General features: G+C 65.2%; 85 protein-coding genes, 4 tRNA genes and 3 pseudogenes. 46 read left to right on the forward strand and 46 right to left on the reverse strand.

The annotated features are described in order from the left end of the window. Positions 1-188: 188 nt before the first annotated feature. Together RN629_RS09600 and RN629_RS09605 are read right to left on the reverse strand one after the other, a co-directional pair. On the reverse strand, positions 189-1,193 hold the full coding sequence (locus RN629_RS09600) for a bile acid:sodium symporter family protein (protein WP_407035032.1): 1,005 nt from the start codon (positions 1,191-1,193) through the stop codon (positions 189-191). Positions 1,194-1,654: 461 nt separating this feature from the next. Further along, the gene (locus tag RN629_RS09605) at positions 1,655-2,122 is read right to left on the reverse strand and encodes an Lrp/AsnC family transcriptional regulator (protein WP_407035033.1); all 468 of its coding nucleotides are present in this window, start codon (positions 2,120-2,122) and stop codon (positions 1,655-1,657) included. 100 nt (positions 2,123-2,222) lie between these two features. Here RN629_RS09605 and RN629_RS09610 point away from each other — a divergent pair, with 100 nt between their 5' ends. Together RN629_RS09610 and RN629_RS09615 are read left to right on the forward strand one after the other, a co-directional pair. Further along, positions 2,223-3,362 (forward strand): PLP-dependent cysteine synthase family protein, encoded by a 1,140-nt coding sequence (locus RN629_RS09610; RefSeq protein WP_407035034.1) that lies wholly within the window; start codon positions 2,223-2,225, stop codon positions 3,360-3,362. After that, positions 3,359-5,389, forward strand: a complete 2,031-nt coding sequence (locus tag RN629_RS09615; RefSeq protein ID WP_407035035.1) for a M3 family metallopeptidase — start codon at positions 3,359-3,361, stop codon at positions 5,387-5,389. The genes RN629_RS09610 and RN629_RS09615 overlap by 4 nt, the downstream gene beginning before the upstream one ends. Positions 5,390-5,444: 55 nt before the next feature. On the opposite strand, the gene RN629_RS09620 is transcribed toward RN629_RS09615, so the two are convergent. From RN629_RS09620 to RN629_RS09660, 9 genes are all read right to left on the reverse strand, one after another. Next, positions 5,445-5,672: a hypothetical protein gene (locus RN629_RS09620; protein ID WP_407035036.1), complete on the reverse strand. Its 228-nt coding sequence runs from the start codon at positions 5,670-5,672 to the stop codon at positions 5,445-5,447. 31 nt (positions 5,673-5,703) lie between these two features. Continuing rightward, positions 5,704-6,510, reverse strand: a complete 807-nt coding sequence (locus RN629_RS09625) for a universal stress protein (protein WP_407035037.1) — start codon at positions 6,508-6,510, stop codon at positions 5,704-5,706. 82 nt (positions 6,511-6,592) lie between these two features. After that, positions 6,593-6,967, reverse strand: coding sequence for a response regulator (locus tag RN629_RS09630; protein ID WP_407035038.1), 375 nt, complete (start codon positions 6,965-6,967; stop codon positions 6,593-6,595). Positions 6,968-7,056: 89 nt separating this feature from the next. Beyond that, positions 7,057-7,689, reverse strand: a complete 633-nt coding sequence (locus tag RN629_RS09635; protein WP_407035105.1) for a response regulator transcription factor — start codon at positions 7,687-7,689, stop codon at positions 7,057-7,059. Beyond that, positions 7,682-9,193, reverse strand: coding sequence for a PAS domain-containing sensor histidine kinase (locus RN629_RS09640; RefSeq protein ID WP_407035039.1), 1,512 nt, complete (start codon positions 9,191-9,193; stop codon positions 7,682-7,684). Before RN629_RS09640 ends, RN629_RS09635 begins: the two co-directional genes overlap by 8 nt. A 119-nt stretch (positions 9,194-9,312) precedes the next feature. Continuing rightward, positions 9,313-10,656, reverse strand: a complete 1,344-nt coding sequence (hemN, locus tag RN629_RS09645) for an oxygen-independent coproporphyrinogen III oxidase (RefSeq protein ID WP_407035040.1) — start codon at positions 10,654-10,656, stop codon at positions 9,313-9,315. Continuing rightward, the gene (gene cydX / locus RN629_RS09650) at positions 10,653-10,766 is read right to left on the reverse strand and encodes a cytochrome bd-I oxidase subunit CydX (protein ID WP_407035041.1); all 114 of its coding nucleotides are present in this window, start codon (positions 10,764-10,766) and stop codon (positions 10,653-10,655) included. Before cydX ends, hemN begins: the two co-directional genes overlap by 4 nt. Positions 10,767-10,778: 12 nt before the next feature. Next, positions 10,779-11,915 carry a cytochrome d ubiquinol oxidase subunit II gene (gene cydB, locus RN629_RS09655; protein ID WP_407035042.1) on the reverse strand — a complete coding sequence of 379 codons (1,137 nt, stop codon included), beginning with the start codon at positions 11,913-11,915 and terminating at the stop codon, positions 10,779-10,781. Positions 11,916-11,928: 13 nt separating this feature from the next. Beyond that, complete coding sequence (locus RN629_RS09660; RefSeq protein WP_407035043.1) at positions 11,929-13,503, reverse strand: cytochrome ubiquinol oxidase subunit I; 1,575 nt, start codon at positions 13,501-13,503, stop codon at positions 11,929-11,931. 128 nt (positions 13,504-13,631) lie between these two features. On the opposite strand from RN629_RS09660, the gene cydD reads away from it, so the two are divergent. Beyond that, entirely contained in the window at positions 13,632-15,293 is a 1,662-nt protein-coding gene (gene cydD, locus RN629_RS09665) for a thiol reductant ABC exporter subunit CydD (RefSeq protein ID WP_407035044.1), read from the forward strand. Beyond that, positions 15,290-16,918: an amino acid ABC transporter ATP-binding/permease protein gene (locus tag RN629_RS09670; RefSeq protein ID WP_407035045.1), complete on the forward strand. Its 1,629-nt coding sequence runs from the start codon at positions 15,290-15,292 to the stop codon at positions 16,916-16,918. Before cydD ends, RN629_RS09670 begins: the two co-directional genes overlap by 4 nt. Positions 16,919-17,003: 85 nt before the next feature. On the opposite strand, the gene RN629_RS09675 is transcribed toward RN629_RS09670, so the two are convergent. From RN629_RS09675 to RN629_RS09685, 3 genes are all read right to left on the reverse strand, one after another. Next, positions 17,004-17,079: transfer RNA gene (locus RN629_RS09675), tRNA-Ala, on the reverse strand. A gap of 83 nt (positions 17,080-17,162) precedes the next feature. Continuing rightward, a tRNA-Ala gene (locus RN629_RS09680) sits at positions 17,163-17,238 on the reverse strand. 87 nt (positions 17,239-17,325) lie between these two features. Continuing rightward, a complete protein-coding gene (locus RN629_RS09685) occupies positions 17,326-17,649 on the reverse strand; it encodes a TIGR02300 family protein (protein WP_407035106.1) in 324 nt (107 codons plus the stop codon). A gap of 95 nt (positions 17,650-17,744) precedes the next feature. Here RN629_RS09685 and aroA point away from each other — a divergent pair, with 95 nt between their 5' ends. From aroA to RN629_RS09720, 7 genes are all read left to right on the forward strand, one after another. Then, positions 17,745-19,076, forward strand: coding sequence for a 3-phosphoshikimate 1-carboxyvinyltransferase (gene aroA, locus RN629_RS09690; protein ID WP_407035046.1), 1,332 nt, complete (start codon positions 17,745-17,747; stop codon positions 19,074-19,076). Beyond that, entirely contained in the window at positions 19,073-19,705 is a 633-nt protein-coding gene (cmk, locus tag RN629_RS09695; protein ID WP_407035047.1) for a (d)CMP kinase, read from the forward strand. The genes aroA and cmk overlap by 4 nt, the downstream gene beginning before the upstream one ends. A gap of 285 nt (positions 19,706-19,990) precedes the next feature. After that, entirely contained in the window at positions 19,991-21,700 is a 1,710-nt protein-coding gene (gene rpsA, locus RN629_RS09700; protein WP_230483974.1) for a 30S ribosomal protein S1, read from the forward strand. Positions 21,701-21,824: 124 nt separating this feature from the next. Then, complete coding sequence (locus tag RN629_RS09705) at positions 21,825-22,112, forward strand: integration host factor subunit beta (RefSeq protein ID WP_407035048.1); 288 nt, start codon at positions 21,825-21,827, stop codon at positions 22,110-22,112. A 108-nt stretch (positions 22,113-22,220) separates the two neighbouring features. Continuing rightward, positions 22,221-22,304 (forward strand) — tRNA-Leu (locus RN629_RS09710). After that, a complete protein-coding gene (locus RN629_RS09715) occupies positions 22,304-23,749 on the forward strand; it encodes an ABC transporter substrate-binding protein (protein ID WP_407035049.1) in 1,446 nt (481 codons plus the stop codon). Before RN629_RS09710 ends, RN629_RS09715 begins: the two co-directional genes overlap by 1 nt. A 5-nt stretch (positions 23,750-23,754) precedes the next feature. Continuing rightward, a complete protein-coding gene (locus tag RN629_RS09720; RefSeq protein WP_407035050.1) occupies positions 23,755-24,174 on the forward strand; it encodes a DUF4112 domain-containing protein in 420 nt (139 codons plus the stop codon). 9 nt (positions 24,175-24,183) lie between these two features. Here RN629_RS09720 and RN629_RS09725 read toward each other — a convergent pair whose 3' ends face one another. From RN629_RS09725 to RN629_RS09805, 17 genes are all read right to left on the reverse strand, one after another. Then, positions 24,184-24,891, reverse strand: coding sequence for a ribonuclease T2 family protein (locus RN629_RS09725; protein WP_407035051.1), 708 nt, complete (start codon positions 24,889-24,891; stop codon positions 24,184-24,186). Beyond that, entirely contained in the window at positions 24,888-25,283 is a 396-nt protein-coding gene (locus tag RN629_RS09730; protein WP_407035052.1) for a hypothetical protein, read from the reverse strand. Before RN629_RS09730 ends, RN629_RS09725 begins: the two co-directional genes overlap by 4 nt. A 35-nt stretch (positions 25,284-25,318) precedes the next feature. Continuing rightward, the gene (gene nadC, locus RN629_RS09735; RefSeq protein WP_407035053.1) at positions 25,319-26,170 is read right to left on the reverse strand and encodes a carboxylating nicotinate-nucleotide diphosphorylase; all 852 of its coding nucleotides are present in this window, start codon (positions 26,168-26,170) and stop codon (positions 25,319-25,321) included. Next, positions 26,167-27,159, reverse strand: a complete 993-nt coding sequence (gene nadA / locus RN629_RS09740) for a quinolinate synthase NadA (RefSeq protein WP_407035054.1) — start codon at positions 27,157-27,159, stop codon at positions 26,167-26,169. The genes nadC and nadA overlap by 4 nt, the downstream gene beginning before the upstream one ends. Positions 27,160-27,220: 61 nt before the next feature. Then, entirely contained in the window at positions 27,221-27,949 is a 729-nt protein-coding gene (locus tag RN629_RS09745; protein WP_407035055.1) for a DUF4230 domain-containing protein, read from the reverse strand. Beyond that, the gene (locus tag RN629_RS09750; protein ID WP_407035056.1) at positions 27,931-28,791 is read right to left on the reverse strand and encodes an MBL fold metallo-hydrolase; all 861 of its coding nucleotides are present in this window, start codon (positions 28,789-28,791) and stop codon (positions 27,931-27,933) included. Before RN629_RS09750 ends, RN629_RS09745 begins: the two co-directional genes overlap by 19 nt. A 149-nt stretch (positions 28,792-28,940) precedes the next feature. Then, complete coding sequence (locus RN629_RS09755) at positions 28,941-30,566, reverse strand: M56 family metallopeptidase (protein WP_407035057.1); 1,626 nt, start codon at positions 30,564-30,566, stop codon at positions 28,941-28,943. Next, a complete protein-coding gene (locus RN629_RS09760) occupies positions 30,563-30,931 on the reverse strand; it encodes a BlaI/MecI/CopY family transcriptional regulator (protein ID WP_407035058.1) in 369 nt (122 codons plus the stop codon). The genes RN629_RS09755 and RN629_RS09760 overlap by 4 nt, the downstream gene beginning before the upstream one ends. A 161-nt stretch (positions 30,932-31,092) precedes the next feature. After that, entirely contained in the window at positions 31,093-31,416 is a 324-nt protein-coding gene (gene grxD / locus RN629_RS09765) for a Grx4 family monothiol glutaredoxin (protein WP_407035059.1), read from the reverse strand. Positions 31,417-31,427: 11 nt separating this feature from the next. Further along, positions 31,428-31,691 (reverse strand): BolA/IbaG family iron-sulfur metabolism protein, encoded by a 264-nt coding sequence (locus tag RN629_RS09770; RefSeq protein ID WP_407035060.1) that lies wholly within the window; start codon positions 31,689-31,691, stop codon positions 31,428-31,430. A gap of 2 nt (positions 31,692-31,693) precedes the next feature. After that, a complete protein-coding gene (locus RN629_RS09775; protein ID WP_407035061.1) occupies positions 31,694-32,017 on the reverse strand; it encodes a DUF1476 domain-containing protein in 324 nt (107 codons plus the stop codon). Between the two features lie 424 nt (positions 32,018-32,441). Continuing rightward, positions 32,442-33,056 (reverse strand): 3-isopropylmalate dehydratase small subunit, encoded by a 615-nt coding sequence (leuD, locus tag RN629_RS09780; protein WP_407035062.1) that lies wholly within the window; start codon positions 33,054-33,056, stop codon positions 32,442-32,444. A gap of 133 nt (positions 33,057-33,189) precedes the next feature. Then, a complete protein-coding gene (gene leuC, locus RN629_RS09785) occupies positions 33,190-34,659 on the reverse strand; it encodes a 3-isopropylmalate dehydratase large subunit (RefSeq protein WP_407035063.1) in 1,470 nt (489 codons plus the stop codon). A 122-nt stretch (positions 34,660-34,781) separates the two neighbouring features. Beyond that, complete coding sequence (locus RN629_RS09790; protein WP_407035064.1) at positions 34,782-35,471, reverse strand: glutathione S-transferase family protein; 690 nt, start codon at positions 35,469-35,471, stop codon at positions 34,782-34,784. Positions 35,472-35,475: 4 nt separating this feature from the next. Next, positions 35,476-36,111 (reverse strand): CoA transferase subunit B, encoded by a 636-nt coding sequence (locus tag RN629_RS09795; RefSeq protein WP_407035065.1) that lies wholly within the window; start codon positions 36,109-36,111, stop codon positions 35,476-35,478. 2 nt (positions 36,112-36,113) lie between these two features. Continuing rightward, on the reverse strand, positions 36,114-37,025 hold the full coding sequence (locus RN629_RS09800; RefSeq protein ID WP_407035107.1) for an HAD family acid phosphatase: 912 nt from the start codon (positions 37,023-37,025) through the stop codon (positions 36,114-36,116). After that, positions 37,025-37,726 carry a CoA transferase subunit A gene (locus RN629_RS09805; protein WP_407035066.1) on the reverse strand — a complete coding sequence of 234 codons (702 nt, stop codon included), beginning with the start codon at positions 37,724-37,726 and terminating at the stop codon, positions 37,025-37,027. Before RN629_RS09805 ends, RN629_RS09800 begins: the two co-directional genes overlap by 1 nt. Positions 37,727-37,826: 100 nt before the next feature. Here RN629_RS09805 and RN629_RS09810 point away from each other — a divergent pair, with 100 nt between their 5' ends. Next, positions 37,827-39,476: a thiamine pyrophosphate-binding protein gene (locus tag RN629_RS09810; RefSeq protein WP_407035067.1), complete on the forward strand. Its 1,650-nt coding sequence runs from the start codon at positions 37,827-37,829 to the stop codon at positions 39,474-39,476. Positions 39,477-39,749: 273 nt separating this feature from the next. Here the strand turns inward: RN629_RS09810 and RN629_RS09815 are convergent, their stop codons facing one another. Next, complete coding sequence (locus RN629_RS09815; RefSeq protein ID WP_407035068.1) at positions 39,750-39,932, reverse strand: CsbD family protein; 183 nt, start codon at positions 39,930-39,932, stop codon at positions 39,750-39,752. A gap of 91 nt (positions 39,933-40,023) precedes the next feature. Further along, positions 40,024-41,031: a sulfur carrier protein ThiS gene (gene thiS / locus RN629_RS09820; protein WP_407035069.1), complete on the reverse strand. Its 1,008-nt coding sequence runs from the start codon at positions 41,029-41,031 to the stop codon at positions 40,024-40,026. A gap of 128 nt (positions 41,032-41,159) precedes the next feature. Between thiS and aroQ the strand changes: the two genes are divergently transcribed. The 7 genes from aroQ (at position 41,160) to RN629_RS09855 (ending at position 46,501) form a co-directional block, all read left to right on the forward strand. Next, a complete protein-coding gene (gene aroQ / locus RN629_RS09825; RefSeq protein ID WP_407035070.1) occupies positions 41,160-41,606 on the forward strand; it encodes a type II 3-dehydroquinate dehydratase in 447 nt (148 codons plus the stop codon). 14 nt (positions 41,607-41,620) lie between these two features. Further along, entirely contained in the window at positions 41,621-42,100 is a 480-nt protein-coding gene (accB, locus tag RN629_RS09830; protein WP_407035071.1) for an acetyl-CoA carboxylase biotin carboxyl carrier protein, read from the forward strand. Positions 42,101-42,106: 6 nt separating this feature from the next. Continuing rightward, on the forward strand, positions 42,107-43,459 hold the full coding sequence (gene accC / locus RN629_RS09835; protein ID WP_407035072.1) for an acetyl-CoA carboxylase biotin carboxylase subunit: 1,353 nt from the start codon (positions 42,107-42,109) through the stop codon (positions 43,457-43,459). Between the two features lie 136 nt (positions 43,460-43,595). Continuing rightward, positions 43,596-43,931 (forward strand): arsenate reductase (glutaredoxin), encoded by a 336-nt coding sequence (arsC, locus tag RN629_RS09840; RefSeq protein WP_407035073.1) that lies wholly within the window; start codon positions 43,596-43,598, stop codon positions 43,929-43,931. Between the two features lie 160 nt (positions 43,932-44,091). After that, positions 44,092-44,430: a P-II family nitrogen regulator gene (locus RN629_RS09845; RefSeq protein ID WP_007405799.1), complete on the forward strand. Its 339-nt coding sequence runs from the start codon at positions 44,092-44,094 to the stop codon at positions 44,428-44,430. A gap of 106 nt (positions 44,431-44,536) precedes the next feature. Further along, the gene (gene glnA / locus RN629_RS09850; RefSeq protein WP_407035074.1) at positions 44,537-45,949 is read left to right on the forward strand and encodes a type I glutamate--ammonia ligase; all 1,413 of its coding nucleotides are present in this window, start codon (positions 44,537-44,539) and stop codon (positions 45,947-45,949) included. 117 nt (positions 45,950-46,066) lie between these two features. Continuing rightward, positions 46,067-46,501, forward strand: a complete 435-nt coding sequence (locus RN629_RS09855; protein WP_407035075.1) for a hypothetical protein — start codon at positions 46,067-46,069, stop codon at positions 46,499-46,501. Positions 46,502-46,513: 12 nt separating this feature from the next. Here RN629_RS09855 and RN629_RS09860 read toward each other — a convergent pair whose 3' ends face one another. From RN629_RS09860 to RN629_RS09880, 5 genes are all read right to left on the reverse strand, one after another. Then, positions 46,514-47,158, reverse strand: coding sequence for a peptidylprolyl isomerase (locus tag RN629_RS09860; RefSeq protein WP_407035076.1), 645 nt, complete (start codon positions 47,156-47,158; stop codon positions 46,514-46,516). A gap of 92 nt (positions 47,159-47,250) precedes the next feature. Then, positions 47,251-48,225 (reverse strand): quinone oxidoreductase family protein, encoded by a 975-nt coding sequence (locus RN629_RS09865; RefSeq protein WP_407035077.1) that lies wholly within the window; start codon positions 48,223-48,225, stop codon positions 47,251-47,253. A 40-nt stretch (positions 48,226-48,265) separates the two neighbouring features. After that, a complete protein-coding gene (locus RN629_RS09870) occupies positions 48,266-52,351 on the reverse strand; it encodes a translocation/assembly module TamB domain-containing protein (RefSeq protein WP_407035108.1) in 4,086 nt (1,361 codons plus the stop codon). Between the two features lie 89 nt (positions 52,352-52,440). Continuing rightward, entirely contained in the window at positions 52,441-54,441 is a 2,001-nt protein-coding gene (locus tag RN629_RS09875) for an autotransporter assembly complex protein TamA (RefSeq protein WP_407035109.1), read from the reverse strand. Positions 54,442-54,538: 97 nt separating this feature from the next. Beyond that, positions 54,539-54,769 carry a hypothetical protein gene (locus RN629_RS09880; protein WP_407035078.1) on the reverse strand — a complete coding sequence of 77 codons (231 nt, stop codon included), beginning with the start codon at positions 54,767-54,769 and terminating at the stop codon, positions 54,539-54,541. Positions 54,770-54,905: 136 nt separating this feature from the next. Here RN629_RS09880 and RN629_RS09885 point away from each other — a divergent pair, with 136 nt between their 5' ends. Further along, on the forward strand, positions 54,906-55,103 hold the full coding sequence (locus RN629_RS09885; protein WP_407035079.1) for a hypothetical protein: 198 nt from the start codon (positions 54,906-54,908) through the stop codon (positions 55,101-55,103). 9 nt (positions 55,104-55,112) lie between these two features. Here RN629_RS09885 and RN629_RS09890 read toward each other — a convergent pair whose 3' ends face one another. Continuing rightward, positions 55,113-55,748 carry a S24 family peptidase gene (locus RN629_RS09890; protein ID WP_407035080.1) on the reverse strand — a complete coding sequence of 212 codons (636 nt, stop codon included), beginning with the start codon at positions 55,746-55,748 and terminating at the stop codon, positions 55,113-55,115. Between the two features lie 77 nt (positions 55,749-55,825). On the opposite strand from RN629_RS09890, the gene RN629_RS09895 reads away from it, so the two are divergent. From RN629_RS09895 to RN629_RS09950, 12 genes are all read left to right on the forward strand, one after another. Then, on the forward strand, positions 55,826-56,002 hold the full coding sequence (locus tag RN629_RS09895; protein WP_407035081.1) for a hypothetical protein: 177 nt from the start codon (positions 55,826-55,828) through the stop codon (positions 56,000-56,002). After that, a complete protein-coding gene (locus tag RN629_RS09900; RefSeq protein WP_407035082.1) occupies positions 55,999-56,388 on the forward strand; it encodes a hypothetical protein in 390 nt (129 codons plus the stop codon). The genes RN629_RS09895 and RN629_RS09900 overlap by 4 nt, the downstream gene beginning before the upstream one ends. Before the next feature lie 74 nt (positions 56,389-56,462). Beyond that, a complete protein-coding gene (locus RN629_RS09905) occupies positions 56,463-58,595 on the forward strand; it encodes a TonB-dependent receptor (RefSeq protein ID WP_407035083.1) in 2,133 nt (710 codons plus the stop codon). A gap of 132 nt (positions 58,596-58,727) precedes the next feature. Then, positions 58,728-59,312: a YbjN domain-containing protein gene (locus RN629_RS09910; RefSeq protein WP_407035084.1), complete on the forward strand. Its 585-nt coding sequence runs from the start codon at positions 58,728-58,730 to the stop codon at positions 59,310-59,312. A 66-nt stretch (positions 59,313-59,378) separates the two neighbouring features. Then, positions 59,379-60,563: an acyl-CoA dehydrogenase gene (locus RN629_RS09915; protein ID WP_407035085.1), complete on the forward strand. Its 1,185-nt coding sequence runs from the start codon at positions 59,379-59,381 to the stop codon at positions 60,561-60,563. Between the two features lie 46 nt (positions 60,564-60,609). After that, positions 60,610-61,749 carry a CaiB/BaiF CoA transferase family protein gene (locus RN629_RS09920; protein WP_407035086.1) on the forward strand — a complete coding sequence of 380 codons (1,140 nt, stop codon included), beginning with the start codon at positions 60,610-60,612 and terminating at the stop codon, positions 61,747-61,749. A 53-nt stretch (positions 61,750-61,802) separates the two neighbouring features. Then, positions 61,803-62,360 carry a (2Fe-2S)-binding protein gene (locus RN629_RS09925; protein WP_407035087.1) on the forward strand — a complete coding sequence of 186 codons (558 nt, stop codon included), beginning with the start codon at positions 61,803-61,805 and terminating at the stop codon, positions 62,358-62,360. A 114-nt stretch (positions 62,361-62,474) separates the two neighbouring features. Beyond that, positions 62,475-63,362 carry an RcnB family protein gene (locus tag RN629_RS09930; protein ID WP_407035110.1) on the forward strand — a complete coding sequence of 296 codons (888 nt, stop codon included), beginning with the start codon at positions 62,475-62,477 and terminating at the stop codon, positions 63,360-63,362. A 100-nt stretch (positions 63,363-63,462) separates the two neighbouring features. After that, positions 63,463-64,149 (forward strand): prolyl hydroxylase family protein, encoded by a 687-nt coding sequence (locus RN629_RS09935; RefSeq protein ID WP_407035088.1) that lies wholly within the window; start codon positions 63,463-63,465, stop codon positions 64,147-64,149. Between the two features lie 93 nt (positions 64,150-64,242). After that, positions 64,243-65,997, forward strand: a complete 1,755-nt coding sequence (gene recJ, locus RN629_RS09940) for a single-stranded-DNA-specific exonuclease RecJ (RefSeq protein WP_407035111.1) — start codon at positions 64,243-64,245, stop codon at positions 65,995-65,997. Positions 65,998-66,102: 105 nt separating this feature from the next. Further along, positions 66,103-66,177: transfer RNA gene (locus tag RN629_RS09945), tRNA-Glu, on the forward strand. 95 nt (positions 66,178-66,272) lie between these two features. Continuing rightward, positions 66,273-68,090, forward strand: a complete 1,818-nt coding sequence (locus tag RN629_RS09950; RefSeq protein WP_407035112.1) for a DUF6538 domain-containing protein — start codon at positions 66,273-66,275, stop codon at positions 68,088-68,090. 233 nt (positions 68,091-68,323) lie between these two features. Here the strand turns inward: RN629_RS09950 and RN629_RS09955 are convergent, their stop codons facing one another. The 3 genes and pseudogenes from RN629_RS09955 to RN629_RS18350 all read right to left on the reverse strand — a co-directional run. After that, positions 68,324-70,018 carry a DUF1963 domain-containing protein gene (locus RN629_RS09955; RefSeq protein ID WP_407035089.1) on the reverse strand — a complete coding sequence of 565 codons (1,695 nt, stop codon included), beginning with the start codon at positions 70,016-70,018 and terminating at the stop codon, positions 68,324-68,326. A gap of 125 nt (positions 70,019-70,143) precedes the next feature. After that, positions 70,144-70,593, reverse strand: a complete 450-nt coding sequence (locus RN629_RS09960; RefSeq protein ID WP_407035113.1) for an imm11 family protein — start codon at positions 70,591-70,593, stop codon at positions 70,144-70,146. A gap of 26 nt (positions 70,594-70,619) precedes the next feature. Continuing rightward, positions 70,620-70,784, reverse strand: a pseudogene (locus RN629_RS18350) (IS6 family transposase); the annotation flags it as partial. A 67-nt stretch (positions 70,785-70,851) separates the two neighbouring features. Here RN629_RS18350 and RN629_RS09965 point away from each other — a divergent pair. Beyond that, complete coding sequence (locus RN629_RS09965) at positions 70,852-72,051, forward strand: IS256 family transposase (RefSeq protein WP_407035114.1); 1,200 nt, start codon at positions 70,852-70,854, stop codon at positions 72,049-72,051. Between the two features lie 42 nt (positions 72,052-72,093). On the opposite strand, the pseudogene RN629_RS09970 reads toward RN629_RS09965, so the two are convergent. Further along, positions 72,094-72,642: pseudogene (locus RN629_RS09970) on the reverse strand (IS6 family transposase); the annotation flags it as partial. Between the two features lie 425 nt (positions 72,643-73,067). Then, entirely contained in the window at positions 73,068-77,099 is a 4,032-nt protein-coding gene (locus tag RN629_RS09975; protein WP_407035091.1) for an RHS repeat domain-containing protein, read from the reverse strand. 749 nt (positions 77,100-77,848) lie between these two features. Between RN629_RS09975 and RN629_RS09980 the strand changes: the two are divergent. The 5 genes and pseudogenes from RN629_RS09980 to RN629_RS10000 all read left to right on the forward strand — a co-directional run bounded on the left by RN629_RS09980 (position 77,849) and on the right by RN629_RS10000 (position 82,650). Next, a pseudogene (locus tag RN629_RS09980) lies at positions 77,849-78,563 on the forward strand (MmyB family transcriptional regulator). 415 nt (positions 78,564-78,978) lie between these two features. Continuing rightward, positions 78,979-80,010 (forward strand): TIR domain-containing protein, encoded by a 1,032-nt coding sequence (locus tag RN629_RS09985; protein ID WP_407035092.1) that lies wholly within the window; start codon positions 78,979-78,981, stop codon positions 80,008-80,010. 64 nt (positions 80,011-80,074) lie between these two features. Continuing rightward, positions 80,075-80,826, forward strand: a protein-coding gene (locus tag RN629_RS09990; RefSeq protein ID WP_407035093.1) for an IS5 family transposase whose coding sequence is annotated in 2 segments (ribosomal slippage) — positions 80,075-80,405 and positions 80,405-80,826 — 753 coding nt in all. Because the reading frame shifts where the segments join, the coding sequence is not laid out codon by codon here. A gap of 569 nt (positions 80,827-81,395) precedes the next feature. Beyond that, on the forward strand, positions 81,396-81,722 hold the full coding sequence (locus RN629_RS09995; RefSeq protein WP_387431960.1) for a helix-turn-helix domain-containing protein: 327 nt from the start codon (positions 81,396-81,398) through the stop codon (positions 81,720-81,722). Between the two features lie 61 nt (positions 81,723-81,783). After that, positions 81,784-82,650, forward strand: a complete 867-nt coding sequence (locus tag RN629_RS10000) for a reverse transcriptase family protein (protein ID WP_407035094.1) — start codon at positions 81,784-81,786, stop codon at positions 82,648-82,650. Between the two features lie 51 nt (positions 82,651-82,701). Here the strand turns inward: RN629_RS10000 and RN629_RS10005 are convergent, their stop codons facing one another. Continuing rightward, a complete protein-coding gene (locus RN629_RS10005; protein ID WP_407035095.1) occupies positions 82,702-83,238 on the reverse strand; it encodes a hypothetical protein in 537 nt (178 codons plus the stop codon). A 432-nt stretch (positions 83,239-83,670) separates the two neighbouring features. Beyond that, positions 83,671-83,973, reverse strand: a complete 303-nt coding sequence (locus tag RN629_RS10010; RefSeq protein WP_407035096.1) for a hypothetical protein — start codon at positions 83,971-83,973, stop codon at positions 83,671-83,673. A 42-nt stretch (positions 83,974-84,015) separates the two neighbouring features. Here RN629_RS10010 and RN629_RS10015 point away from each other — a divergent pair, with 42 nt between their 5' ends. The 8 genes from RN629_RS10015 (at position 84,016) to RN629_RS10050 (ending at position 93,527) form a co-directional block, all read left to right on the forward strand. Continuing rightward, a complete protein-coding gene (locus RN629_RS10015) occupies positions 84,016-84,777 on the forward strand; it encodes an 8-oxoguanine DNA glycosylase (protein WP_407035097.1) in 762 nt (253 codons plus the stop codon). A 430-nt stretch (positions 84,778-85,207) separates the two neighbouring features. Continuing rightward, positions 85,208-86,389, forward strand: a complete 1,182-nt coding sequence (locus RN629_RS10020) for a PfkB family carbohydrate kinase (protein WP_407035098.1) — start codon at positions 85,208-85,210, stop codon at positions 86,387-86,389. After that, positions 86,386-86,970, forward strand: a complete 585-nt coding sequence (locus tag RN629_RS10025; protein ID WP_407035099.1) for a 7-cyano-7-deazaguanine synthase — start codon at positions 86,386-86,388, stop codon at positions 86,968-86,970. Before RN629_RS10020 ends, RN629_RS10025 begins: the two co-directional genes overlap by 4 nt. Further along, the gene (locus tag RN629_RS10030) at positions 86,967-88,325 is read left to right on the forward strand and encodes an anti-phage deoxyguanosine triphosphatase (protein ID WP_407035100.1); all 1,359 of its coding nucleotides are present in this window, start codon (positions 86,967-86,969) and stop codon (positions 88,323-88,325) included. The genes RN629_RS10025 and RN629_RS10030 overlap by 4 nt, the downstream gene beginning before the upstream one ends. Positions 88,326-88,751: 426 nt before the next feature. Next, on the forward strand, positions 88,752-89,351 hold the full coding sequence (locus RN629_RS10035) for a hypothetical protein (RefSeq protein WP_407035101.1): 600 nt from the start codon (positions 88,752-88,754) through the stop codon (positions 89,349-89,351). A 132-nt stretch (positions 89,352-89,483) separates the two neighbouring features. Next, positions 89,484-91,484: a tetratricopeptide repeat protein gene (locus tag RN629_RS10040; RefSeq protein WP_407035102.1), complete on the forward strand. Its 2,001-nt coding sequence runs from the start codon at positions 89,484-89,486 to the stop codon at positions 91,482-91,484. A gap of 341 nt (positions 91,485-91,825) precedes the next feature. After that, positions 91,826-92,827, forward strand: a complete 1,002-nt coding sequence (locus RN629_RS10045) for a hypothetical protein (protein WP_407035103.1) — start codon at positions 91,826-91,828, stop codon at positions 92,825-92,827. After that, on the forward strand, positions 92,820-93,527 hold the full coding sequence (locus RN629_RS10050) for a hypothetical protein (RefSeq protein WP_407035104.1): 708 nt from the start codon (positions 92,820-92,822) through the stop codon (positions 93,525-93,527). Before RN629_RS10045 ends, RN629_RS10050 begins: the two co-directional genes overlap by 8 nt. Positions 93,528-93,632: the final 105 nt, after the last annotated feature.

Genomic DNA, 93,632 nt, shown 5'->3' on the forward strand with positions numbered 1-93,632 from the left:
TGAACCCTTCCGGTCCAGAAACCCAGCGTGCCAGCATCTCAATGCCAGTACCACCCCGAAGCGCCACACTCAGTGGCCCGCTCCGTCGCGGTGAAACCCCTCTACCCATACACCATATTAGGGTCAATCACTTTTTTCACGGCTTGGTCATTTTTGTTGCGCGGAGCTGAAACAGAAGGTCGTCATACTTATCCGCTTCGTGCCGCCTCGTGCTCTTTGCCAGCGTCCGCCGCCGCAGCCTGCTCGCCATAATGACGGGCGAGCATCGCGCAGGCGATGAGCTGGATCTGGTGGAAGAGCATGACGGGCAGCAGCACGACCCCCACCTGCGCCGCCGGGAACAGCACGCCCGCCATCGGTACCCCCGACGCGAGACTCTTCTTCGAGCCGCAGAATTGCAGAACGATCGAATCCTCGCGCGACAGCCCCATTACGCGGGCCAACACGAACGTCGCGCCCAGGATCAGGCCGAACAGCCCCAGGCAGATCAGCGCCAATAGCCCCAGATCCCCCGGCGACACCCGCGACCACAGCCCCTCGACCACCGCCGCACCAAAGGCGGTATAGACGACGAGCAGGATCGATCCGCGATCCACGATGGTCAAAAGGCTTTTGTGGCGCGTCACGAATCCACCGATCCAGGGCCGTAGCAAATGGCCGATGACGAACGGTGCCAGCAGTTGCAGCAGGATTCCCTCGACCGACGCGAGCGACACCCCGCCCCCGCCATCGACCTTCATCAACAGGGCGACGAGCGCCGGTGTCAGCACGATCCCCAGAAGATTGGAAAAGGACGCACTGCAAATCGCCGCAGCGACATTGCCGCGCGCGATCGCGGTGAAGGCAATCGACGACTGCACGGTGGAAGGCAGCAGGGTCAGGAACAGGATGCCCATCGCGATCGACGGATCGATGCCCGGCAACCGCGACAGGCCCATCCCGATCGCCGGAAAGAGCAGAAAGGTCGTCCCCAGCACCGCCACATGCAGCGGCCAGTTGCGCAGGCCCAGCCAGATGGCGTCGCGCGACAGCTTGGCGCCATGCAGGAAGAAGAGCAGCACGATGCCCGCATCGGCGAGATAACCGGCAAAGGTGGCGAACGCCCCGCGAGCGGGCAACAGCGTGGCCAGCAATACCGTGCCCAACAGGCTGAGGACAAAAGGCTCAAAGATCGAAAACAGGCGCTGCAACATCGGCGCTCCCGACAGAAACAGGGGCACCGTGGCACGACCATGCCACGGCGGGCAGGGCGTGCCGATAGGCGATTGCGCCACGCGACGCCACTGCCAACGCCTCGGCGCGGTCTATCGCTATCCTGTCAGGCCTGTCAGGAGCGGAGGGGGCGCCCCTGTCCGGTGAACGCCGGGTCGTAACGGGGGGAGCAATGGCCGAATCGCTCGACCCCCGCTCATCATCGTGCCGGTGCCGGTTTTACCGGCGGCCTCCGCTCCCGTGATTATCGATTCTTTATGATATGGCCGACGATGCAGCCTTTCCGTAGGGGAAAGCGCGGCCAAAAAAAAGGCCGGTCTTACGACCGGCCGAAAAGTTTTTAGGAGAGGATGCCTGAAAGGCCCGGTCTTTGTGCATCGCAGCACCGATTAGCGCAATTGCAACCTCGACAAAAATCATTGCAAAAAATGCAATCGTACACTCATCGCGGCAGCGGGATGGCGGTGCTGTGCTTGATCTCCTCCATGGCGAAGGCGGCGCTGACATCGACCAGGCGGACCCGGTCGATCAAGATCTTGTAGACCCGGTCATATGCCTTGATGTCGGCAACCCGGACCTTGAGCAGATAGTCGATTTCCCCGGCCATGCGGTAGAATTCGACCACCTCGGGCATGTCGCTGACCGCGGCGGCGAATTCGGCCAGCCAGGCGGCGGAATGCTCGGCGGTGCGCACGCTGACGAAGACGATCATGCCCGCGTCGAGCTTGGTCGGGTCGAGCAGGGCGACCCGCCGCCGGATTACGCCATCCTCTTCCAAACGGCGGATGCGCCGCCAGCACGCATTTTGCGACAGGCTGACCCTTTCGGAGATCTCGGCCACCGAAAGGCTGGCATCCTGTTGCAGCACGTCGAGAATGGCGATGTCGATTTTATCCACGATGAGCCCCATCAATCGAAGATTTTTGCTTCATTGCGGCAATACGTCACAAGCTTTGGTATGTTTTACCAGAGGTTTTTGCATATCCTTTTCACCTTAAGAGGATGTAATGATGCTGATGACCGCCCCCGCCCCAGTCGCCCCGAGCCACGCCACGTGCGATGCGCTGGGCATCGCCGTCACCGATCATGCCGTGGACCAGGCGTTCGTGGCGCGGGCGCTGGGCGTGCTGGATCGCGATCGCCGCCGCTGCCCGGAAACGCCGCTGCTCGCCCTCGACCTGCCCGCCGCGCCGCGCATCGCATTCTATCTCAAGGACGAATCGGCGCATCCCACCGGCAGCCTGAAGCATCGTCTCGCCCGCTCGCTCTTTGCCAGCGGGCTGGTCGCCGGCGTGATTCGCGACGGGCGACCGCTGGTCGAGGCGTCTTCGGGCTCGACCGCCGTGTCGGAGGCCTATTTCGCGCGGCTGCTCGACCTGCCCTTTCATGCGGTCATGCCCGGCAGCACCGCCCCGGCCAAGATTCGGGCGATCGAGGCACAGGGTGGCCAATGCCATCTGGTCGAGCCGCATCGCCTGTATGACGAGGCGCGCGATCTCGCCGATGCGCTGGGCGGGGTCTATCTGGACCAGTTCACCAATGCCGCGCCCGCAACCGACTGGCGTTGCGACAATATCGCGTCGGCCATCCTGCACCAGATGGCGTCCGAGCCGCATGCCGTGCCCGACTGGATCGTGGTCGGCGCGGGGACCGGCGGGACGGCCGCGACGATCGGCCGCCATTGCCGCTATCGCGGGCTGCCCACGCGGCTGTGCGTCGCCGATGTCGAGCATAGCGCTTTTTTCGCGGGCTATCGCGATGGCGATCCCGGCGCGCGCTGCGAGCGTCCCTCGCGGATCGAGGGCGTGGGGCGTCCCCGGGTCGAGCCCTCCTTCCTGCCCGGATCGGTCGACCGGATGATGAAGCTGCCCGATGCCGTCTCGATTGCGGGGATGCGCATCCTGAGCGACCTGCTCGGCCGTCCGGTGGGGCCGTCGACGGGGGCGAATTTCGTCGCGGCGGCGATGCTGGCGCTCGACATGACGGCGGCCGACCAGGCGGGATCGATCGCCACGCTGATCTGCGATCATGGCGCGCGCTATGCCGATTGTCACCATGATCGGCGCTGGCTGGCGCGTCAGGGTCTTGCCGAAAGCGTCGAGACTGCCGAAGTTTCCCTGCGCACCATGTTGCTCAAGGACGCCGAATGACCACGCACACCCCGACGACCAACCCCCTTCTGGCCGATACCGACCTTCCCGATTTCGCCGCGATCCGCCCCGAGCATCTGGTCCCCGCCGTCGATGCGCTGATCGCGGACGCGCGTGCCGCCGCCGACCGGATCGGCGGGTCCAACGCCAGCGACTTCGCCGATGTCGTGCTGGCCAGCGAGCGGGCGGGCTTTGCAATCGAGCGCGGCTGGTCGCCCGCCGGCCATCTCCATTCGGTGGCCGATACCCCCGAACTGCGCGCCGCCTTTGCCGAGGCACAGGCCAAGCTGGCCGAATATGGCATGGAGGCGGGGCAGGATCCGCACCTGTTCGCCGCGTTCAACCGGGTCGACCTGGCCCCGCTGACCGAAGCGGAGGCGCGCGCGGTCGAACTGGCGCGGCGCAATTTCCACCTGTCGGGCGTCGGCCTGGATGACGAGGCCAAGGCGCGGTTCCGCGCGATCGGCGTCGAGCTCAACACGCTGACCACCGAATTCGGCAATGCGGTGCTCGATTCAAGCGAAGCCTGGAGCGAGCATGTCACCGACGAGGCGATGCTCGCCGGGCTGACCGACAATGCCAAGGCGATCCTGGCCTCCTATGCCGCCGAGAAGCAGCGCGACGGCTGGCTGGTCACGTTGCGCGAACCGAGCGTGCAGGCGATCCTTACCCAGGCTGATGACCGCGATCTTCGCGCCCGCGTCGCCCGTGCCTATGCCACCCGCGCCTCGGAACAGGCCGCCGACCCGGCGCATGACAATTCGGCCCGGATCGAGCGTATCCTAGCGCTGCGGCACGAAGCCGCCCGGTTGCTGGGCTTTGCCGATGCGGCTGCGCGGTCGGTCGAGACCAAGATGGCGCAGTCGGCGGACGAGGCGCTGGCCTTTCTCGCCGATCTCGCCGCGCGGGCGCGACCGCTGGCAGAGCGCGAGCTGGCCGAGGCGACCGCCTATGCCCAGGAAAAATTCGGCATCGCCAGGCTGGAGCCATGGGATACGGGCTATGTCGCCGAACATATGCGGCGCGAGCGGTTCGGCGTCGATCGCGAGGCGATTCGCGCCTATTTCCCGCTGCCCCGCGTGATGGAGGGCACCGTCGCGCTGTTCGAGCGGCTATACGGCATCCGGCTGGTCGAGCGCGACGGCGTATCGGTGTGGAACGCCGATGTCCGCTTCTATGATGTGCAGGATGCCAGCGGTGCGGTCGTCGCGGGCGTCTATTGCGATTTCTCGGCGCGCGCGGGCAAGCGCGGCGGCGCATGGATGGACGTGTGCCGTCCGCGCTTCCGCGACGCCGATCGCTTCCACCGGCCGATCGCCTATCTGACCTGCAACTTCCCGCCCGCCACCGGCGACACGCCCGCCTTGCTGTCGCACGGCGATGTCGTGACGCTGCTGCACGAGTTCGGCCATGTGCTGCACCATCTGCTGACCGAGGTGGACCTGCCCTCGATCGGCGGGATTTCGGGCGTCGAATGGGATGCGGTCGAGCTGCCCAGCCAGTTCATGGAGAATTTCGCCTGGGACCGCGACACGCTGACCGCGCTGTCGGGCCATGTCGAGACCGGCGAACCGCTGCCCGAGGCCCTGTTCGCCAGCATGCTCGCCGCCCGCCGGTTCCAGGCCGGGCTGTTCCTGCTGCGCCAGATCGAGTTCGCGACCTTCGACCTCAGGCTGCACCGCGGTTATGATCCGGCGCAGGGCGCGCGCGTGATGGAGGTGCTGAACGCGGTACGCGACGAAGTGGCGGTGATCCGTCCGCCGGAATGGAATCGCTTCCCGCACAGCTTCAGCCACATCTTCGCGGGCGGCTATGCGGCGGGCTATTACAGCTATCTCTGGGCCGAGCTGCTGTCGGCCGACGCCTTTGCCGCGGTGGTCGAAGAAGGCCAGGCGGCGGGCGACCGGTTCCGTCGCGAAGTGCTGGCACGCGGGGCGAGCCGTCCGGCGGCGGAGAATTTCCGCGCCTTTCGGGGCCGTGCCCCACAGCCCGACGCATTGCTGCGTCATCACGGGTTGGCGGCGTGATCGCACGCGGGGCCGCCCGAACAGCGGCCCCGCAACACCGAGCTGTCGAGGGCTGCTACGCCGCCACCCTCAGCGCATCGACCGGCAACGACAGGCCCGGCCCCCGGCACATGAGGTTCAGATCGCAACCCTGGCACAGCGAACAACTGGCGTCCCGCTGTGCCGCGCAGCGATCGGTCAGCAGGTGCAGCATCTCCATGTGGGAATACCGCGCCTCGGCCCCCTGCGCCTGTCCGGCCATCGCCAGTTCCTGACGACCGCGCGTGCGGAGCCATGCCAGCATCTGCGAGTCCTTCCTTTTACCGTTCCGTGGCTCAGTGCGCGAAAAGGACGGGAATCGGGCTTTCCTTCATCATCGTCCGGCTGACCCCGCCGAACAGCCCCTCCAGCCAGCGGGCATGGCCGAAGCCGCCCATCACGACATAGCCAAAGCCACCAAGCGACGCTTCCTCGAGCAGCACGCCGCCCGCCTCGCCCGAACCACAGGGCACGCGCTTGATCGTCGCATGAATGCCGTAGCGCGACAAATAGGCCGCCGCATCGGTCGCCGGGATTGCGAGCGAGCCGTCATCGACCTCCAGCACCACGACACGCCGTGCCTCGGCCAGCAGCGGGATCGCCGCCTGCAATGCTCTCGCCGCGCTGGACGAACCGTCCCAAGCGACCAGCGCGGTATTGGATTTGAACCGGGGACAATCGGCCGGGACCGCGAGCACCGGCTTGCCCGACCGGACGATCAGGTCGGCGGCCGCGCGACCCATGTCGAACATTTCCATCCCATCCAGCTTGCGGCTGACGACGATCAGGTCCGCCAGCGTCGCCGCCCGGGCCAGCGCATCGGCGGGTTCGCCCACCGCATCGCACCAATCCCAGACGACATCCTCCTGCGCCAGCCGGCTGCGGAGATGCGCGCCGTGCACCTTTTCCCGCTCGCCTTCCGCGGTCATCACATCACCCATCACATAGGCGTTCTCATAAGCGCCGCCGCCCAGCACCGACGGAACGTAAACGAGATCAAGACAGGTGAGATGCGCATCCAGGGCCCGCGCCAGATCGAGCGCGACCTGATAACGCGATTCCTGTCCACCATCGTCGTGAACGAGCAGAAGGATGTTCTTCATGGCATTGTCCTCGCTGGGAAGCTTTCAATGCCTGTTGTACGTGCCTCGCCCGGTCTGCGGCATAAGCAAATCTACGGAGGACCTACACCGTTCCGGCCAACGCCGCGATCAACACTTGCGGCCGCAACGGCTTTTCCAGCACCGTGTGAAAGCCGCCATCCTGCGCCGCCTGACGCAGCGCGGCATCGGCATAGGCGGTGATCAGGATCGAACGTCCGCTCCATCCGCGTTCGATCAGCCGATGCAGCAAATCGACGCCATTGCCATCGGGCAGGCGATAATCGGCGATCAGGATATCGGCCGCCGCCGCATCGTCGCTGGCCAGCAGCGACGCCGCGCCCGCATGCGAGCGCACATCGAAGCCGCGCCAGTGGAGCAGCAACTGCAACGAGCGGCGTACCCCGGCATCATCCTCGACCAGCAGCGCCCGGCGCAGGCCAGCGGCTTTCCGGTTCATCGACATCGACCCTTTCCAGCGGTTCTTTTGCAAACCCATGGGCATGGGCCCAAGGGCAACCGCCATGCCAAAGCGTCGCGCGCCGGTCGCTACGTGATATCCACAGGGTCGCCGTCGAGGCCGGCGGCAAAGGCGATGCGCAACGCATCGGACAGGCTATGGGCACCGAGCTTGCTCATCACATTGGCACGATGGACCTCGATCGTGCGCGGGCTGATGCCCAGGTCATAGGCGATGGTCTTGTTGGGATGGCCGCGCACCATGCCCAGGAACACGTCGCGCTCACGCGGGGTCAGCGCCGCGATCCGCACCTGCGCATCGCGCGCGCCCGCCGCCGCCTCGTCCTGCCGGTGCAGGGCGCGGAACCCCATTTCCAGCCCAGCGAGCAGCGCGGCCTTCTCGAACGGCTTTTCCAGGAAATCGACCGCGCCCTGCCGCATCGCATTCACCGCCGTCGCGATGTCGCCGTGCCCGGTCAGCACGATCACCGGCCACCCAATCCCCAGTTCCGCCAGTTCCCGCTGGACCGCCAGCCCGTCCAGATCGGGCATCCGCACGTCGAGCAGGATGCATCCCGGCTCCAGCGTCCGGGCCGCGCGCAGAAAGGCGACGCCGCTTTCCCAGGCGGTCACGCCATGCCCCGAGGTCTTGAGCAGGAAGCTCAACGAGCGACGGACCGAATCCTCGTCATCCACGATATGGACCAACCGGTTGTCAGTCATCTTGCTCATTCCGCTCACCGCTCCACAGCGTGAAGTGAAACACGGTCCCGCCCCCCTCATTCGGCTCGGCCCAGATCCGCCCGCCATGCGCCTCGACGATCGTGCGCGAGATGGACAGCCCCAGTCCCATGCCACGATCCTTGCCGCTGGCGAAAGCCTGGAACAGCTTGGGCGCGATCGCCGGATCGATGCCGGGGCCGGTATCGGCAACCGAGAGGTTCACCATCGCGCCGTCGCGTCGCGCCGCCAGCACGATGTCGCGCCGTTCGCTCTGCGTCACCGCCTCGGCGGCGTTGCGGAACAGATTGACCAGCACCTGCTGCACCTGCACCCGATCGGCCAGGACATGGCTTGCCGCCGGATCGATCCGGGTGAACAGGCGGATGCCATGCTCGGTGGCGCCCAGCAGGCCCAGCCGGGCCGCCTCGTCGATCATGGTCGGCAGGTGATGGACCGCCTTGTCGGTATCCCCACGCGCCACGAAATCGCGCAGCCGCCGGACGATCTGCCCGGCGCGCAGCGCTTCGTTCGCGGCTTCGTCCATCGCCTCGCGCAGCAGCGGCGCGGTATCGGATGCGGTGGCGTCGATCAGGTCGCGCCCGGCCTCCAGATAATTGGCGATGGCGGTCAGCGGCTGGTTGAGTTCATGTGCCAGGGTCGAGGCCATGGTGCCCATCGCGCTGACGCGTGAGACATGGATCAGTTCGGCCTGCAATTCCTTCATTCGCAGCTCGGCCAATTGCTGTGCGGTCAGGTCGCGGATGAAGCCGGTGAAGATCCGGTGTCCTTCATCGCGGGCCTCCCCCACCGCCAGTTCCATCGGGAACTGGGTACCATCGCGCCGCTGGCCGGTGACGACGCGGCCGATCCCGATGATCCGCCGCTCGCCCGTCGCCTCATAGCGGGCGATATAGGCGTCATGCTGTTCGCGATACGGGCTCGGCATCAACAGGCTGACATTGCGCCCGACGACCTCGGCCTCGGCATAGCCGAACAGCCGCTCGGCCGCCGCGCTGAACGACAGGATCCCACCCGCATCGTCGATCACCACCATCGCATCGGGCACGGTGGCGAGGATCGACCGGACATGGATTTCGCTCTGATGCAGCGCCTGTTCGCTCGCATGACGCTGGGTCACATCGGCGATGCTGACGCCAAAGCCGTCGACGGCGCCGTCGCCCTGGCGCAGCGCCACCAGCGTAATCTCGGCGACGAATTCCGACCCGTGCCGCCGTACGCACCAGCGGTCGACCCGATGGGGTGAATCCTCCCGTGCCCGTGCCAGGTCGTCACACAGTTCCTCAACGCCGGGCTCGCCGGGATAGAGGACGCTCGCCGGACGCCCGATCAGATCCGCTTCGGGCCATTCGAGCAGGCGGGTCGCCCCCTCGGTGCAGGCGACAACCATGCCGTCATCGTCGAGCAGCATCACCGCGCGATCGACCAGCCCCTCGACCAGCCGGGCCAGTCCGGTCCTGCGTCCCTCCGATTCGAGCCGAGCCATTGCCGCCACTCCCATCCTTTATCGGCGCACCGTCCCGACAAGGCCAGGACGGGCCAGCCATACAGGGCCCCGGCACCATCTTTAGCGCCACGGCCTGTTACCATCGCTTGGGCAAAAGGTCACACGGCGGCGCTGATCCGTTGCGGGGCCCAGGCCCGGCGGCTGTCAAAGGCCGAGGCGACGAGCCGCCGATAGGCGCGGTCCTCGTCGCGCATCGCCACGCGCCACCCCTCGCGCCGGACCAGCCCCCGTTCCTCCAGCGGCGCAAGGCAGTCCATCGCCGTGGCGAAGCGATCGGGATCAACGCCCGCCGCCGCGCTCAGCGCCGCGATATCCGCCTGCCCGTCACAGAGCAGGCGCGCGATGATCGCGCCGCGCAGCCGGTCGTCCGCCGTCCGCGTCACGCCCCGCACCCCCGCCAGCGCGCCGGTCCGCACGGTCCGGCGATACGCCCCCACATGCTTTTCGTTCTGCACGATCACGCCATCGAAATGGCTGATCGCCGACGCGCCCAGCCCGACGACGATACGCGCGGGATCGTCGGTGAAACCCTGGAAATTGCGATGCAGCCGCCCCGCCGCCATCGCCCGCGCCAGACCGTCCCCGGCCTGCGCGAAATGGTCGAAACCGATCGCCTGATAGCCATTTTGCGTGAACAGCCGATGTGCCAGCGCGCTTTGTGCGAAGCGCGCGCCGGCGTCGGGCAGGCTCTCGTCCGCGATCATCCGCTGTCGGGGCAGCATGGCGGGCAGATGGGCGTAGCCGAACATCGCCACCCGCGACGGCACCAGCGTCAGCGCGGCGGCGATGCTGTCCGCCAGATCCTGTTCCGTCTGGCGCGGCAGGCCGTACATCAGGTCGAGATTGATCTGCGCGATCCCTGCGGCGCGCAACTGGCGCGCGGCGGCCGCGACCTGCTCGAAGGGCTGGACGCGGTTGATCGCCTGCTGGACATGCGGGGCAAAGGTCTGCGCGCCCAGACTGACGCGGGTAATGCCGATCGCCGCCAGCGTCTCGGCCTGGCCCGGGTGAAAGGAGCGCGGGTCCAGTTCCATCGCCCATTCGGCATCGCTCGCCACGCCGAACGAGTCGCAGATCGCATCGGCGATTCGGTGCAACGCGTCGCCCGACAGGACATTGGGGCTGCCCCCGCCGAAATGGACCGAGGTGACGCGCCCTTCCATCAACGCGGCGACCGTGGCGATCTCCGCCAGCAACGCGTCACGATATTCGCCCAGCCGCGTCTCGCGACCGACCGCGCCGGTGTTGCACCCGCAATACCAGCAGATTTCGCGGCAATAGGGGATATGGACATAGAGCGAGACGACATCGTCCCGCTCCACGCCCAGCAGCGCCAGCCCCTGCCGTTCGGCCCCCACCGTGGCGGTGAATTCCGCCGCGGTGGGATAGCTCGTGTAACGCGGCACCGGACGCGCCGCCAGATCGGGGTGGAAGACGCTCACGCGGCGGGTCCGTCCTCATCCGCGGGCAGGTGGAATTCGTGCCACATGCCGTTGCAGATGCCGAAACCGACCGCCAGGCCAAGACCCAGAATCCAGGTGAAATACCACATGACCTTGTCCTCTCAGTAGAAATCGGGGCTGGTGTTGACGGCCTGGGTCGTCACGCGGCCGAACATCACCCGATAGGCCCAGGCGGTGTAGGCCAGCACCATCGGCAGGAAGACCACGACACAGAACAGCATGATGCCCAGTGTCCGCTCGCTGGACGACGCGTTCCACACCGTCAGGCTGGAATGCGGGTCGATGCTGGACGGCAGGATGAAGGGGAACATCGCGCACCCCACCGTCGCGATGATCCCGGTCACCGCCGCGCTCGATCCGCCAAAGGCGAGCACGCCGCTCCGCGACCGAATGCCGATCAGCGCCAGGATCGTACCGGCAAAGCCAAGCGCCGGCGCGATCACCATCCAGGGATAGCGGGCGAAGTTGGCCAGCCAGCCACCCGCCACCATCTGCGACGTGCTGTGCAGCGGGTTGGACGGGGCCCCCGTTTCGACCGCGCCGACCAGTTCAAACCCGGGCATCCGCGCGACCATCAGGCCGCCCAGCGCGAACAGCACCAGCGCCAGGATTCCCGCGACGAAGCCGAAGGACACCGCGCGGTCCTGCACCGGCCCCCGCTCCGTCTTGATCGACAGCCAGGCCGAACCGTGCAGCACCAGCATCGCCACCGACAACAGCCCGGCGACCAGCGCAAAGGGGCTGAACAGCGCCAGGAAGCTGCCGTCGTAGAAGACGCGCAGGTCGCCGTCGAGCCGGAAGGGCGCGCCGGTCAGGACGTTGCCGACCGCGACGCCGAAGACGAGCGCGGGCACCAGACCGCCGACGAACAGCGCCCAGTCCCAGCGGCTGCGCCAGGCGGGGTCGGGCCGCTTGGAGCGGTATTTGAACCCCACGGGGCGCAGGATCAGCGCGGACAGGACCACGAACATGGCCAGGTAGAAGCCCGAAAAGCTGGCGGCATAGACGAACGGCCAGGCGGCGAAGATCGCGCCACCGCCCAGGATGAACCAGACCTGGTTTCCTTCCCAGGTCGGCCCCACCGTGTTGATGACCATGCGGCGCTCCGTATCGCTCTTGGCGACGAAGGGGAGCAGCGCCGCCACACCCAGATCGAAACCGTCGGTCAGCGCGAAGCCGATCAACAACACCCCCAGCAGCGCCCACCAGATGAGGCGCAACAATTCATAGTCGAACATCGTGAGCCCTCCTTCAGGCGACTAGCGGTTGCGACACGGTCGGCGCGTCGATCGACGCATCGGCCTCGACCTCATGCTCGACCGGACCATGCCGGATGGTGGCCAGGATCAACCGCACCTCGACGACGGCCAGCGCGCCATAGAGCAGGGTGAAGCCCGCAATGGTGGTGAGCAGCGCGGCCGGGGTCAGGCTGGACGAGGCCAGGAACGTGGGCAGCACGCCATCGATCGCCCAGGGCTGACGCCCCATCTCGGCGACCACCCAGCCCAGTTCGGTCGAGATCCAGGGCAACGGGATCGCGATCACCGCCAGCTTCAGGAACCAGCGCGCGTTCAGGTGCATCCGCAGCGAACAGAGCGCGAAGGCGATGGCGAACAAGGCGATCATCGCAAAGCCGATCGCGGCCATCACGCGGAAGGACCAGAACAGCAGCGGCACGCTGGGCACCGTATCCCAGGCAGCCTTCTCGACCTGCGCAGGCGTCGCCGCCGCCGGATCGGCGACATAGCGCTTGAGCAGCAGGGCATAGCCCATGTCGCGCTTGTGTGCCTCGAACGCGGCGCGCGCGGTCAGGTCGTTCGGATTGGCCTTCAGCGTCTGGACCGCGGCATAGGCGATCTGGCCCGAACCGATCCGCTCCTGCGCCTGGAGCACCAGTTCGGACATGCCGGTGACGGTGCCCGACAGGCTACGCGTCGCGATCAGCCCCAGCACCCAGGGCACCTTCACCTCATACCGGGTTTCGTGCGTCGCCATGCTCGGCACTCCGAAGATGGTCAGACCGGCAGGCGCGGGCGAGGTATGCCAGGCCGCCTCGATCGCGGCGAGCTTCATCTTCTGGTTGTCGGTCAGGGCATAGCCGCTCTCGTCGCCCAGCACGACGACCGACAGCGAGGAGGCAAGGCCGAACGCCGCCGCGACGGTCATCGACCGACGCGCCACCGGCACCCAACGCCCCTTCAACAGCCAGAAGGCCGAAACGCCCAACACCAGCACCGAGGCGATGACATAGCCCGCGCTCACCGTATGGACGAACTTGGCCTGCGCCACCGGGTTGAACAGCACCACGCTGAAGTCGCTGACCTCCATGCGCATGGTTTCGGGATTGAAGGTCGCCCCGACCGGATTCTGCATCCAGCCATTGGCGATCAGGATCCACAGCGCCGACAGGTTGGTGCCCAGCGCCACCATGAAGGTGACGATCAGATGCCCGAGCTTCGACAGGCGGTCCCAGCCGAAGAACATCAGGCCGACGAACGTCGCCTCCAGGAAGAAGGCCATCAGGCCCTCGATCGCCAGCGGCGCACCGAAGATGTCGCCCGCATAATGCGAGAAATAGGACCAGTTGGTTCCGAACTGGAACTCCATGGTCAGGCCGGTCGCGACGCCCAGCACGAAGTTGATGCCGAAAATCTTGCCCCAGAAGCGCGTCACCTGACGCCAGACCTGGCGGCCGGTCATCACATAGACCGACTCCATGATGAACAGCATGAAGCTGAGCCCCAGGGTCAGGGGCACGAACAGAAAGTGATACAGCGCGGTCAGCGCGAATTGCAGCCGCGACAGATCGATGACGGTCGGGTCCACGGGTGGGTCTCCTCCTTTCCCGCAGACAGATGCGGGCATGGGGCGACCTAATCGGCGGGGACGGGCGCAATCGATATACGGGAAGTCCCGTATTCGCCCCTAGGCCCCGGTTGCGTAGGCGAAATTTCATGACGACGATCGCTTCCCCGCACCGCTCGGCACCGTCCTCCGCCGGGCCCTCTGCCGGCGAGTCCCCGCTTGCGCGCCTGGCGGTCCGCGCGCGCGGGGCGGAGATGCTGCTGCTCGGCGACACCATCGCGGCGATCGGCTTTGCCGCCGGACTGGCGGGGGCCGTCGTGCATATCGGCACGTTGGCGGGCGTCGCCCCCTGGCTGCTGCTGGCCCTGGTCGCGGGCGCGACGCGCGCGGCCCTGGCGCTGATGCTCGCCGGGCGCGCGGCGGATGCGGGCCGCGCCACGACCCTGTCGGCGCGCCGCCTGGTCCTTGCCGCCGCCTTCGGCCAGATGCCGGGCGCCGGGCCGGGGCCGGCCGCGCTGGTCGGTGCGGCGGTGGATGAGGTGGACGCGCTGGACGGCTATGCCGCGCGTTTCCTGCCCGCCCGGCGCGCCGCCGCGATCGCGCCGATGATCGTGCTCGCCGCCATCGCGCTCGCCAGTCCGGTCAGCGCGGTGATCCTGCTCGTCACCCTGATCCCCTTCGTCGCGGCGATGATCCTGGCGGGCGGCGCGGCGGCGGATCGCTCGCGACGGCAATTCGCCGCGCTGTCGCGCCTGTCCTCGCTGTTCGCCGACCGGGTCCGGGCGTTGCCGGTCGTGCTCGCCTTTCGCGGCGAGGATCGCGAGGCGGCGCGGATCGGCCAGGCGGCCGAGGCGCTGGCGACGCGCACCATGGGGGTGTTGCGCATCGCCTTCCTCTCCTCGGGCGCGCTCGAATTCTTCGCCGCGCTGTCGGTGGCGCTGGTCGCGGTCTATTGCGGCTTTGCGCTGCTCGGCCTGTTGCCGTTCCCGGTGCCCGAAACGCTGACGCTGGGCCGCGCCTTTTTCGCGCTGGCGCTCGCCCCCGAATTCTATGCGCCGATGCGGCGGCTGGCGGCTGCCTATCACGAGCGGCAGGCGGCCGAGACCGCGGCGACGCGGCTCGCCCCGCTGGTCGATGCGACCGCCACCCCCGCGCTGCGCCCGCTGCACACGCCGCCGCATATCGTGTTCGACCATGTGACGATCCGCTATCCCGAGGGCGACCATGCGGCGGTCGCCGACCTCGCGCTGATGGTGCAGCCGGGCGAGACGCTGGCGCTGATCGGCCCGTCGGGCAGCGGCAAGACCAGCCTGCTCCACGCCCTGCTGGGCCTGGCGCCCGTGACGGCGGGCGCGATCCGGGTCGACGGGACGCCGCTGCCCTTCGGCGGCGGCGTATCGGCCGCCTGGGCCGGGCAGAACCCGTTGATCCTGCCGGGCACCATCGCGGAGGCGATCGGCCTGGGCGATCCCAACGCGGACCGCGCCCGCATCGAACAGGTCGCCGCATTGGCCGGGCTCGCGCCGATGCTGGCCCGCCGCGCCGAGGGGCTGGACGCGCCGCTCGATCCGCGCGGCGGCGGCCTGTCGGGCGGCGAGCGGCGGCGTATCGGCATCGCCCGCGCGCTGCTGAAGGACGCGCCGCTGCTGCTGCTCGACGAGCCGACCGCGCATCTCGACGCGGAGGCCGAGGCGGCGATGATCCAGGTCATCGCCCGCGCCTGTTCCGGGCGGACCGCGATCATCGCCACCCACTGCCCACGCCTGGCCGCGATGGCCGACCGGGTCGTCATTCTGGGAGGCCATGCATGACCCGCTTCGCCACCCTGCTGCGGCGCGAGATCCGGCGCGAACGAAAGATGCTCGGGCGCGCCGCCCTGCTCGCCGCCATCGTCACCGCCGCCACGGTGATCCTGCTGGGCCTGTCGGGCTGGTTCATCACCGCCGCCGGAGCGGCCGGGCTGGCCGGACCGCTGGTCGCCCGCGCGTTCAACTATATGCTGCCCAGCGCCACCATCCGGCTGCTCGCCATCCTGCGCACCGGCGCGCGCTATGGCGAGCGGCTGGCCAGCCATGCGGCGGCCTTCGCGATCCTCGCGCGCATCCGCCCCGCGCTGTACCGCGCGATCGCCGCCGCGCCCCCCGCCCGGTCGCTCGCGCTTACCTCGGGCGAGGCGAGCGCGCGGCTGGTGCAGGATGTCGCCGCGGTCGAAATGGCGATCGCCCGGCGCTCGACCTGGGCGGGCGCGATCGCCGCGGTGGCGAGCGGCGCCGCGCTCGGCGGGATGGCGAGCCCCGCCGCCGCGCTCGCCATCATCCTGCTGGCAAGTGCCACGCTGGCGGGTGGATTCCACCTGCTGGCCGGGCTGGCCGCGCCGGGCCGCGACGGACAGCGGCTGCAGGGCGAGTTGCGCGCGCTGCTGTCGATCCAGCTCGCCGCCGCGCCCGAGCTGCGCTGCTATGCAATGGAGCAGCAGGCCGGGGCCGCGATTCTCGCGATCGAAACAAGGCTGTCCGATGCCCGCCAACGGCAGGCGATGGTGGCGGGGCTGGTCGAGGGGCTGTCGGCCGCCGTGACCGCGTTGGCGGCGGTGGCGGCCTTTCTGTTCGCGCTGCCCTCTGGTGCCGCGCTCGCCGCGCTCGCTGCGCTGGCTGCCGCGACGACGGTCGATGGCCTTGCCCCACTGCTCCGCCACCGCGCGGCGCATGGCGCGACGCAGGAGGCCGAGGCGCGTCTGGCCGACCTGTTCGAGCAGGACGCCCCGCCCGCGCCCTGCCCGGTTTCGCCCGTACTAACCCTGCCCGGCATCGGCACGCTGCCGCCCGAAGGCGCGCGGATCGCGATCACCGGCGCATCGGGCACCGGCAAGACCAGCCTGGTCGAGGCGCTGGTCGGGCTGCGCACGGATCAGGGCAGCGGCTGGGCGATCGGCGGCGCGATGCTGGACACGCTGAACGCGGCGACGCTGCGCCCGCTATTCGCCTGGGCGCCGCAGGATGCCCAGTTGCTGGCGGGGACGGTGCGCGAAAATCTGCGCCTCGCCCGGCCCGATGCAACCGACGACGTCTTGTGGACCGCGCTGGACGATGCCGCGCTGGCCGAGGTCGTTCGCGCCCTGCCCCAGGGTCTGGACAGCTGGATCGGCGAGGATGGCGCGCGCCTGTCGGGCGGCGAGCGGCGGCGCCTGTCGCTGGCCCGCGCCTATCTGGCCGATGCGCCCTGGCTGCTGCTCGACGAACCGACCGAGGCGCTGGATGCAAAGACAGAGGAGCGCGTCCTCGCCCGGCTCGACGCGCGGCTGGCGCGCAGCCGACAGGGGCTGATCGTCGTATCGCATCGACCGGCGCTGCTGGCCTCCTGTCCCTGGCAATATGCCGTACGGGGCGACGCATCCCGCGCGCGGCGATCGGACAGGCATGTCAGCACGGCGGTCTGACGACCTGCCGCAGCCCGCACGGGCCACGCCCGCCGGTAGCGGCGATCCCGGATTGCTGCCGGGCCTGTCAATGTATCGAGGAAGATGGTGGAGCCGAGGGGGATCGAACCCCTGACCTTCGCAATGCCATTGCGACGCTCTCCCAGCTGAGCTACGGCCCCATCTCTTGGCGTGGAAACCCGGCGTAAGGCGGGGCTACCGATCATCCGGCGCGATTGGCTCAGCGCCCTATGTTCCGGCGGAATGGTGGAGCCGAGGGGGATCGAACCCCTGACCTTCGCAATGCCATTGCGACGCTCTCCCAGCTGAGCTACGGCCCCATTCCGCTGTGAAGGCAGCCCACTAGCGGGGCTACCGGGCCTCGGCAAGCACTTTTTTATCGGTGCCCGCCAAGACCCTTCAGAGGATCAATGTTCGTCTTCTTCGCTGGACGTTTCGACGCCCAGATCGTCGTCGCCGCCCAGATCGACTTCATCATCGGCCGAAGGCTCTTCGTCCTCACCGGTGATGTCCAGATCCTCGTCGTCGCCACCGACCAGATCGCTATCGGCTTCCTTGTTGTCGGCCTTGGCCTGCTCGAACGGCAGGGGCTGCTTCGACTTCAGAATGGGCTCGGGCTCCCACTGCGTCCCGCAATTGATGCAGGTGACGGGATCGTCCTTCTCGAGGTCGTAAAAGCGCGTCGCGCATTTCGGGCACGTACGCTTCGTGCCCCATTCCGGCTTGATCATGCCGTTCATCACCTTTCGGATTGGGTTTTCCGCCGGAGCGAAAAGTGGGCGCGCCTTGCCACAGCGCAAGCCCCCTGTCAAAAGCCCCGGCCATCATGGCGCATCCCCTCCCCCAGCCTCGCACTGTCCGAGCCGCCGCCGCGCTTCGCGGCACCATCACCGTCCCGGGCGACAAATCGATCAGCCATCGTTCGCTGATGCTCTCCGCCCTCGCGGTCGGTGAAAGCCGGGTCGAAGGGCTGCTGGAGGGCGAGGACGTGCTCGCCACCGCTAGCGCGATGCGCGCGATGGGGGCCGACATCATCCGGCAGGATGACGGGGTGTGGGTGATCCACGGCGTCGGCGTCGGCGGGCTGCTCCAGCCCGAAACCGCGCTCGACATGGGCAATTCGGGCACCTCGACGCGCCTTCTGATGGGGCTGGTCGCCAGCCACCCGATCACCGCGACCTTCATCGGCGACGCCTCCTTGTCCAAGCGCCCGATGGGCCGCGTCATCGAACCACTGTCACAGATGGGCGCGCAGTTCCAGGATACGCCGGGCGGCCGCCTGCCGCTGATGGTGCGCGGCCTCAGCCCGGCGGTGCCGATCCGCTACACCCTGCCCGTCGCCTCGGCACAGGTGAAGTCGGCGATCCTGCTGGCGGGTCTCAACACGCCGGGCGAGACGACCGTGATCGAGCCGATCGCGACCCGCGACCATAGCGAGCGGATGCTGGCGGGCTTCGGCGCAGACCTGACCGTCACCCCCTCGCCCGAGGGACGGATCATCACGATTCGCGGGGAAGCCGAGTTGAAGCCCCAGGCCATCGTCGTGCCGGGCGACCCCTCGTCGGCGGCCTTCTGGCTGGTTGCGGGCTCGATCGTGCCGGGTGCCGACCTGACGATCACCAATGTCGGCATGAATCCGACGCGGACGGGCATCATCGCCGCGCTCAAGATGATGGGCGCCGATATCACCGAACAGGACGCCCGCATCGTCGGGGGCGAGCCGGTCGCCGATCTGCGCGTGCGCCATGCGCCCCTTTCGGCGATCGAGGTGCCGCCCGACCTGACGCCCAGCATGATCGACGAATATCCCGTGCTGTTCGTGGCCGCGGCCTTCGCCACCGGCACCACCATCGCGCGCGGCGCGGAAGAACTGCGCGTCAAGGAATCGGACCGCATCACCGCGATGGCGAACGCGCTGGGCGCTTGCGGCGTGGCCTGTCGGGAATATGAGGACGGCATGGCGGTGACCGGAACCGGCGGCGCGCCCATATCCGGCGGCGCGACGATCGCCACCCTGCTCGACCACCGCATCGCGATGAGCATGACCATCGCCGCCCTGAACGCGCGCGATCCGATCACGCTGGACGATGCCGCGCCGGTCGCGACCAGCTATCCGGTCTTCTTCGATACGCTGGAAAAGCTCGGGGCGCTGGCATGATCATCGCGGTCGACGGCCCGGCGGCGAGCGGCAAGGGCACGATCGCCCGCGCGCTGGCCCGCCATTACGGGTTGCCGCATCTCGACACGGGCCTGCTCTATCGCGCGGTCGCCGCAACGGTGCGGCAGATGCACCTCGACCCGACACGCGAAGCCGATGCGGTCGCCGCCTGCGGCTTCGATGACAGCCTGCTCGCCGATCCGGCGCTGCGCGACGACGAAACGGGCAAGCTCGCCTCCGTCGTATCCGCGCACCCGCTGGTCCGCGCGGCGCTGCTCCAGCGGCAGAAGCGCTTCGCCAACCAGCCGGGCGGCGCGATTCTGGACGGGCGCGATATCGGCACGGTGATCGCCCCCGACGCCGATGCCAAGCTGTTCGTGAAGGCCAGCCCACAGGTGCGCGCCCGGCGACGGCATAGCGAACTGGCGGCGCATGGCGCGACCGTGACCTTCGAACAGGTGCTGGCCGATATCCGCGCCCGCGACGAACGCGACAGCGGACGCGCCACCGCCCCCCTGACCCAGGCGGCGGATGCGGCGGCGCTGGACACATCGACCCTGACCATCGAAGCGGCGGTGGCCCGCGCGATCCAGTTCGTCGACGCGCAGGTGGCGGCCAGGGCACGCTGACGCGATCCCCCCGCCATAGCCGCCGCGGCGGGAACGCCCCTTTCCTTGCGCAAAAGCGCCTTTTGCGCTATGGTGGCCCGGCTCGCGGACCCTGTTCCGCGGAGAGGCTGGCGCGTGGCCAAGTGTCCCGCGCCCTTTCCGCATTTCTCGCGGACCGCCGCTTTTCCGTGATTCAGACATATCTTCGGGTCTGGTGGCGTCGGCATGGGGTCGGCGCGGCCATCGGCGAAGGTCGGGCGAATTGCCTGACCGGAGGCGAAAAACTCTCAGGAACCTAACCCTTTTATGGCAACCAACCCCCAGCCCACGCGCGACGATTTCGCGGCGATGCTCGATGACATGTTCGGCGGTGCCGACAGCTTCGAGGGTCGCGTCGTGCATGGCACCGTCACCGCGATCGAAAACGACATGGCCGTCATCGATGTCGGCCTGAAGTCGGAAGGCCGTGTGCCCCTCCGCGAATTCGCTGCCCCCGGCCAGAAGGCCGACCTGAAGGTCGGTGACGAGGTCGAGGTCTATGTCGACCGCGTCGAGAACATGCACGGCGAAGCGATGCTCAGCCGCGACCGCGCGCGCCGCGAGGCCGCCTGGGACAAGCTGGAGCTGGAATTCTCGAAGTCGGCGCGCGTCGAAGGCGTGATCTTCGGCCGGGTCAAGGGCGGCTTCACTGTCGACCTAAACGGCGCCGTGGCGTTCCTGCCCGGCTCGCAGGTGGACATTCGTCCGGTCCGCGACGTCACCCCGCTGATGGACATCCCGCAGCCGTTCCAGATCCTGAAGATGGACCGCAAGCGCGGCAACATCGTCGTGTCGCGTCGCGCCGTCCTGGAAGAGACCCGCGCCGAACAGCGTTCGGGCCTGATCCAGAGCCTGGCCGAGGGTCAGATCATCGACGGCGTCGTCAAGAACATCACCGACTATGGTGCGTTCGTCGACCTGGGCGGCATCGACGGCCTGCTGCACGTCACCGACCTGTCGTACAAGCGCGTCAATCATCCCTCGGAGATGATCGCGATCGGCGACACCGTGAAGGTGCAGATCATCCGCATCAACAAGGACACGCAGCGCATCTCGCTCGGCATGAAGCAGCTCGAGAGCGATCCGTGGGATGGCGCGGGTGCCAAGTACCCGGTCGGCGCGAAGCTGTCGGGCCGCGTCACGAACATCACCGAATATGGTGCGTTCGTCGAGCTGGAGCCGGGCATCGAAGGCCTGGTCCACGTGTCGGAAATGTCCTGGACCAAGAAGAACGTCCATCCGGGCAAGATCGTGTCGACCTCGCAGGAAGTCGATGTGGTTGTTCTCGAAGTCGATCAGGAAAAGCGTCGCATCAGCCTCGGCCTCAAGCAGGCGCAGGCCAATCCGTGGGAAGCGTTCGCCGCGGCCCATCCGATCGGTTCGACCGTCGAGGGCGAAGTCAAGAACGCGACCGAGTTCGGCCTGTTCATCGGCCTGGACAACGATGTCGACGGCATGGTCCACATGTCGGACATCGCCTGGGGCGTGTCGGGTGAGGATGCCCTCAACCTGCACCGCAAGGGCGAAGTCGTTCAGGCCGTGGTCCTGGACATCGACCCCGAGAAGGAGCGCATCTCGCTCGGCATGAAGCAGCTCGAGCGCGGCGGCCCCGTCGCCGGCGGCGTGGCTGCGGCTGGCGATCGCCTGAACAAGAACCAGGTCGTCACCGTGACCGTCCTCGAAGTCCGCGACGCGGGCCTCGAAGTCCAGGCGGGCGACGATGGGGCGACCGGCTTCATCAAGCGCACCGATCTGGGTCGCGACCGTGACGAGCAGCGCCCCGAGCGCTTCCAGGTCGGCCAGAAGTTCGACGCGATGGTCACCGGCTTCGATCGTTCGAAGAAGCCGACCTTCTCGGTCAAGGCGATGCAGATCGCCGAAGAGAAGCAGGCTGTGGCACAGTATGGCTCGTCCGATTCGGGCGCGTCGCTGGGCGACATTCTGGGCGAAGCGCTGAAGGCGCGCGGCCAGAAGTAAGTCGTGAAGGAACCGGGACATGTCCAGAACATGTCCCGGTTCTGAATGCTGCATAGAACGAAACGCCTTTCGGCAGCGAGAAACACAGGTTAAGACGGATCTGTCTGTAGCTTGGGACTAGACGATGATCCGTTCGGAACTGGTGCAAAAAATCGGTCAGCATAATCCGGGCCTGAATCCCCGCGAAGTCGAACTGATCGTGACCATTTTCTTCGACGAAATCACCAAGCGACTGGCCGATGACGGCCGGGTCGAGTTGCGCGGCTTTGGCGCCTTCTCCACCCGCGCGCGCGATGCCCGGACGGGCCGCAACCCGCGCACCGGCGAGACGGTCGATGTGTCGGCCAAGCGCGTTCCCTATTTCAAGCCCGGCAAGGAAATGCGCGCCCGCCTGAACGTCGAAGGCGCCTGAGCCTCCCCCCAAGACCTTTGCCGGCGCATCCAAGCGGCGATACCGATAGCCGATGGACCGCTCGCCCCTTGACCTGGCGAACGACCTCGTCTCTTCCTGTGTCCGTGCGCGGACGTGGCGAAACCGGTAGACGCTGCCGACTTAAAATCGGCTTCCTATGGAGTGCGGGTTCGAGTCCCGCCGTCCGCACCATGGTGCTCGCGACCGCCCTGCTCGCCGCTTCGGGGTGCGAGCGACGGCCCGACAAGGGACCGGTGATCGTCAGCGCGGTCCAGTCCGATCATCCCACACGCGCCGCCGATTCATCGCCTGCGCCGCCGATCATCGACCCGGCCATCCCCCAACGCCTGATGCGGGATTCGCTGGCACAGGGGCTGGTCCGTTTCGATGCCAGCGGCCAGATCGAGCCCGGACTGGCCGAACGCTGGATCGTCATCGATGGCGGCGGCAGCTATATCTTCCGCCTGCGCCAGGCCAACTGGACCGATGGCTCGGCCGTGACCGCCGAACAGGTCGTACCGATCCTGCGCCGCCTGATCCGCCCGCAATCGGGCAATCCGCTCGCCCCCTTTCTCACCGCGATCGACGAAATCGTGGTGATGACGCCGCAGGTGATCGAGGTCCGGCTGTCGCGCACCCGCCCCGACCTGTTGAAGCTCTTTGCCCAGCCCGAAATGGCGATCATCGATCGGACGCGGCATGGCACGGGGCCGTTCCGCATCGTCCGGTCCGGTCCTCCCCCGCTGCTGCGCCCGGTTCCGGACCCACAGCGCGCCGACCCCGACGAACAGGCGATCCCCGCGCCCGAAGACGATGTCCGCCTCATCAGCGAGCGTCCCGCGCGCGCGTTGCTCCGCTTCGCCCGCGGCGAGTCGGACCTGATGCTCGGCGGCCGGTTCGAGACCTGGCCGCTGCTCGATCAGGTGCGGGTTGCCCCGGCGGCGCTGCGGATCGATCCGGCGGCGGGCCTGTTCGGACTGGCGATCACGCGACGCGAGGGATTCCTGGCCGACGCCGCCAATCGGCAGGCACTGTCCTCGGCGTTCGACCGGGCGGCGCTGCTCGGTGCGATCGCGCCCAACTGGGATGCGACCGATCGCCTGTTGCCCGACACGCTCGATTCGGACGCGCCGCCGCAAATTCCCGGCTGGGCGCTGCTGACCCTGGCGGAGCGGCGCGCGGCGGCGCGCGTGCGCGTGGCGGCGTTCGGCCAACCAATCCGGTTGCGCGTCGCGCTTCCACCCGGGCCCGGCGCCAATCTTCTCTATGGACAGATCGGCGCGGCGCTTGCGTCCATCGGCATCCAGCCCGAACGCGTCACGATCGATGCGCCCGCCGACCTGACGCTAGTCGATGCCGTTGCCCCCTTCGACAGCGCGCGCTGGTATCTCGCCGCCGCCTGCGCGCCCTGCGGCCCGGCCGCGCAGGCGGCGGTCGAACAAGCGCGTCTCGCCCCGAATGCGGCGGCGCGCAGCGCGGCGATCGCCGCCGCCGATGCCGCATTGAATACCGACACGCCCTATATCCCGCTGGCCCGACCGCTGCGCTGGTCGCTGGTGTCCAACCGGCTGCGCCAGTTCCAGACCAATATGCGCGCCTGGCATCCATTGAACAGGCTGCGCGCCGATCCCAATTGAGGGCTATGGCAAACACATTCCGCATGGACCCGTCGCGGTTCGACGCCCTGCCGCTGGACCGAGGCATCGCCGCCAGTCGCCAGCGGATCGAGGCGATGGAGAAGCTGCTCGAACGCGTGGTGGTCCTGCCCGGGATCAACCGCCCGATCGGGCTGGACGTGGTGCTGGGGCTGGTCCCGGTCATCGGCGATATCGCCGCCGCCGCCCTGGGCAGCTACATCATCTGGGAAGCGCGCAATCTGGGCCTGTCCAGGTTCCAGATGCTGCGGATGATGGGCAATGTCGGATTCGACGCGGTGCTGGGCTTCGTGCCACTGGTCGGCGATGCGGCGGACCTGCTCTTCCGGTCGAACACCCGCAACCTGCGGATCATCCGCAAGCATCTCGACCGGCACCATCCCTCGAGCGTGGTGGTCGAGGGATAGCGCCGCCGATCAGCGTGCGTCGCGCCAGATCCTGATCGGCGCGCCGGGCTGCAACCCGCCCTGATGCGCCGGGCAGCGTGTATAACGGAACGCCTTGTTGAGGCAGATCCAGATTTCGTCCAGCCAGCCCTCGCGCGTGGCGGTGACGCGCATCATGTCGGCCGTCAGCCCGTGATTGGCCCCCGCCACCGCACCGGCGACATCGCCCGCGGTCAGGCCCTCGCGCCGTGACAGCGCCGCCATGTCGGGGAAACGCAGCGTGTAATACAGCCGGTTCGACTGCTGGAAATAGCGCGCCGGGCTGTACCCGGTCATGCAGGTGCCGTGCTTGGCCCATTCATGCTGCATCAACTGGGCCGAGGGCGTCGCGCAGATATGGCGGCGCACCACCGCCTGCGGCAGGATCGCGGTGGGCTTGCAATATTGCGGCCAGTCCTTCTCCACGCCGTCGGGCCACAGGCCGTGCAGCGTGAAGCCGAAGCGATTCTTGCCGCCGCACTGGAAGCCGTCGCCGTCCCGCGCGTCGCGGCAATGCTGCGGGCTCCAGGTGATGGCCAGCGTATAGCTGCCGATCGGCAGGACGCGCGTCGGCTGGCTGGCGCTGGGCAGGTCGGGGCGAAGGCGCGGGATGGCGCCGGGCGCGGTGCATTGCAGCGTCTGCGCCCCCGCCAGTTGCGGCACGGCCAGCATCGCCAGCCCGATCAGCATCGTCTTCATGCGTCCAGTTCCTCCGCCATCGCCCGGTACCAGGCCAGCGCGTTGGGACGCAGCAGCATCACCAGCGCGACCAGCGACGCCGCCGCCTGCACCGCGGTCAACACGCCGAACAATCCTTCCGCCACCGCGCCGACCGACACCTGATACAGAAAGCCGATCAGGTTGAGCGCGGTCATCACGATCAGCAACCCAAGCCCGATCCGGCTGCCCAGCCGCGTGACCAGCAGGGTCGACACCAGGAACAGCGCGATCAGCAGGCCGTTCGCGAACAGCGCGATTCCCACCCCGGCCTGCGCCACGGTGTCGGCCCAGCCCAGCGCGCCCAGCACGACCAGCAGGATGATGGCGAACAGCGACAGCCGCTCGCCCAGGATCACCGATTTCGGTCGCATCGCGCCTTATCCCTCTTTCCCAAGCCGCCGACCGTTCAGGCCGTGGCGAAATCCAGGCCGATATCGGCGGCGGGTGCGGACTGGGTCAAGCGGCCAACGCTGACAAAGGTGACGCCCGATCCTGCAATGGCACGGATCGTGTCCAGCCGGACGCCGCCCGACGCCTCGGTCGGCACGCGCCCCGCGACGATCGCCACGCCCTCCGCCAGTTGCGCCGGGGTCATGTTGTCGAGCAGCAGATGGGTCGCCCCTGCCGCCAGCGCCGGTTCGATCTGGTCGAGCCGGTCGACCTCGACGATGATCCGCGCGATGCCCGCCGCGCGCGCCGCCGCCACCGCCGGAGTGATCCCGCCCGCGACCGCGACGTGATTGTCCTTGATCATCGCCGCATCCCACAGGCCCATGCGATGATTCTGCGCGCCGCCCATGCAGGTGGCGTATTTCTCCAGCCGCCGCAGCCCCGGAATGGTCTTGCGCGTGTCGAGCAGCGTCGCGCCCGTCCCCGCGATCGCCGCGACATAGGCGGCGGTCATGGTCGCGATGCCCGACAGATGCTGCACGGTGTTCAGCGCTGAACGCTCGGCGGTCAGCAGCGCGCGTGCGCGCCCCGACAGGCGCAGCAATTCGGTGCCCGGCGGCACCGCGCAGCCGTCCTCGACCAGCCGCTCGATCGCGACATCGGGATCGAGCTTTCGGAAGAACGCCTCGGCGATGGGCAGGCCCGCGACGGTGATCGCATCGCGGCTGGCCATGGTGCCGACGAAACGCGCCTCGGCCGGGATCACGGCGGCGGAGGTGATATCCCCGCCCTCCCCCATATCCTCGGCCAGGGTCGCGGTGACGAAGCGCGCCAGATCAAAGCCGTCCAGGTCGAACGCGGCGGTCATCCCGCGCGAACCGGGCCCAGATCGCCCTGCCCGACCGTGCCCCTGGCCAGGTCGAGCATCGCGTCCAGGCTCTTCTTGGCCTGAAGGCGCAGGCCCTCCTCGATCTCGATCCGCGGCGTCAGGTCGCGCAGCGCAAGATAGAGTTTCTCCATCGTGTTCAGCGCCATGTACGGGCAGATATTGCAGTTGCAATTGCCGTCCGCCCCCGGCGCGCCGATGAAGGTCTTGCCCGGCATCGCCTTTTCCATCTGGTGGATGATGTGCGGCTCGGTCGCGACGATCAGCGTGTCGCCGGGAATCCTCTGCGCGAATTCCAGGATGCCGCGCGTCGAGCCGACATAGTCGGCATGGTCCAGGATCACCGCCGGGCATTCGGGATGCGCGGCGATCGGCGCGTCGGGATGTTGGGCCCGCAGCTTGAGCAATTCGGTCTCGCTAAAGGCCTCATGCACGATGCACACGCCCGGCCAGAGCAGCATCTCGCGCCCCGTCTTGCGCGCCAGATAGCCGCCGAGATTGCGGTCGGGGCCGAAGATGATCTTCTGCGCCGGGTCGATCTGCGCCAGGATCTGCTCGGCCGACGACGAGGTCACGATGATGTCGGACAGCGCCTTCACCTCGGTCGAGCAGTTGATATAGGTCAGCGCGATGTGATCGGGATGCTGGGCGCGGAACTCGGCGAACTGTTCGGGCGGGCAGCTGTCTTCCAGGCTGCACCCGGCGGCCATGTCGGGCAGGACGACGATCTTGTCGGGCGACAGGATCTTGGCCGTATCCGCCATGAAGCGCACCCCGCAAAAGGCGATGACGTCGGCGTCGGTCGCCTGCGCCTTGCGGCTGAGGTCCAGGCTGTCGCCGACGAAATCGGCCAGATCCTGAATCTCGGGCTTCTGGTAATAATGGGCGAGGATGACGGCATTGCGCTCCTTGCGGAGGCGATCGATCTCGGCGCGCAGGTCGAGGCCCGTCAGATTCGTCTGGATGGTCATGTCGCTTTCCCTAGGCGTTGTGCGCGACGCGGACAATCATCGACCGTTCGGCCCCGCGGAGTCATGGCGTGTTGCCCAGCACCTCTTCGATCGTCCGGGTCGTATCCCAATGTTCGTCATTCTGCGCCTCGTCGGCGAAACGGACGCGGACATTCGCCTCCACTCCGGCCGCGCGCAACGGCATGGCGAAACTACGCTCGACCGCGCGGCGGGTCGCATCGCGCGCCAGCCGCATCGGCGCGGGACCGCGCGCCTGGCGCAGCAATTCCGCCTGCCCCGCCGTCCGGTTGGCGGCATCCAGCCGCTGCTCGGCGTCGGTAAAGGTCGTCAGCACGCCGCCCGAGCCATATTCCCGAATTGCGGCCATATCGACCTGCGGCCCGTCAATCTCGACCGGGGGCAAGGTGATCGACAGGATATGGTCATGGCCATCCCAGCGCACGTCACGCTGGCGCAGCTTGCCCAGATCGACCTCGTACCGGACCATGCCCGGCATGATGAGCGTCCGCTCGGTCGAAAAGCCGAGCTGCGACTGGCGCGAGGTGACGACCGCGACATAGCGCGCGGCAAAGGCCGACAGCCGGTTCTGTTCGCGTAGCCCCTCCAGGCTGGCGCGCGCGATCGTCGTGGGATCCGGGGTCAGCCGGTCGGCGATGTAGCGCTGCACGCCCCACACCGCGATCAGCGCGGCCAGCACGATCAGGATCAGCACGCCCGCCGTCGTGGCGAGGATTCGGCCGATATCGCCGCCGCGCCGCCGGGAGTCGGGGGTTACGCCGCGCTCGTCCATGCCGCTCCTTCCTCGCGCACCAGCCCGCGCGTCCGCAGGTCATAAAGATGCGCCAGCACCGATCGTTCCGCCGCCGGTATCAATCCGGGGGCAAGGCCGCCATACATCTGCGCGGTCATCGCGCCGATCGGCAGGATGTCGCCCCCCGCCAGCAGCCGCAGGATCTGCCCCTCGCGCTGCTTACGATGGCCCAGCATCCCGCGCACCAGCCGCTGCGGATTGTCGACCGCCTCGCCATGGCCGGGATAATAGACGCGGTCGTCGCGGCCCATCAGCTTGTCCAGGCTGGCCATATAGGCCGCCATGTCGCCATCGGGGGGCGATACGATGCTGGTCGACCAGCCCATCACATGATCGCCCGAGAAGAGCACCCCGGTCTCGGCCAGGGCGAAGGCCAGGTGGTTGGAAGTGTGCCCCGGCGTCGCCACCGCCGTCAGCGTCCACCCTTCGCCCGCCACCGATTCGCCATCGGCCAGCACCTGGTCGGGCGCATAGTCGCGGTCGAAGGCGGCATCGGCGCGCCCGTCCGCATGGTCCACCGCGAAGGGCGCCGCACCGACGATCGGCGCGCCGGTCATCCGGGCCAGCGGGCGGCTGGCCGGGCTGTGGTCGCGGTGATGATGGGTGATGAGGATCGCGCGCACCGGCCGATCGCCGATCGCGCGCGACAGCGCCGCCAGATGCTCGCGGCTGTCCGGTCCCGGATCGATGATCGCCACGTCCCGCTCCCCGACGACATAGCTCTGCGTCCCGGTGAAGGTGAAGGGCGAGGGATTGGGCGCCAGAACGCGGGTGACCAGCGGCTCTAGCAGGATCGGAATGCCGGTCGGATGCTCAGCCATGGCCATCATGTGGGCGCTGGATCCGGCAGAGGCAAGCCCCGTGGGGAGTCCGGCCGCTCCCTGCGCGCAAGGCCCTGTACGCAAAGCCCTGCGCGAGCCCCCGAAAAAGACCCCGGCTTTCGCCGGGGCTTCAGTTGGGGGTTATGACATCAGTCGCCTTGCGACCGGGCCATCTCGTTGCGCACCTGCACCATGGCTTCATCGAGCCCGGCGAGCGCGCTTTTGCGGGCATCCTCGGACAGGTTGCGTTCCCGCAGGATCGAGCGGCGCGCGCTGGCGATACTGCCCAGCGCGAACGCCATATTCTGTTTCGCCATGCGCTCCGCCATCGCGGCCGAACGCTCCGCCATTGCGGCCGAGCCGGCGGCCATACGCTCCGCCATCGCGGCCGAACGCCCCGCCTCCTCCGCCGCGCGCTGGATGCGATCGGTGCAGATGATGGTGACCTTCTGCCCCTTGCTCTCCTGCTCGATCGTGTAGCTGGTTCGCCGGTCGCCATCCGACGTCCCGCAAGCCTGCGAACGCACCGGGGGAATGGCGAAGCCCTGCACCGGCCCAACCCCGTCCGCGATGGCAATCCGCATCGGCTTGCCGTCGGGCATCGTCACGATGTCCATCCGAGGCGGGCGCGGCGCGTCAGGAGCCTGTGCGGCCCCCGGTGCCCGTGGCGCGCGCGGCACCACGACCGTGCGCACCGAAACCGGGGTGACCGATGGCGCGGGCGTGGCGGGCGGTTCTGGCGTATCGGGCGCTGGCGGCGGCACGCTCGGTAGCGGCAGCACCGGAGCCGTGCTCGTCAGGTCCACCCCCATGGTGCGCTCGACCTTTCGGGTCAGCGCCGCCGCCGCCGATGTGCCCGAGGCCGTCATGCCCAGCCCCGCCAGCACCAGCAGCGATACCGTCGCGCCGCCAAAGGCGCGCTGGCGCGGCGAGGCCGGCGACGTCGTCAGCATCTTCAGGCGTCCTTTCAGATCGTCGATGGTGTGGAGATGACAGGCGCTGGACAGCGCGCGGCCATGGGCGGCCTTCACAATGGCACAGGCATAGACATGGCGGTCGGCGCGGCTCCGCCCGGCCAGCACGCGGGCGTCATTGGCCAGTTCCTGATCGGCCCGAAAGGCGTGAAATGCCCGCCACGCGAGCGGATTGAACCAGTGGAGCGCCAGCACCGCGAGCGCGATCCAGTTGGCGAGCAGATCGCCGCGCGCATGATGACCCAGCTCATGCGCCAGCGCGAGGTCGCGCTCGTCGGCATCATAGCGTTCGGCGAAATCGGGCGGGAAGGCGACGTAGCGCCGCCACACGCCAAAGGCGAGCGGCCCCGGTGCGACCGCGCTGGACACCACCTGCACCCCCTCCACCGATTGGAGCGGCTGCGCCTCGGCCAGCAAACGCTGCCGGAAGCGCCAGTGACGGATCAATTGAAAAGCCAGGAACGCCGTGGCTCCCAAGGCCCAGAGCAGGGCGATGCCCTGTCCCAGCGTCGGCAGGGCATTCGCCTCGGCCAGCGGGGTGGGCAGGCGGGTGGCGACCGGCACCATGACATATTCGGCAAAGCGCTCGCTGGCGGCGGCGAGCGGCGGGGTCGCCTGTTCGGACACCATCCTCGGCAGCGGCGGCAGGATCAGGCGCAGCAATGGCAGCGCCCACAGCGCATAGGCCAGTTGCGGCCCGAAGGCACGGCGGACATGGGGCCGGAGCAACAGCACCAGCGCCATCAGCAGGCCGGAGGCGATCAACGCCTCCACCGCCCAGCCCAGCATGGCCGCGGTCATGCCTTCAGATCCTTCAGCAGCGCCTCGATCTCGGCAATATCCTGCGCGGTCAGTTCGTCGCGCTCGGCCAGATGCGCGACCAGCGGCGCGAAGCGGCCCCCGAACAGCCGGTCGATCAGGCGACGCGATTCGCCCGCGACATAATCCTCGCGCGCGACCAGCGGGCGGTAGAGATAGCGCCGCCCCTGCTCCTCATGCGCGATGGCTTCCTTGGCGAGCAAACGGCCGAGCAGCGTCTTGACGGTGTTGGTGCTCCAGCCGCGATCGGGATCGACCCGCTCGGCCACATCCTGCGCGGTCAGCGGGGCCTCGTCCCACAAGACCTCCATCACGGCATGTTCGGCATCGCTGATACGCTCGGCCATCGATTCGCCCTCTCCCTGACTACACCTGTAATCTTCCACCGATTACAAGCGTAGTCAATGCCATTTACTCTGTCGTTCGGTGCGAGGAACGCATCAAAAAAGAAGGGGGCCGGATCGAAACCCGGCCCCCTTGCCTACGCAATAGGATCGCAACCGACCGATCAGGCGTTCTTCACGCCCTGGACCAGGTCGGCCAGTTCGCCGCTCTCGTACATCTCCATCATGATGTCCGATCCGCCGACGAATTCGCCCTTCACATAGAGCTGCGGGATGGTCGGCCAGTCCGAATAGGCCTTGATGCCCTGGCGGATGCCCTGATCCTGCAACACATCGACACTCTCGAACGGAACGTCCAGATGGTTGAGGATCGCCACCGCGCGGCTGGAGAATCCGCATTGCGGGAAGAGCGGCGTGCCCTTCATGAACAGCAGGACGGCATTGTCCTTCACCAGCGCATCGATCCGCGCATTCACGTCGTCGGTCATCTCGGTCGTCCTCAGGAAAGGGTGGAAGCAGGCGATTCCGCAACCGCGGGAACCGCCGTCGTGAGTTGCAGCGCGTGAAGCTCGCCCCCCATGCGGCCACCCAGCGCGGCATAGACCGCGCGGGTACGCGCCACGCGGTTCATGCCCGCAAAGCTGGCGGCGGTGACATGCGCGGCATAATGATCGCCGTCCCCGGCCAGATCGGTGATCTCGACCTGGGCGTCGGGAATGGCGGCGCGGATCAGCGCGGCGATATCGTCGGCGGTCATCGGCATGGTCAGCGGCTTTCCATCAACTGGCGGCGCGCCTCGACCTGCTGCTCGCCGAGCGCGCGACGGACCTCGGCCTCGTCGACATCGATCCCGGCGGCGGTCAGGTCGCCCAGCAGCTTGCGGATCACATCCTCGTCACCCGCTTCCTCGAAATCGGCCTGCACCACCGCCTTGGCATAGGCATCGGTTTCGGCCGGGGTCAGCTTCATCCGCGCCGCAGCCCATTGCGCGACCAGCCGATTGCGCCGCGCGGTGATGCGGAAGACCATATCCTGGTCGGCCACGAACCTGGCCTCCAGACCGCGCCTGCGTTCGTCAAAACTGTCCATCGATCCGCCATCCCCAAGCCCGCGCACGGGCATCCACTCTCTAGAAACAGGCCGTTGAAATAGGGAGGCCCGGCCCAACACGCAACCAAGGGCAGGACAGGCCGGACCTGGCGGCGGCGCCCTCCCCTCCTCCGGCGCCACCGGATGCGATCACAGCGCGGATTGCAAGGGAACGCCGGCCCGCCCGGTGCGTAGGAACCATGCGGACAGCCGGGATGAAACAGCCCGGCGCCGCCCGACATAAGGAGAGAGAAATGCATGACACCCAACGCCCGCCGCCCATGACCGGCTTCGTCAACGGCGTGATCGGATCGATAGCGCTCTGGGCGCTGATCGGTGGCATCGTCTTCGTCGCCAGTTGATCGACCAGCGCGGGATCAGGAGGGCGATGCGCCATCGCCCCTCCGGCCTGTCCGAACGCCGTTCAGGCGGTCGCCGTCGCGTCCAGCCGCTGTCGCCCCGCGATCCAGGGCCGTTGCTGCGCCATGTCGCCCTCGAACGTGCCGATCGCCTCATCCCGCGCCAGCGTCAGGCCGATTTCGTCCAGCCCCTTCATCAGGCATTCGCGCCGGAACGGATCGAGCGTGAAGACGAAGCGATCCTGAAACGGCGTCGTCACCGTCATCGTCTCAAGGTCGACCGTCACCGGCTCATCCCGCGCCACCTCGATCAGGCGGTCGATCGCCTCCTGCGGCAGGACGACGGGCACGATGCCGTTCTTGAAGGCGTTGCCCGAGAAGATGTCCGAAAAGCTGGGCGCGATGACCGCGCGGATGCCCATATCGGCCAGCGCCCAGGCCGCGTGTTCCCGGCTGGACCCGCACCCGAAATTGTCGCCCGCGATCAGGATCGGCGCGCCCGCATAGCGCGGATCGTCGAAGATATTGCCGGGCTGCGCCCGAACCGTCTCGAACGCGCCGCGCCCCAGCCCCGCCCGTGTGATCGTCTTGAGCCAATGCGCCGGGATGATGACATCCGTGTCGATATTCTTGGCACCCCATGGATAGGCGGTGCCCGACACGCTCGAAACCGGGTCCATTCAGTCGTCCTGTCGTTGGGCGAGGCGCGTCAGCGCCGCTGTTCGGTCATGGCCGGACGCGTGGCGACCCCGGCGGCATAGGCCGCCGCGCCGCACAGAACCGCCCCGGTCACCAGCATTACGAGTACGTGCTTCATGATGCCGTCACCTCCCTGTTTTCCTCATGGTCTTGACGACCCATCAACTCTCTAACATCGGCGAGGCGTCCGGTCACGGCCGCCGCCGCCGCCATGGCGGGCGACACCAGATGGGTGCGGGCGCCCGGCCCCTGCCGTCCAACGAAATTGCGGTTGGAGGTGGAAGCGCAACGCTCACCCGCCGGCACCTTGTCCGGGTTCATCGCCAGGCACATCGAGCATCCCGGCTCGCGCCATTCGAACCCGGCCTGGACGAAGACGCGGTCCAGCCCCTCGGCCTCAGCCTGCCGCTTGACCAGGCCGGAGCCGGGCACGACCAGCGCGCGAACGCCATCGGCGACCTTGCGATCGCGCGCCACGGCGGCGGCGGCGCGCAGATCCTCGATCCGGCTGTTGGTGCAACTGCCGATGAAGACGTGCTGGATCGCCACATCCTGCATCGCGGTGCCCGGGGTCAGGCCCATATAATCGAGCGACTTGTGCGCCGCCGCCCGCTTGGACGGCTCCTCGAAGCTGTCGGGATCCGGCACCACCCCGGTGATCGGCACCACATCCTCGGGGCTCGTCCCCCAGGTCAGGTTGGGTGCGATATCGGCGGCGTCGAGCGTGACCACCTTGTCATAGACCGCCCCCGGATCGCTGGGCAGCGTCCGCCACCAGGCGACGGCCTTCTCCCATGCGTCGCCCTGCGGCGCCATGGGGCGGCCCTTCAGATAGGCGAAGGTCGTCTCGTCCGGCGCGATCAGGCCCGCGCGCGCGCCACCCTCGATCGACATGTTGGCGATCGTCAGGCGTCCCTCTACCGACAGGTGGCGAATGACGCTGCCGGTGAATTCGATGACATGGCCGGTGCCGCCCGCCGCGCCGATCCTGCCGATGATCGCCAGCACCACGTCCTTGGCCGACACGCCATAGCCCAATGTGCCGTCGACGCGGACCTCCATCGTCCTCGACGGCGAGAGCAACAGCGTCTGGGTCGCCAGCACATGCTCGACCTCCGACGTGCCGATGCCGAAGGCCAGCGCGCCGAGCGCACCATGCGCCGAGGTATGGCTGTCGCCGCAGACCAGCGTCGTGCCCGGCAGGGTGAAACCCTGTTCCGGCCCGACGACATGGACGATGCCCTGTTCGGCCGCCGTCGCATCGATATAGTCGACCCCGAACTCGGCGGTGTTCCGACGCAGCGCGTCGAGCTGCTGCGCGCTCTCGGGATCGGCGATGGGCAACAGCCGCCCGGCCGCGTCGACCCGCGCCGTCGTCGGCAGATTGTGATCGGGCACCGCCAGCGTCAGCTCGGGGCGACGCACCCTGCGCCCGCTGGCACGAAGCCCCTCAAAGGCCTGCGGACTGGTCACCTCATGAACGAGATGACGGTCGATATAGATGAGGCAGGTGCCATCGGGCCGCCGTTCGACAACGTGCGCGGCCCAGATCTTCTCGTACAGAGTCTGGGGTCGTTGGGCCATGATGACCGCGCTGTTAGACGAAAACATGCGCGACGCAAAGGTAGCACGCAATCTTATTTCATCCCGTGCGCCGATGTGACGGATTTGTCATCGGCGCGCGGGTGTCGGTGCCGCGTCCGGAGTCATGCCCCGGCGCGATGGTCCGCCGTCACCCGGCCGCAGTCCAGCAATTCCGCTTCATGCCCCGCCTCGCGCCATGTCTCGGCCAGCGCCTGCGCTTCCCAGTCGCGAACCGCCGGATGCGCCAGGATGGCCGCGACCCAGGCCGCTCCCGCCGTCCCGACATCGATGCCATACGTCCTGACCCGGAACGCGACCGGCGCGTAAAAGGCATCGACCGCCGAGAAGTCGTCTCCCGCCAACCAGGGTCCGCCGAACCGGCCAAGCCCTTCCGCCCATAATTCGGCCAGCCGTGCCACGTCGCGCAGCAACGCGGGCGATGCCCCACGCGCCTCGACGCGAACGCCGACATTCATCGTCCGCGCCGCCCGAAGCGCGCCGAATCCGCCGTGCATCTCGGTCACGGCACACATCGCCCAGGCCCGCGCGGCCTCGTCCGTCGGCCAGACGCCGGGATGCCGCTCCGCCAGATAGAGCGCGATGCCGAGCGAATCCCAGACGGTCCGCTCCCCGTCGAGCAGCACCGGCACCTGTCCCGTCGGCGAGAAGGCCCGGAACGCCGCATAGTTCTCCGCCGCCTCGAACGGCTCGATCCGGTCGGCAAAGGGAATGCCCAGTGCCTTCATCAGCAGCCATGGGCGCAGCGACCAGCTCGAATAATTCCGGTTCGCGGTGATGAGGGTATAGGCCATGATCCTAACGCTCGAACCGCGCGGTCGTCTTGGCGGCGACCTCGTCCACGGTGACGCCCGGCGCGCATTCGACCAGGCGGAAGGCGCTGTCGTGATCGGGCCGCTGGAACACCGCCAGGTCGGTGACGATCATGTCGACCACGTTGCGCCCGGTCAGCGGCAGGGTGCATTCGGGAATGAATTTCGGGCTGCCGTCCTTGGCGTTGTGCTCCATCACGACGATGATCTTCTTGACGCCCGCGACCAGGTCCATCGCGCCGCCCATGCCCTTGATCATCTTGCCGGGGATCATCCAGTTGGCGATGTCGCCCTTTTCCGACACTTCCATCGCGCCCAGCACGGTCAGGTCGATATGCCCGCCCCGGATCATCGCGAAACTGTCCGCCGACGAGAAATAGACCGACTGCGGCAATTCGCTGATCGTCTGCTTGCCCGCATTGATCAGGTCGGGATCGACCTCGTCCTCATAGGGAAACGGGCCGATGCCCAGCATCCCGTTCTCGGACTGGAGCGTCACCTCCACCCCCTGCGGGATGTGGTTGGCCACCAGCGTCGGGATGCCGATACCCAGATTGACGTAGAAGCCGTCCTTCAGTTCGCTGGCCGCACGGGCGGCCATTTCGTCGCGGGTCCACGCCATGGTCACTGCTCTCCTGTCGGATGCCACCGCCGGTCGGCGGGAAAGATGTCATCGACCGCGCCCTTCAGCGCCTTGCCGTATACGGGGTTGGGAAAGACGAACCAGCCACGCCCCCACAGCGCCGCGATGCGCGGGCCGTCGGCGCGGGCGCGCCGTTCGGCGACGCCGCCGGGCCGGTCGAACAGGCCGCTGAAATCGCCCAGCTGGTCGCCGCCCATCGCGACGACGCAATAGCGCTCGGCGATGCGCCAGCGGCGCGTATCCTTGTCATCGCCGGTGCCGCCGTCGGGCCGCACGAACAGCGTGTCGCCATGCACCGCCGGGCCAAGCCCGGCGGCGTCCAGCGCCCGGGCCGCGCCGTCGGCACTGTCGCGATTGGTGTTGAAGATCACCGCCACGCCCATGGCGCGCAGATCGGCGAGCGCCGCCGCCGCGCCGGGCGTGGGCAGCACCGCCTGGCCATCGCTCGCTTCCCACGCGCGCCAGCGTTCGGGAAAGGCACGATCGGCCCGGCCGGTCAGGTCGTCCTGCTCGAATCCCAGGTTAAGCAGCACGGTCTCATCGACGTCGAACACCGCCGCCGGACGCTTGCCCGCGCAGGACAGGAAGCGCGGCGCCTCCAGCGTCGCCCCCTTCGCCAGCACCACGCTGTCGGCGACCGGCCGCTTCACCCGATCCCCGACATAGGCGACCAGCGCGGTCCAGGCCTGGCGCGAAATCGCATCCGCCTCGGCCGAGCCGTAGAGATATTGCATCCCCGCCAATTTCGGGTTGGGCGCGACTGGCGAAGGCGATGCCGGGCTGGTGTTGCCGACCGCGACGACGCAGCCAGACAGCGACAAGGCGGCGGACAGCGACAGGATGGCGGCAAGCGTCGCCTGCCATCGCCGGCCGGAAAACCCGCCCCTCCGCATCATGCCCGCTCGCGCACCGTGCGGAATTCGATCTTCTTCTCATATGGCGCGCCGACAATCATCCGCTTCACATAGATGCCGGGCAGATGGATCTGGTCGGGGTCGAGGCTGCCGACCGGCACCACCTCCTCGACCTCGGCGACGCAGATCCGGCCCGCCGTCGCCATCGGCTGGTTGAAATTGCGCGCGGTCTTGCGGAAGATCAGGTTTCCGGCTTCGTCGGCCTTCCACCCCTTGATGATCGACAGGTCGGCGCGGATGCCACGCTCGAGGATATAGTCCTCCCCGTCGAAGCTCTTCACTTCCTTGCCCTCGGCCACTTGCGTGCCGACGCCGGTCTTGGTGTAGAAGCCGGGGATGCCCGCGCCCCCTGCCCGGCAACGCTCGGCAAGGGTCCCTTGCGGGCAGAACTCGACCTCCAGCTCGCCCGACAGATATTGCCGCTCGAACTCCTTGTTCTCACCGACATAGGAGGAGATCATCTTCTTCACCTGGCGCGAGCGGAGCAGCTTGCCCAGCCCCACCCCGTCGATCCCGGCATTATTGCTGGCGATGGTCAGGTCCCTGGTTCCCGCCGCCTCGATCGCGTCGATCAGGCGTTCGGGAATGCCGCACAGGCCAAAGCCGCCCGCGCAGATCGTCATGCCGTCGAACAACAGGCCATCAAGCGCGGCGGCGGCGTCGACATAGAGCTTCTGCATGGCGTCCTCCCTAGGTTCGCCAAGAGGGTTAGGCGGACGGGTGGAGCCGGGTCAACCCGGCGTTTGCACCCGCGCCGGAAGCAGGTCTAGGCTGCGCGCCATGACCTTGAAAACCGGCGGACGCCTGCTTGTCGACTCGCTCCTCGAACAGGGGTGCGACCGCATCTTCACCGTGCCGGGAGAAAGCTTCCTGGCGGTGCTGGACGCGCTGCACGATACGCCCGCCATCGACCTGGTGACCTGTCGGCAGGAGGGCGGCGTGACCTTCATGGCCTGCGCCGACGGGACGCTGACCGGGCGGCCGGGCGTCGCCTTCGTCACGCGCGGGCCGGGGGCGACCAATGCCGCGATCGGCGTGCATGTCGCGCGGCAGGATTCGCAGCCGATGATCCTGTTCATCGGCGATGTCGACCGCGGCACCCGCGACCGCGAGGCGTTCCAGGAAGTCGATTTCCAGGCGATGTTCGCCCCGCTCGCCAAATGGGCGGCGCGAATCGACGATGCCGCGCGAATCCCCGAATATGTCGCGCGTGCCTATGCCACCGCGATGAGCGGGCGGCCGGGCCCGGTCGTGCTGGCGCTGCCCGAGGACATGCTGTGCGACCGGGTCGAGGGCACGCCCCGCCCCCGGATCGAACGCCCGTCGCAGGATGTGCGGATCGAGGACGTGATGGCCGCGCAGGAGATGATCCGCGCGGCGCAGCGTCCCGTCGCGATCATCGGCGGCGCCTGCTGGACGCCCGACGCGACGGCGCTGGCCGCGCAATGGGGCGCGGCGGCGGGCATCCCGCTGGTCGCGGCGTTCCGGCGCCAGGACGCGGTTTCGGCCACCTGCCCGGTCTATGCGGGCAATCTGGGCTATGGTCCCAATCCCGCACTGGTGCAGCGGGTGCGCGAAGCCGACCTGCTGATCGTGCTAGGCGCGCGACTCGGCGAAGCGACGACCGATGGCTATGGCATCGTCACCCCCGACCATCCGGGCCAAAGGCTGATCCATGTTCATCCCGACCCGGAGGAACTGAACAGCGTCTATCGCACCGATCTGGCGCTGTGTTGCGACGTCGACCGGGCGCTGGGCATGCTGGAATTGCTGGCCGGCGAGGCGGAGGCGCCCCATGCCTCGGGCGCGGCGGCGCATGCGGCCTATCTCGCCTGGTCCGAACCCGCCCCGCGCGAGGGCGTGGTGCTGGACCTCGGCCCGTGCGTCGCGGCGATGCGTGAGCTTCTCCCTGCCGATTCGATCCTGTGCAACGGCGCGGGCAATTATTCGGGCTGGTGGCACCGCTATTGGCGGTACGAGCCGGGGTGCCAGCTTGCCCCGACCTGCGGCGCGATGGGCTACGGCGTCCCCGCCGCGACCGCCGCCGCGCTGCGCCATCCCGACCGGACCGTCGTGGCGCTCGCAGGCGATGGCTGTTTCCTGATGAACGGGCAGGAACTGGCGACCGCCGTCCAGCATGGCGTGTCGATGCTGGTGATCGTCGTCGACAATGGCGGCTATGGCACCATCCGCATGCATCAGGAGCGCGAATATCCCGGCCGCATCGCAGGCACGGGGCTGGCCAATCCCGATTTCGCCGCGCTGGCCCGCGCCTATGGCGCGTGGAGCGAGCCGGTCACCCGAACCGCGGATTTCGCACCCGCCCTCGCACGCGCGATGGCGGAGACCGGCGTCCGGCTGTTGCACCTCAAGACCGATATCGAGGTGATCACCCCCGCCGCCACCCTGTCGCGAATCGCGGGCCGCTGAATCGGCCCGCCTGTCCTGCCGGGGCCGCCGGTCTGGAAAGCGAGGGGAACCGATGGCCGACGAAGACTTCGAAGCGCCAAATTTGGCGCTTCGCTGCTCCTCCGAAAAGATTTTATACGTTACGGTCAGATCATGGGAGCAGGACTTGCAATAGCACTATCAACAGAGCCTGTTTTGCGCACGCTCAGTCCCAGAAAAAAGAAAACCGCCCCGAGGGTAACCGGGACGGTGAGTTCGTTGCTGATTGCTTTAGTCAGAAATCGAATAGCAGACTTAAATGTTGTCGCCAAGAGCGCCCTTGACCGAACCCTTGATCTGTTCGCCCTTGCCCTTGACCTGCTGGACTTGGCCTTCCGCCTTCAGGCGGGCATCGTCATTGTGATCGCCGAGCGCCTCCTTGGCCTCACCAACCAGTTCGTTGACCTTGCCCTTGATCTTGTCGACGAGCTCACCCATGAAAGCCTCCATTTGCTGGCGGATCTTGCGATTCCGTTGAACACTCGAAGATACAACACGTCGTGCTACGACAAGTTCCCTGAAATTTAGGTCAGATAAGCCCCGCGAGCGGGCTGGACGGATCGGCATAGCGGCGCTGCCCCATCCGGCCGGCGCGATAGGCCAGACGCCCGCCTTCCACGGCCGCGCGCATCGCCCGCGCCATCAGCACCGGATCCTTCGCCTCGGCGATGGCGGTGTTCATCAATACGCCGTCGCAGCCCAGTTCCATCGCCACCGCCGCCTCGGACGCCGTGCCCACGCCCGCATCGACGAGCACCGGCACCTTCGCCCCCTCGACGATCAGCCGGATCGTCACCTTGTTCTGGATCCCCAGCCCCGAGCCGATCGGCGCGCCCAGCGGCATGATCGCCACCGCGCCGACATCCTCCAGTCGCCGCGCGGCGATGGGATCGTCGACGCAATAGACCATCGGCTTGAAGCCTTCCTTGGCCAGCACCTCTGTCGCGCGCAGCGTCTCGACCATGTCGGGGTACAGCGTCCGCGCCTCGCCCAGCACCTCCAGCTTCACCAGGTCCCAGCCCCCCGCCTCGCGCGCCAGCCGCAGCGTGCGGATCGCGTCCTCTGCGGTAAAGCAACCCGCCGTGTTGGGGAGATAGGTAATCTTCCGGGGGTCGATATAATCGGTCAGCATCGGCGCGTTGCGATCCGACACATTGACCCGGCGCACCGCGACGGTGACGATCTCCGCCCCGGAGGCTTCGACCGCGGCGGCATTCTGCGCGAAGTCCCTGTACTTGCCGGTGCCGACGATCAGGCGCGAGCGGAAACGCCGCCCCGCCACTTCCCACGAATCATCATCCACGGCCACCGCATGGTCGCCGCCACCGACGAAATGGACGATCTCGATCTCGTCACCATCCTCGACCTGCACCTGCGCCAGCGTCGAGCGGGGCACGACCTCCAGATTGCGTTCCACCGCGACCTTTTCGGGCACCAGCCCCAGATGGCTGGCCAGATCGGCGAGCGACAGCCCGGCGGCGACGCGCTTATGCTCGCCATTCACGGTGATCGTCACGGTTCCATCGGTGTGGGGCATTGTGTCACTTACCATGCAGTCGCCGGCCCCGGTCTCGACGCCCAATCTCGACGCGGAGCGGGGGAAGCGGTTAAGGAAGGCCCTCGATCTAGGCCCGGCCACACCCGGCCGCAACCACAGGAGTGCGGATGTCCGCGACCCTCCCCAAGACTATTTATGTCCTCAACGGGCCGAACCTGAACCTGCTCGGCCTGCGCGAGCCGCATATCTATGGCCATGACACGCTGGACGATATCGCGGGAATACTCGAGGACCGGGCGCGCGAACTCGACCTGACGATCGACATGCGCCAGTCCAATCATGAGGGCCATCTGGTCGACTGGCTGCACGAGGCGCAGGCCTATGAGGCGAAAGCCGTCTTGCTCAACGCCGGGGGCTTCACGCATACGTCGATCGCGATCCATGACGCGATCAAGGCGGTGACGACGCCGGTGATCGAGGTCCACCTCTCCAACCCTCATGCGCGGGAGGCATTCCGTCATGAGAGCTTCATCGGGCGTGCCGCAAAAGGCACAATTGCCGGTTTTGGCGCGCATTCCTATCTGCTCGCGCTTGAAGCCGCCGCCCGGTTCTGACAGGAGCGCTGCCCATGATCGAAAAGACTGAACAAGCGATGAAGGTCGACGTCGACCTCGTCCGTCAGCTCGCCGAGCTGCTCGACGCCACCGCCCTGACCGAGATCGAGGTCGAGCATGGCGATCGCAAGATCCGCGTCGCGCGCAAGGCAGCGCCGGTTGCGCAGATGGCCTATGCCCCTGCGCCCGCCATCGCCGCCGCTCCGTCCCCCGCCGCCGCCCCGGCGGCGCCGGTGGAAGCCGCCGCGCCCACCGTATCGGCCAATGCCGTGAAGTCGCCGATGGTCGGCACCGTCTATCTGGCGGCCGAGCCGGGCGCCAAGCCCTTCGCCGCGGTGGGCCAGAAGGTCGCCGTGGGTGACACGCTGCTGATCGTCGAGGCGATGAAGGTGATGAACCCGATCACCGCGACCGCCGCCGGCACCGTCACCGCCGTGCTGGTCGAAAATGGCCAGCCGGTCGAATTCGACCAGCCCCTGGTCGTCGTCGAGTAAGCCGCCTTGGCGCAGATCAAGAAGCTCCTGATCGCCAATCGCGGTGAGATCGCGCTGCGCATCCACCGCGCCTGTCACGAGATGGGGATCCAGACGGTCGCCGTGCATTCGACGGCGGACGCGGATGCGATGCATGTCCGCCTGGCCGACCAGGCGGTGTGCATCGGGCCGCCGTCCGCGGGCGAGAGCTATCTCAACATCCCCAACATCATCTCGGCCGCCGAGATTTCAGGCGCGGACGCGATCCACCCCGGCTATGGCTTCCTGTCGGAGAACGCCAAGTTCGCCGAGATCGTCGAGGCGCACGGCCTGATCTTCGTCGGCCCCAAGCCCGAGCATATCCGGGTGATGGGCGACAAGGTGGAGGCCAAGCGGACCGCCGGCGCGCTCGGCCTGCCGCTCGTCCCCGGTTCGGACGGCGCGATCACCGATGTCGAGGAGGCCAAGGCACTCGCGGCGGCGATCGGCTATCCGGTCCTCATCAAGGCGGCCAGCGGCGGCGGCGGGCGCGGCATGAAGGTCGTGCCGTCCGAGGACCAGCTCGAAACGCTGATGCAGCAGGCGGGCTCGGAGGCGAAGGCCGCGTTCGGCGATGCGACCGTCTACATGGAAAAATATCTGGGCAACCCCCGGCATATCGAATTCCAGGTGTTCGGCGACGGCAACGGCAATGCCATCCATCTGGGCGAGCGCGACTGCTCGCTCCAGCGCCGGCACCAGAAGGTGCTGGAGGAAGCCCCCTCGCCGATCATCTCGGCCGAGGAGCGCGCGCGCATGGGCGGCATCGTCGCCGGTGCCATGGCCGATATGGGCTATCGCGGCGCGGGCACGATCGAATTCCTGTGGGAAGACGGCGAGTTCTATTTCATCGAAATGAACACCCGCCTTCAGGTCGAGCACCCCGTCACCGAGATGATCACCGGGCTGGACCTGGTGCGCGAGCAGATCCGCGTGGCGGAGGGTCATCCGCTGACCCTGCGGCAGGAGGATGTGCAGTTCCGTGGCCATGCCATCGAATGCCGCATCAACGCCGAGGACCCGCGTACCTTCGCGCCCTCGCCGGGCATGGTGAAGACCTATCACGCGCCGGGCGGGATGCATGTCCGCGTCGATAGCGGGCTGTATCAGGGCTATAAGGTGCCGCCCTATTATGACAGCATGATCGCCAAGCTGATCGTCTATGGCACCACCCGCGACGGCGCGCTGCGCCGCCTGCGCCGCGCGCTCAACGAATTCGTGATCGAGGGGATGAAGACCACCATCCCGCTCCACCAGGCGCTGCTGGACGATCCGGAATTCCAGAAGGGCGACTATACGATCAAGTGGCTCGAGGAGTGGCTGGCAAAGCAGGATGCGTGATCGTCCGGCACCCTCCCTGTTAGGGGAGACCGCTTCCAAAGGCTCCTTCCCCACGCGGGAGGGAGCCTTTTTTGTGCGATGCGGCGCGGATTAGCCTCTCCACAAATGGCGCCGCCCATGGCACAAGGATCGTCAGATGAAGGCGACGATCCTCCACAATCCGCGCTGTTCCAAATCGCGCGAGACGCTCGCCCTGCTGACGCAGGCGGGGGCCGATGTCACGGTGGTCGAATATCTCAAGACCCCACCCGCCGCGGAGGAATTGTGCCGCCTTTTCGCCAAGGGCGGGCTGTCGCCGCGCGATGGCCTGCGCACGGCCGAGGCCGAGGCGAAGACGCTGGCCAACGCGGATGACGCCGCGATCCTGTCCGCCATGGTCGCCAATCCGATCCTGATCGAACGCCCGCTGGTTGAAACCGACAAGGGCGTCGTCATCGCCCGCCCGCCCGAAACGGTGCGGAACATCCTTTGAGCGCTGCCCGAAAAATAGGCACAGGTCCGACACCTGCCTGCTTTTCGGGCGCAAGACTGACGCAGATCCTGCCCACGCAAGAGGGCGGAGAAGTTGGCACGATCCCTGCTACGCGCAGGATCGGGCGAGGGTTCGAACAACATCGGGGGCATTCAGGCTCGTGAAAAAGATTGAGGCGATCATCAAGCCCTTCAAGCTCGATGAGGTGAAGGAAGCGCTGCATGAAATCGGCGTGTCCGGCATCACCGTCACCGAGGCCAAGGGGTTCGGCCGCCAGAAAGGGCATACCGAACTGTATCGCGGCGCCGAATATGTCGTCGACTTCCTGCCCAAGGTGAAGCTGGAAGTGGTGGTCGAGGACGGCCTGGCCGAACGCGTGGTCGAGGCGATCGCCGCCGCCGCGCAGACCGGCCGCATCGGTGACGGCAAGATCTTCGTGATCCCGGTCGAGACCGCCCTGCGCATCCGCACCGGCGAACGCGACGACGCGGCAATCTGACGCTTCCGAAACCCCTCCGTCACCGGGCCGACATCCGGCCCGGCTAAACCCTTATCACCGCCACCGGCCTGTCGCCGGGGACGGGCAAGCAGAGAGAGAACGGCACATGGCGAATACGGCCAGCGACATCCTGAAGAAGATCAAGGACGAAGAGATCGAGTGGATCGACCTGCGTTTCACCGATCCCAAGGGCAAGTGGCAGCACCTGACCATGGTCGCCTCGATCCTGGGCGAGGATGAGCTGACCGACGGCCTGATGTTCGACGGCTCGTCGATCGAGGGCTGGAAGGCGATCAACGAGTCGGACATGGTGCTCAAGCCCGACCTCGACGCCGTCTACACCGATCCCTTCTCGGCCACCCCGATGCTGATCCTGTTCTGCGACATCGTCGAGCCGTCGACCGGTGAGCTGTACGCCCGCGATCCGCGCTCGACCGCCAAGCGTGCCGAGGCGTTCGTGAAGACCACCGGCATCGGCGACACCGTCTATGTCGGCCCGGAAGCCGAATTCTTCATGTTCGACGATGTGCAGTTCGACACCAACTATGCGTCGTCCTACTTCAAGATCGACGATATCGAACTGCCGACCAATACGGGCCGCGAGTATGAAGGCGGCAATCTGGGCCACCGTCCGCGCGCCAAGGGCGGCTATTTCCCCGTCGCACCGGTCGATTCCGCGGTCGACATTCGCGGCGAGATGGTCACCACCATGCTCGAAATGGGCCTGCCCTGCGACAAGCATCACCACGAAGTGGCCGCCGCGCAGCACGAACTGGGCATGACCTTCGGCACGCTGACCCAGACCGCCGACCGCATGCAGATCTATAAATATGTCGTGCATCAGGTCGCCCATGCCTATGGCAAGACCGCGACCTTCATGCCCAAGCCGATCAAGGACGATAACGGCTCGGGCATGCACACCCACTTCTCGATCTGGGAAGGCAAGACCCCGCTGTTCGCCGGCAACGGCTATGCGGGCCTGTCGGAAACCTGCCTGTATTTCATCGGCGGCATCATCAAGCACGCCAAGGCATTGAACGCGTTCACCAACCCGACCACCAACTCGTACAAGCGTCTGGTGCCGGGCTATGAAGCGCCGGTGCTGCTCGCTTACTCGGCGCGCAACCGCTCGGCCTCGTGCCGCATCCCGTACGGCACCGGCCCGAAGTCGAAGCGCGTCGAAGTCCGCTTCCCCGACGCGCTGGCGAATCCCTATCTCGCCTATGCGGCGCTGCTGATGGCGGGTCTGGACGGCATCCAGAACAAGATCCATCCGGGCGAGGCGATGGACAAGAACCTGTACGACCTGCCGCCCGCCGAGCTGGCCCAGGTCCCGACCGTCTGCGCCAGCCTGCGCGAAGCGCTTGACTCGCTGGCCGCCGACCACGACTTCCTGCTGAAGGGCGACGTGTTCACCAAGGACCAGATCGAAAGCTATATCGAGCTGAAGATGGGTGAAGTGATGCGTTGGGAAATGACCCCCAGCCCGGTCGAGTACGACATGTATTACAGCGGCTGATCCAGTCCCTGCACCAATGTCACTACGGGGAAAGGGGCCGCGAGGCCCCTTTCTTTTTGGTTGAACGACAGATCGGCACCGGGGATAATGACGGGCAGAGCGGGGGCAGGCATACCGATGACGAAGCCTATTTGGGCCGGGCTGGCGCTGATGGCCCTTACCGGCGCGGCGCGACCGCCCGAAACCGGCACCATGACACCGGATTTCTGCGCGCGGCTGGCGACCGATATCGGCATCGACAAGCCCGCCGCCGCCGATGGTCGGACCGAATGGACGATCAACGCGATGAATTTCGGGCAGCGCGTCCTCTTCGGCGGCACCTTCTCCACGGGCGTCGGCGTCACCCCCATCGAACCCGCGACCGTGGATGACTATCGCCGGGCCGAAGACATGTGCGGGCCCGATGGGAAGGGCGCGATCTGCAAGCTGGTCGGCCGGATGAACTTTCGCTTCCTGTGGAAAGGCAACAGGATCGTCACACCACTGGCCGCCGGCGAAAAGGCGACGATCCGGGTCAAAGGCCTCAGGACGACGTGCCGAACCGAAGGATGAACGGCGGGGCCGTCACTTCGCCATCGCTATCCGCTTCGCCGACAGGATCTTCACCGGCGCGGCCAGCATCTCGCCCTTGAACGGGCCCTTGGCCGGATCGGTGGGCGCGTCGAGGATGCGGTGGATCACGTCCATCCCCTCCACCACCTGGCCGAAGGCGGCATAGCCCAGATTGTCGCCCGGCTTGGACGGGTCGGCGTCGAGCGAGGGCTGGTCACCGACCATGATCGTGAAGTCGCCGCGCGCCGTACCCGGGGCCAGCCGTGCGATCGAGATGGTGCCGTCACGGTGGCGCAGCCCGGTCTTGGTGGTGGGCTCATGCGCGATCGGCGGCAGGATGCGCTTGGGTTCGTTCTGGATGCCGAACTGGACGAAGCCGAAATCGGGCGCCACCCGGACCGAGCGGTAGAAGGTCACCCCGTCCAGCCGGTGCTGGTCGACATAGCGCAGGAAATTGGCGGTGGTGATCGGCGCATGCGTGCGGTCGAGGTCGAGGACGATCGGACCGGCATTGGTCTCCATCGCGACGCGGACCAGCACCGGCCTGGGCGCCTCCGCTGGCGCGGCCGATATGGTGGGCGGAGTGGCGGGCGAGACGGCGGGCAGCGGGGCGGCAACGGCCTGGGCCAGGAACAGGGCGATGGGCAGCAGGATCATCAGCGTCTCCGATATCAGTCGAAATCCGTCGGGCGTCCGCAACCCGGCCACGCCATGGTGCGCGCCGGGCGGCTCGGGACAATCGCGGCAGCCTAGGGGATCAGCACGGTGCTGCCCACCGTCTCCCCCGCCTCGATCGCGCGATGCGCCCGGGCGGCGTCGGTCAGGGCGAAGCTCTGCCCGATCTCCGGGGCGATGGCCCCCTTGGCGAGCATGGCGAAGACCCGGTCGGCCAGCCACCGCTTGTCCGCCGCGCCCACCGCATAATCGAACAGGGTCGGGCGGGTCACGAACAGCGATCCCTTCGCGGCCAGGAGGCCCAGATTGACCCCATCGACCGGCCCCGAGGCATTGCCGAAGCTGACCACCAGCCCCCGCCGCGCCGCGCTGTCGAGCGAGGCGTTCCAGGTCGCCTTGCCCACGCCGTCCAGCACCACGGGCACCCCCCGCCCGCCGGTGATCTCGCGGACGCGCGCCGCGACATCCTCCTGGCGGTGCAGGATGACGTGATCCGCACCGATCGCGCGGGCGCGTTCGGCCTTGGTCTCACTGCCCACCGTGCCGATCACGGTCGCGCCGATCGCCTTCAGCCAGCCGACCGCGAGATGCCCGACTCCACCCGCCGCCGCATGGACCAGCACGGTCCAGCCGGGCTGCACCCTCGCGCATTCCTCGATCAGGAAGGCCGTGGTGGTGCCCTTCAACAGGATGGCGGCGGCGGTGCGGTCGTCCACCGCATCGGGCAGGCGGACCAACTGGTCCGCCGCGACGTTGCGCGCGGTGGCATAGGCGCCCCGCGCCGGGCCGAACACGCCGACCCGGTCGCCGACGGCGACATCCTCGACACCCTCGCCCACTGCCTCGACCACGCCCGCCGCTTCCGAGCCGAGCCCGCCCGGCAGGTCGATCGGATAGAGTCCGCTGCGGTGATAGGTATCGATATAGTTCAACCCGACCGCGTGATGGCGCATCCGCACCTCGCCCGCGCCGGGCGGCGGCAGTTCATGCTCGCGCCACTGGATGACTTCGGGTCCGCCGGTCCGGTCGATAAAGGCGGTCTTTTCCATGGGGCCAGGCTCCTGTTCGATGGCGCGGGGCGGAAACGCCTCAATAGTCCTTGGAGATGCGCACATTGACGCTCTGCCGTCCCAGCGTCGAGATGCTGGACAGCAGCGACAGCCAGCGCGTGACCTGAAACTCAACCTGGGTGGCGGAATAGCCCTGCCCGTCGGTCACGATCTCCGCATAGAGGCGGCGGGTGATATATTTGCCCGCCGCGACCGAGGTGGCGCGGCCGAGCTGCACATCGGCGGGCAGCACGCGCAGCCGGTCGAGCCCCGCCGCGCGCCGCACCGCGTTGATCGGGTTCAGCCCGCCACCGCCGTCCTTCAGCGCCGCGACCGCGGCGGCCAGTTGCAACGCCTCGGGCGCGGACAGGCTGGCGATCGAGGTGCCGAACAACAGGCGCGACAGCAGTTCGTCGGTGGGCAGCGCGGGCGTGCTGGAAAAACCGATCTCGGGCTTCAGCGCGGTGCCGGTGACGCGGATCGTGGCGCTCAACCCCGTGACATTGGCGTTGGCGGCGATGTCCAGCGCCGGATTGGCGGGCACCTCTCCGCCGAAACGGATGATACCGCGCGACAGGTCGAACTCGCGACCGGCAAATTCATAATCGCCGCGGATCAATGTCGCCTGGCCGGTGATCGCCGGATTGTCGGGCGCGCCGCCGATCTTCAGGTCCGCCGACCATTCGCTGTTGAGCCCCAGGCCCGAGACGATCAGGCCGTTGGGGGCGTGCGCGCGAACCGCGAGGGTCCAGGGCTTGCGCGGCACCTCATCCTCTTCGCCGCCGCCAGGGATGTTGATCTCGCGAATGTTGAGCTGGGGCACCGCCGTCGCCGCCGTGGCCCGGCCCAGTTGATAGCGGCTGCGATTCAGCACGACATCGCCCGAGATGGTGCCGCCCGAGCCATCCGAATGAATGGCCAGCGGCCCCGTCACCGTCGCGCGGATATCGTCGCGCGCGATCATCGCCGCGTGATCCGCCTGGAACGCCAGGTCGAGCGCGATGCCGTTGGCGGAGGCGAAGTCGAACTGGCCGGTGCCGCTGACCCGCCCGTCCTTGCCCGCCTGCGCGCCGAACCGGTCGATGACCAGCCGCGATCCGCCGAACCGGCCGCTCGCCTGCACATCGGTCAGCACGGTGCCGGTCGTCGCGCTTTCGATGCGCGCACCGTTCGCGCGCACCGCGCCGCGAATGACGGGGGCGGTCAGCGACCCGCTGACATCCGCGCCGATCGCGACCGGGCCGGACAGGTCGAACATCTCGATCCCGGTCAGCCGCCATAAGGTATCGGCGGGCCCGACATAGCGGAGTTGCGCCAACAGCCGCCCGGTCTGCATCCGCGTCGCCCAGTCACCGGTCGCGGCGGGCGCCAGAAGCGCCTGTCCCCGGCCGATGATCTTGCCGCCGGTCGCCATGACCGCGCGCACCCCCAGCCGTTCGGCGGACAGGTCCCCCGCCACCCCCAGGTCGATCGGCCGCGAGGACAGGACCAGCCCCGCGCGGGTCAGCCCGCGAATGGTCAGGTCGACCTTGCCGGTCGGCGCGCCCGCCGCCTGGCGCAGGGTCAGCGAGCCCGAGGCGCTGCCCCCCAGCCCCAGTCCGGGATAGCCGATGTCCAGCACCGCCAGCGGCATCCGCGTCAGGCTGGCCTGGATCTCCCGGCCGCTGGAATCGACGCGCCCCGCCACCTTCGCCTCCCCCCCGGCAAAGGCGAGCCGGGTCGGGGCCAGGGTCCAGCCTTCGCCCTCGCGGGTCACGATCGCAGGCGACAGCAATTGCAGCGGGCGACGGTCGAGCGTGCCCTGCGCGGTGGTACTGTACCGGCCGGGCGTCACCTGCGTCACCGTCTGGATGGCGAAGGCCCGGCCACGCGACCCCGATATGCCCGCGCGAATCTCCCCCGTGCCGCCACGCAGGCGCATCGTGGCGCTCAGCCGCGCAATGTGGAACGCACCGTGCCGCAGTCCCTGGGCATTGGCCGAACCCTCGACCGAAGCGCCCACCGGATCGAGCAGGGCGACCGCGTCGACCCGCCCCTGCCGCACGATCACGCCCGCCAGTTGCGCCTGCTGCGCGGCCAGATGCGCCTCGATCCGCTGGACATCGCCGACCGGGCGGAACAGCAGCTCACCCGACAGGCCGCCATCGACGACCGCCAGCCGTCCGTCAAAGCCCTGCCCGACAATGGTCAGCGCGCCGGTCGCCCGCGCCCCGGCAACCTCGATCGGCTCGAACCGGACGACCGCATCCGCGCCGCGCGGCAACAGGATCGCGCCCGTCGCGCGGAACGGCCCCAGCCGCGAGCCGCCTTCGGCGCGAAAGCCATAGCCCTGCGCATTGGGGTCGAGATGCGCGCGGACATTGCTGAGCCCCATCGCGGCGTTGGGCGCGGCGAACAACAGGTCGAGCGTGGGGTGATCGATCATCCCGTCCAGCGTCAGCCGGACCGGACCATAGCGCGTCTGGCGGCCGCTGCCCATCAAGCGGAAGGTGCCGTCCCGGCGCCTTATCCCCTCGCCGCTCAGGCGGATGGCCGGGCCGGTCAGCACGACGCGACGGAAGCGGAAGACGCCGTCCACCCCGCGCTCCCAATCGGTGGTCAGCCGGGGCAATCCGCCCGCAAGGCCCCGCAGGAAGCTGTTGTCCAGCCGCCTGACCTGCGCCTCGCCCCGCCCGGCGACATGCGTGCCATGGCCATCGGCGCCCGGCACCGCGCGCAGGGTGGTGCGCACGTCGACAATGCCCAGGCCGGGGATCAGATAGCGGTTGAGCGCGCCGTTCAGCCCGACCTCGTAGCGCCCGTTGCGCAGGTCGATCCGCAACTGCAACGGCCCAGACAGCTTGTCCGAACGCAACGTCAGGCCCTGTCCCGCCATCTCGCGCGGCGTGATGCGCAGGTCGCCCGAAACCGACAGGTGGCGAAGGATCGCCTCGCCCTCCACCCCGATTCCCGTCACGCGCGCGGCGGCAAGGCGCACCGGCAGCGTCACCGGCCAGCCGCCACGCAGGACCCCGCGCCCCTCCGCCCGAACAGCGTCGAACCCGGTCTGGTCGAAGGCGAAGCGGGGCCCGACCATGCGATAGGCGAAGGCCGCGCGGTCGAACCCGCCATCCAGCGTCAGGTGCACCGCGATCGGCTGTCCGCGCATATTGGTGAACAGCGCCTCGGGACGCAGCAGGCGGGCATCGACCACCACGCGTTCAAAGGCATTGCGGCCCAGATCGAGCACGCCGTGCATCCGCGCGCGCAACGCCGCCGAGCGCAACGCCAGCGCGCCGTCGAGCCGGCGGTTGGCGAATTGCGCATCCCCCGCCACCGTCACGCGCGGCGCGGTCAGCCGCTGCAACCGGCCGTGCAGGACCAGCGATGGCGCCAGCGTGCCCGACAGCGCGTAGCGCCCGGCCCGGGCAACGAGCCGGAGGTCGACCGCGCGATCACGGCCGACCATGCCCTGCGCCCGGCCATTCCAGCGCGACCAGCGCCCCTCGCCGTCCACGGTCAGCGCGACGGGCGCGCGCGCGCCGATCATCCTCGCCAGCACGCCATTCGCCGCGCCTTGCGCCTGCACGCCGAGATCGAACCGGTCGCGATCGGGCTCGGCGTCCAGCGCCAGATGCAGCCGGTCGCTCCCCGCCACCGCGCCGTCCAGCGTGACGAGCGCGCGGCCGTCGCGGATATCGGCGCGACCATCGATCCGCGCCACTCGCGCGCGGCCCAGCACCGGTTGAGCCAACACCAGATGCTGCAGGTGCAGCCGGTCGATACGGATGTCGAAATCGGGCAGGATCGGGCCGTGCCGTCCGGTCGACCGGGTATGCGGCACGCGGAACAGCGTGGCCTGCTCCGCCTCGATCCGGCGAATGTCCAGCCGCCCCCGCACCCAGTTCCACGGCCGCCAGTCGAGCCGTGCGCGCGGCACGCGGACCAGCAATCCGTCCAGGTCGTAGACGCGCAGGTCGGTCAGCCGCATGTCCGAATAGACCGATCCCTCGATCCGCCCCACGGCGAAGCGCAGGCCGGTATCGGTGCGGATGGTGCCGATCCGATCGGCGACCCAGCGATGGCCGATCGGCGTGTCGACGATCAGCAGCGCCGCCACGACGATGCCCAGCAGCGCGACGACCATCCCGGCCAGCCGCCGTCCCCAGCGGCGCGGACGCCGGACCGGCGGCGCGGGCTGCGGCGGGACGCTGTCCGGGGGCAGGCTGTCCCCGGTCAAAAGGCCTGCCCTAGCGAGACATAGACCGCCACCCGGCTATCGCCGCGCTGCGGATTGAGCGGCGTGCCGACGTCCAGCCGGATCGGCCCGAAATTGGAATAGTAGCGCACGCCCAGCCCGGTGCCGAAACGCAGGCTGGTCAGCTTGGGCAAGGGCGAGGTCGAGATATTGCCCGCATCGAGGAAGGGCACGACGCCGAAACTGCCAAAGGTGCGCACCCGGGCCTCGATCGAGAATTCGGCCAGACCGCGGCCGCCGATCGGGTCGTTATTGGCGTCGCGCGGGCCGATCGCCTGGAACGCATAGCCGCGCACCGAAGCGCCGCCGCCCGCATAGAAGCGCCGCGACGGCGCGATCTGGTCATGGGGCGCGCCCAGGATCGTGCCCAGCCGGGTCCGCGCCGCCAGCACCACCCGATCCCCGAACGGATGGTAGAGGCTGGCATCGACCTGCGTCCGGGTATAGCCGAAGGCGCTACCCTGCAGCGACAGCTCCGGGCTGACCCGTCCCCCCAGCCGGAAACCCCGCGTCGGGTTGAGCAGATCGTCCGATCCGTCATAGTTCAGGCTGGTCGGCAGCGCGCCGATGAAGAAGATGCGCTGGCGCGGCTGCCCCGTCGTCTCGATCACGTCGCGTTCGTCCGAGGTGAGCAGCTCGCCGCCCAGCGACCAGGTCCAGGTCTTCTGGAAGAAGATGTTGGTCTGCCGCTCCAAGCCCGCCGACAGCGACAGCGTCTTGGCCTCATAGGCATCGCGCAGGACGTGCGCGGCGGAGAATTGCGCCGTCAGCACCCGGTCGCGGCCGTGGAAATTGTTGCGGCGGAACGTCACCGCGCCCAGTTGCTCGCGCGTGCCCAGCACGCTGCGCAGGGTCAGCGCGCCCTCGGGCGGGAACAGGTTGCGATGCGTCCAGGTCACCGCCGTCCGCGCGCCTTCGCCCGTGCCATAGCCCAGTTCGCCCGCGATGGTGCGCGGCGGCGCGGGCTCCAGCCCGACCGCGATATCGACCGTGTCGGGCGTCTGGCCGGGCACGGGCTTCACATCGACCGAGGAGACGAGGCTGGTCTGCACAAGCGCGCGGCGCAGATCGTCCAGCCCGGTCGAGTCATAGGGATCGCCGGGGCGGAAGCGCGCGATATCCTGGATATGCCGGGCGTCGAACACCCGGTCGTTGAGGCTGATGACCCGGCCGTACCGGCGCGGGGTGCCGGGATCGACCGCCACGTCGATCGTCGCGGTGCGCGTGGCATGGTCCACCACGATCTGCGGCTCGCCGATCCTGGCGAAGGGGAAACCCTCCTGCCCGATCGCGGTCTTCAGCGCGGCCTGCCCCGCGACCACCGCATCGGCATCGACCGGGTCGCCCGCTTTCAGCCCGAACGCCTTGTCGAGCGAGCCAGCCTTGTCCCCGGCCGCCTTCACCCCGTCCAGCGTAACCCCGGCATAACGGTAGATCGCCCCCGGCACCGCCGCCACCACCACGGTGGGCGGATCGCCCGTCTCGACCCGTGTCGCGACCCGCGCGTCATAATAGCCCGCGCCGCGCAGCAAATTGGTGAGCAGCGCGGCATCCTCGCGCGCCCGCCGGTCGAGTTGCGCGGCATTCGCCGTCTCGCCGTCATTGGCGCGCAGCGTCGACAGTTCGTCGAACCGTTCGCGCACCAGCGCGCCCGCACCGTCAATCCCCTCCACCCGCCAGCGATAGCGCCGCTCCGAGGCGGCATCGATCGTCGCGGCGATCGTCGCGGCGGGGTCCGCCGGCGCGCTGGTCAGGTCGGGCCAGGCGACCCCGATCTCCGGCATGGGCGCGAGCGGGGCCGAGGGGTCGAGCATCATCGGATCGTCGATGTCGCCATCGCCCGATCGGGGCGTGGCCGGCGGCGTTTGCGCGACGGGCAGGTCCTGCGCCCACAGGCCGGCGGGCCAGCCAAAGCCGAAGGACGCCAGGGAGAAGAACAGGATGGCGGCCGGCGGACGCGACCGCTCCAAACGGACCATCATGGTCCCATCCCTAGCCGGAGCGAGACGGCAGCGACAGCCCCGGACGCCTTCAATTCGCCATATTTGCCGCGCCGCACGTCGCGCGGGCGAATCCTCAATGGATGGTGCCGAACGACTCGTCGATGGAGAGCAGGCCGATCAGCCGCTCAATCTGTCGCCAGCGGCAGAAATGGATGTGATTGCCCAGATCGCGGCAACGCCCGGCGCGCGCCGCCGCTTCATCCTCGGCCGATTCGCCGAACGTCTCGATCAACTCGGCCGCCGTCGCGACATCCGATCCGGTCAGAAAGGGCGCGGCATAGAGATTGCCGCTGCGATTGGGCATGAGGACTTCCCGGAAAGGCGATTTCAGCGGCGGAGCCTACGCGTCAATCCGGGATTTTACCAGTCCTCCCGGCGGAGGCCCCGCCCCGGTCCGGGACGGCTGGCCTCATACGGCGCGCCATGGCAGGACAGGGGCCATGACCGATCCCGACGCCCCCGTTCCTCCTGCCCCTCCCGGCCCTGGCGCCACCAGCGCGGGCGGAATCTTCGTCGCGCTGGGAACCATCGGCGGCATCATCGCCGGGCTGGCGATCGGGGAGGTGACGGCGGCGGTGCTGACCGGGCTGGCGCTGGGCATCCTCGTCGCGCTCGTCATCTGGTGGCGCGATCGATAGAGCCGCGGATCATCCCGGCAGCCGCATCTGCCAGACGATCCGGCCGATCACCCGGATCGGGCCATCGGGAACCGGCGGCGCGGCGGGATTGTCGCTCGTCGCGACCATGCCCTGCGGCATGAGCCGCACGCGCTTGACCATCAGCGCCTCGCCGATACGGATGACGTAGAGGCCGCCCTTCGCGGTGGGACGGACATCGTCCTGATCCACCACCAGGTGATCGCCGTCCATCAGGCCCGGCGCCATCGAATCGCCGCGCACCCGGATGACCGACGCCGCCCCCTCGCGCAGGCCCAGCCGCCGCGCCAGCCGCCGGTCGATCGCCTCCACCCCGACCATGACATCGTCATCAACCGTCGCCCCCGGCCCGGCCGAGGCCGCCACCGCCAGCCGGGGAACCAGCAGCGGCCCAGCATCCGCCGCCCCGCCCAGCCGCATCTCCGGCACGCCGAAGAACGCGGCCAGTTGCCGCCGGTCGCCCTCCGCCAGCACGCGCGGGCTGCCGCGCTGCACATATTGCTGAAGATAGGCGTCGTTGCGGCCCAGCATCCGCGACAGCGCCGCCAGGCTCACGCCCGCCTGCCGCGCAAGCGCCTGAATCGTGGCCCGGATGTCCTGTGCCGCCATGCGTCCCGCTATAGGCATAGGATTTTTCCTAGACAAGTTGGAAATAAGAACAGATCAGGAACACAGCATGAGACTCGGACAATGGGAGAACGTCCATGGAATTGCTGGGACTGATCGAACGCTATCTGAAGACCAGCCATATGCCCGAGACCAAATTCGGGCGGTTGGCGGTCAACGATCCGCGGCTGGTCGGCGATTTGCGGCGCGGGCGCGAGCCGGGGCCCGAGATGATCGCCCGGGTCGCCGCCTTTATCGATCGGTGCCCGGCATGACCGCGCTCGTCCGCATCCCGCGCCCGGCCCGCGCCCCGCATATGCCGGACACTCCCCTGCCGCGCCGCCGCCATCGCCCGGCCGATGGCGGCGGGCGACTGGTGCAGGTGCTGGTCGCCCATGCCGCCCGCGCGGGGTGTCGGGTGGCGATCGAGATCGTGTCCGTCACGCCCTGGTCCTCGGCGACCTTCGTGGGATCGGTGGCCACCCTCGCGCTGACCGCCGCCCCCTGTCCAGCGCTGGCCCGGTGGCTCGCGGCGCTGCCGGAGGCCGAGATTCCGCTCGGCCGCGACCTGGTCGCCGACCTCGCGGTCGAGGACCGCCGCGCGGCGGGGGATGGCGTCCGGCTATGCGTGCTCATTTGCAACGGTGCGGCGGGAACATGACGGATAGATGATTTTTTCCTTGATATGATGTAACACTACGCTACCCGATAGGGCTCCCCAACCATCGGAGCCCTATGTTGCGCACGCCCGTCCTTCTGTCCGGCCTCTCGGCCTCCGCCCTGACCCTGGTTCTGGCCAGCTCCGTCGCCGCGCAGACCACGGCGCAGCCGACCAACCGTGGTCGCGAGATCGTGGTGACCGCGCCCGTGATGCAGTCGGAAGCGGACGTGCTGTCGGGCACCTCGATCGTGACCGGCGACGAGCTGGAACGCTCGATCCGTCCGACGATCGGCGAGACGCTGGCCCGCCAGCCAGGCGTGTCGGCGACCTCGTTCGGCCCCAATGCCTCGCGCCCCGTGCTGCGCGGTTTCCAGGGCGAGCGTATCCGCGTCCTGTCCGACGGCATCGGCTCGATCGACGTGTCGAACACCAGCGTCGACCATGCGGTGGTCATCAACCCGCTGCTCGCCGAACGGGTCGAGGTGCTCCGCGGCCCCTCCGCCCTGTTGTTCGGATCATCGGCGGTGGGCGGCGTCGTCAACGTGATCGACACGCGCATCCCGCGCTCGGTGCCCGAAAACGGCTATCGCCTGTCGGGCATGGCGACCTATGGCTCGGCCGCCAACGAACGGTCGGTCGCGGGCGCGACCGATGTCGCGCTGGGCAAGCAGTTCGTCCTCCACGCCGATGGTTCGTATCTGAAGACCGACGACCTGAAGATCGGCGGCTATGTCCTGTCGCCGCGCGCCCGTGCCGAGGCGCAGGCCGCCGCCGCGCAGGCCCCCAACGACCCGCTCGATTTCACCAGCGTCGCGAACCTGCGCGGTCGCCTGCCCAACACCGCCAGCGAGACCTGGACGGCGGGAGTCGGCGGCGCGCTCATCACCGATACCGGCTCGCTGGGCATCGCCTATAGCCATTATGACAGCCTGTACGGCGTGCCGGTCCGCTACACGCTGACGCCGGGCGGCGCAGCGCCCGAGGCGCCGCGCATCAGCCTGATCCAGAACCGCATCGACCTGCGCGGCGAGATCGAGACGGGCGGCGGCTTCCTCGACCGTATCCGCCTGCGCGCGGGCGCGGCCGAATATCGCCATTACGAGTTGGAGGAAGACGGCGGCATCGGCACCGCCTTCTACAACAAGGGCGTCGAGAGCCGCCTGGAGCTGGTCCAGGCCAGGCGCGGCGGCTGGCAGGGCGCGTCGGGCGTGCAGTTCTTCAACCGCGATTTCGACGTGCGCGGCGACGAGGCCTTCCTGCCGCGCAACAACACCGCGCAGGTCGGCCTGTTCACGCTGCAACAGCTCGATCGCGGCGCGTTCAAGGCGGAAGCGGGGGTGCGATACGAACATACCTCGCTGACCGCGCGGACCGCCGTCAATGACGATCGTTTCTTCCGGGGACAGCGCAGCTTCGACGCGTTTTCGGGATCGATCGGGGCCAGCTATGGCTTCGCGCCCGCGTGGCGCGCCGGCCTGAACCTGTCGCGCACCGAACGCGCGCCCTCGGCCGAGGAACTGTTCGCCAACGGCCCGCATGCCGGCACCGAAGCCTATGAGCTGGGCAATCCCAACTTCAAGAAGGAAGCGAGCTGGGGCATCGAGGCCACGCTGCACGGCCATGGCGACGGCTACAGCTTCGACGCGTCGGCCTATTACAACCGCTTCTCCAACTATATCTATGACGCGCTGGTCCGGCAGGGCCCGTGCGAAGCCGCCGCGGCACCGTCGGGCCGCAGCGTGGACCTGCCCTGTTTCCAATATTCCCAGGCCGATGCCCGTTACTACGGCGTCGAAGCCCAGGGATCGGTCCGGCTCGCCACGGTCGGCCGCTATGCGATCAACGCCGACCTGCTCGGCGATTATGTCCATGCGCGGATCCTGAACACCGGTCCCGCGCCGCGCATCCCGCCGCTGCGCCTGCTCGGCGGGCTGGAGGCCCAGTCGGACCGCGTCAACGCCCGTGTCGAGGTGGAGCGCAGCTTCAGGCAGACCCGCGTGCTGGGGCTGGAGACCCCGACCGACGGCTTCACGCTGGTCAACGCCTCGGTCCAGCTCAAGCCCTGGGGCACGCTGAACCCGACGACGCTGACCCTGTCGGCCAACAACATCTTCGACGTGGATGCGCGCCGCCACGCCAGCGTCCTCAAGGACTTCGCGCCGCTCGGCGGTCGCGACCTGCGCGCGACGCTCAGCTTCAAGCTGTAAACGTCACCCCTTCCCTCCAAGGCTCCTGACCCCTTCCGCCCCGGCGGGAGGGGTCTTTTTCATCTGCGCTGCGATTGCGAAACGGATCGGGAGTGATAGCCTGTCGACGGTTCGTGCAAGGGGAGTGACGAAATGCCGAAATGGACATGGCTGGGGGCCGCAGTGCTGCTCGGATGCGCGGGCAGCGCTTCGGCCAAGGACACCGACCCATGTCCCAAGGACATGGTCTGCGCCAGCGATCCCAACTCGGTCGGCGGCGCGATGATGCGGGCGGGCTATCAGGGGCTGATCGAAACCGATGGCGAGGGCGATCCGATGATCTCCAGCGCCGCCGCCGGGTATAAGTTCAGCGTCTATTTCTACGATTGCGAAAAGCACAAGCAGTGCGCGTCGCTGCAATTCGCGATGCGGCTGACCCCGTCCAAGCCGCGCGACCTGGCCTTCGTCAACAAGTGGAACAACGACAAGCGCTTTACCCAGCTGGCGTTGACCAAGGACGGCGACCTGCGGCTGAGCTACGACGTGACGACGATCGGCGGCCTGACGCGCGCCAATTTCGCCGATGTCGTCGATTGGTGGGCGACGATGATGGGCACGCTGGACACGTTCATCGCCGCCAACCCGCCGGTCGAGCCGGTGCGCACCGTACCGAGCCCGTCTCCGTTCCCGCCCCCGGCCCAGGCCCCGACCGCACCCATGGCCAAATCCACCACCTGACCGGGCAGCCGGGGGTGGACAAAGCCCCCGGCCTTCGGAAGAAGCGGGACATAAGGAGAGAGTCCAATGTCCCGAATGGGCAAGTTCGACTGGGCGGATGCGTTCCTGCTCGACGATCAGCTGACCGATGACGAGCGGATGATCCGCGACATCGCGCGCGCCTATGCCGACGACCGGCTGGCCCCGCGGATCATCGACGCCTTCGCCAACGAACGGACCGACCCGGAGATCTTCCGCGAAATGGGCGAATTGGGCCTGCTCGGCCCCACCATCCCGGAGGATTTTGGCGGCGTCGGCGCATCCTATGTCGCCTATGGCCTGATCGCGCGCGAGGTGGAACGGGTCGACAGCGGCTATCGCTCGATGATGAGCGTGCAGTCGAGCCTGGTGATGTATCCGATCCATGCCTATGGCTCGGACGACCAGAAGAGCCGCTATCTGCCCAGGCTGGCGAGCGGCGCGTGGATCGGCTGTTTCGGCCTGACCGAGCCCGATGCGGGCTCCGACCCTGGTGGCATGCGCACCGTCGCGAAGAAGGTCGAGGGCGGCTATGTCCTGTCCGGGGCCAAGACCTGGATCTCCAACGCGCCGATCGCCGATGTGTTCGTGATCTGGGCCAGGTCCGACGCGCATGGCGGCGCGATCCGCGGCTTCGTGCTGGAAAAGGGCATGACGGGGCTGAGCACGCCCAGGATCGAGAACAAGCTGTCCTTGCGCGCCTCGATCACCGGCATGGTGATGATGGACGAGGTGGCGGTGGGCGAGGACGCGCTGCTGCCGCATGTCGAAGGGTTGAAGGGGCCGTTCGGCTGCCTCAACCGCGCGCGCTATGGGATCAGCTGGGGCGCATTGGGCGCGGCGGAATTCTGTTTCCACGCCGCGCGCCACTATGGCCTGGACCGTCGGCAGTTCGGACGACCGCTGGCCGCGACGCAGCTTTACCAGAAGAAGCTGGCCGATATGGAGACCGAGATCGCGCTCGGGCTTCAGGCATCGCTGCGCGTCGGACGGCTGATGGATGAGGGGCGGTTCGCGCCCGAGATGATCTCGATCGTCAAGCGCAACAATGTCGGCAAAGCGCTGGATATCGCCCGCGCCGCGCGCGACATGCATGGCGGCAACGGCATTTCGGGCGAGTATCAGGTGATGCGCCACCTGATGAACCTGGAGACGGTCAACACCTATGAGGGCGCGCACGACGTCCACGCGCTGATCCTGGGCCGCGCGATCACCGGAATCGCCGCATTTTGAGGCTGGCGGCCCCAGCCCTTCGCGAGCCCGGATCGGAGCGCGCCGGATGACCCGGCCCGCGCCGCTGGCCGGGCTGAAGGTCGTGGAACTGGCGCGCATCCTCGCCGGGCCCTGGGCGGGGCAGGTGCTGGCCGACCTCGGCGCGGAGGTGGTGAAGGTCGAAAGCCCCGAGGGCGACGATACCCGCCGCTGGGGCCCGCCCTTCATCGAGAATCCCGATGGCAGCCGCGACGCCGCCTATTTCCACGCGGCCAATCGCGGCAAGCGCTCGATCGTCGCGGACTTCGCCACGGCGGAGGGGCAGGCGATCGTCCGCGCCCTGATCGCCGATGCCGATGTGGTGATCGAGAATTTCAAGCTGGGCGGCCTGCGCCGCTACGGCCTCGACCATGCCAGCCTGTCGGCGATCAACCCGCGGCTGGTCTATTGCTCGATCACCGGATTCGGGCAGGACGGGCCCTATGCCGCGCGGGCAGGCTATGACTTCATCGTGCAGGGCATGAGCGGGATCATGGACCTGACCGGCGATCCCGGCGGAGCGCCGCAGAAGATCGGCGTCGCGCTCGCCGACATCATGACCGGCCTTTATGCGGTGATCGCGATCCAGGCCGCGCTGCACCTGCGCGCGCGGACCGGGCGCGGCCAGCATATCGACATGGCGCTGCTCGACACGATGACGGGCGTGCTGGCCAATCAGGCGATGAACTATCTCGCCTCGGGCGTGACGCCGACCCGGCTGGGCAATGCGCATCCCAATATCGTGCCCTATGCCGCCTTTCCCGCCCGCGATGGCTGGTTCATCCTGGCGGTGGGCAACGACGCGCAGTTCCGGCGCTTTGCCGGCGTGGTCGGGATCGATGGCGAGGATCCGCGCTACGCGACCAACGCGCTGCGCTGCGAACATCGCGCCGCGCTGACCCTGGAGATCGAGACCGCGACGGCGACCTGGCCGCGCGACGCGCTGCTCGCCCGGCTGGAGGCGGCGGGGGTGCCCGCCGGGCCGATCAACACGGTCGAACAGGCCTTTGCCGACCCGCAGGTCGTGGCGCGCGGGCTGGCCATCCATCCCGCGCGGCCCGATGGATCGACCGTCCCCGGCGTGCGCACCCCGATCCGCTTTTCCGACGCCGCCCTCGCGCTGGACCGCGCCGCGCCGATGCTGGGCGAGGATACGCCCCGGCGATGACCATCCGGCCCGGGCTCGCGGGCGCGGGGATAATCGCCTAGGACAGCGGGGCGATGACCAGCCTGACCGTCAACAACCAGCCGATCCGCTATCGCCTGTCCCCCGACACGCCGCTGCTCTGGGCGCTGCGCGACGCGTCCAACCTGACCGGCACCAAATATGGCTGCGGCACCGGGGATTGCGGCGCCTGCACCGTCGATATCGACGGCCGGGCGCGGCGAAGCTGCCAGGTGCCGATCGGCGCGATCGAGGGCAGCGTGGTGACGACGATCGAAGGGCTGTCGCGCGATCGCTCGCATCCCGTGCAGCAGGCCTTCCTTGCCGCCAATGTCAGTCAATGCGGCTATTGCATTCCCGGCATGGTGATGGCCGCGGCCGCGCTGCTCCGCCACGATGCCGATCCGTCCGAAGCGACGATCCGTGCCGGGATCACCAATTTGTGCCGCTGCGGCATCTATCCCCGGCTGGTCGAGGCGATCCAGCGCGCCGCCCGCGCCCAGCGCGGCGAAGAGACGATCCCCGCCGCGCCGCTGCCCGCCATCGAACCCGCCGACGCCGCGCGCGCCGTACCCGCCCTGACGCCCGCCATCGCCCAAGATGACGCGCGCTGACGCGATTCTTTCATCTTGCTGACGATGGGGTTCAGCCTCCGCTCAACGCGGATCGGGCAGGGTTCATCCGATGATGGGGGTCGGCTCGTGCGCCGACACATGAGGTAGACGGTGATGCGCAGGCATGGGATGGCGGCGTTTCTGGTGGCGGGCGCGATCGCGGCGGGGTTCACGCCGATGGTCGCGAGCGCGCAGGACATGATGATGGATCGCGGGCCGCGCCCGCGCCCCGAAGCGCCGATGGCACCGGGCGGTCCCGGCAACCCCGGCGGCCCGGCCGGACGGGTCGAGCGCGGCGAAGGCCGCCCGATCTTTCACGACCGCGAATCCTTCCCCGAAAACCGTCCCGAATATCGTCCCACCCATCCGGAAGCGCCGCGCCCGCCGCAGGTGCCTCCGGCACCCGATCGTGGGCCCGGCGGCGGGTTCTGGGGCAATCACGACGGCCGACCGCCAGCGCCCAACCCCGGCGGCCCCCACCCCTATCCGGATCGCCCCGACCCTAACCGGGGCGACTGGCACGGCGACCCCGGCTGGCGCGGCCCGGGGCCGGCCGGCCAGTGGCGCGATCCGCGCTGGCGGGATGAGGAACGCCGCCGCGAGGAGCGCGACCGGTGGCAGCGCAGCTATGGCGACTGGCGCGACCATGGCTATCAGAATTACGGGTTCGCCGAGCGTCGCGCCTGGGCCGATCAGTGGAATAGCGGCTGGCGTCGCGATCGCCGCTATGACTGGATGGGCTGGCGCTCGCTGAATCGCGGCGTCTATCGCCTGCCCCGCTATTATGCCCCCGAAGGCATCTATGGCTATCAGCGCTTCTCCAGCGGCGTCATCATGGAGCCGATGTTCTTCGGCCAGAGCTATTGGCTGTCGGACCCCTATGCCTATCGCCTGCCGCCCGCCTACGGCCCCTATCGCTGGGTCCGCTACTATAATGACGCGGTGCTGGTCGACCTGCGCAGCGGCCTGGTCGTCGACATCGTGTACGACATCTTCTGGTAAACCCGGACTCAGGGGAAGGGGGGGACGCTTCGACGGGTGAGCGTCCCCTTCTCTCCCCGACCCTCTTGTCTTTGCCGGCGCATCGTCGCACATCGCGGTCATGTCGTTCTTTTCGAGGAAGCCCAAGGGCAACCCCGCCGCGTCGCCCGTCCGCGCCCGCTTCGGCGTCACCGTCGCCGAGCGGCTGGACGCCAATCCCGCCGTCACGCGCGTCGCGACCGACACCGCGCAAATCTATTACCAGCACGAGTTTCTGACGCCGCAGCAATGCGACGGACTGATGGCGATGATCGATTCCAACCGCCGCCCCTCGACGCTGTTGTCCGACCGGCCCGATTACGGTTTCCGCACCTCGGAAAGCTGCGACATGAACCGCTGGTCCGCCGATGTGCAGCCGATCGACGAATCGATCGCCGACCTGCTCGGCATCGCGCCCGAACAGGGGGAGACGATGCAGGGCCAGCGCTACGCGCCCGGCCAGCTGTTCCGCGCGCATCACGATTATTTCCACGAAACCGAGAATTATTGGGAAAAGGTGAAGGTCCATGGCGGACAGCGCACCTGGACGGCGATGATCTACCTGAACGACGTGCCGGAGGGCGGCGCGACCTGGTTCCCGCAGGTGGGGATTCGAGTCGCACCCAAGCGCGGGCTCCTCCTCGCCTGGAACAACATGAAGCTGGACGGCACCCCCAACGAGCTGACCCTGCATGAAGGGATGCCGGTGGTCGAGGGCGTGAAATATGTCATCACCAAATGGTTTCGCGAAGGCAATTGGGTGCATTGATCCCGCTGCCCCCGCCCCTCTCCCCTTGTCCTTGAGCGGAGAGCCATGGCATGGCGTTCGCGTGACGTTCCGCTTCCCCGTTCGCCCGCGCCGATGACCGACGTCCTCGGCATCGCCCAGTCCATTCTCGGCCAACCCTGGCGCTGGCGCGCGCTGGCCGCCGATGCGCGCGACGGGCTGGGCCATGACGATCTGGTCGCGCAGTTGCTGCTCGCGCGCGGTTGCCCGCCCGACGCGATCGAGGCGCACCGCGCGCCTTCGATCCGCGGCTTCATGCCCGACCCGTCGATCTTCCGTGACATGGACCGCGCCGCCACCCGGCTGGCCGATGCGGTGATCGCGCGCGAGCCGGTGGCGATCTTCGGCGATTATGACGTGGACGGCGCGACCTCCTCCGCGCTGATGGTCCGGCTGCTGCGCGACCTGGGGCTGGCGCCCCGCGCCTATATCCCCGACCGCATGACCGAAGGCTATGGCCCGACCGAGGGCGCGCTGCTGCGGTTGCAGGCGGAGGGGGCGAAGCTGATCGTCACGGTCGATTGCGGCGCGCAGGCGTTCGAGCCGCTCGCCGCCGCGCAGGCCGCCGGGATCGAGATCCTGGTCGTCGACCACCATAAATGCGCGACGCAATTGCCGCTGGCCTATGCGGTGGTGAACCCCAACCGGCTCGATGAGACCGAGGGCGCGGCTTATGGCCATCTGGCGGCGGTGGGGGTGTGCTTCCTGCTGGGCGCCGCGTTGCTGCGCACCTTGCGCGCGCGCGGATTCTTCGCCGATCGCACCGAGCCACGGCTGCTCGACCTGCTCGACCTGGTCGCGCTGGGCACCGTCGCCGATGTCGCCCCGCTGCGCGGGCTCAACCGGGCCTTTGTCGCGCAGGGGCTGAAGGTCATGGCGCAGCGGCGCAATATCGGCCTGGCCGCGCTGACCGAGGCGGCACGGCTGACCCGCGCGCCGACCTGCTCCGACCTGGGCTTTGCGTTGGGGCCGCGTATCAATGCGGGCGGTCGGGTGGGACGCGCCGATCTGGGCGTCCGCCTGCTGACCACCGACGACCCGGGCGAGGCGCGCGGCATCGCAGAGGAGCTCAACCATTTCAACGAGGAACGCCGCGCGATCGAGGCAGGGGTCCAGGCAACCGCCGAGACGCTGATCGACACCGGCCGCCAGGTCACGATCGTCTCCGGCCCCGGCTGGCACCCCGGCGTCATCGGCATCGTCGCCGGACGGCTGAAGGAAAAGCTCGACCGCCCCGCCATCGTCATCGCGGTCGATGAAAGCGGCATCGGCAAGGGCTCCGGCCGTTCAGTGTCGGGCGTCGATCTGGGCGCGGCGATCCTGTCGGCCAAGGAACAGGGGCTGCTGATCGCCGGGGGCGGCCATGCGATGGCGGCCGGGCTGACCGTGGCGGCGGAGCGGATCGGCGAACTGGCCGATTTCCTGGAGCAACGGCTGGCCGACGTGGTCGTGCGCGCCGGCGCGGGCCGCGCGCTGCTGGTCGATGCGGTGCTGGCCCCGGGCGGGGTCAATCCCGCATTGGTCGGTGCGATGGAGGCGGGCGGCCCCTATGGCATGGGCTGGCCCGCGCCGCGCATCGCCGCCGGGCCGTTCCGCGTGGTCCGCGCCGATCTGGTCGGCACCAACCATGTCCGCGCGGTCGTGGCGGGCGCGGACGGCCGCAGCCTGAAGGCCATGGCTTTCCGGCAGGCGGACAGCGCGCTGGGCCAGGCGCTGCTCGGCGCGGGATCGTCGCGACGGCTCTGGCTCGCCGGGCGTGCCAAGGTGGACGACTGGTCCGGCCGCGATGTGGCCGAACTCCATGTCGAGGACGCCGCCTGGGCCGATTGAGGGAGGGATCGACGGAAGCCATGGCCATGCAAGCCATCGCAACGGGGAAAAAAGGGATTGACGCGTCTCCCCCCCTCCCCTAAACGCCGCCAACGCCCTTTCGGCGGCCCCTTCGTCTAGCGGTTAGGACGCGGCCCTTTCACGGCTGAAACACGGGTTCGATTCCCGTAGGGGTCACCAGCACCCGCCAGAATGGCGGATTTGCGCGGTTTAGGCGGTCTTCATGGACGCTTTACCCATCCTTGTGTACAAAGGATGCGTACAAAGTGATCCGTATGGCCACCCCTTTCAAAGATCCTCGCACCGGCATTTACTACTTCCGACGGGTCGTCCCCGCCGCACTGCGACCGTTCTTCGATGGCGCGTCGAGCGAGTATAAGCGCACCCTCGAGACCCGCGATCCTGACGAAGCCCGTCAGCGCTACCACCCGCATGCCGTGATCTACGAGCAGAAGCTCGCCGCCGCCCGTCGCGCCTTGGCTAGCCGGCAACTCCGCTTGGCACATGTGATGGTCGACGATTTTCTCGACGGAGAGTCGGACGAGCAACTCCGCGGCGTGGCGCAGAAACTCGCCGCGCTCGAGCTCGGGGCATTCGAATTTGCCAACGGCCTGACCGACCATGCGCCCGGTGCCCGCTACGACTTCGGCGTGCCGCCGGGCCTTGATGATCTTCGCGATCACGCAAGCCGAACCGCCATGCTGAATGCGGTGCCCGCCTTCATGCCCCTGCCTTGGCTGGAGACGCTACAGCGCGTTGCCGCCCTCCCCACCCTCGATCCGATCGAGTGGTTGATCGCGGCGGTGGCCTCCGCAAACACCCTGGGCTGGCCGCTGGCGCCCGAACTCTATGAGGCAATTGGTCGCGCTTACCTCGACAGGCTCTGCGCCGCCTGCGCCCTCAGCATCGATCCCGCACGAAGCCGTATCCTATCACCTTCGGTCCTTGTGGCGGGCTCCGGGACGGTCGTCCCCGCGCTCTCCCCACCTTCGAACGAACCACAGCTGCCGACACCTCCAGCCAAGACGGTGCCGACGATCACCGAGGTCTATGAAGCGTGGGCTAAGTTCGAGCCGCACGAGGCCAAACTCGTCGACGAGTGGCGAACCGCCGTGAATCGCTTTGCCCAGCTTCATGACGACCCGCCCGTCGATCAGATCACGGCATCGATGGTACGGGCCTATCGCCGCACCTGTGCCGGACTTCCAAGCCGCGCAAAGAAAGAAGTTGCCGCCCTACCCCTGCTGGAACAGGTCGCACTTGCGGAAGCCGAGGGATTGCCCACGCTATCGCCCGCGACCGTCAACAAGGCCTTGTCGGCCATAAGGGTGACCCTCGAACACGCCGTTGAGGAACTGGAGGTCATCGACGGCAACGTCGCCAAGACCGTGAAGTCCATGCCCAAGAAGTCAGCGGAGGACGCCCGCCTCCCTTTCGAGCCGGAGGATATGACCAGGATTTTCACCGCGCCCCTGCCTGAGCGCAGCGGGGTGGCGCCCCGAACGCTATTCTGGATACTGATGCTCGCGCCATTCACAGGTTGCCGCCTCGACGAACTGGGCAAGCTGCGGCCGGGGAACATCAAGACCGACGATGGCATCCCATACATTGCCATCGAACCCGATCGGCTGCGCGTCCGCCGGGAGCAAGAGGGGCCAGCCAAGCGGATGAAGACCGCCAGCGCCAAGCGGGACATCCCGTTGCATTCGATGCTGCTCGAAGCGGGCTTCCTCGATATGGTGAGCGCGCGCCGCGCAGAAGGCGCGGAGTGGCTGTTTCCCGAACTCGAAGCCAATGCCTATGGCAGTCGGACACAGCGCCTGTCGCGCGTGCTGAACGATTTCCTCGATGCAATCGGCCTGTCCGATCCGGAACTGGTGTTCTACTCGTTTCGCCACACCGGGAAGCGCGCCGTGCGCGGCAAGGTTTTGAGAGAAATCGTCGATTTGCTCTTCGGCCATGCAGATGGATCCGTCAGCACGCTGTATGGGCGCGGCGCCGAAATGACGGTACTCCGCGACGCCGTAGAGAAGATCCAATACCCTTCTGTCGATTGGCAACCGGTGATCGCAAAGGGCCGAACAATGACATGAGAACCCGCGCGGCGAGCCAAACTTCACGTCGCTGCTATGATATGTATCCCGCCGTAATGGACGACGAGTAGCGGCGGCTACCGTCGGAATCAGACATGATGGAACTCACCCGCTTTCGCGCCATAGATTGTTAGACGGGTTTTCAAATGCCGGAAGAGGGAAGGCCGGTTTTCCGCGCCTGATCGACCCTGATGTGTCAAAAATCAGCGTTTCTCAGACGCTCCTCATGCGGCCTAGTGACATTCGAGGTGAAACTCTGCGCGGCCCCAGGCACGCGCTTCCAGATCGCCGGGGCGAATGAAGCAATAGACTGCTCCGCAATCTCCCCACAGCCAGTGCATAGGATAGTCGGTAGCGAACTGCATCAGCAACAATTTGTCTGCCGGGCCGGGTTGGGCATCGGATTGCAGGCCATCGTGATAACCACCCATCCGATGCGGACGATTTTCGTATAGTTGTCGCCAGCCAGCCTCAAGCGCCGCGACCACTGCGGTAGGTATCAGATTGCGCTTGATTGGGTCAAAATAATAGCGGGTGGCGACGGCTACAGAGGCAGTCGGAATGTTAGGATTCAATCGCTCAACAACTGACAGCTTACGCCGCTCTACCGTCACCGGAAGTCCTTTACCTTCGGTGCGTCCCCAGCCAAGCGCCCAGATTTCCCGATCGGTATCGCCCAGCGCCTGCTTAGTTTTTTCCATGTCGTCGGTCGTTATGGGTTGGTCGAGAGCGTCGTGCGCGATCGTGGAGCGATACCTTTCGAGGTGGTCAGCGGCCTGCGCGCGCCAGCCCTCACCTTGCTCGTGTTCAAGTCGTTCTATCAGGGCACCTGGCGTCGGGTTGGCGGCTAAGAGAGCTTCGACCTCTCGGATTCTGGCGGCTCGTCTGCCAGCATTTGCGCGCATGTTGGCTCGCCGTTCACGTTCCTTGGGATCGAGATCGGACGGCTCAGGTTCGTTGAGCATCGCTCCATACTTTTCCAAGAATTCTGCTTCGTGCCGTTCGAGTGCTGGAACGATGTCCTCGAACGCGCCCGGTTCGTTAAGCTTCTGGCGCATTTGCTGCGTGTAGCGGTCGGCCTGTGGTGGCAGCGGTTTCCGGAGGTCAGCGAGCGTTTTGTCGAGAGCCTCGACCAAGCATCGCCATGTGAAAGGTTCGACCTTCAGGGGATTGCGACTTTCCGGCGCAACCGGCTGCCCCTCGTACAGGATCGATGCGAAATCCTTAGGCGCGGCAAGCGACCGCCCTTCCTCGATCCTCAATTCGTTAGGCACGCACACCACATCGACCGGCCAGCGTGGATAGATGGATTCACGTAGCGTCCATTCAGTGCTGCCGGTGTAGGTTCCATCGTGGATGGGACCAATTCCAACTGGCGGCTGACGTTCCTCGCCCAGTTCGGGAACGTGTAAAACTCGCCACGTGCCCATGTCGTCATGGTCACTGGAGTTTCCGTTGACGAAAAGAAGCAACCAACCTTCACGCGGCCCCAAACCTCCCCACAGCTCTGTGGGAAGATCAGCGCAACAGACTTGAGCGATGAAGTGCAGCGGCACTTCCCCGGCACCGCGATTTTCCGGATTGACGCCTAGGGGCCATTCCACCCCTTCAGGAAGCATTGGCAGGCCGCCCAGCCATGAACGTGGCTGTTCGTCACGCGGCGGCACCTGTCGGCGTAATACCACAGAAACGCTCTCTGATATGCTGCTCGGCCGCGAAGTGCGCGCCTGCAACACACGGACCGATTCAGGTTGGGGCAAGGTCGATTTTACCTCTTCTGCGCGCGCTAGTTCACGAAAATCGCGTCTGCGAACGGGGGGTGGAAGAGCAGCGCCGGTATCGGTCGATATCATGTCTTTGGAACGTCGCTGGCGATGGCGCATCCATAAAAAGGCCACCGCAACAAAAAACAGAACATACCAGATCACTGCATTCTCCCCGCCAGAAGAAGAATTGCTTTACTCTCAGAGAATTAACGAACTCTCCCCTTAATGGCATGGCTGGGTGCAAGCGGAAACTGTTGGGAATCGGCCGTTTTCCGACCTCAGCACTATCAGGCTTCCTCGATATGATCTGGGTAGGTTCCAAACTTGGGCGACCAGCCTCTGATGTTCCCGGCTTGCAAAGCACTCCAGAAGCGGTCGCTGACTATGAAGCGGTGGCTAGAGTGGTATCGCCACTCATGCCAAATCGCCCGTTGTGCCGCACAATCCGCTTTGACTACGATGAGCGGCCGCCGCCCTCCTGCGGTTACATCCGCGAACATGCCGGTACCGAGTTGCACGACGTTCGATTTTTCGACATCGATTACCTCTGATCTCCCGCAGATGTTTAGCAACCAACGCTTGGCAGGGTGTGCTGAGCCGTCTGGGTTAAGCATTTCGTATGCGATGTAGTTGTGCACATCCGGCTCAATGCCTTCGATAATGTCGATCACCTTTTCTGATATCGCATATGTCCCGAATGGTGCTGTCAGTCTAACGCGAACCGCTCTCCATACGATGCCGTTCGGTCTTTAAGTGCAGCAGCCTAGCTTGCAAGGATCTGCCACTCCGCCAGCGCGGCGGAGCGTCGTTCTCGGTAGGTCTGTCGGTCGATGAGGTGACGTTCCAGGCTGAAGTGGTTGTGGACGTTGGCATGCACGGAGGCGAACTTTTGTAGCGCCTTCATTTGCCGTAGCATTGCCCGCTCTCGTCATCGGCAGGGACTGTCAGAAATTTTGTGCGGGAGGCCATAGGATGGAATGGAAGGGACCATCGATATGGCAATTGACAAGGATGTTCTGGACCGGCTGCTGGCCGGCCGTGACCCTCAAGAGCTGTTCGCCAAGGACGGGCTGCTCGACGAATTGAAGAAGGCTCTGTCGGAGCGGATGCTGTCGGCAGAGCTCGACGATCATCTGGAAAACGAGGGCGCCGATGGTGTCGGCAACCGGCGTAACCGGTCGTCTTGCAAGACGATGCTGACGGGCACATCGAGGGTGACGCTGGACATTCCGCGTGACCGGGCGGGGACGTTCGACCCCAAGCTCATCGCCAAATACCAGCGTCGGTTTCCGGATTTCGACGACAAGATCGTGTCGATGTACGCGCGGGGCATGACGGTGCGCGAGATCCGCGGTCACCTGGAGGAGTTGTACGGCATCGAGGTGTCGCCGGACCTGATCTCGACGGTGACCGACGCGGTGCTGGAGACCGTGGCGCAATGGCAGGGCCGCCCGCTCGACACCTGCTACCCGCTCGTCTTCTTCGACGCGATCCGGGTGAAGATCCGCGATGAGGGCTTCGTCCGCAACAAGGCGGTATACATCGCGCTCGGCATTTTACCTGACGGAACCAAGGACATCCTCGGCATCCGGATCGAGCAGACCGAGGGCGCCAAATTCTGGCTGCGGGTGATGAACGAGCTCAAAAATCGCGGTGTCGCCGATATCCTGATCGCCATCGTTGACGGCCTGAAGGGGTTCCCAGAGGCGATCAACGCGGCCTTCCCGGAGACGATCGTCCAGACCTGCATCGTCCACTTGTTGCGCAACTCGATGAGCTTTGCGTCCTGGAAGGACCGCAAGCCGATCGCGCAGGCGCTCCGCAGCGTCTACCGCGCCGAGACGGCCGAGGCCGGCCTGGTGGCGCTCGACGCCTTCGAGGCCGGTCCCTGGGGCAAACGGCATCCGGTGATCGCGCAGAGCTGGCGGCGCCATTGGGACCAGGTGATCCCGTTCTTCGCCTTCCCCGAGGGCATCCGCCGGATCATCTATACTACCAACGCCATCGAGGCGCTGAACTCGAAACTGCGAAGAGCCGTGCGGACCCGCGGCCACTTCCCCGGTGACGATGCCGCGATGAAGCTGCTATACCTCGTGCTCAACACCGCCGCTCAGGAGTGGAAGCGTCCACCCCGTGAGTGGTCGGAGGCAAAAACCCAGTTCGCCGTCATCTTCGGCGAGCGGTTCGTCATCTGATGACGTTAGCGGCCTCCCGCACAAAATTTCTGACAGTCCCCATCGGCACGGCAGGTGGCTGCTCTCCACCCGGTTGCTGACCCACCAGCCGATCTCCTGACGATCACGGCAACCCAATTCGTCCATGGCCGCGCCGTAGCTGCGCAGTCCGTCGGTCGTGATTGCCTCAGGTGAACCGTACCGCTTGAGCGCTTTCTTCTTGAAGGCTAGCGCCGCGACCTTGTCGCGTGTTCTTGTGACGTAGCTCTCCAGCACCTCGCCTTCGTGATCAACCGCCCGCCACAGGTAGACCATCTCGCCGTTCAGTTTCACGTACATCTCGTCGAGATGCCATCGCCAATGCCGAAAGCTTCGCATGCGGCTCACGCGTGCACGGCGGATGTCACCGGCAAATATCGGACCGAACCTGTTCCACCACAGCCGCACCGTCTCATGGCAGATGTCGATGCCACGCTCGAACAACAGGTCTTCCACATTCCGCAGTGACAGCGGGAAGCGCACGTACATTAGTACGACTAGTCAGATCACCTCTGACAAGAAATTGAAACGGCGAAACGAGCTAGGTGGCAACGCCCTCGATCTCCAGCTCATCCGCCATCAATATCGGTCGCCTGCCACGTTGGCATGAGGCAGCCGACGGAGCCATTAAGATCGCTGCCCAACTGCATGAAGATCTTAGACGTAGCGGAGACCAGTGCCTCCGCTACGTCCTAACCTTAGCAGGCCGCTATCACCGCGAGCCGTCAATTCTAACTCGCCGCTATCAGATTTAAATATTATATATAAGTCACATTTTTTAGCAATATTAGTTAGATCTTGCATTAGAATTAGAATAATACTTTAATCATCATTATTAATAAAGTACCCAAACAGCGTAAAAATACCCACACCTAATGCTCCGGCTAGAATGTTACTAGAACTTTCCGAAAGAAGGCCTATTTTGCTAGCGAATATAGATACAGCGATTGCTAAGAACGCGGATACTAGGAATGCAGCACCGATCTTGGCGTACTTCATCAGAAACACGCCTGAGAAATAGATGACTTGCCAGCACCAAAGGCGGCTCCCAATGCGGAATCTTTAAGTAAACTTAGTAACATTCCGCCAATTGTTCCACCGCCGGGTTCAATAAGTGTTCCAGCGGCGGCACCGGCTGTAGCTCGCATTGCGAGTTTCATCATTGAACCACCATAAGCGCCTTGAACGGCAGCTTCAGTCACTTTCCTGCCGTTAATCGAATTATCGCAAAACCCTTTCTTGCCTTGTTGCTCTTTCAAAAACCGTTCTAGTCTGCATGAATCAAGCATGGAGGAAGCGCATTTATCTGTTGGCCAAGGCCATTTTAAGCTACAATCTGATCCAGTGTTGCATAGTATGCTGGTGGGACTTTGATTTGCATTGCCGCTGCCACTCCGTTCCGAGTTTTGACCGTAATTTTGACTGTAATTCCAGTCTGCCCCCGAAAAATCTTTGTGGTCACTCCCATCATCTACCCAACCGCATCGCATAACCCCGAAAGAAGTGACGCATACCCATCGGGTCCGTAGTCCACTTGGATCTGTTGCGTTGATAGGATCGCCCTTGACGTAGTTATACCAGTTCATGCCGTCGCCGTAGCCTATGGGATCGGTTTGCATGAAGCGGCCGAGGGTGGGCGAATAGGTGCGAGCCTTATAGTCGTAGAGGCCGAGCGCTGGCAGCCACTTCTGCCCGGTATATTGGAAGCGCCCGATATTGCCGGACTGCGGGATGCCATATTCGTCATAACGGTTGATCGCGATGGCGTTGCCCGCATCGTTAGTCACTGCGATGACCGAGCCGCGCTCATCGCCATGTAGCCAGCGCCGGTCACCAAGCCCTGCGCCTTCATACCAGATCAGCGGCTCGTCACTGCCCGGGCCATAGACATAGCGGCGCAGCAGTGCTCCGTTATTCTGGTTGGTCTCCGCGATCAGGTCCGGCCCGTCATAGGTGAATGAGGTGTTGGTGCCCGGATCGACCGCGGCATTGAACAGGCGGCCAAGCGGATCATAGGCCATGCCGATTCCCTTGCCGACCGCCATCTGGTTATCGACCGTGTAGCTGTAGGTATCGCTGCCCGAGTTCGTCAGATTGCCGCGCCCATCATAGCCGAGCGACACGGAGCCAGCCTGGGTATACTGGTTCAGTCCGTTGACGCTGTAGCTGCGGTCGGCGTTCACGCCAGCCGTCCAGGCATAGCCATCGTTCGACGCATTCCGGCTCGTGATCTGACCTGCCGAATTATAGCCGAACGTCACCGTCAGGTCATTGGCGCTTCCCGCCAAATCCTGCGTCAATTGCGACAGACGCGATGCCGGGTCATAGGCATAAGAGGTCACCGTGCCGTTTGCCCGGGTCAGGCTCGTACGCCGCCCCAGATCGTCATAGCCAAACGTTACAAGCGCGTTGCCCGCCCCGTCGCGGATCGTGTTCATCTCACCGGTCGTGAGATAGTCATAGGTCACGGCGTTCCCGTCGCCCCATGTCATCTTCGTACGACGTCCTGCCGCGTCATACTGGAAGGTCGCGTTGCCGAAGGTATAGACATTGTCATACTGAGCGCGGCGATTGCCCAGCGCGTCATAATCATATTTCAGGGTTCGACCGCTGGTGTCTGACGCGCTCGTCAGGTGACCGACAAGATCATAGCCATAGCTCTGGTCATATTCCGAGTAGCTGTTGTTGGGCCGGTCCTTCGACGTCATCCGGTTGAGCGCATCATAACCATAGTTGATGACCTGGCCATCGCGCAGGCGGCGCGTCACCACATTGCCATTGGCGTCATAGGTCAGCTGCTCATAGCTGCCGCCCGGATAGGTCGTGGTCGTCTGCCGGTCGAACCCGTCATATCCCGCGGTCGTCACGTTGCCATTGCCGTCGGTCACGCTGGCGACCTTGCCGTTGGGTGTATAGCTCGTCTGCTCAAAGGCCTGCGCGCCGGTACCGAGCGCCGAATAGACACCGGTCACTTGCCCGGCGGCATCGTACACCTGCTTGGTCACACGGTCCGGGCCATTGCCGCCATTCGTCTGCGGCGTGCAGGCATCGCTCTGGTTACCCCACTGGCTCGGATCCATGCGCACGGCCGTGCATTGCAGCCGACCGACGGCGTCATAGCCATACTGCGTCACTGAATAGGTCGTACCCGACGCCGACAGCGTGTCCTGGACCTTACGCATATTACCGTCGAAAGTACTGACCAGTTGCTGCAGCGAGTTGAACGACCCGCCATTCGCGTCCGTTGTCCCCACACTCACCGAGTCCGCAAGGCCGTTGAGTAGATAATGCGTCACTTTCGCGCGCCGCATTCGCGGACCGCTGCCATCGGGGTCCGGGGACACGACGCTCGTTATCCGACGTATCGCGTCATAAGTATAGTTCGTCGTATCCGCCGATCCCGGCAATGGGCCATCAATACTGATGATATTGCCCCAATTGTCGTATGACATAGCAGTTGTGCCGCTAATTGCCCCGTCCCCACTCGAGACGGTGATCGATACGGGCAAAAGTCCCGGACCATATGAGATGCTTTTCTTGGCTTCCGCACTTGTTCCCGCACAGGAAGAGCCAGATAGGCAGGTTGAAATGCCAGTAAGCATCCATATTCCGCTCGACGCTGGCGAACCATTGCTTCCCAACTGCGTGTAGGCATAGCGCGTTTGCGGCCTAACTCCAGCCGCATCGGCTGGTAGCGTTTCCGTTAAAATTCCGCCATGGACGCTATCATACGTATAGTCTGTAACACCCCCACGGGCATCAGTTTTTGAATTGGGTTTGTTACATGATACAGCATTCGCGCAGCTCGACGAAAATGACGAAACTGAAGAAATCGAGGAAGATCCATTTTTTGATGTCAGAGTTTGAGATATCATGTTTCCGCGGCCATCATATCCAAAAGTTACCTTGTCTCCTTCAGGTTTAATGATGGAAAGTATGCGACCACTTCCTGGTTCTAACTCATTAGAAGTTGTATTGCCGAGCTGATCTTTAACTGATTTAAGAGATGAAAGAGATATGCTAAATGTGTATACTTTTGAATTGCCAGAAGGATCTTTTACAGTCGTTGTTTGCGTATCACCATTTGCAGAATATTGGTAAGTCCAAGTCTGGCTGCCATTGGACCACGATGTCACACGACCATCAGAGGCCCCATACGTAATGTTTAATCCACCTGGGTATGATATGCTGTATCTTGATCGACTTGTTACCCGGCCGAGATTGTCGGTCTCTTGAAAGTTGCCGTAATTGTTAGCATCGGCAGAACTGAAATTTACCGTCGGCCATGAGTTGTTTGGTGAACAGGTGTCTGATGAAGCGGTGCACGATTCTACATTATTGTTTAGGGCAATTATCTTGGTGAGTGTAAACCATTTATCTGTAGTCGTGCTTCCTGCGTACAGATATTTTAACTGGTATCCCTTATTGCTAGAAATCGATTGAACGCGCTCACCTCGCAATGGAGGACTGTCACCAGATGACTCGCTAATATTCAGGGTTTTGAAAGTTATATTAATTATTTCACCGGTTGGATAAGTTATCTGGTAAAGTCGTGCTACATCGGCTTTTGTAGGTATATTTCCTGCTCTTGCTGTAGAAAATCGAGCAATGGTGCCATTGGACATCGTATAAGTATACATGCCCGTAGATTGCTCTAGCTTTGAACCGGTTTTTTGATCGCTGACCCATGATCCGTTTGACAACGTAAATCGCTCAGACGTCAGGCCTATGCTGACGATCCTGGCAGATCCGTCGGCATTTATGCCTCCTGTGAAGTTATCCCACAGGCCATTGCCATAATATATTCTCGATATGCCGTTTTCTTCATTTCCTATAGAAACCTGAGTATCTTTTATGAATACTCTGCCCGATAGTAAATCGACGCCATGCTCATCGACTTCCGACCCAACGGGAGGTGGGGGATAAATGCTATAAATCTGGGCTTGGGCAGACTGGCTGGCCAAACTTATGCCCGACACGCTTGCGAGCAAAAAAGAAAATTTAAACACAGGTCGTAACAACTTATTCATTACACCCCCCCAATCGCTATAATGCAGTAATAATCATTTACCGAGATAATCCTCTGATAGTTACGCGAACGCGATTATCTGATTTGTCATTGATATAAGCAGTGCTGCTGCCACTGTTAGGACCACCTGATTTCACCACTTTCATCAATCGGCCTTTTGCATCACATGCGTATGTTGTTGTCTCTGCAGCGTTCGACACAGTGCCAAATACTAAAAAGATTAGCAAAATAGCCATTCTCATATGTCCGATCCCATACTCTGCAGTTTATGATAATAGCATGCCCCACCATTAAACTCGTACGGTAACGCGTATTTTAAAGCTTGCAACCTGTTGCATAATTTCCTTCGCGCAGTGCAGATGGCAATAGTTTATGAAACTGCCCGATTTCAGTAGCATAGTGGATTTTTTAGCTGAAAATCATAGGTCGTTAATATTTAAATCAATGGAGGTCTCATATATTAGATCGGTTTCCGGTCGATCTGCGTCATAACCGACGTTAGTACAGTAGTTGGCACACTCGGCTGGTGAGTAAAGGTCGGGCATGTGGCCTATACCGTTCCAGGGGCCATGAATGGTACGCTCACCGGCTTTGCACAGATGAGTCTTTAGCTTCGAGAAGGCCTGTTCGATCGGGTTGGTGTCGGTGCTGTACGGTGGAAGGTAGAGGAGGCTGGGGTTGGCAGTCTTAGGGTCAGGACCCATTGATGTGAGCATCGCGATCTGATTCAGGCTCCCCAAGGAGACTGGGATGAGCGACCTGCTTTGGCTGACGGATGAGCAGATGGAGCGGCTGCGGCCGTTCTTTCCGAAAAGCCACGGCAAGCCCCGGGTCGATGACCGGCGGGTGTTGAGCGGCATCGTGTTCGTCAACCGCAATGGGCTGCGCTGGCGAGCCGCAGACGGTCATGATCGACGCGACCTACCTGAAGGCGCACCGCACGGCATCGAGCCTGCGGGTTAAAAAGGGGATCTCGGCCGCCTGATTGGTCGCACCAAAGGCGGCATGAACACCAAGCTCCATGCCGTCGCCGATGCAAACGGGTGCCCCCTTGAGCTTCTTCATGACCGCGGGCCAAGTCAGCGATTACACCGGCGCGGCAGCGCCGCTCGATGACATGCCGAAGGCGCAGTGGCTGCTCGGCGACCGCGGCTACGACGCCGACTGGTTCAGGGACGCTCTTCAAGCCCAAGGCATCCAGCCCTGCATCCCGGGCCGCAAGTCGCGCAACGAGCCGGTCCGGTACGACAGCCTTGAGTTCGATGCACTGTGGCAGGACAACAACGTGGTCACTCATGGCGAAGGGGTGAAGCGAATCCGTCACCCCAATGCGCGACTGCTCACGATGGATTATTCGTCATTCGCTGTGGAAGGCCGGCCGGAGCTGGGGATGATCATCTACAATCCCGCCACGCCCAAAGATGCTGAAAAGCTGCGCATGCTACTGGACGCGCATGACGATTGATCCGGAGAGCCCAACCCGGAGGCGGCAACGACCCACTTGTGGACGTTCAGCATCGTTATTGCGCTTTCCAACTCTGGACATCCATTCATCGGTTCAGCAATCGCTCGTCGCGCCCTCGGAATGACGATAATTGGGACAAGGACGAACCCGCTCCGCGGGATGGGTACTTGTGGCAAGCGCGCGCCGCAATAGCGGGCCGTTGGGCGAGGCGGAGTCGCCATGAGATCGTGAGGTTCCTTCAACACAAAGGAACTCACCATGGACACCATCACGATTACTGCCGCCCCAATCGGTTCGCTGCGCCAGCGGAGACTGTCGGCTCGCCGGCGGGGGAACATCCCCCCATGAGATTGTTCTGCGTTGTTAATTCGGTCGAGGGTGGACACCGAATTGCCGGCGCGCCAACAGTCAAGGCATGGCATCTATCTTCATCAGTCACGCGGTGGCGGACAAGAAGCTGGCAGAGCTGCTGGCAGACTTCCTCAAGCAAGCAATCGGTGTCCCGGTTGCCGAGATATTCTGCTCTAGCCTTGCGGATAATGGCATTCCGTTCGGGACCGATTTCAACACCTATATCCGCGAGCAGATCGAGGCGCCGAAGCTAGTCCTGCTTCTCCTGACCCCGGCGTATCTCGAGAGCGCCTTCTGGATGATGGAACTCGGTGCCGCTTGGTCGCGCGAACACCGCACGCTGCCCATCGTCGTGCCGCCTGTGGCGTTCGATAGTGTGACCAAGACCCTGGGCCTCAGGCAGGCATGGGACATTACCAAGAAAGAGGGCCTGATTGATCTGCGGAGAATGATCGTGCCATTGACCACGCTTGAGCCGCGCGGCGAGCACGCATGGGATGACAAGAGGACCGCGTGGAAAACCGATCTCAAAAAGGTGCTCCGCTCGCTTGTCCCCGCGCGCAAGATCGATGCGGCAGCGTATCAGGTAGTTACTGAACGGGTCGCCGAGCTCGAGGAAGAGGTGTCCGACCTTGAAACCCAGCTTGACCGTCAGAAGGATCTCGTGGCGGCGCTCGAGAAGGCCAAGGACAGGAAAGAGATAAAGGCTATCAAGGCTGCGCACGCCGGTGAGGACGGCCTACAGGAACAGTTCGACAATCTGCTCGACGAGGTGAAGTTTGCGCGCCCGGACGACACGCCCAATGTCGTTTTCCGCCATCTTCTGATGGCGCACTATGACAAGGAGGGCACAATCGACTGGCAGGGCGCCGACGCCGAGTTTACGGCCGCCGTCCACCGCAATCTCCTGCGCGCTGACGATGGTTACCCGGTTCGTTGGGATTCAAAAAAGCTGCGTCCGTTGGCAAAGGCGCTTGATAATATCACCGCGTTCCTCGGCAGCGAGGACGGCCGTGAGCTGACCGAACAATGGGACGACAGCATGCCCTGCGAGCCGGATGACATTGATTTCTGGAAGCACCATCTTCCGATCTGATCTATGCCTTGGCCTAGGGCCTGTGGGGATTCAAAAAGTGTGATGGCTGTGATTCAGGCTTCCGATGGATCGAGACATACTGACGGACGGCCAGTGGGGGAGGATCGAACCGCATTGTCTGGGCAAGCGGACTGACCCTGGCCGGAGCGGCAAGGACAATCGGCTGTTTGTGGAGGCGGTGTTGTGGATCGCGCGTACGGGCAGCCCGTGGCGTGATTTGCCGGAGCGTTTCGGCAACTGGAGTACGGCCTTCCGGCGCTTTCGCGACTGGCGCGAAGCCGATGTCTTCAAACGGATATTCGACGCGCTGTCGGACGAGCCGGACCTCGAATATGCCATGGTCGACGCGACGATCATAAAGGTCCACCGCCACGGTCAGGGCGCAAAAGGGGGACTCAGAGCCAGGCCATAGGTCGCTCCAAAGGCGGCATGACGACCAAGATCCTCGCGCTGACCGATGCACTGGGCAATCTTGTGCGCTTCCACCTGATGCCGGGACACCGCTTTGACACCGTCGGTGTCCCGCCGTTGATCGACGGGATCGCCTTCGATGGCCTGATCGCGAACAAAGCATTCGACAGCAACGCCATCATCGCCGACCTCGACGAGCGCGGGGCGGCGGTCATTATCTCGCAGCACCCACGGCGCATCGGCGCACGCAAGATCGACGCCGCCATCTACACATGGCGCCACCTCATCGAAAACTTCTTCTGCAGGCTCAAGGAGTTCAAGCGGATCGCCACGCGTGCCTGCAAGACCGACCGCAGCTTTGAGGCCATGATCTACCTCGCCGCCGCGCTCATCAACTCACGATGAATCCCCACAGACCCTAGCCTCGATGTAGGCATTGACGGAACGATATTCGCTGTCAGCGAATATCTGTTGACGTCTGACGACGAATCAGGCAGGTAAGCCACAGACATTCGGGACAAAGGCAACAGCCCACTAAACTCTGGGTGAGAAATCACCTGCGGGGCAGATCTCGGTCAGTCCTCACACTTGTCAGGAGCTTGAGGCCCCCCCGCACGGGGACCGCCCGCGGCACCGATAAGGCGCGTCCCTGTGGACGGGACGCGAAGGGTTTCGGGGGGATGCTTCTTCTCTCGTTGTGATCCTGCTTGTGGAGCTGGTCCCAATTCCGGGGCGAGTGTGCAGGAGAACTACCTATGGGAATTATTCCCTCACCGAATGTCGGGAAGAAGCGTGCGAAGACTAGCCGACGGGGTCATCCAATCCGGGATGCCCTTCTGAAGCCGACGACCTGGAAAGCCGCTGCGGCCGCCTTGGATTTCATTCTGAAGGCAGTGCGTGTGGGCGCGAAGGTCTGGGACATGTTGACGTAATCCCCCCTTAATTCTCCCGGCGGAGGTTGTGGAGGAAACATCATGTACGACAGAGCTTTGAAGACAATAAGACAATATCATCGGCTGTCGCAGGCTGATCTGGCGGACCAGATCAATATATCGCGATCCTATCTCAACGAGATCGAGCGCAACCGGAAAGAACCGAGCCTCGATGTCCTCAGAAAATATGCGGAACGGTTTGAGGTTCCATTGTCGTCCCTCATGCTGTTCGCGGAACAGGGACCCGGGACGACATTCGACAAGGCCCGTATCTTTGTTGCCGACAAGGTGCTGAAGATGCTGGAATGGGTTGCTGAAGGGGAAGACAGTGAGCGCAGCAAAGAAAGCGAAGCAGCGCATTCCGATTGATCGGTGCCACCTTTACGGGCTCCGGTCGCCGCATGCTCTGGCAAACCGTCTGGGGTGGGACTTGAACAAGCTTGATCAGCTCGCCCGGCATGGCGGCTACAAGGTCTACAAGCACAAGGCCACCGGACGTGAGATCCAGGAGCCGGGCGCAGCGCTGCAAAGCCTTCACCGGCAGCTTCACCGATACCTCGCGCGCGTGGAGGTTCCGGAATATCTGCATTCCGCGGTCAAGGGCAGATCCTATCTGTCGAATGCGCGCGCGCACGTCTGTGTCGGAAGCCTGATCAAGATCGACATCGCGAAATTCTACCAGTCGGTGCCGCAGCACAAGGTGATGCACTTCTTCCGGGATGTGCTGTGCTGCGCTCCGGACGTTGCCGGGCTGATCGCGAACCTGATCTGCTACCGCGGCGTGCTGGCCACCGGCAGCTCGATCAGTCCGATCATATCGTACTACACGTTCAAGAGTCTCTTCGACGATCTTGCCGCGCTGGCGGACGGTCATGGCCTGAATATGACCTGCTATGTCGACGACATCACCATGTCGGGCGCAGGCGCGACACGTGCGGTCCTGCACGAGGCGCGCTCCATGATCTTCCGTGCCGGGCTACGGGCGCACAAGGATCGCTCGTTTGGAGAGGACGGGGCCAAGATTGTCACCGGGGTTGTCGTCGGACCACATGGTATAGGGCTGCCGTTCGCACGCTGGCAGAAGATCCGTCAGGCGACACGCGAGATTTCAGTCTGCACCGATGTGGCTGAGAAACTGGCTCTGTACCCGAAACTGGTATCCCGTCTCTATGAGGCCTCGCAGATCGATGCCCGTTGCCGCCCGCGCGCCGAGTTTCACCACGGACAGTGGCGCGCGCTCAAGCGAACGGTTGCCGCGCAGGTTCTTCCGGTAGCCGGGATCGAGCAAGCGGCTTAGCGATCGGCGCGTGACACAGCATGGGGCCCGGCCGGCATCGCGCGCCCCGGTTCACCCGGCGTCGTAACGCGCTGCCGCAATCATCCTTTCGTAGAGCATCTGGATGTCGGCGAAGAGCGCCTTGCGCCCTTCCTCGGCATCAGCGCGGCGTTGAACGAGCGTGTCGTCTTGGGGCATTCCGATCGACCGGACGAGCGGTAGCCTCAGGTTGTGATGCTCAACCTGCTTCAGCCAGGTGGCCTGAAGCAGGTCGCCGATCTGGTCGCCGAAAACAGTGCGTCCATCGACCAGGACATGAAAGAGCTGGTCGTTCCGGTCATCCAGTCCGCTGCCGTCATGATTATAGCGGGCGAGAACGCCTCCGACCGTGCGGATGATTTTCTGGCGGTCCTCGAGCATTTTGATCTGTTGCGCCTGCCGCTCCATGCGGAGCTGCTTGCTCGCGTGCTGGCGCATCCACCGATTCTGCTGGATGCTGAAGTAAAGGACGGCCGCCGCCACGATGGTGGGTGATGTTATCTTGACCAGTTCGATAAACTGCGGCCAGGTCGGGGCTGCTGCAATAATCGCATTGATAAATCCGTTCATACGGCAATGTATCAGCGCGTGGCCGCCCTCTCAACGTCACCGGGCAAGACAACGCTCACCAAGCAAACCGGTCAGCTTTGCGCGAGCTCAATGGCGGGTCACATCAACAGCCGACATCCACATCAACCAAGCTGAATGTCTTAAGTTGGTCGATTGCCGACAAGCAGGCAAAGGTTTAGCAGCCCGGTGGCGCCAACCCGACGAACTCGTCTTGGACGGCATTCATGTCGATGACGATGGTCTGCGCGGACTTTGCGAAGCCACCGGTCGCAGGCTGGAGGCCGAGTCGAGGCGCTAGGATGGGACTGGCGTCAGTGGCTGCGTCTTGGGACCTGAAGCGTGAGACGTTGATCCCGCTCGTGTAGCGCTTTCTAGCCTTGTACCCGCGCGGGAGCGGCATGCAACAGCCTCGCCCGAGGATGGCAATCTTGCTTATGCAGTTTCTCGCATAATTCTTTGCAGCGCCAGCAAAGCATCTCTTAGCGCGGGTACGCGGGTCGATAGCGCAACAAGATCGGCAATCAAGCTCGCGTCGTCCCCACCCTGTTGGCTCTCTAACGCACCGAGATGCGCTCGAAGACGTAGCAAATAAGGTTCAATCTTATTGATGTGACCATTTCTAAGTCGCCACGCAGTCGACTGGTTTACGCCAAGAATCTGGCCTAGCTCCCGATCGTTCACCTGCGCCTGTGCGATCAAGGCATCGAGTTGAACCTGCTGAAGGGAGATCACCATAGCTTGCATTCTATGCACAAACATGCATAGTTTCCAATAGGGTTGGAGATCGATGTGCAAGAATTATGGGCAGGCGAAGGCAATGGTGCCGTCAGGATTCCAGACCCTGAGGTCGAGGTAGTTCCTGGTGTCGCCTGGGGCACGGCGGAGGTTCCGAACACACCCGCATACTGGGCGGTGCGTTGCCGCTGGGAGGACTCCAATCCGGATTACGTGACGAAGCAGGCGACGCTCGTAGAGGAGACGGGTTTCTGTCTGTTGGGCGGCTACGGCATTAAATATGAGGTCAACGCTGCCGCATTCGACAGGCTTCAGGCGGCGAGCGTGTTCGATCTGGATATTGTCGTCGAGGAAGCGGAGATACTGGCGCTGCTGAAAGCGCCTCTGCGGGTTAACAGTCGGGACGTGCGGTATCGCTTCCCCAATCAACGCGCGCGACGACTAATGTCCATGCGCGACAGCCTGCGGAAGGTCTCGCTGACCGGTCGCGACCCGCATGTGATGCGCCAAGCGCTTCTGGCGATCGAAGGTATCGGACCAAAGACAGCGTCGTGGATTGTGCGCAATGTGCTAGGGTCCGATGAAGTGGCCATCATCGATATCCATATCCTTCGAGCGTGCACGAGCATGGGGGTCTTCCCATCTGATATTCGTCTGCCGCGTGATTACGAACCGCTTGAACAGCGCTTCATTGCATTTTCGAACGCGATCGAGGTTCGTCCCTCTGTGCTCGACGCCGTGATGTGGTCTGAGATGAGGTCGATGCCAGCAAGGACTTGGGCACAACATCCTCTTGACAGTTAGTCATTGCTTCCGTCAGTTCCGACGCTCTTATTACAAGGGGGATGTATGGGCGGAAGCGGTGGCGGATCTGGCACCTGGGGCGGTGCTTTGGGTGGCGGTTCCGGTATTGGCGGTGGTTCAGCCGGAGGTGGCGCCGGCGGTGGTAGTGCTGGGTCCGATTGCCCCTTGTCGTTTAAGACTGCCCTAATCGGCCCAGTCCCTGGAGGTTGCGTCGTCGGCGATGTACTACAGGTGATCTTTCAGCCGACCCCACCTCCAGGCCGCATTATATGCGCTCATATGGGAACCGGTGCGACAGTTGGCGCCATCGGCGGCATCCCAGGACTGTCGAAGGTGATCGAGTGCTTGCAGACAGGTGTTCAGTATGAGGCTCACGTCGACAATATAACCGGCGGCCGAGTCGACGTGACTGTCAATCTGGTCTGATCGCATGGCTATCACAATTGCGGGAGGCGTCTATTTTGAACGCTGCCTGACGCCTGGCCGAAGTACGCTGCTGGGTTCCGGCGGCCGCGCCGCCGCCGCGCTTTCACTCCTTTCGGATCAGGTGACCCTCCACTCTTTCCATCCCACCGAACGGACTCTCGACGCCCAGTACGCGCTGGGAGCTTATGGAATGGAAACCGTCTTTCATGCGAGCTCGGCAGTTGTAGGGTTCGAGTATCTGCATCCTATGTCATCCCCACGTATATCGCCGGTACCGCTCCCGATAGCTGGCACGGTGGATGTCGCAGGAGACGTCATCCTGCGGTTCGGATGTCTTGAAGGGGATTTCCGGGTTTCCGGGCGTAGAGCAATATACGATCCTCAGTCCGGCTCGGCACCGAAGTCGTTTCACAACAACGGGTCGAAGGCGGAAACCCTAGCTCTGGTTCTTAACCGCGCTGAGGCGACGCTTCTAACCGGCGAGGACGATCCGGCGCGGGCGGCGGCGGCGCTGGCGCAATCGGACGGCGCCAATGTGATCGTCGTCAAAATGGGCGCAGCAGGAGCGCTCATCGTCGAAGGCAAGCGGCACCAACAAGTGCCGGCCTATCAGTCAAACGCGGTCGACAAGGTCGGATCTGGCGACGTATTCAGCGCGACGTTTGCTCATTTCTGGGGCGAACAGGGTCAGGACGCGGCCGCTGCCGCTGACCTCGCATCGCGGTATACGGCGGGCTACGTGGAGGATCGGCTTCTTCCTCTGCCTGCTAAGGCACCTGAGAAGTTGCCGATCAAGCCGGCAACGAAGAGACCAAAAGTGTATCTTGGCGGCCCGTTCTTCACGACGCCTCAGCTATGGATCATCGAAGAAGCGCGTAGTGGCCTGCTGTCACTAGGTGCCGATGTGTTTTCACCCTTGCACGATGTTGGGTTCGGCCCTGATGTCACCGTGGCGACGAAGGATCTAGCAGGCCTAGATGCGTGCGATGTCATGCTAGCCCTACTTTCGGACCTGGACCCCGGCACCCTATTTGAGGTTGGCCATGCGCGGGCCATGGGGAAACCTGTCGTCGCGTTGATTGAATGCCCACGACAGCAGGATGCGACGATGTTGGTGGGCACCAATTGTGAAATCGTAGATGATCTGGCCACCGCGCTCTATCGCGTAGTCTGGGCTGCCGCTTGAAGGCTCTTCTGTTCTCTGGCGGAGTCGATTCTGCGGCGATCGCTTGGATGGAGAAGCCGGAAGCACTGCTCTTCATCGATTACGGCCAGTTGCCGGCGGCTGGGGAGCGGCGCGCCGCACGCGCACTTGCTCATGCGATGTCGTTGCCCCTCGAGGAGCGTAGCGCGCCACTGGGTAGATTCGGCTCCGGCTCGCTTGTGGGCGGCCCTCAAACTTCAGGCCGCGAGTCCGAATTTTGGCCATACCGAAATCAGATGCTAATTACACTGGCGGCAATGACATATTCGCATTGCGATCCGCTGGAGATTTTAATCGGCACCGTCGTGAGCGACTCCGCTCATCCCGATGGCACCGCCAAGTTCGTCGCAGCAATGTCGGCAGTCCTAAGTGCACAAGGCGCGGTGAGCGTGCGTGCGCCCGCAATCAAGATGACTGGCGCAGAACTGTTGGCGAGTTCGACCCTTCCACCCGAACTGCTGGGTTGGACATTCTCCTGCCACACCGGCGAATGGGCTTGCGGTCAATGTCGCGGATGCAACAAGCACAATGAATTAAAGGCTATGTCAAAGGGGGGCAAATGACTGTCGACACGAACGCCGAGATTTGGAGCGCGCGTCGCGAAGGATGGACTCCCGGCAAATCCGACGCCCGCGACGCGGCTGCCACTGACTATGGACGAATTGTCCATTCGTCGTCATTTCGTCGGTTGCAGGGCAAGACCCAGATCCTGAATCTAGGAGACAGCGATTTCTACCGAAATCGCCTTACTCACTCGATCGAGGTTGCCCAAGTTGCCGGTGGAATTGCGCTCCAGCTGCAGAAAGACTTTCCCAATCACGAAGCTGCGCCTTGGATTCCTGATCTCACGATGATCCAAGCGATCGGAGCGACACATGACCTCGGCCATCCCCCATTCGGACATGGTGGCGAGATCGCGCTACACTATGGCATGCGAGACCATGGCGGCTTCGAGGGCAATGGACAGACCCTCCGGATACTCAGCCGGCTTGAGAAATTCTCAGACAACAACGGTGCAAATATATCCCGCCGTTCGCTGCTCGGCGTACTGAAGTATCCGGCACCCATGAGCGCAGTCCGAAGCGCCGACATGAAACTGACGCCGGCCCTACTTGAGGGCACGTCGGTCGTTCACCTTATCAACCGGAAAGCCTGCCGTCCGCCGAAGTGCTATCTCGACACCGAGGCGGATGTGGTGGACTGGCTGCTCGACCCGGTACCTCAGCCTGATCGGGACCTATTTACGGCTTGGAACCCGGTCGATGGCGACCATGGCGAGACGAGACACAAGTCCTTTGACTGCAGCATCATGGACCTCGCCGACGATATTGCATTTGGTGTGCATGACTTGGAGGACGCGCTAACCATGGGCCTCATGGATGCCGACGACCTAGCATCCACGCTCCCTGAGGAATCGTGCAGGAGCTTCCTCGAATATATCCAGACCCGCGAAAACTTCGGCAACGATGTTCATGCGAGCCTCATCAAGGCGCTGATTAACGATGCAACGCGGAAGCGCAATATTAGCAGAATGGTGTCACACCTCATCACCTCGGTCCAGATCAGGACAGAAGGTGGCTTTGAGACCCCGCTGCTGCGTTACCGGGTCGATTTGCCCGAACCACAGCGCACTTTCCTTCGTGCTCTGAAAAAAGCAGTGAAGGAGAAGGTGATCAGGAGCGCGCGTGTCCAGCAACTAGAATTCAAAGGGCAGAACATGGTCGTCGCTGTGTTCGAGGCGTTCGCGACTGATCCGAAGTCGCTGCTGCCGGAAAGCACCAGGGCCCGCTATCAGACGGCTGATGACAAGATGCGCGTGATCTGTGATCATGTTTCCGGCATGACTGACGGCTTCCTGCTACGCACCTACGAAAGACTCTTCAGCCCGCGCATGGGCTCGGTATTCGACCGCATTTAGGTTGTCAGATTCTGTGCGGCCAGCGCGTGTGCTAGCGGCCAAGTGGTTCGACATACCGCTGCGGATCTCCTGAACGAACGAGGCTTTCAGAATGCTGTGCGAACGGCCCTGGGACGGGAGTTGGGCGGGTGAGAGATCCTGTCGCCTGACTTGAAAGGCAGCTTACGGCGGGCGCTGCCGTTCGAAGCTGGGCCCGTGAACGGCATATGTTGGTCGGTAGCCGACAACGGCGGTTGTCCTGTCGGCATCGCAGAGCGATGGGAACTTGGCGGTTTGCAGACTGAAAGCTTTTAGATCGCTGCCGACCTTTCCGCATTCAAGCCGTAGCGGCTCCTTTGAGCAAGAGGTTTGATGCCGCTCTGGCCAGAGTATACTGGCGCCGGTGTTCGAAGCATGCACCGAGACTGGTGTGGACAAGGAAGAAGAATGAGCGATCCGCAACCGACTGAACAAGACGATCAGGTACAGATTGCCATCATAGACGAAACCTATGGGGTCATCGATGACGAAGCGGAATGGGAGATCGCCCGCGAAAAATTCCGACGCACGCTTGAAGCTGAGCATGGTCTTCCCTTTGCCGAGGGCAATATCGGGCCGGGTGCGGATCTGCCGGCGTTCATAGCCTTTCTTAGCAGCACGACGCCGGTTCCGATCTGGACGTTGGGCGCTACGTTATTCTTTCTTGGCAAGCCGGTCCAGGAGAACCTCGCCGCGTGGCGCGACATCGCTACCAAGCTACGTAGTTTCCTGAAGCGACCGGCCGCGCTCAATCGGCATGGCGCTGCCATCCTAGCCGTAGAAGCAGTATTTGCGGCGATGGGTGGCACGCCGCAGGAGGTGCGCTTATTAAGTTATAGCACCAAGCATTTGGGCTACGATGAGGAAGTCGCCGATACCGAGATCGCCGGTGTCACACCGACCTTGTTCCTTGGCTTCATCCGGCACGTATTCCGGATCGAATCGGACGGTGTCATCTTCGTCGTCGAGGTGGATGGCCGCACCGCTACCGCCAAGCGGTGTTCGTAAAGCACGGCGCGCCCTTCAGCCTCGGGTTAAAGTCGCATCTGAAGTGGATAGCTTTTCTCTTCCGTTGCTGACGACTTCTCTAAGCCTTCGCCAACCCCTATCTTCGTCGCTAACGACTGTGCGGGGACATGGGTGACAAAGGCAAACAGGGGGCGTCGTCGGCCACGACCGCAAAGGGAGAACCGCACCAGCCCGGGCAGTTTCAACAAAATGCCCGGGCGCGGGCGCAATCGTGCGATCGAAGCGAAGGCCGAGGCGGCGTTTCGCAGCCTGATCGCCGATAGTCCCGATTTCATCGTCCAGCGCGCCGATGAGAATGATTTTGGATCAGACTGCCAGATCGAGGTGCTCGATGAGGGCCTGGCGACAAACGTCCGGCTACACGTCCAGTTGAAAGGAACCGAGCGATCGCTGAATGCCGATGGGGCACTCAGCATCTCAATTGAGCAGACCAACCTCAACTATCTGATCGCGCAAGGGCACAGCCTGTTCGTGGCCTGCCATGTACCGACCGGATCACTGCGGCTCACGACCGCCGAAGCCGTGCTGCGCCAATACGAGCATAAAAACCTCAACTGGAAGGACCAAGGGACCCTAACCGTAACCTTCACGGAAGAGTTGACGCTCGATCGCCTGACACGGCTCGCAGAGCTCGCGCTCTCCTCATCACGATCCGCACGTGACGAGCGCATCGCACAGGTGCAAGCGATCCCGTCTGCCTTCCCTGATGTCGTGCGCGACGCGATGCCGGCGATCAACGTGCCCGACGACCCGGAACGCGCGCTCCAGATCCTCGAAGCGCTCTACGAACGTGGTGCCGACCTGGTCATCAGTGCCGCGTTCGACCAGTTCGCGGCCGTCCTCGGCAGCGACAGCGCGGAGATGGGCTGTTGCTACATGTCCGAGATCAATCTCGGCATGGCGGGACGTGGGCACCCGGATAGGATCGGTGCGGGCAAAGCACATTTCAAGGCCAAGCTCCGAACGAAGCGCTATCTACCCGGCAGCCTCCATTACACGATTGGCAATGCCTATTCGGCGCTGGGCGACGAGAAGTCGGCCAAGGCCTCCTACCAGGCCGCGACGCGCGACGCTGTCTACATGGCCGACCCGGGCATGGCGGCCACGTGCCTGAAGAACCTCGGTTCCAGTTTCGAGAAGCTCGGCAACGAGGAGATGGCCGCCGAACTCTATCGCGGCGCGCTGGAGATGAACCAGGAGCTGCCCGAGGCGCATCTTGCCCTTGGGCAATATCTCCATCGCCAGGGTCAGTTTGAAGAAGCGCTGACCCACTATGACGCGACGCTCTTCGGTGACCGGGATCTCGGCAAAAATGCGAGCGTAACCGGATGGCGCCTCAATGCGCTCTTCAACCTCGGACAGGATCGCGAGGCCTTCCGCGCGATTAATCTGCTGCTTGCCGATGCGGATCGCGAACCGTGGATCTGGTCTTGGTGCGCGCAGCAGGTCGCCGCGTTCAGTCGGACATCGGTCGCGACCGCGCGTGGTGCACTGGCCTTCTGGCAGCGTTACGTTCGTACCCATCCCAACGTCTCGGCGGCGCGCGCGGACCTGCTCCTGACCTCTTTCTATCTGCGCAGCGAGGGCGAGGAGATTGGTAAGGACTATGCTGCGTTCCGCGCCGAGTTTGAGACGCATATCGCCCATGTCGATCCGAGCGATGCCGCACTACCTTGGGACCGCCTCGGCCATTGGGCGCAGGATTTGGATGACTGGGAGGAAGCCGAACACTGCTTCCGAAAGGCCTATGAGCTAGACGGCGGTCACTATGGCTATTGCCTCGGGACCGCGCTTAACTTTCTTGGCCGACATGGTGAGGCGCTACCGCTGGTCCAGGCGCAGGCGGACAGTATCCAACCCGACGCGATGAGCTGGTTTCAGGTTGCTTCGGCGCTCGATCATCTGGGTCGGACCGACGAAGCGGTCGCCGCCTATCGCAAGGCGCTTATCCTCGATCCCGATTATGCGGTGGCGATGTTCAACATGGCGGGTGTGCTCTGGAACCGAGGGGACCGGGAAGAGGGCGGGCGGATATTTCGGACGGCGGTCGCGCAATTCCCGAACCATGAGTTGTCCGCGAAGGCGCGACAGGATCTCCCGAACCTCTTCTAATTGGGCGCCCAGATACTGACACATGCCAGCGACAGGTTTCAGCATGAGCAGACATACATAATGTCTGTTAGGAACGACCGGATGTAGTCAACTGCCGCCGGATGCGAACGCCATGTCGTGGATCAAAGCCGCTCTGCCTTCCGACGTCGCCGAATGTCGACTTGTGCCGAGAGCCAACATCACTTTGTAGATGAAGGTGGCCGTCTTCGACACAAATTTATAGTGTGGAGGCTATTTCCCGACCCGGTGGTCAGGCGCCTGCTTCATCAACCTCTACGATTGCATGTGACTTGCCGATCGTCACGTAGTCACGCAAAGTGTCCCCGGAAACGGGGAGGTGGATGGTGAGCAACCAGGGAAGCTTGACCAAGAGCCAGCTCAAAGACAAAGTTCGCGCGATCGTGCTTTTGCAAGGAAATGATTTCATCAAGGAATTGCTACGGCAGAATGACATAAAGATCGGCACGACGAAGAGCGACTTCGCAAAGAACATTGGCGACGCGATTGATGCCGAAACGCTGACGCAAGCCAAGATTGAAGCCTGGCTCGATGAGATCGAAGGCTGGGGCAACCAACACATTTACCTCTTCGCTGCGCCCGAGACTATAGCCTCAGCTGTTGGTGGTATCTTCGCGTCAAGCGTGCATGCTAAGCTCGTCGGCGCGGGGCAGTCATACAATTTTCCGGCGGACCTCGAGCTGTCGAGTATCATGCTTGACGGGCTTTCCCTGTCGCTTGCTTGGCATTTAGGCAAAGAAGGATGGGACCGTGCCAAAGCCAAGGACTTCTCGCAGGACGAAGGCCTCGAGAAGTATCGCTTTGAAGCCTATCGGCGGCGCGTCGATCGCAGCGTTGTTCGTTTCGAATGGCGGTTCGCCGATCCTCACTGCGCGATTCTAATTCATCGTAACAAGGATATCGACCATGCCTTGGCGATGTCAGTCGTTTGGAGTTTGCTTCAGAGTTTAGCGATCGTTGCGGCGCCATGCGCGCCGCTGACACTAACGCAGGCGGTGAAGTCGGCCAGCAAAGAGAAGGGCGCCAAGTCGACCCGACTCGAAGCCGATGGCGGCTTCGTCGACTTGGTATCGACTCTCGAGGAAGGGGGGATAGATAAGGTCGCGGCCGTTCGGCACGCCCGTAATGCGATGAACGACGACGAGTTCGCGCGCGCTCAAGGCATCTTCGCGCTCGGCGAGGCGGAAAAACTGGCGCAAACGATGTCGGTCCAAGTCTATGGTAGCGAGGGGCGGATTCGGCTTTGGGCCCAGTGTAAGCGCGACGACGTTCACGCGGTCATAGCATATCTTATGAAGCATAATCAGGCCGCAGCTAGTGCCTGACGCGGCGGTATGGGCAGCGGAGATCGAAGCGCGTCGGCTTGCGGGAGATGGGCTCGAATTTGAGCCGAAAGCTTTTGCCGCAGCAACGGAAACCGTGTGGCCCAACCCGGAGCTGCAAAGATTTCTCGATGTGCTAGTGGCCTCCCATCAAATGCAGCGCATCGACGTGCGCCTCTGCCCCAATTCAGTCTGCCGTCTGCCGCTTGACCACGGCATGGTAGCAAACGGGGAATGTCCTCATTGCCATCTAGCGTTCACCGAGAGTGGCGACGATCCGATCCCCTCGATCCGTTATCGGATCACCGGCGAGGCCAGTCGGGACATCCGGTGGATAATCGTAGTCCATGGCATGAATACGCGTGGCGCATGGCAGGAGGATCTGAGCTGGCTAATTGCGAACAAACTAAAATATGCCGCTCCAGTCCTGATTCACAAATATGGTTGGGCAACCATTGATGTCCTGCTGATGCCCCTACACCGGAGGCTTGCTAAGACTTTAGGTGAGAAGATCCGCCGCGCAGTCGATTATGCTCGCGCACGCGGGCTGACGGCCGCACCGGACATATTGGTGCACAGCTTCGGCAGTCACCTGTTCTCGCTGATCCTCCAAGACGAAGCATTCTCCGACCTGCGCTTTGGGCGTGTGATCACCGTTGGCAGCATCATCCGCCCCGATTTTGCACAGCGACATCGCAGTTGAAGGGTCAGCGACATCGTAGATGACGTGTGGGGGGAAGCGGAGGCCGGGCGTAGCCCGGACGTAGCTTCCCCCCACACGGGCGCGGGTTTCCCCGTGCCGTTGGCG

This window comes from Facivitalis istanbulensis, assembly GCF_040560405.1.
GTDB lineage: Bacteria > Pseudomonadota > Alphaproteobacteria > Sphingomonadales > Sphingomonadaceae > Sphingomonas > Sphingomonas istanbulensis.

What these genes read in the sequence shown, in the direction of transcription:
- RN629_RS09890 (WP_407035080.1), bottom strand. Translation starts at nt 55,748, where the DNA reads ATGCCTATAGCGGGACGCATGGCGGCACAGGACATCCGGGCCACGATT.
- rpsA (WP_230483974.1), top strand. Translation starts at nt 19,991, where the DNA reads ATGGCAACCAACCCCCAGCCCACGCGCGACGATTTCGCGGCGATGCTC.
- RN629_RS09865 (WP_407035077.1), bottom strand. Translation starts at nt 48,225, where the DNA reads ATGGAAAAGACCGCCTTTATCGACCGGACCGGCGGACCCGAAGTCATC.
- leuC (WP_407035063.1), bottom strand. Translation starts at nt 34,659, where the DNA reads ATGGCCCAACGACCCCAGACTCTGTACGAGAAGATCTGGGCCGCGCAC.
- nadA (WP_407035054.1), bottom strand. Translation starts at nt 27,159, where the DNA reads ATGACCATCCAGACGAATCTGACGGGCCTCGACCTGCGCGCCGAGATC.
- RN629_RS09985 (WP_407035092.1), top strand. Translation starts at nt 78,979, where the DNA reads ATGGCATCTATCTTCATCAGTCACGCGGTGGCGGACAAGAAGCTGGCA.
- RN629_RS09870 (WP_407035108.1), bottom strand. Translation starts at nt 52,351, where the DNA reads ATGGTCGTCGCGCTGCTGGGCATCGTCGTGGCGGCGCTGCTGATCGTC.
- RN629_RS09965 (WP_407035114.1), top strand. Translation starts at nt 70,852, where the DNA reads ATGGCAATTGACAAGGATGTTCTGGACCGGCTGCTGGCCGGCCGTGAC.
- RN629_RS09685 (WP_407035106.1), bottom strand. Translation starts at nt 17,649, where the DNA reads ATGATCAAGCCGGAATGGGGCACGAAGCGTACGTGCCCGAAATGCGCG.
- RN629_RS09755 (WP_407035057.1), bottom strand. Translation starts at nt 30,566, where the DNA reads ATGACCGCGGCCATGCTGGGCTGGGCGGTGGAGGCGTTGATCGCCTCC.
- RN629_RS09640 (WP_407035039.1), bottom strand. Translation starts at nt 9,193, where the DNA reads ATGGCTCGGCTCGAATCGGAGGGACGCAGGACCGGACTGGCCCGGCTG.
- RN629_RS09920 (WP_407035086.1), top strand. Translation starts at nt 60,610, where the DNA reads ATGACCCGGCCCGCGCCGCTGGCCGGGCTGAAGGTCGTGGAACTGGCG.
- RN629_RS09725 (WP_407035051.1), bottom strand. Translation starts at nt 24,891, where the DNA reads ATGAAGACGATGCTGATCGGGCTGGCGATGCTGGCCGTGCCGCAACTG.
- leuD (WP_407035062.1), bottom strand. Translation starts at nt 33,056, where the DNA reads ATGGACCCGGTTTCGAGCGTGTCGGGCACCGCCTATCCATGGGGTGCC.
- RN629_RS09910 (WP_407035084.1), top strand. Translation starts at nt 58,728, where the DNA reads ATGCCGAAATGGACATGGCTGGGGGCCGCAGTGCTGCTCGGATGCGCG.
- RN629_RS09670 (WP_407035045.1), top strand. Translation starts at nt 15,290, where the DNA reads ATGACCCGCTTCGCCACCCTGCTGCGGCGCGAGATCCGGCGCGAACGA.
- RN629_RS09805 (WP_407035066.1), bottom strand. Translation starts at nt 37,726, where the DNA reads ATGCAGAAGCTCTATGTCGACGCCGCCGCCGCGCTTGATGGCCTGTTG.
- RN629_RS09915 (WP_407035085.1), top strand. Translation starts at nt 59,379, where the DNA reads ATGTCCCGAATGGGCAAGTTCGACTGGGCGGATGCGTTCCTGCTCGAC.
- recJ (WP_407035111.1), top strand. Translation starts at nt 64,243, where the DNA reads ATGACCGACGTCCTCGGCATCGCCCAGTCCATTCTCGGCCAACCCTGG.
- RN629_RS10020 (WP_407035098.1), top strand. Translation starts at nt 85,208, where the DNA reads ATGGCTATCACAATTGCGGGAGGCGTCTATTTTGAACGCTGCCTGACG.
- RN629_RS09885 (WP_407035079.1), top strand. Translation starts at nt 54,906, where the DNA reads ATGACCGATCCCGACGCCCCCGTTCCTCCTGCCCCTCCCGGCCCTGGC.
- RN629_RS09995 (WP_387431960.1), top strand. Translation starts at nt 81,396, where the DNA reads ATGTACGACAGAGCTTTGAAGACAATAAGACAATATCATCGGCTGTCG.
- RN629_RS09750 (WP_407035056.1), bottom strand. Translation starts at nt 28,791, where the DNA reads ATGGCTGAGCATCCGACCGGCATTCCGATCCTGCTAGAGCCGCTGGTC.
- grxD (WP_407035059.1), bottom strand. Translation starts at nt 31,416, where the DNA reads ATGACCGACGACGTGAATGCGCGGATCGATGCGCTGGTGAAGGACAAT.
- RN629_RS09705 (WP_407035048.1), top strand. Translation starts at nt 21,825, where the DNA reads ATGATCCGTTCGGAACTGGTGCAAAAAATCGGTCAGCATAATCCGGGC.
- RN629_RS09875 (WP_407035109.1), bottom strand. Translation starts at nt 54,441, where the DNA reads ATGGTCCGTTTGGAGCGGTCGCGTCCGCCGGCCGCCATCCTGTTCTTC.
- RN629_RS09715 (WP_407035049.1), top strand. Translation starts at nt 22,304, where the DNA reads ATGGTGCTCGCGACCGCCCTGCTCGCCGCTTCGGGGTGCGAGCGACGG.
- RN629_RS09905 (WP_407035083.1), top strand. Translation starts at nt 56,463, where the DNA reads ATGTTGCGCACGCCCGTCCTTCTGTCCGGCCTCTCGGCCTCCGCCCTG.
- nadC (WP_407035053.1), bottom strand. Translation starts at nt 26,170, where the DNA reads ATGACCGCCGCGTTCGACCTGGACGGCTTTGATCTGGCGCGCTTCGTC.
- aroA (WP_407035046.1), top strand. Translation starts at nt 17,745, where the DNA reads ATGGCGCATCCCCTCCCCCAGCCTCGCACTGTCCGAGCCGCCGCCGCG.
- RN629_RS10045 (WP_407035103.1), top strand. Translation starts at nt 91,826, where the DNA reads ATGGTGAGCAACCAGGGAAGCTTGACCAAGAGCCAGCTCAAAGACAAA.
- RN629_RS09615 (WP_407035035.1), top strand. Translation starts at nt 3,359, where the DNA reads ATGACCACGCACACCCCGACGACCAACCCCCTTCTGGCCGATACCGAC.
- RN629_RS09975 (WP_407035091.1), bottom strand. Translation starts at nt 77,099, where the DNA reads ATGAATAAGTTGTTACGACCTGTGTTTAAATTTTCTTTTTTGCTCGCA.
- RN629_RS09775 (WP_407035061.1), bottom strand. Translation starts at nt 32,017, where the DNA reads ATGGACAGTTTTGACGAACGCAGGCGCGGTCTGGAGGCCAGGTTCGTG.
- cydD (WP_407035044.1), top strand. Translation starts at nt 13,632, where the DNA reads ATGACGACGATCGCTTCCCCGCACCGCTCGGCACCGTCCTCCGCCGGG.
- RN629_RS09815 (WP_407035068.1), bottom strand. Translation starts at nt 39,932, where the DNA reads ATGGGTGAGCTCGTCGACAAGATCAAGGGCAAGGTCAACGAACTGGTT.
- RN629_RS09770 (WP_407035060.1), bottom strand. Translation starts at nt 31,691, where the DNA reads ATGCCGATGACCGCCGACGATATCGCCGCGCTGATCCGCGCCGCCATT.
- cydX (WP_407035041.1), bottom strand. Translation starts at nt 10,766, where the DNA reads ATGTGGTATTTCACCTGGATTCTGGGTCTTGGCCTGGCGGTCGGTTTC.
- RN629_RS09630 (WP_407035038.1), bottom strand. Translation starts at nt 6,967, where the DNA reads ATGAACCGGAAAGCCGCTGGCCTGCGCCGGGCGCTGCTGGTCGAGGAT.
- RN629_RS09600 (WP_407035032.1), bottom strand. Translation starts at nt 1,193, where the DNA reads ATGTTGCAGCGCCTGTTTTCGATCTTTGAGCCTTTTGTCCTCAGCCTG.
- RN629_RS09760 (WP_407035058.1), bottom strand. Translation starts at nt 30,931, where the DNA reads ATGGCCGAGCGTATCAGCGATGCCGAACATGCCGTGATGGAGGTCTTG.
- thiS (WP_407035069.1), bottom strand. Translation starts at nt 41,031, where the DNA reads ATGCCCCACACCGATGGAACCGTGACGATCACCGTGAATGGCGAGCAT.
- RN629_RS09720 (WP_407035050.1), top strand. Translation starts at nt 23,755, where the DNA reads ATGGCAAACACATTCCGCATGGACCCGTCGCGGTTCGACGCCCTGCCG.
- RN629_RS09895 (WP_407035081.1), top strand. Translation starts at nt 55,826, where the DNA reads ATGGAATTGCTGGGACTGATCGAACGCTATCTGAAGACCAGCCATATG.
- RN629_RS09925 (WP_407035087.1), top strand. Translation starts at nt 61,803, where the DNA reads ATGACCAGCCTGACCGTCAACAACCAGCCGATCCGCTATCGCCTGTCC.
- RN629_RS09900 (WP_407035082.1), top strand. Translation starts at nt 55,999, where the DNA reads ATGACCGCGCTCGTCCGCATCCCGCGCCCGGCCCGCGCCCCGCATATG.
- RN629_RS09790 (WP_407035064.1), bottom strand. Translation starts at nt 35,471, where the DNA reads ATGGCCTATACCCTCATCACCGCGAACCGGAATTATTCGAGCTGGTCG.
- RN629_RS09930 (WP_407035110.1), top strand. Translation starts at nt 62,475, where the DNA reads ATGCGCAGGCATGGGATGGCGGCGTTTCTGGTGGCGGGCGCGATCGCG.
- RN629_RS09935 (WP_407035088.1), top strand. Translation starts at nt 63,463, where the DNA reads ATGTCGTTCTTTTCGAGGAAGCCCAAGGGCAACCCCGCCGCGTCGCCC.
- cydB (WP_407035042.1), bottom strand. Translation starts at nt 11,915, where the DNA reads ATGTTCGACTATGAATTGTTGCGCCTCATCTGGTGGGCGCTGCTGGGG.
- aroQ (WP_407035070.1), top strand. Translation starts at nt 41,160, where the DNA reads ATGTCCGCGACCCTCCCCAAGACTATTTATGTCCTCAACGGGCCGAAC.
- RN629_RS09810 (WP_407035067.1), top strand. Translation starts at nt 37,827, where the DNA reads ATGACCTTGAAAACCGGCGGACGCCTGCTTGTCGACTCGCTCCTCGAA.
- RN629_RS09880 (WP_407035078.1), bottom strand. Translation starts at nt 54,769, where the DNA reads ATGCCCAATCGCAGCGGCAATCTCTATGCCGCGCCCTTTCTGACCGGA.
- accB (WP_407035071.1), top strand. Translation starts at nt 41,621, where the DNA reads ATGATCGAAAAGACTGAACAAGCGATGAAGGTCGACGTCGACCTCGTC.
- arsC (WP_407035073.1), top strand. Translation starts at nt 43,596, where the DNA reads ATGAAGGCGACGATCCTCCACAATCCGCGCTGTTCCAAATCGCGCGAG.
- RN629_RS10035 (WP_407035101.1), top strand. Translation starts at nt 88,752, where the DNA reads ATGAGCGATCCGCAACCGACTGAACAAGACGATCAGGTACAGATTGCC.
- RN629_RS10030 (WP_407035100.1), top strand. Translation starts at nt 86,967, where the DNA reads ATGACTGTCGACACGAACGCCGAGATTTGGAGCGCGCGTCGCGAAGGA.
- RN629_RS09625 (WP_407035037.1), bottom strand. Translation starts at nt 6,510, where the DNA reads ATGAAGAACATCCTTCTGCTCGTTCACGACGATGGTGGACAGGAATCG.
- glnA (WP_407035074.1), top strand. Translation starts at nt 44,537, where the DNA reads ATGGCGAATACGGCCAGCGACATCCTGAAGAAGATCAAGGACGAAGAG.
- cmk (WP_407035047.1), top strand. Translation starts at nt 19,073, where the DNA reads ATGATCATCGCGGTCGACGGCCCGGCGGCGAGCGGCAAGGGCACGATC.
- RN629_RS10005 (WP_407035095.1), bottom strand. Translation starts at nt 83,238, where the DNA reads ATGAACGGATTTATCAATGCGATTATTGCAGCAGCCCCGACCTGGCCG.
- RN629_RS09610 (WP_407035034.1), top strand. Translation starts at nt 2,223, where the DNA reads ATGCTGATGACCGCCCCCGCCCCAGTCGCCCCGAGCCACGCCACGTGC.
- RN629_RS09745 (WP_407035055.1), bottom strand. Translation starts at nt 27,949, where the DNA reads ATGGACGAGCGCGGCGTAACCCCCGACTCCCGGCGGCGCGGCGGCGAT.
- RN629_RS09635 (WP_407035105.1), bottom strand. Translation starts at nt 7,689, where the DNA reads ATGACTGACAACCGGTTGGTCCATATCGTGGATGACGAGGATTCGGTC.
- RN629_RS09860 (WP_407035076.1), bottom strand. Translation starts at nt 47,158, where the DNA reads ATGATCCTGCTGCCCATCGCCCTGTTCCTGGCCCAGGCCGTTGCCGCC.
- RN629_RS09605 (WP_407035033.1), bottom strand. Translation starts at nt 2,122, where the DNA reads ATGGGGCTCATCGTGGATAAAATCGACATCGCCATTCTCGACGTGCTG.
- RN629_RS09950 (WP_407035112.1), top strand. Translation starts at nt 66,273, where the DNA reads ATGGCCACCCCTTTCAAAGATCCTCGCACCGGCATTTACTACTTCCGA.
- RN629_RS10010 (WP_407035096.1), bottom strand. Translation starts at nt 83,973, where the DNA reads ATGGTGATCTCCCTTCAGCAGGTTCAACTCGATGCCTTGATCGCACAG.
- RN629_RS09795 (WP_407035065.1), bottom strand. Translation starts at nt 36,111, where the DNA reads ATGGCGTGGACCCGCGACGAAATGGCCGCCCGTGCGGCCAGCGAACTG.
- RN629_RS09800 (WP_407035107.1), bottom strand. Translation starts at nt 37,025, where the DNA reads ATGCGGAGGGGCGGGTTTTCCGGCCGGCGATGGCAGGCGACGCTTGCC.
- RN629_RS09855 (WP_407035075.1), top strand. Translation starts at nt 46,067, where the DNA reads ATGACGAAGCCTATTTGGGCCGGGCTGGCGCTGATGGCCCTTACCGGC.
- RN629_RS09620 (WP_407035036.1), bottom strand. Translation starts at nt 5,672, where the DNA reads ATGCTGGCATGGCTCCGCACGCGCGGTCGTCAGGAACTGGCGATGGCC.
- RN629_RS09730 (WP_407035052.1), bottom strand. Translation starts at nt 25,283, where the DNA reads ATGCGACCGAAATCGGTGATCCTGGGCGAGCGGCTGTCGCTGTTCGCC.